The following is a 104,247-nucleotide window of genomic DNA, read 5'->3' as shown; positions in this document are numbered from 1 at the left end:
TGGATGGGCAAGCCTGCTCGCCACAACAGCCCAGCCACCCAACCCCTCACCGCCCCTCCAACAACTCCCCAGCCTGATCCAACAACGCCAACGGATCACTCGCCTTATGAATATCCACCGACAACAACTGCCTGAACCGACGCGCCCCCGGAAACCCAGTCCCCAACCCCAACACATGCCGAGTAATGTGATGCATCGCCCCACCACTGGCCAAATGCTCCGCAATATAAGGCCGCAACTGCGCCAACACCTGCGCCCGACTCACCACCGGCGCCGCACTGCCAAACAACTGCTGATCCACCTGCGCCAACACATACGGATTGTGATAAGCCTCCCGCCCCAACATCACCCCATCAAACACCTGCAAATGCGCCTGGCACTGCTCCAGCGTCTTGATCCCGCCGTTCAACACAATCTCCAACGCCGGGAAATCCTGCTTCAACTGCGCCGCCACGTCATACCGCAACGGCGGAATGTCGCGATTCTCCTTCGGCGACAACCCCTCCAGAATCGCAATCCGCGCATGCACCGTAAAACTGGTACACCCCGCATCCCTCACCGTGCCAACGAAATCACACAACTCGGCATAACTGTCCCGCCCATTAATCCCGATACGATGCTTCACCGTCACCGGAATCGACACCGCATCCCGCATCGCCTTCACACACTCCGCCACCAGGGCAGGGTGCGCCATCAAGATCGCGCCGATCATATTGTTCTGCACCCGATCACTCGGGCAGCCGACGTTCAAGTTCACCTCGTCGTAACCGGCAGCCTCAGCCATACGCGCGCAGGCGGCCAGGTCGGCGGGGACGCTGCCGCCCAATTGCAGCGCGAGTGGGTGCTCGGCTTCGTTGTGGCGCAGGAAGCGCTCGTGGTCGCCGTGGAGGATCGCGCCAGTGGTGACCATCTCGGTGTAGAGCAGGGTGTGCTTGGAGAGCAGGCGCAGGAAGTACCGGCAGTGGCGGTCCGTCCAATCCATCATGGGGGCGACGGAGAAGCGGCGGGGGAGTGGGGCGGATTGTAGGGGCATTGGGGGATCTGAGTCAGCGGGGGGAATGGGGCGCAGTTTATCAGGGATGGGTCTTGGGTGTGGGGAGGTGTGATCTGCGTCTTTCACCTTGCGGTCTGGAAAAAACCTAGGGTCTCAAGGTGTTCACTGCGTCGGATATTGTGTTTTGACCCCAATATAGAAATAGGCCGTGTGGGCTTCAGGCGTCCAGCCCTTATGTCGCCAGAGCTGGACGCTTGGTAAAACCTGGTCAGGAACGAGCAAGTTTTCGGTTGTCGCCCGAAAACTTCAACCTGGAAGTAGGCTGTTCGATGAAGCGGAACGTGAGGTAGGCGGCCGCAAGCGAAGTCAATAGAACAAACCATGCACCGGTAAAACTGCTCATGTTGTAGTAGAGGGCGGCAGCTAGAAAGATAGGATGGAGCAGGTAAATGCTGAAGCTAAGTGCACCTAGTGTTCGAAGTGGTTTAGCGGACAATGCTTTTTTAATCAATCCATCATGGTTTACCGATGCTAGCATGACCAGTGACCATGCCGCAGCGTACAAAATAAAGTCTCTGTGAAAGTAGTCGCCCTTCACGGGGGATGTGATAAGAGAATACACCGTGGGCGTCATTATTATTACAACGGCTAGGCCAATATAGCCGAGGTATTGGCAAAAAGTTGGAAACCATTCCTTGTCCTGCAGTGCCTCTTGCAGGAATGCTACGAATACCCCCGTAATGAATATTGGCAGGTAAGGGGTGAGTCTTGTGTCGTTAAGCAAGGATTCGCTTTGCGGTGAAATCCACTGGGAAAGCAGAATCAGGCAGATGTAGACGGCAGAGCATGCAATGAGCCCCTTCTTCTTGATCACCAAGAATATTCCAGCCAGAAATGGAAGCACGAAATAAAACTTGAATTCTACTGCGATGCTCCATTCGATGCCCCGTGATTCGGTAAGTATGAGTTCGTTAAAAAGTCCGTGGAGGTCAAGATTGAAGGGTTGTCCGTAGCTAATACCATAATACTTCACAGATGCCCAGGTAGTTACCAGCGCTAATAACAAGTAGAAGGTGTACAAAGGATAGATTCTGAAAAATCTTCTCTGCCAATAATTCAACATGAATTCAAGCGTAAATATTTTGTTGCTGGTTGTAATGATTTGACGGGTCAGCAGGAAAGAGCTGAGCAAGAAAAAAAGAAAGACGCCCGATTTTCCAATGCCTCTGAAGTTTAGGGAGGGGACGAAAAACATATTGAAGTTGCTGGTGTGGCTAAACACTACGATTAACGCAGCCAGCCCCCGCAATCCATCTAGAGCGTCAATCTGGAGCAGTTTATTCGATATCGCTCTATGTATCATTGTCAGGTTTGCTTCCCTGTGGCGCTAATAAAGAACCGGTCAGGAGTTTATAGACTGCTGATGGGATTCGCTTAAAGAGGCGAAATTGTAGCGGAATACCCGGTCCTACGCATCCTGTCGGCATTCCGCGATCAAACTGCTGCGGATTGAGTCACATCTATCGGCAGCTTGGCGGCGCCTACGCTGAAAACCTGGGCTAGCTGGAGTGTGCACAGCGCTAAGAACGTCCCCATACATTCCACTGCGTGGATCCACCTTAGTGGCAGACCGCGGGTTAAGGCGTGCGAAGTATCGTGGTCTGACCCCGATATCTCCGGATCGAGGAAAACCTCTCGGCCGCCTGGCAGCGTCTGTCCGGTACTTACGTTGAACATCTCCCCTGGCTTGAATGTGCGGAGCGCTATGACCGCGCTCATACCTTTCACTATATGGACCCGCCTTACTGGCAGACCGCCGGCTATGGCGTGGATTTTCCGTTCGAGAACTATGAGCGCATGGCCGACTTCATGCGCCGCTGCAAAGGCAAGGTAATGGTCAGCATCAACGATCACCCTGACATCCGGCGGGTGTTCGAAGGATTCCATTTTGAAACAGTCGACATTCGTTACAGCAACACAAACCAAAGGCAAGGCAAGGCTGAGGTCAGCAGAGAGTTGGTGATATTGAACTGGGAGCCAGCGGCATTGGGAGGGCTATTCTGACAGCGTCAAAAATCTTTGGACGGCACCGGCAGCAGTAAATCAGCTCCCTGGTTTTTCACATTGTCTACTGCTTTGCCAACGGCATACTACTCAAAGTCCTCCACAGGCTGGCAACATTCCTTCGCTATTTCCTCGGCCCGCACTGGAGTAAGGTTGGGATCAATCCATTCCCTGGCGTGCTCAAGTGTCAGCATCAACGGCCTGCGGTCGTGGATGTCCACCATGCCCTGATCACTGGCGGCGGTGATGATTACGAACCCATCGCCGTCGTGGATCCAGGCCAGGATGAACTTGGGCAAGCGCGCCAAAGAACATTGGTTTCTGATTCTTCAGGCGAATGAAGTAGGGTTGCTTTCTCTTCGGATCGTCATGGTCTTTGACCCACTCATACCACCCTTCACTCGGCCCCAGGGATCGGCCATTCGGCCAAAATTGGTTGAAGAGCTTTCCCATTGCGACCGTCTCTACGCGTGCGTTAATCGGGTCGGGCGTCTGCCCTTGGCCCAGAACTGTGCTCATCCCCATTTAAATGTATCGATATGCATCCCATCCTCTGCGGCGTGCAACAACTGAACCTGTGGCGACGGAGCGACGTTGGTGTGGATTTGGCTTGCTTAGAAAAGAAGGGGGATTTAAAAAATAAATTCGCCCCTTTTTTAGAACTAAAATTTTGAGTGGCTTTAGGGTTCGTGATAAGTCAGAGAGTTTGATATTTTTTTTACCTCTTCAAGGAAGTTGAAGTTCTTTAACTCTGTTTTGAATAGATCTGCGCTGTCTTTTTTTTGTTTGCTTATTAAGATTTCAATTGAGGTTTCTGCGAGAAGAAGGAACTCTTCAAGTTGTGAAATAATTATTGACGCGCCGTAAGAGGTATGATGGATGAATGTAGGTTCAAGCTTTCCTTCAGGATCAAAAACAAAAAGAGTTTTCGAAGATTCTATCTGGTTTTTATCTGTATGAGCGGCCCACTTATCTCGAAGTTTTTTTATGGTGTTGTGTGTTGCTATTTGTTCAGGTGTAAGTTTTTCTAGTATGTGTGTTGAGTGAGTGTTTTTTTCTTTTCGTGCGTTTGAAGGGGTTGCGCATTTGCAGTAAGTAACTACGCTTGATATGAATAGGCTGTTGGAGATTATGTGTAGGTCGTTCGCGTTATCAAACTCTTCAATTACGTGCGGATCTGTTAAGACGTTCATGTTAATTTTTATTGCGACTTTTAAGGTTCTTATTATATTCTCAAAATCCTTTATCATTGTTTGGTTGTTTGAGCATATGTCCGCTTTTTTTCCTTTTATTTCGAGAACTTGGCAGCTTTTGTTCTTGTATATAAACTCAACTCTCATTGATCCGTTTGGATTGATTTTTTTCTTTGTTTTTATATCTATTGCTCTTATTTTGTTCATTGTGGCTTCCATTTTTAACGTCGTAAGCGATTGATTAGATCTGTGTTTTTTAATTGTGCCTTTTCACAGCGAAATCTGTCGCAGCATTGCTGCCTTTTAAAACAGCGTAAGGGGCGCACCAATTCTAGAGGGGGATTATTCTCCTGGTCGCCCTAAGCCCTCGCAGCTTTACGAAACGAGGGGCCGCATACGTAGTCGGCGTTGATTGCCTGCAAAATGTTGACCTAGAATTTACGGATTTCGCATTTGGCTTTCATATGCAAATCGCTTGGAGTCGATACCGGCTATGACCCTTTCCAAAACTTTGTCGCGGCTCCACTCATTGTCATCCGACTCATCATCAGGCAGCGCTGCGTGTTTACGCAATTTTTTCGCTAAGCAGGACGCGCGAAGGCCTAACACAGCAAACTCTCGCATTCTTAGCCAGAAGTACTCTGTGTGTTCAGGGTGGTCCGCCTGGGATTCTTTTATGCCGGCAAGGATACCCTGAAGCTGGTCCTGCTGATCTGGAAGCCGAAGGATTGCGTACAGCAAATCTGTAGGTAGCAATCCCCATTCGACATTGATGTTGAGTGGAGAAAACTCTGGTGGCACAACCACTGCCTCGTGCTCACCTCTATCGCCGGCGGGGCGTCCATACTGAGTCCCGTCATCTAGCGCGACCTCCAAACAACCCGATGCAAACCTTTCGAGATGGGAAACGACAATTACTCCTAAGTAAGCTGTGTCCTTTTTCACCTTGTCCGCCTTCACCAAAGTCTCTTTGATCAGTACAAAAATATTCCCACTCAGAACACCCACGATACCTGCGCCCGCAGAGATGATCGCCGTGACGTACGCTGGCTCCATATCAATACATCCTTATCAGATTGGTGACTGATCAATCATGACGCATAACCGGTTCAGCGTGCTGAGCAATTGGTGCGCATAAGTGGCTGCAACTAATTCCCTAGAAATTGCTACCGAGATAGGACGGTGGAAGCTTGTCAGCACGCCAAACGGGGTCGTCGCAGGATGCGGCTATCCCTCCAAATTCTCCGCATACTCCTACACGATTGGGGTGTGAGCAATTGCGGCGTAACGAGAGGATGCTTACGACCCAAAGCTTCTACTCGGTCAGCAGTTATACCCAGCCTCATCCATCGCGGGCCCCTAGAGAGGTTTGGTTCTCTATCTCAGGCGGCAGGCCGACGCTGAACCTACAGTAGTGGCAACCACCAAGTAGAAGCGTATACTGAGAGTTTGTATTAAAGTTAACCAAGTAAAAAAACGACCGCATGAGAGGGGGGTTATTCCGCTGAGCGTTGAGCTAGATATCTAAAGTAAGCGCTATAGTTTTTTACGTCAGCAAGTTTTTCTAACTCTCCTATTTGCTCCGCTGCATACTTCATGGATATGTTCGTACGGGTGAACATCAAAAAGACAAACGAAAATGAAGCAGCTAGTAGTGAAAGCAAAGCACCTTTTACGGATAGAAACGCATTACTTAATTCTGCCCATGGAAAGATAAATGTGGGTAGGCTAACTGCTGGCATAAAGGTTAACGGATAGATTACACCCGTTAGGAAAATGAGCCCTACCATTAGCAATGACCAAGTGATCTGTGGTGGGGATTCGGGGTTGCCTTTCACCGATTCGAGGAAGTCGCTTACGACTCGAGCATGATGCTTTGCCTCTAAGTGACACACAGTAATCAAATCCCATTCCTTTTGCAGCGGGATCCAAGGGGGGCTGAGTCCTGGGACATTTAGCACCGTTTGGCGTGTGTCAATATCGAAAAGCGATGTGTTTGCGCGCATCAAAGCGTTAATTTGAGCCAGGCCTGTAAGCTGGCCGCTATTGCTTTGCTCTCTGGCGCGATCAGCCGCCTCTTTGCGAAGCCGCCTTTCAAGATTCTGATGGCAAACGTTGTTAACCTTTTCACGCAGTTTATCAAGTATGGGGCCACGCTCTGAGAGCACTGAAAAATTAGCTTCTTCGTAAATCTCAAGGAGCATTTCATCTGAAACCTCAGATGACTCTTCTTGTTTGAATTTTGCGATCTCACGATCAGCACTACTATGTGCAGCAGAGTTCGTTTCGCGGTTGTACCAGTCAAAATCAATCGTGTCGATTTTGTCGAGAATTTTTCGAGACTCAACAATAAAAGATTTCATTCTATTGTTTTTTTCATTGAAGGATGCTTGGTTCGCAAATATCTTAGCAATAATGAATGCGCCGATAATACCAACAATAGCAGCGGTCGATTGCGAGAGCGTACTGAAAAACCAATTCCAGTCAGGGGTCATGATCCAGGTCCGTTAGGTCATAAAGCGACATTGAGAGCTGACTTTAACCCTAAGGCAAAAAAAAGACGAGCCCGATAAATATTGGCCGCAGCAAACCACCTTGCTCCCGCCGACATGTACATTTGGATCGTGAAAATCCAGCATAGGTTGCAGAGCGTTCACCGGGAATACACTTTTACTGCTTTACAGTGATCGCTCCTGGTCGAATACCGCTGATCACGGGGCATCTATTGGCCGATTGCTGCCTGCCAGCACCGTACGCTGCCCACGTTGGGGTTACCGACAGCAAACTTGAAATGGTTTAGGCTTGGCCGAAACTCGAACCCTTGAGCTTGGCTAAGCCCTGTTTGATATGGCCGGCGTTTTCACCAATCGTGTCAAGCGCATCACGAACATTATTCCCTACCTCTGACGAGCCTTGCTGTTGCAAGTGCAGTGTCAGCTCCATTACGGCTGCTTCCAAGGCCAACTGGTTGGTGTACATCCTCTCAAGTACATCGGACAGCGAATAATCACCGCGCATGGCGTCGGCTCCTTCCGAGAAAAAGTATAAGCATAGTCCCGTAGTGCCCTCGTCAGGCAGTGATTTCAACTTGCTTAGAAATTGCTACAACGCGAAAGGGTTATAGCGGCTCGGCCCGTAAGGCAAAGGTGTTGGGGGAGGGCTACGCCCAATCCATCATCGTGACGACTAACACAGCATGGAGTAATCTCGGCAACGGGCTAAAATCCATGGGGAAATTTCCCACGCCTTTCTCAGCTTGCCCCTCAGACCACCCCTAGCTAACCTCCTCCAGCCGCTGCAAACCCAGCGGCCGGATGTGGAAGTCCGACCAAGCTGAAGGCGTTCAATCGCCCATAAACACCTACCGGCGTTTTTTTACGTCTGTATGATTGCTTATGGCGGCTGTGCGCGGGGCACTTCGGTGCGCCGGGTCCTTTAGCCCTGGTCTTCCACACCTGCGTACAGCTGCCACCCTCATGTGGAAGTGAGTTTGGTAGTTCCTGAAATTCTAAAGGAGCTTCGCCATGTACAAGGTCACGCCTAATCCGCCTCATGCCTCAAACGCTGAACCCATTGATGCCAAGCTTCACGCTGCGGCTCAGCGCGCTATTCATCATTACCTGCCGCCATCTGATGACAGCGCCGCCCCCGTCGACCACCCACCCGGCAACCTATTCTCCGTCAGCCCCAACATCGACACCGAAACCCTCCTAGCCAACGCCGCCGAGCACCTCGATTCCGCCAACCAAATAACCGCCACCCTGGCCTTCGACCTCGAAGACCCGCACCGCGCCATCATCCTGGGCATCCAACAACTCATCGACCTAAGCGCGCTACTCGTCGCCCGCGCCCAAGAGCAAGTCGCGCCTGCCTCCAATCCAGCCACCGCCTGACCCCCAACCCCGCCGCCTTACTCCAAGGCGGCAACCTGAACCCCTGCTGTCACCGCGCAAAATTTCATAATCCCCAGCGCCTTTGAGGTCTACGATCCTCTTCAAGAGAGGACCCCCGTGCCTCCAGCCCACAGGGAACTGAAAACATGATCTCGAACCTGGTTAAAGTCGCGTTGATTGCTGGCACGTTGCTGTTGGGCGCTTGTTCGACGGGGTCGTCGGGCGGGCGGGGTGACCCTTGTTTTACTGGCGGGTGCCAGGCGTTTGGGGACCATAGCCCGAGTAAGGCGGCCAAGATGAATTTTGGCGGGAGTGGGTTGGGGAGTAGTTATGGGGAGTATGGGTCGGGGTTGTTGCATGATGATTGATGGAGTGGTGGGGCAGTCATTGATTTGGTGACTGACCCACCGCTATCGCGGGCAAGCCCGCTCCCACATTGGAGCGGGGGTGGCCTGTAAAATGTCAGTGGCCGCCTTTCATGCGGCGGGCGATCAAGTAGATGCCCAGGCCAACCAGCGCGGTGGCGGCGCCGATGTAGCCGGTGCTGGTCCAACCATATCCCGCTGTAATCGCCATCCCGCCAAACCACGGCCCCAGCGCGTTTGCCAGGTTGAACGCTGCGTGGTTGGAGGCTGCCGCCAAACTTGGGGCTTCGTGGGCAATGTCCATCAGGCGGATTTGCAGCGGCGCGGCCATGGCAATCATGGTGCCGACCAAACCGATGCCCAGCAGTACGCTCCACAGCGAGCTGGCGGCGAAGGTGAAGAAGATCAGTACGGCCATCGACCACACCATGATCCAGCCCACGGCGCGAAATTGCAGGCGGTCGAACAGTTTGCCGCCGGCGATGTTGCCGATGATGCCGCCGACGCCAAAGGCGGCGAGGCCGAAGGGGATCCATTGGGGCGAGACTTTGGTCACTTCGAGCATGGTCGGGGCGAGGTAGCTGAACACGCAGAACATGCCGGCAAAGCCAATCGCGCCGATCGACAGGGCCATCCACACTTGGGGTTTGGTGAAGGCGCGCAGTTCTTTGCGCGGGTCGCTGCGCGGTTCGTCGTGGCGGTCGGGGACGAATTGCCAGACCAGGGCGATGGTGCACAGGGCGATGGCGCTGACCAGCGCGAACGCCGAGCGCCAGCCCAGGTGTTGGCCGAGGAAGGTGGCGATGGGGTTGCCGAGCAGCATGGCGAGGGTGAGGCCCATCATCACCCGGGCCACGGCGCCAGCGCGTTTGTCGTTGGGCACCATGCTGGAGGCGACGACGGCGGCGATGCCGAAGTAGGCGCCGTGGGGCAGGCCGCTGATAAAGCGGAAGGCCACCAGCGAGCCGAAGGTGGGGGTGAAGGCGGTGGCGAGGTTGCCGAGGGCGTAGAGGCCCATCAGCAGTAAGAGCATGTGTTTGCGCAGCAGTTTGGCGCCGAGGATGGCCAGCAGTGGCGCGCCGACCATGACGCCGAGGGCGTAGGCGCTGATGGCGTGGCCGACTTGGGGTTCGCTTAAGCCCAGGTTCTGGGCGATGTCGGGCATCAGGCCCATGATGGCGAATTCGCCGGTGCCGATCGCGAAGGCGCCCACGGCCATGGCCGCTTCCATTTTGGCGGCGCTGCGCGCGGGCAGTACGTGCCCGGGTGTTTGCTGGGTAGTCATGGGTAACTCTGTAGGAAAGAAGTGCACGAAGGTCAGTGGCCGATGCTACGCAAGCCGCCACGAAAGTGTCTAGAACAGCGTTTTGCGCCAGCGTTCAGTTTGATTAAACACCCTGTGACCCCAGGTCGCGGCTGTGACGCTTGACACCTGCGCGTTAAAAGCCGCGATTTAGCGCTGTCAATTGGCCAAACGGCGCATAAATGCGGTTCAGCGTGATATTCTGCGCGCCGTCTTGGTCTAGTCTTTCCCCGGTGCGTACACCCGTATACGTCCCGGCGGTTGGCTGTCGCCCAGGTAGCTGAAGCCAATAATGATAAGAAGTCAGCGCAGAAGGGACAAAAACAGTGAGGTCGCTACGTCGGCCTTGTGTGCCCACCCTACGGTCTGCAGAGTCAGGGGCGGTAGGGCGGATGGCGTTTTATCATAGGTGCTACTGATGTTTAAGAAAGTAAACACTGCCCTGCTGGGGCTGGCTTTGTCGATGGGGATCACGTCCGTTCAGGCGGAAGAGGCAAAGAAAGTCGATGTGCTGCTGATCGGCGGCGGCATCATGAGTGCGACCCTGGGTGTTTGGCTCAACGAGCTGCAGCCGGACTGGTCGATGGAGATGGTCGAGCGTCTTGATGGCGTGGCCGAAGAAAGCTCCAACGGCTGGAACAACGCCGGTACCGGTCACTCGGCCCTGGCCGAGCTGAACTACACCCCGGAAAACAAGGATGGCACCGTTGAGATCCCGAAAGCGGTCGAGATCAACGAAGCGTTCCAGATTTCCCGTCAGTTCTGGTCCTGGCAGGTCCAGCAGGGCGTGCTGAAGAACCCGCGTTCGTTCATCAACTCCACACCGCACATGAGCTTTGTGTGGGGCGATGACAACATCAAGTTCCTGAAAAAGCGCTACGAAGCCCTGCAAGCCAGCCCGCTGTTCGCCGGTATGCAGTACTCCGAAGACCCGGCGCAGATCGCCAAGTGGGTTCCATTGATGATGGAAGGCCGTGATCCGAAGCAGAAGATCGCCGCCACCTGGACCCCGATCGGCACCGACGTGAACTTCGGCGAGATCACCCGCCAGTTCGTCGCACACCTGCAAACCACGCCGAAGTTTGACCTGAAATTGTCGAGCGAAGTGCAGGACATCACCAAGAACGCCGACGGTTCGTGGCGTGTGAGCTACAAAAACCTGAAAGACGGCACCAAGACCGAAACCGACGCCAAGTTTGTGTTCATCGGCGCGGGCGGCGGTGCACTGCACCTGCTGCAAAAGTCGGGCATTCCTGAAGCCAAGGAATACGCCGGCTTCCCGGTTGGCGGTTCGTTCCTGGTGACCGATAACCCGGCCATCGCCGAGCAGCACATGGCCAAGGCCTACGGTAAGGCTTCGGTTGGCGCGCCACCGATGTCGGTTCCGCACCTGGACACCCGCGTGCTGGATGGCAAGCGCGTGATTCTGTTTGGCCCATTCGCAACCTTCTCGACCAAGTTCCTCAAAGAAGGCTCGTACCTGGACCTACTGACCAGCACCACCACTCACAACATCTGGCCAATGACCAAAGTCGGTATTCGTGAATACCCACTGGTTGAGTACCTTGCCGGCCAACTGATGCTGTCGGACGACGACCGCTTCAAGGCGCTGCAAGAGTACTTCCCGAACGCCAAGCAGTCCGATTGGCGCCTGTGGCAAGCCGGCCAGCGCGTGCAGATCATCAAGCGTGACGAGGAGCAGGGCGGCGTCCTGAAACTCGGCACCGAAGTGGTCAGCTCCGCCGACAACACCATCGCAGGCCTGTTGGGTGCATCGCCAGGCGCGTCCACCGCGGCTCCGATCATGCTGACCGTGCTGCAAAAAGTGTTCAAGGACAAAGTGGCGACCCCTGAGTGGCAAGCCAAGCTGCACCAGATCGTGCCGAGCTATGGCACCAAGCTGAATGACAGCCCTGAGGCTGTTGCGAAGGAGTGGGCCTACACGGCCGGCGTCCTGCAACTGACCCCACCGCCTGCCATTCCGCAGATGAACGCTCTAAAGGCAACCGAAGCCACCGAGGCTGCCAAGCCTGCGGCTGAGCCGAGCAAGCCGGCATCTGACCTGGCGCTGTAAGCCAAGCCCGATGTTAAAAAGCCCGCTGAACCGGTAACGGTCAGCGGGCTTTTTTGTGGGCGTGTGTTCAGGTGCGGGAGCGTTCGGCTGGCGGCAGTTCAACCGTGCGCTCGGCAGCGGCCAATGCGGCCTTTAAACCGGCTTTATCCAGCGGCACGCAGTACGCAGGCTTGGCCCGTTCAAAGCGCCAGCTGTCATCCAGCGTGCCCGCGTCCACGGCGTCGAAACCCAACTCGTCGAGCAGCGCAATCACCTGCGCCTTCGCCGTCGCATCATCGGCGGCCACCGGCAGGGCGCGACGGTCAGGCGCACCGTGGGGGCGTGCATCGCGGTTGATGTCTGAGTCAAAGATTGCATTAAACACTTTGACGACCTTTGAGTCGGCAAAATGCTCGGCCAACAGGCGGCTGGTGGTGGTTTCAAAACGGTCCAGCACCGGGATATGCCCATCGCGGTCAGGGTAGTAATTGTTGGCGTCCAGCACCGTTTTGCCTTCCAGCCACTGCGCGGGCACGCTGCGGTAGTGTTCAAGTGGAATCGCCACCAGCACCACGTCGCCAAACTGCGCGGCTTCCTGCGCGCTGCCCACATGCACGCCGGGTATGCCGCTGCGCACGCTGCTCATGGTCTGCGGGCCACGGGAGTTGCTCAGCATCACCGCGTGCCCGGCCGTCAGGGCCAGTTGGGCCACGGCACGCCCGATAAAACCTGCTCCAATCACGCCGATCTTCATGGTCCTGCTCCTCGTCAGTCATCGAGCGGTTATGATGATTGGCAACTGACTGGCGATAAATGAGCATTTCGAAGCAGGTGTTGTTACTGGGAGTGGGGAATGATGGACCGTCTTTCAAGCATGAATGCCTTTGTGATGGCCGCCGAGCTGGGCTCCTACGCCCGCGCCGCGGAGCGCTTGAGCATGTCCGCGCAAATGGTTGCCAAGCATGTTACTGCCCTGGAGCAACGCCTCGGCGCGCGCTTGCTCAACCGCACCACGCGTCGGCAAAGCCTGACGGAGTTGGGGCACGCATACTACGAACGCTGCAAACATATCCTGACGGAGGCTGAGGCGGCTGATTCGCTTGCCCAGATCATGAATGACACGCCGCGCGGCAAGCTGAGAGTCACCGCCCCGGTCACCTTCGGTTCCTACAGCCTGATGCCGCTGATTACCGCGTTTTTGCGTGATAACCCGGACGTGGAAATTGACCTGCACCTGACGGACCGTTTCGTCGACCTGGTGGAGGAGGGCTATGAGGCGGCGTTCCGCATCGGCCCCCTGGCCACCACCGGTTTGACCGCGCGGCCGCTGGCGCCTTATCGCCTGGTGGTGTGCGCAGCGCCTGCTTACCTGGCGGCGCGGGGGACGCCACAGTGCCCGGCGGACCTTGCGCACCATGAATGCCTGGGCTACGCCTTTTGGTCACGCCCGGCGGACCGGGAATGGGTCTTCCACCAAGGCGCGACGCCCTACACGGTGCAGGTCGCCAGCCGCCTTCAGATCAATGAAAGCAGGGCGTTGATGTCGGCGGCACTGGATGGCTTCGGCATCGTGCTGGGCGCCGAAGACTTCCTGCGCCCGGCCTTGGCCCGGGGCGAGTTGGTGCGGGTACTGCCGGCATTTGAGGCGCCCAGCCGCCCCATGCACTTGGTCTACACCGCCAACCGACAGCGCACCGCCAAGTTGCGGCGGTTTATCGAGGCGGTACTGGCGCGCTTGGGCTAAACGTGAGGGCTCAAATGTGGAAGCCCTGTTTAACCTGCGCATACAGATGCAGGGCCAGTGCATTGCTGCTATCGCACAGCAGGTACAGATGATGCACCGGCAGTGGGGGTAACTCGAACCCTGCAATCTTTTGCGTCAGCCCGCTGCCCATGCGGCTTTTCTCGATCAACCCCACCGCCACGCCGCTGCGAATGCAGGCCTCGACCGCCGTGGAGTTGGGGCTCTCCAGCAATACCCGGTGGTAAATCCCGTGATCCTTCAGCGCCTGCAACGCCGCCGCACGGTACGGGCAGCCGGCCACCGGCACGGTGATCGGCAGCGCTGCATTCGGCGGGCAACTGAAGCCCTCGGCCGCCACCCACAGCGGCTGCACCGGCCCCAGGCGTTCGCCCTGGGCCAGCGGTTGTGCGCTGACGGTGATGGCCAGGTCGAGCTGGTCGGCCATAAACATAGTCAGCAGTTCGCCGCTGGTGCGCGCTTCCACTTCCAGCTCCAGCAGCGGGTTGTCGGCGATCAAGCGGGGCAGGAACGCCTGCATGAACGCCGGTGCATAGGTGTCGGGAATGCCCAGGCGGATCTTGCCCTGCATGCGTTGCGGCATCAGCGCGATCAGCAGGCGGTCGTGGCTCTTGAGAAACTCGGTGGTTTCGCCCAGAAGCTTCTTGCCGTACAGGGTCAGCTCGACGCCTTGGTTGCTACGGGTGAACAGGCGCTGGCCGATTTGGTCTTCGAGCTTTTGAATCTGGGTGGTCACGGTCGACGCGCTGCGGTGCACGTACTCGGCCGCCTCATTGAAGCGGCGAAAGCGGGCCACGGCGTGGAAGGTGCGCAGCAGGTCAATGTTCAGTTGTTTGGCCATGATTCCACTATTGAGGATTAGTAATGCAGGTAATTCAAATATACAGAAGCATGCGCGGCCCTTAGCCTTTCAGTCAACGTGCACTGACAGGAGGCTTCATGACGCGATCAAACTTAAAGCGGCTGCTGTTGCAGGCAGCGTTTGTGCTCTCGTGGAGCTCCGGCTATATCGGCGCCAAGTTAGGTACTCAAGGCGGCGGGGCGTTCAACCTGCTGTTCTGGCGCTTCCTGTTGGTCTCGGTGTGCCTGGGGGTGTTTTTGAACGTGAGGTTGCTGACGGTTTCATGGGCTCAGATCCGCCATTACGCTGTGATCGGCTTTCTGTCGCAGTTCCTGTACTTGAGTTGCCTCTATGTGGCGATCCAAAACGGCTTGCCCCCCGGCATTGCTGCCATCATCGCAGCGCTGCAGCCGTTGATGACGGCGGCACTGTCGACCGGCAGCGCGGCGGAGCGCAGCGGCGGCTGGCAGTGGGTCGGGCTGATGATCAGCTTTGCCGGGGTGTCGATCGTGATTGCCGGGCAATACGGCAGCGGTGGTCAAAGCGTCGACCTGGTCATGTACCTGTTGCCACTGGCCTCGGCGTTGGGGCTGACGCTGGCGACCTTGTATGAGCGCCGCGCCGTACAACGCCAGGGCGCAGGCTTGGTGTTGCCGCTGTTCATCCAGTCGCTGCTGACCCTGGTCGGCTTTACCGCTGCGGTGCTCTATACCGACACGCTGAGTATTCCCCATGACCCTGACGTGTTGATCTCGATTGTCTGGTTGACGCTGTTCTCCACATTCGTCGCCTACTTGAGTTTGTGGATGTTGTTGCGGGTCATGACGGCGACCCATGTTGCGGCGCTGGTCTATCTGGAGCCGCCAGTGACTTTGGTGTGGGCGGCGCTGATGTTTGGTGATGTGATCGCCGGGCCGACCTACGCCGGCATGGCGGTGGTGGTGGCTGGGTTGCTGTTGGTGCGCTTGAAACGACCGGCCGTCGCGTGTGCCTTGTGAGGCCTGCAGGTTCAGCAAGCTGACAGACACCACCTGTTACAAAGAACCCAGGCCTAAGCAGGAGCGCGGCTGAAACAAGGGGGCATTTTTTACGGGTGCAGGTGTTGGGCGTTAACGCCCGAGGATTTTTGTATGTTGCTACGTTATGCGGCATTGGCGGCGATTGTCGTCGCGGCTTCCGGGTGTGTACAAGAGCGCGTGGTGCATGAGCGCGGGCCGGTGCAACGTGAGTATGTCGAGGTGGTGGCGCCACAGCCGCCGCCGGTGCAAGTGATCGAAGTCGAGCCGGCGGCACGCTATGGCTATGTGTGGTCACGCGGTTACTGGCGCTGGGAAGGCGGGCGCTATGTAGCGGTGCACGGCCATTGGGAGCAGGTGCGCGAAGGTTATCGTTATGTGCATCCGCACTGGGTGCAGCGCAATGACGGTTACCACTGGCAGCGCGGTGGCTGGGTTCGCTGAACCTGGCACCTCACAAAACGGCTAGCTCGGCTTTTGGGTACCTAACAGCTTGACCTCACGCAGCAGCGCGGCGCCGAGTTGGTCACTGCCCAGTTCCTGATAGCCAACTATCTGGGTCTCGCCTTGTTCTTCGGCCTGGATGATGATCACCGGTGTTTCCTTGCCGGTGGTTTCATCCATATGCAGGGCGTACTGCGGCACATCCACGTTGATCGGTGAACCCGCCGGCTTGCCTTGTACATTCATCGTAAATGCCGCGCAGCCGCTGTCGATGTCCACGGTGGTCGCGGAGCGGCCGCTGACGAAACAGGTTTTCGGCAGGTCGGGCCAGGTGATGGTGTCGGCCAAAGCGAGGGTGGGCGCCATGGCCATGGCAACAAGCAGCAACGTGCGCACGTGGTGAGTTCTCTTGATCAAGGGCGGTGGCGTTTTTTACCAAAGCCCGGCATTCGTCGCAATGCTGCGACTCAGGCCAGGCGTTTCATCCCCGTGGCCTTGGCCGCGTTGAGGTCAAAGGTGGCGGTGTATTCACAGCCGGCTGCGTGGGCGCAGCGTTCGATCAGGTAGTCGGCGAAATCGGCTTTGCCGGCCGTGAATCTTCGCAGCGCCTGCCAGATGATCTCGGCGTGTTCGACGGTCAGTTCGCGGGTGCGCAGCAGCGTTTCCAGCACGGTCACCACGTCGCCTTTGGCCGATTGATAGCAGCTTTGCAGTACCCAGACCAATTCCACCACCGACACCAGGCTGACAAAGCCCGGCGACACGCTGGTGAGCGACTCGATCAGCGCCGAGGCCTTGGGCGATTGCACAGGGTCATCCTGGGTGACGTAGCGCACCAGCACATTGGTATCGAGCCCGATCATCCGGCGTTTGCTCCTTGCGCGGCGATGGCGCGGTTCATGTCTTCGATCGACACGGCCTGTGCGGGCTTGCGGATCAGCCCCTTGAGGTCCTGCACGGTTTTGCTCGCGGCGATAATGGAAAACCTGCCGTCTTCCGTTTCGACAAATTCAACCCGGTCGCCTGTTTCCAGGCCAAGCGCGGTGCGCACTTGCACGGGGATAGTGATTTGCCCTTTTGAGGTGAGTGTGGCGGTGGCCATAGCGAAGATCTCCATCGTGATATTCCTTACGTTAGGGTAAGGATTGATGAAGGACAAGATCCGTTGGTCCATAGGGTGCTCGGCTGGTGTGAGTGAGTGGGTAACAAGTAAAACCCTAGCTCGAACGTTGCGCGCTCACACGCCCGCCTGCGACCCCAAGAGATACAAGCTATGACCGAACGTCAGCTCATTATCCCCGCCGCCATGCAACCCATTGTCGAACGCGCCGGCTACGCGCCTGGACCACAATCGGGGTGTCCAAACGGGCACCCCCCGGCCTGTTGGTGGAAATCAAATGTGTGGCGGTGCAGCGCCAGTTACTGCACCACGCGATAGCACGGCACATAGGCGGCGCCGCCCGGCAACTTCATGCGGTGCTGGGCGACAAACGCCTGCAATAGCTCGTCCAACGGCTTCATGATCGCCGGGTCGCCGTGGATCTCATACGGGCCGTGCTGCTCGATCAGGCGAATGCCCTTGTCCTTGACGTTACCGGCCACAATCCCCGAGAACGCACGGCGCAGGTTGGCCGCCAGTTCATGGGGCGGCAGCGCGTGGCTCAGTTGCAGGCTGGCCATGTTTTCGTGGGTGGGGTCGAACGGGCGCTGGAAGCCTTCGTCGATCTTCAGCAGCCAGTTGAAGTGGAACGCGTCGTTGCGCTCACGACGGAACTGCTTCACGGCCTTGAGCCCGGCGGTCATCTGGCGCGCCACTTCGGCTGGGTCGTCAATGATGATCTGGTAGTGCGCCTGGGCTGCTTCGCCAAGGGTGGCGCCCACAAACGCGTGCAGCTGTTGCAGGTACGGCGCGGCCTGTTTCGGCCCGGTGAGGATGACCGGGAACGGCACGTCGCGGTTGTCCGGGTGCATCAGGATGCCCAGCAGGTACAGGAACTCTTCGGCCGTGCCGGCGCCGCCCGGGAAGATGATGATGCCGTGGCCCACGCGCACAAAGGCTTCCAGGCGTTTTTCGATGTCCGGCAGAATCACCAGCTCGTTAACGATGGGGTTTGGCGCTTCGGCGGCGATGATGCCCGGCTCGGTCAGGCCCAGGTAACGGCCGCCGGTGATGCGTTGCTTGGCGTGGGAAATGGTCGCGCCTTTCATCGGGCCTTTCATCACGCCGGGGCCGCAGCCGGTGCACACGTCGAGGCTGCGCAGGCCCAATTCGTGGCCGACCTTCTTGGTGTATTTGTATTCTTCGGTATTGATCGAGTGCCCGCCCCAGCACACCACGATTTTCGGCTCGACACCGGGGCGCAAGGTACGGGCGTTGCGCAGCAGGTGGAACACGTAGTCGGTGATGCCCTGGGAGTTGCTCAGGTCGATGCGCTGGCTGTCCAGCTCGTTCTCGGTGTAGACGATATCGCGCAGGGCGCTGAAGAGCATTTCGCGGGTGCTGGCGATCATTTCGCCATCGACGAAGGCATCGGCGGGCGCGTTCAACAGTTCCAGGCGCACGCCACGGTCTTGCTGGTGGATACGCACTTCAAAGTCTTTGTAGGCGTCGAGGATGGTCTTGGCGTTGTCGATATGCGCGCCGGTGTTGAGGATGGCCAGGGCGCACTGGCGGAACAACGTGTAGATGCTGCCGGTACCGGCTTCACTCAGTTGCTGGACTTCACGTTGGGACAGGGTTTCGAGGCTACCCTTGGGGCTGACGGAGGCATTGATGACTTGACGTTGGAGCATTCTGATTCCTTGAAAGCACAGCCATCGCAGCCGCCAGGGGCGGCGATGGCTGGAGAATGGTGAGCGCCGAACTCGGTCGCACTGGACGGTTAGTTTGGCCGCCGCAAGGGCAGGGCGCAAATACCGTCAACACCATCATGCCGCAGAACTTACTGAATCAGCTTCCAGTTTTTGTAGAAAACCCGACGCAGGGTAAACACCAGCCCGGCAAAGCCCGAAATCACGGCATTCAGCACCGAGGGCAGCAAGGTTGGCCGCACGATGTCAATGAACAGGCAGTAACGCTTTGCGTCGTTTTTGTTGAAGGAGGCATGCATCAGCGTGTCATCGAAGATGAACAGCGGGTCATCGTGCCAGTAGTGCTTATGCTTGCCCACCTGGATGTAGACACCGTCATGATGGGGCGCCGGCGCCATGTTGTAGAGCACGCGGAACATCATGCGCAGCGGGCCGAAGTGGAAGGACGTGGAGCGGTTTTCGTTGAACACCGACACGCCGATGGTCTTCACAAACGGCAGTTTCTTGCGCAGTTGCGGGATGTCCAGGGTGGTTTCGATCGGGCGGCCGTACCATTGGAAGAACAGCATGCCGCGCTTTTTCTCGGCCATGCGCTCATCGAGGTAGCTGATGATTTCGTCCTTGTTGGCCATGGCGTCGTCGATGACCTGTTGCAGGTCTTCGCGCCAGGCCGGCGGCAGGTCGCCCATGGTGTAGACGTGGCGGTTGCGCAGGCTCAACAGGTCGAACAGGGTATTGAACGGCGCCAATATCCAGGTGTTGCGGCCGTTGCCGACGAAGTATTTCTTGATGGTGTCGCGGTCGTACAGGCCGTTGCGCAGGAAGTCATAAATGCCGCAGAACAGCACCAGCAGCAGAAACACCAGGCTGGTGAGCGGGAAGCAATAGATGAACAGCAGTACGCCGAGCACCCAGGCGACTGAGACCAATTTTTTTTGCACAGCACTTTTACTCATGAAGCGAGGCTCCGGACCTGAAACAAAGCGAAACAATCCCGCCATGATAGTGGGTTATCAAGGTGCCGGGCGTTTTAAATATTGCGAATTTGTGAAAGCCGGACACAGTTTTTAACCAGGCGGTGCGCTGCGCCCGCGGTTTTGCCGATTGAATTTTGTAAACAGAAGATTTACGTCTATCGTGACGCTTCGGTTTTTCGCGCGTCATAGACCGGTACGATTGAAGTTGAATGGCCACCACTGGCCGTCGACCCCTTGGAAGAGGCAGAAATTTTATGATCATCAAACCGCGGGTTCGTGGCTTTATCTGTGTGACCGCTCACCCTGTTGGCTGTGAAGCGAACGTCAAAGAGCAGATCGACTACGTAACTCAGCATGGCGCCATCGAAGGCGGCCCTAAGAAGGTGCTGGTCCTCGGCGCTTCCACCGGTTACGGCCTGGCCGCGCGCATCAGTGCTGCGTTTGGCTGCGGCGCCGACACCCTGGGCGTGTTTTTTGAGAAAGAAGGCGAAGAAGGCAAGCTGAGCTCCGCCGGCTGGTACAACAGCGCGGCGTTCGAGAAGTTTGCCGTGGAAAAAGGCCTGTACGCCAAGAGCATCAACGGCGACGCATTCTCTGACGAGATCAAGCGCCTGACCATCGAAACCATCAAGAAAGACCTGGGCAAGATCGACCTGGTGGTTTACAGCCTGGCCGCGCCACGCCGTACCGACCCGCAAGGCGTGGTGCACACCTCCACCCTCAAGCCGATCGGCAAGGCCGTGACGCTGCGCGGTATCAACACCGACAAAGGCGTGGTGGTCGACACCACCCTTGAGCCTGCAACCCAGGAAGAAATCGACGGCACCGTGAAAGTCATGGGCGGCGAAGACTGGCAGCTGTGGATCGACGCCCTGCGTGACGCCGATGTGTTGGCCGAAGGCGCCAAGACCACCGCGTTCACCTACCTCGGCGAGAAGCTGACCCAGGATATTTACTGGAACGGCTCCATCGGCGAAGCCAAGAAAGACCTCGACAAAAAAGTCCTGACCCTGCGCGACAACCTCGCTGCGCTGAAGGGCGATGCCCGTGTGTCGGTGCTCAAGGCCGTGGTTACCCAGGCCAGCTCGGCCATCCCGATCATGCCGCTGTACCTGTCGCTGCTGTTTAAAGTGATGAAAGAGCAGGGCACCCACGAAGGTTGCATCGAGCAGGTCTACGGCTTGTTCAAAGACAGCCTGTACGGCAGCGAGCCGAAGCTGGACGCCGACGGCCGCCTGCGCGCCGACCTGGCTGAGCTGGAGCCGAAGGTTCAGGACGCCGTTGCCGCGTTGTGGAACCAGGTGACCGACGACAACGTCAACGAGATCAGCGATTTTGCCGGCTACAAGGCGGAATTCCTGCGTTTGTTCGGCTTTGAAATCGACGGCGTGGACTATGAAGCGGATGTGAACCCGACTGTGAAGATCAAGGGCCTGATCCAAGCCTAAACACGGTCAAAAAAAATGTGGGAGCAGGCTTGTGTGGGAGCTGGCTTGCCTGCGATACAGTCACCTCGGTATATCAGTTACACCGAGGCGGTGCTATCGCAGGCAAGCCAGCTCCCACACAAGCCTGCTCCCACATTTGCCTTGGGTTAATTCAGAACCCTCCTACATTCCCTCGCGCTCCCACCCACCCTCACAATCTGCCAGACTCCCCCGGCTATCAAGCCACGCTAACGGAGGATCTGATGACGATTCGTGCAGTAGTTTTTGATTTTGGCGGTGTCCTGTTCGATTGGAACCCGCAGCACCTTTACCGCCAGCTGATTGCCGACGAGCAAGAGCGGCAATGGTTCCTCGATAACATCTGCACCCAAGCCTGGAACACCGAACAGGACGCCGGCCGCAGCCTCGCCGAAGGCACTCGCCACCTTATCGAGCAACACCCGCAACACGAACCCTTGATACAAGCCTATTACGAGCGCTGGCACGAAATGCTGCGGGGCACGCTGCCCGAAGGCGTGGCGATTCTTGAGGCATTGCACAAGGCGGATATGCCGCTGTTCGGGCTCACCAACTGGTCGGCTGAAACCTTCCCTTACGCACGGGCCAACTATCCGTTTCTGCAGTACTTGCGCGATATCGTCGTGTCCGGCGAGTTGAAGTTGATCAAGCCCGATCCCGCGATCTATCACGCCAGCCTTGCCCAGGTACGTGCTCACTTGCCGGATATCCAGGCCAGTGAAGTGGTGTTTTCGACGACGTTGCCGGCAATATCGAGGCCGCTGAAGCCCTCGGCTGGCAGGGCATTCACCATGTGTCGGCCGAGCGCACTGCGGCGCGTTTGCGTGAGTTGGGCGTGAGCTTTTAGCGCGCCCACTTTTCCATGGCGAAATCCACGAAGGCGCGCAGTTTGGGCAGGCGGTAGCGGTCCTGTCGGTAGAGCAGGTGCATGGGGCGGCTGGGCAATTGATAGGTGGTCAGCAACGCCACCAGCTTGCCGCTCTCCAGGTCCGGTTGCACCAGCGCATCGGCCAGCATGATGATGCCCATGCCGTTTACGGCCGCCTGGCGTAAGCCTTGGGAGCTGTTGATGGTCAATGCTCCGGCCACCGGCACCTCCACTTCGCCTTCATCGCCTGTCATGCGCCACAGTTTGCTGGTGTCGCGCCAGTTATCGTTCGCCGGGTAGGCAAACGCCAGGCAGTCGTGCTGGCGCAAGTCGTCGGGCGTCTGCGGAATGCCACGTCGCGCCAGGTACGCCGGTGACGCGCAGAGCGTCAGGGTGTAGGCCTGCATGGGCCGGGCGATCAGGCTTGAGGTTTCCAGCTCCCCCAGGCGGATCGCAACGTCGAAGCCGCTGTCTATCAGGTCCATGCGCTCATTGCTGAGTTCGACATACAGATTGATCTGCGGGTAGCGCTGGGCAAACTCGCTCAAGGCTGGTGTGAGGCGTTCGGTGCCGAACACCGGTGGCGCGGTGATGCGCAGGCTGCCTTTGGGCGTTTCGCTGTGGATTTGCTCCGCCAATAGTTCAGAGTCGGCCACCAGCCCCAGCACCTCCAGGCAACGCTGGTAATACTGCCCGCCAAATTCGGTGAGGCTCTGTTTGCGCGTAGTGCGCTTCAGCAAGCTGACCCCCAGCCGTTGCTCCAGTGCGCGCAAGTGGTTGCCGACCATGGTGGTCGACAGCCCGCATTCCTGCGCGGCGGCGGTCATGCTGCCGGCTTCGACCACTTTCACATACACCGACATCGACTGGAACAGATCCATTATCAAGCCCTGGTTTAAAGTCATTGCAGGAATGCGCAGTTTATCCAGCTCAGGTGGCTAACGATACTGGCAGCCTCACAACGATGCACTGGAGCCTGCCACCATGACCGCCGCCTGCCTGATGACCACCTATCAACCCATGGCCCTGAGCTTTACCCGTGGCCTGGGCACGCGCCTGTGGGACCAGCAGGGCCGTGAATACCTCGACGCCGTGGCCGGCGTGGCGGTAACCAATGTCGGGCACTCCCACCCCAAATTGGTCACGGCGATCAGCGAGCAGGCGGGCCTGTTGCTGCACACGTCGAACCTCTACAGCATCGACTGGCAGCAGCGCCTGGCCGAGCGGCTGGCGCAGTTATCCGGCCTGGACCGTGCGTTTTTCAATAACTCCGGCGCCGAAGCCAACGAGACCGCGCTGAAACTGGCGCGGCTGCACGGTTGGAAAAAAGGCATCGAAGAGCCGCTGGTGGTGGTGATGGAAAACGCATTTCACGGGCGCACCCTCGGCACCATGGCCGCCAGTGACGGGCCATCGGTGCGCTTGGGTTTCCAGCGCCTGCCGGGGGATTTTCTCAAGGTGCGCTTTGGTGACTTGGCCGCATTGGCGGCCATTACTGAACAATTCGGCACGCGCATCGCGGCGGTCCTGCTCGAGCCGATCCAGGGTGAAAGCGGCGTGTTGCCCGCGCCGCCCGGTTACCTGAAGGCGCTGCGCGATCACTGCACGCGCCACGGCTGGTTGATGATGCTCGATGAAATTCAGACCGGTATCGGCCGCACCGGCGCCTGGTTTGCGTTCCAGCATGAAGGCATCGTGCCCGACGTGATAACCCTGGCCAAAGGCCTCGGCAATGGCGTGCCCATCGGCGCGTGCCTGGCCCGAGACGCCGTGGCCCAGTTGTTCACGCCAGGCAGCCATGGCAGCACGTTTGGCGGTAACCCGCTGGCTTGTCGCGTGGGTTGCACGGTGTTGGACATCATTGAAGAACAAGGTTTGCTGCGCAACGCCGCGCGACAGGGCGAGCGCCTGCTGGCGCGGTTGCGGGTGGAGTTGAGCGAGCACCCGCAGGTGCTGGCGATTCGCGGGCAAGGCTTGATGGTCGGCATCGAGCTGGCCAGGCCTTACCGTGACCTGGCCCAGCGTGCTGCCCAGGAGCAGGGGCTGCTGATCAATGTGACGCGGGGCAAAATCATCCGCCTGTTGCCGCCGCTGACGCTGGATGGCAAAGAGGTTGAGATGATCGTGCGGGCCATCACCCGTCTCCTGGACTGAAACCGGATAAAACTGTGGGAGCTGGCTTGCCTGCGATAGCGGACTGTCTGTGCCAACTATAGTGGCTGACACACCGCTATCGCAGGCAAGCCAGCTCCCACATTGGATCGGCGTGATATTCAGAGATCCGGGCCATTGAGCCATTCCTGGTTCAAGGTCTCGGTATCGCCCAGGTACTCCAGCAACCAACTCATCGCCGGCGACAATTTATCCTGCGCCCACGCCACACATGACGGGCTGGCCGGAAACGGTCGGCTCAGTTGCAGCGCCACCAGCTCGCCACGCTCGACCCACGGCAATACCTGATGGGCCGGCGCCATGCCCACGCACAGCCCATCGCGCAGGCAGTCGAGTGCCGAGGCCCAGTTGGGCACGACCAAACGGCGCTGGTTATCCAGGGTCCAGGTGTCACGCTTGGGCAGGTTGCGCGAGGTGTCGGTCATGCACAGCGAGGCGAACGGGCGCAGTTGGTCGTCACTGAGCAAGCCGTTGACGCTCGCCAGCGGGTGCTGGGCGCTGACCACACACAGCCAGTTGAGCAGGCCCATGTCCCGAAACGTGAAACGGCTGGCCACCGGCACCGCGCTGGTGGCGCCGATCACAATATCGGTGCGCTCGTCGGCCAGGGCGTCCCACACGCCGTTGTACACCTCGTATTCGAGCAGCAACTCCACCTCGGGGAACTGCCGATAAAAATCCAGCACCAGTTGCCGGCAGCGCTGGGGTTTGACGATGGAGTCCACTGCCACCTTCAACTGGCCGCTCCAGCCATTCGCCACCTGCTGGCACAAGCGCCGGGTGCCAAGCATTTTTTTCATCACTCCGCGCGCCTCGTCGATAAACAGACGGCCGGCGGGCGTCAGTTCCACATCGCGGTGGCGGCGCACAAACAGCGGCACCGCCAGCCACTCCTCCAGCTGGCGCACCGTATAGCTGATGGCTGACGGCACGCGGTGCAATTCCTGGGCGGCGGCGCTGAAGCTGCCATGGCGCGCCACGGCATCGACCACATCCAGTGAGTATTCGGACCACATAGCGGCTGCCTTCAAAATATTTGATTCAGGTTTCCAATTATTATCGCTTCACACACAGCCTGTCAGCTTCATAATGGGCGCCAGTCAGCAAATAGTTTGATGGCAGCACTTACAAGGCTTCAATGAAAAATTCTTTTGGTTTTACCTGGTATCTGGCGGGGCTGAGCATGCTCGGTTATCTGGCCATGGACATGTACTTGCCGGCGTTTGGCGCCATGGGCGAGCAGTTGCAGATCAGTGCGGGCGCGGTCGGCGCCAGCTTGAGTATTTTCCTCGCGGGCTTTGCGCTCGGGCAGTTGCTGTGGGGGCCATTGTCCGATCGCCTGGGGCGCAAGCCGGTGCTGCTCGCCGGGCTGAGCCTGTTTGTGCTGGGCTGCGCCGGGATGTTCTGGGTCGAGACGGCGCCGCAGTTGTTGGCATTGCGCTTTATGCAGGCGATTGGCGTGTGTTCCGCCGCCGTGAGTTGGCAGGCGCTGGTGATTGACCGTTACCCGGCCGACAAGGCCCACCGCGTGTTCGCCAGCATTATGCCGTTGATGTCGCTGTCACCGGCGCTGGCGCCGCTGTTGGGCGCGATGGTGCTGAACCACTTTGGCTGGCAGGCGATTTTCGCGGTGTTGCTGGGCGTGTCAGTGCTGTTGCTGTTGCCGACGTTGTTCCTGCGCAAAATGCCGAAACGTCTGGCTGAGGAGGGCGAACCTTCGCGCCTGGGCTATGGGCAGTTGCTGACCTCCCGCGTGTTTACCGGCAATGTGATGATCTTCGCCGCCTGTTCAGCCAGCTTCTTCGCCTGGCTCACCGCGTCGCCGTTCATCCTTGGCGACATGGGTTACAGCCCGAATGACATCGGCCTGAGTTACGTGTTGCCGACCTTGGCCTTTCTGGTCGGCGGTTACAGCTGTCGCAGCGCCTTGCAGCATTACCAGGGCAAAACCCTGCTGCCGTGGTTGCTGGTGGCTTATTGCATCAGCATGGTCGCGTTGTACCTGGTTGCGACCTTGACGGTGCCGACCCTGACCACCTTGTTGATTCCGTTCTGCCTGATGGCGTTGGTCAACGGTGCGAGTTACCCGATCGTGGTGGCGAATGCGCTGATGCCCTTTGCGGAAAATTCCGGCAAGGCGGCGGCGTTGCAGAACACCCTGCAATTGGGTCTTTGTTTTCTGAGCAGCCTGCTGGTGTCGTCGATGATCGACCAGCCGCTGTTGATCACCGTGATTGTGATGCTGGCGACTGCGCCGCTGGCAGTACTGGGTTACTGGCTGGCGCGGCCGAAAGCCGATAAGTCGGAACTGGCAAACGCCTGAAGCTGAAACCGAATCAAACATGTGAGAGCCAGCTCCCACACAAGCCAGCTCCCACAGTTAATCGGGTTTCTTCAGTTAGAAGGTGACTTCCAGGTTGACTGTCGGTGTGGATGTGCGGGTACCCATGCCTCCATCCACCCCGAACTTGTTATGCCAGTACTCGTAACCCACCCCCAGATACAGGTTCGGCTTCACGCTTTTACCGGGCCGCACCGCTACCATCAGCGCGGTGCGCATCAGGGTTTCCGGCGCGGTGTCGCGGCCGTGATAATCCTCGCCCTTTTCCCCGACGTAATTGATAAACCCCTGAAACTTCGCCGCGTGGTTGGCGATGTCGAACGGGCGCATCCAGGTCAGGTTGAGCATGTAGGTGTCGTCGAAAGTGTGGTTCGACTCTTGCGCACCGGGGATGCCGGTGTGGTTCTTTTCCTTGTAGTACATCAGGCTCAAATCCAGCACGCCGACGGTGTTGAACTTCAACGTCGGGCCGATCACCAGCGCGCGCTTTTTGGCTGAGGCGAAGTTGTTGTTGCGGTTGGCGTCGAAGCCCAGGGTCAGGGCGTAATCCTTGATCAACCCGGTACCCAACGGCACATCGAATACCCGTGAGGCGTACAGCTGGTGTCGGTACACGGCGTAGACCTCACTGCCACCGTGGTCGGTGCCCTTGCGCGGGTCGCTGCTGTCGGACAAAAACACATCAAGGTTCAGGTAGTTGCTGCCGTACTGGTAGCCGCTGGCGTGGGTAAAGCTATAGATGCGCTTGCTGAAGTCGTCGGGGTTGTTGGGGTTAGTGAAGTGCTGACCGTAGCGAAACCCTACGCTGTTGTTCATCCGTTCCAGCGCGACGGCCTCCCCACCGCCGAGAAGAGTCAATGCAACGGTGGCGCCCTGTAATGCCTTTTTCATTGTTCTAGGTCCTTTGGCGTTCTGGCTCATGACGGCCGGATTGTTTTTGTAACGCCAATGGAGGGTATCTTGTTCGATTGATTGTATACAACTCTATGGACATCCAGTCCAAACATTGCATACAGTGTTCGCACAACAAAAACAGAGAACCCCTCACCATGACTATCCCGAAGGCGTCACCGCAGCGGCCAGAAGATGAGAATCTCGGCGTCGCGGCCAACATGGCTTACGGCCTGCAGCATGTGCTCACCATGTACGGCGGCATCGTTGCCGTACCGTTGATCGTAGGCCAGGCGGCCGGGTTGTCGCCGGCGGATATCGGCCTGTTGATCGCCGCTTCGCTGTTTGCCGGTGGCCTGGCCACGCTGCTGCAAACCCTCGGTCTGCCGTTTTTTGGCTGCCAGTTGCCGCTGGTGCAAGGCGTGTCGTTTGCCGGTGTGGCAACCATGGTGGCGATTGTCGGCAGTGATGGCGCGGGCGGGGTGCCGGCGATTCTCGGGGCGGTGATGGCGGCGTCGTTTATCGGCTTATTGATCACGCCGGTGTTCTCACGGATCACCCAGTTTTTCCCGCCGCTGGTCACCGGCATCGTGATCACCACCATCGGCTTGACGCTGATGCCGGTGGCGGCGCGCTGGGCCATGGGCGGCAATAGCCGGGCAGCGGATTTTGGCAGCATGTCGAATATTGGCCTGGCGGCGCTGACCCTGGTGCTGGTGTTGCTGCTGAGCAAGATCGGCAGCGCGACCATCTCGCGCCTGTCGATTCTGCTGGCCATGGTGATCGGCACCGTGATCGCGGTGTTCCTCGGCATGGCGGATTTCTCCGGCGTCACTCAGGGGCCGATGTTTGGTTTCCCTACGCCATTCCATTTCGGCATGCCGACCTTCCATGTGGCGGCGATCATTTCCATGTGCATCGTGGTGATGGTGACGTTGGTGGAGACCTCGGCGGACATCCTCGCGGTCGGCGAGATTATCGACACCAAAGTCGACTCCAAGCGCCTGGGTAATGGCCTGCGTGCCGACATGCTGTCGAGCATGTTTGCGCCGATCTTCGGTTCCTTCACCCAAAGCGCCTTTGCCCAGAACGTTGGCCTGGTGGCGGTCACTGGCGTGAAAAGCCGGTTTGTGGTGGCCACCGGCGGCGTGTTTCTGGTGGTGTTGGGCTTGTTGCCGTTTATGGGCCGGGTGATTGCGGCCGTGCCGACGTCCGTGCTGGGCGGCGCTGGTATTGTGTTGTTCGGCACCGTGGCGGCCAGTGGGATTCGCACGCTGTCCAAGGTGGATTACCGCAACAACATGAACCTGATCATCGTGGCGACGAGCATCGGTTTCGGCATGATCCCGATTGCCGCGCCAAACTTCTACGATCACTTCCCCACCTGGTTCGCGACCATTTTCCATTCGGGCATCAGCTCGTCGGCGATTATGGCGATTCTGCTCAACCTGGCGTTCAACCACTTCACCGCCGGTAACTCGGACCAACAGTCGGTGTTTGTGGCCGGCACTGAGCGCAGTTTGTGCTTCCACGATGTGGCGGCGTTGCGCGATGGCGATTACTTCAGTGGCGGTAAGTTGTTTGATGCTGAAGGGCAGGAGATTCCAGTGGTGGCTGAGGTGCCAAGGAAGGCCGCAAAGCCTGAGACCACCGAAGTCTAAAACTGTGGGAGCTGGCTTGCCTGCGATGGCGGTACATCAGTTACAGATGAAGTGACTGGCCTGCCGCTATCGCAGGCAAGCCAGCTCCCACAGTTGAACTCAGCCAGCCTTGAGAACTGGGTGCGGCATTGAACACGCCTCGTCCAGAAACTTCACCACCGTCCCCATGCATGCCTGGCGTTCTTCCACGTGGGGCATGTGGCTGGAGTCTTCAAACAGCGCCCAGCGCACGTCGGTGATTTCATCCAGGAACGGCTTGACCACCAGCGGCGTGGCCTCGTCGTGCCGCCCGGATATCACCAGCGTCGGCACATTGATCGCCGACAGGCGCCCCATCACGCTCCAGTCCTTCAAGCTGCCGATGATGTGAAATTCGGTCGGGCCGCTCATGGCGTGGTACACCGTCGGGTCGGCGTCCACGGCTGCAAAGGTGCGCGCCACTTCTTCCGGCCACGGGTTTACTCGGCACACGTGCTGGTCATAGAACATCCGCGCCGCCGCCAGGTATTCCGGGTCTTGGTAGGTGCCGGCCTGTTCGTGTTTGAGCAGGGTTTGGTGCACGCCTTCGGGCAACAGTTGGCGCAGGCGGTTGGCTTCGCTGACCCAGGTGCGCATGCAGGTGGGCGAGTTGGCCGGGATGAACGCGCGCAGGCCCTTGGGTTGCAAAATCGCGTGTTCGCTGCCGAGCATGCCGCCCCAGGATTGACCGAGGATCGCGTAGTTGTCACTGATTTGCAGGTGGTCCAGCAGGTTGTTCAGTTCGTCGAGGAACAGGCCGATGGTCCAGAAAGACGGGTCTTTGTCCGGCAAGTGCGTGGAGCGGCCATTGCCGATCTGGTCGTAGTGAATCACCGCATGGCCGCTGGCGGCGACGTCCTTGAACGCGTCTACATAGTCATGGGTGCAACCGGGGCCGCCATGGAGGATCACCAAGGGCGTGCGGCCGGTGCCCAGGTCGCCGGTGACGCGGTACCAGGTCTGGTAGGCGCCGAAGGCCGCGTAGCCTTCGCGGACTTTCTCGATGAATTCCATTTCGTACCCTGCTCTGAAAAAAAAGGATCAGGGCTACGATAGTCGGCACGCGGCGTTTAAGTAACTAGCAAAACAGCTAGGTTTTTCCGACGGTTCAATCTTCCAGCAGGCGGTAATGGGTCGCGCGCACCACCGCCTGTACGCGGTTCTTGGCGCCCAGTTTGTGCATGGCCGAGGCCAGGTGCAGGGTGACCACCGCCAGTGAGCGGCTCAATTGCGTGGCGATCTCGGCGGCGGTCAGGCCCTCGGCGGCCCATTTCAGGCACTCGCGCTCGCGTTTGGTCAGATGGATATGCGGGTAGGTGCGTAGCTCTTTGCTGAGCAACGGGTAGGCCGCTTCCTGCAAGGCGTGGGTGATCAGGCTGAAGTCCGCCAGGGTCTGCTGGGCATCTTCCAGCACCGTGCCGGCCTTGCCGGTGCGCAGGCCGGTCAGCGACGCGAAGCCGCCACGCGGCAGGTGAATCGGCACGGTGACGCCGCAGGTCAGTTGGCGCTCATGCAGGTAAGAGGACACGGGTGCATGGCAGGGGTCGATGATCTTTTGCAGCGCGGTGTCGGCTTTGGCCTCATAGGACCACACGAATGGCGACACCGTGCTCAGGGCCAGATGCTGCACCGGGTCGATCTGGTAAAACCCTTCGCTGCACCATAACGCGTGCCAGTCCGACGGTGTGTTGCGCGATTCCAGCACCGAAGGCGTGATCAGCGAACCGTCCTGGTCGATGGGCACCGGCGTGTAGTCATACACCAACGCATCAAAGCCCAACTGCTGGGCGATGATAAACGTGTTGTCGATCTGTTCATCCAGGCTCCTGCCGGGCATGAGGCGGTTGTTGAAGGCAGTAAGTTTGGACAGCATCCGTTCTGCTCCCGAATTCATTTGAATCTCGACTTGCGGCAAGTAGAATGCCACGCCCCGGCGAAGGACTGCCAGGCCAAACCTATAAGAACTACTAGGTTATGGACGCGCGGCATCCTCGGTAGTGTTGGCCAGATCAACGGCCGCTACCTGCCAGGCCGATACAACACAAGGAATGTATGCATGTGGCGTGAAATTGCCCCCGACCAGCAGTACAACGTGCAAGTCGATGGCCATAACCTCGTGGCCTACAGCTTTGGCGACGGCGATGAGGTGCTTTTGTGTCTCAACGGCGGCCCAGGCCTGCCGTGTGACTACTTGCGCGACGCCCATGGCTGGCTCAAAGACCATAACCTGCGAGTGGTTGCATTCGATCAGCTTGGCACGGGCGCATCAGCCAGACCATCAGATGTTTCCCTGTGGGAAATTGGCCGTTATGTCGAAGAAGTCGAAACCGTGCGCCAGGCCCTGGGCCTGGGCCGCGTGCATCTGCTTGGGCATTCGTGGGGCGGCTGGTTGGGCATCGAGTACGCCATCCACTATCCCGACGCCCTGAAAAGCCTGATCCTGGAAAACACCGTCGGCGATATTCCGCACCTGTCCCAGGAGCTGGAACGCCTGCGCGGCGCCCTCGGCAGCGAAACCGTGGCCATGATGCAGCGCCATGAGGCCATGGGCACCCTCGATCATCCGCAATACCGGGCCGCCATCACCTTGCTCAACTACCGCCACGTCTGCCGCCTGGATGAATGGCCGGAGCCGGTCAAGCGCTCCCTCGGCGACTGGAACATGGGCCCTTACGAAACCATGCAAGGCCCCAACGAGTTTCTCTATATCGGCAACCTCAAGGACTGGAACCGCATCCCGGAGATGGCCGAGTTCAAGATGCCGATCCTGATCACCACCGGCCAGCACGACGAACTCACTCCCGCCTGTGCTCACCGCATGAAACTTGCGGCCACACACGCCGAACTGCATGTATTCCCCAACAGCAGCCATATGCCGTTTTATGAAGAGCCCCAGGCGTACTTTCCGGTGCTGCTGGACTTTCTCGCTCGCCACCGAGGCTGACGGATGAATCTTGCGCGTTACCGTTTTGTGCTGTCCCGGCCGCTGCAATTGCTGCCGGTGTTGTTTGGCATCAGCCTGATCACCTTTGTGCTGGTGCGCTCGATCCCCGGCGACCCGGCGCGGGCCTTGCTGGGCTCGCGTAGCACGCCGGATGCGCTGCTGAAAATTCGCGCGCAATACGGCCTGGACCAGCCTTTGTGGCTGCAATATTTCTACTTCCTCAAGAACCTGCTCAAGGGCGATCTCGGCCAGTCGCTGCTCTATAAGGTCGACGCCTTGAAGCTGATCGTCACCCGTATCGAGCCGACGCTGGTGCTGGTGCTCGGCAGTGTGCTGCTGGCGCTGTTGATCGCGGTGCCGCTGGCCACCGTGGCGGCGCGCAACAAAGGCGGCTGGGCGGATAACCTGATTCGCGTGTTCACCACGGTCGGCCTGGGCATGCCGGCCTTCTGGCTGGGCTTGATGCTGATTCTGTTGCTGAGTGTGAAGTGGGGCTTGTTCCCGGTATCGGGCTACGGTCGCACGTTTACAGATAAAGCCCACCACATGGTCCTGCCGTGTTTGACCATTGCGCTGGCGCTGGCAGCGGTGCTGGTGCGCAACCTGCGGGCGAGCATGCTGATGGAGTTGCAGGCCGACCATGTCACCGCCGCCCGCGCCCGGGGGTTATCGGAGGCGGCGGTGTTTCGTCGGCATGTATTGCCCAATTCCCTGGTGCCGGCGGTCAACCTGCTGGCGGTGAATATCGGCTGGCTGATCAGCGGCACGGTGGTGATCGAAAGCCTGTTCGCGATTCCCGGCATCGGCCAATTGCTGGTGCGCGGCATTTTTACCCGCGACTACATGGTGGTGCAGGGCGTGGCCATGGTGCTGGCGTGTGCGACGGTGGTAGTCAACTTCGTCGCGGACGTGGCGACCGTGGCCCTCGACCCAAGGGTGAAGATGCAATGAGCAGTCGCCCACTGATTGCGCCGTGGCGTTTGCGCCTGCGCTTTGGTTTTCGCAACGGCCGGCTGACCGCTGCGTGGGGCCTGCTGATCCTGTTTATGTGGTTGGGCCTGGCGTTGTTCGCGCCGTGGATCGCGCCGTATGACCCGATTGCGCAGAACACCGATCTGAGCTTGTTGGCGCCCAGCCTTGCCCATCCATTTGGCACGGATAACTATGGTAGAGATATCCTTTCGAGGGTGATCTGGGGCGCGCGGATTGACCTGCAACTGGCTGTCATCGGCGTGATCTTCCCGTTCCTGATCGGCACTTTTATCGGCGCAGTTTCCGGCTACATCGGCGGGCGCTTCGACAGCCTGTGCATGCGTGTGATCGACGTGGTGCTGGCGTTCCCGTTCCTGGTGTTGATGCTGGCGATCATGGCCATTCTCGGGCCGGGCTTGCAGAGCTTTTATATCGCCATGGCGCTGGTGGGCTGGGTGTCGTATGCGCGGTTGATCCGCTCGCAGATCCTGGTGCTCAAAGAAAGCGACTTCGCCCTGGCCGCCAAGAGTCTGGGCTTTGGCCATGGGCGCATTCTGTTTCGGCATTTGCTGCCCAACGCGATGTTTGGCTCGATTGTGTTTTCCATGTCCGACGCCGTGCTGGTGCTGCTCAACGGCGCTGCCGTGAGCTACCTTGGCCTGGGCGTGCAACCGCCGACGGCGGAGTGGGGCACGATGGTCGCCGAAGGGCAGGCGTTTATCACCACCGCCTGGTGGCTTTGCACCTTCCCGGGCCTGGCCATTGTGACCCTGGCCATGGGCTTCAGCCTGCTCGCCGATGGTGTGGCGCAAGTGTTGGGGGATCGTTCATGAGCCTGCTTCAGGTGCAGGACCTCAGCGTGATCGCCAACAATGGCGGGCGTGAGGTCACCCTGGTTGATCGTGTGTCCTTTGATTTGGCCGAAGGGGAAATCCTCGGCCTAGTGGGTGAAAGCGGCTCGGGCAAGACCCTGGCCTGTCGCGCCCTGATGCGCCTGTTGCCGTCGCCCAACCTGCGGGTGCAAGGCGGCGCTGTGCGCCTGGCTGGTCGCGACCTGTTGCAACTCGATGAGGCTGGCATGCGCGCCGTACGCGGTGGGCAACTGGGCATGATTTTCCAGAACCCCAGCAGTCACCTGGACCCGTTGATGCGCATCGGCGAGCAGATCGCCGAAGGCATCCGTTTGCATCAGGGCGCGTCGAAAAAAGACGCACGCCAACAAGCCATCGAGGTGCTGCGCCAGGTCGGTATTCCCGATCCCAAGGCGCGGGTCGACAACTACCCCCATGAGTTCTCCGGCGGCATGCGCCAGCGCGCGATGATCGCCGTGGCCCTGGGTTGCAACCCGCAGGTGCTGATTGCCGATGAGCCGACCACGGCACTGGATGTGACGGTGCAGGCGCAGATCCTGCGCCTGTTACTGGAGCTGCGCGACCAGCGCGGCCTGGCGATCATCATGATCACCCATGACCTCGGCGTGGTGGCACAGACCTGTGATTCCATTGCGGTGATGTACGCCGGGCGCCTGTGCGAACACGCCAGCAAATACGACGTGCTGGCCCATCCACAACACCCGTACACCGCCGGCCTTATCGATTGCCAACCCGCCCATAGCAGCGGCCACGCCTTGTTGCGCACCATCCCCGGCCAGCCGCCGTTACTGGATGCCTTGCCCGTCGGTTGCCGCTTCAACCCGCGCTGCCCGCAAGTGGCGGCGTTGTGCACTGAGGTGTTGCCCGAAGGTGCGCGCGTGGCCTGCCACTATCCGCTCGGAGAGCGCCCATGAGTCTGTTGCAGATCAAGGACCTGGAGGTGCGGTTTGCCGCGTCCGGCACGGGTATGTTGGGCCTCAATAAACAGTGGGTGAGGGCGGTCAATGGTGTGTCGCTGAACCTGGCCGCAGGCGAAACCCTGGGATTGGTGGGCGAGTCCGGCAGTGGCAAAAGCACGCTGGGGCGAGCCATTTTGCACCTCAACCCGATCAGCGCCGGACAGGTGTTGTTCGATGGCGTCGACATGGCCCAGGGCAGTGCGATCGACATCGCCCGACTGCGGCATGAAACCGCGATGATTTTCCAGGACCCTTACGCCGCCTTGAACCCGCGCCACAGCATTGGCGAAACCCTTGCCGAAGTGTTGAGGGTGCAGCGCAAGGTCGCCCCGCAGCAGATACCGGCTCGCGTGGTCGAGCTGCTTGAGCTGGTGGGCCTGCGCCCTGAACTTGCCAGCCGCAAACCCGGCTCCCTCAGTGGTGGCCAGTGCCAGCGCGTCGGCATCGCCCGCGCCCTGGCGGTGGAGCCGCGTTTGATCATCGCCGATGAGTGCGTGGCGGCCCTGGATGTGTCGATCCAGGGCCAGATCATCAACCTGTTGCTGGAACTGCAACAGCGCATGAACCTGGCGATCCTGTTTATTGCCCATGACCTGGCCATTGTGCGGCGCCTGTGCGACCGCGTGGCGGTGATGTACCTGGGCAAGATCGTCGAAGAAGGGCCGGTGGAGGCGGTGTTTACGGCGCCGCACCACCCGTATACGGCGGCGTTGATCGAGGCGATTCCCGAGATCGATCCGCACCGGCCGTTGCCTGCAGAACCGTTGCCCGGTGAGCCGCCAAGCCCGCTGAAGTTGCCCACCGGCTGCGCCTTTCACCCGCGCTGCCGGCACGCCCGGACGATGTGTTCCGTGGTATTGCCGCCGACCCATTACCTGCACGAGCATCGGTACAGTTGCGTGCTTGAAGAACCTCTGTTTTGACCCACTTCTGCCATTCATGAACAAGGAGTTATGACATGCAAACCCGTCACTTGAAGTTACTCGCCGCCGCGACATTGACCGCCTGGTCCCTCACCGCCGGGCTGGCTCATGCCGCCGGTGTGCTGACCATCGGCTGCCGTGAAGACAGCACCACGTTCGACCCGATCAAAAGCGCACAGAACCGCGATACGTGGGTGTTCGCCAACGTCTACGACACCCTGGTGCGCGTGGATAACCTGGGCACCAAGATGGAGCCGGGCCTGGCCGAAAGCTGGGAGATTTCCAAGGACGGCCTGACCTACATCTTCAAACTGCGTGACGCCAAGTTCTCCGATGGCTCGGCGATCACCGCCGCTGACGCCGCGTTCAGCCTGTTGCGCATCCGCGACAACAAGGCGTCGCTGTGGGCGGATCCGTTCAACCTGATCAACACGGCCAAGGCCAGCGACCCGCAGACCCTGGTGGTCACCCTGAAAACCCCGGCCGTGGCCTTCCTCTCGCAACTGGCCTCGCCGACGGTGTCGATCCTGTCGGAAAAGGCCATGACCACGATGGGCGAAGACGCCTACTCGGAAAACCCGGTGACCTCCGGCGCGTTTACCGTGCAGGAGTGGCGTAAAGGCGACCGCGTGATCCTCAAGAAGAACCCGAACTTCTGGCAGGCCAGCAACGTAAGCCTGGATGGCGTGGAGTGGGTCTCGGTCACCGACGACAACACGCGCATGCGCATGGTGCAGAACAACGAGCTGGACACGGCGATCTTCGTACCGTTCTCCCGCGTGGAAGAGCTGAAGAAAGACAACAACGTGGTGATCCACGCCGACCCGTCGACCCGCGAAGATCACCTGCTGATCAACCACGCCCACGGTCTGCTGGCCAAGCCGCAGGTGCGCGAGGCGCTGGACATGGCCATCGACAAGCCGTCGCTGGTCAAGGCCGCGACTTACGGCCAGGGCACCGTGGCCTATTCCTACATCCCCAAAGGCTCGCTGTACCACTACGCCAACAACCTGCAACGCCCCTATGACCCGACGGCCGCCAAGAAACTGCTGGAAGAAGCCGGCGCCAAGGACTTGAAACTCAACTACGTGGTCAACGCCGGCAATGAAGCTGACGAGCAGATCGCGGTGATCATCAAGGACCAGTTGGCCAAGGTCGGCGTGACCGCCAACCTGCAAAAGGTCGACCCGACCCAAAGCTGGCAGATGCTGGTGGACGGTGAGTACGATATTTCGGTGATGTACTGGACCAACGACATCCTCGACCCGGACCAGAAGACCACCTTCGTGCTCGGCCACGACACCAACCAGAACTACATGACCCGTTACAAGAACGACAAGGTCAAGGAACTGGTGGCGCAGGCACGAATCGAGGCCGACCCGGTCAAGCGTGAGCAGATGTACGTGGAATTGCAGAAGCTGGCGAAGCAGGATGTGAACTGGATTGACCTGTACTACAGCCCGTACATCAACATCTCACGCAAGAACGTGAGCAACTTCCTGCAAAACCCGCTGGGGCGTTTTACCCTTGAGGAAGTGGTGAAGAACTAACGGTCACCGCTAAGCAAATGTGGGAGCTGGCTTGTGTGGGAGCTGGCTTGCCTGCGATAGCATCAACTCGGTTTAACAGATAGACCGAGTTGCCCGCATCGCAGGCAAGCCAGCTCCCACATGAACTCAGTTCACATTTTGGGTTTGTGCAGTGTCAGGTGTTACTGCGCATCAAACGCCTGCCCATTGATCCCCGCGCTGTCCGGCCCCATCAGGTACAGGTACACCGGCATGATGTCTTCCGGTGCAGGCCTTTCCATCGGGTTTTCCCCCGGATACGCCTGGGCACGCATGCTGGTGCGTGTACCGCCTGGGTTGATGCTGTTGGCGCGTACCGATGCCACGTCTTCCAGCTCATCGGCCAGGGTTTGCATCAAACCTTCGGTGGCAAACTTCGACACACCATAGGCACCCCAATACGCCCGACCCTTGCGCCCGACGCTGCTGGAGGTGAACACCACCGACGCATCCTGGGACAGCTTGAGCAGTGGCAAGAGTGTGCTGGTGAGCATGAACATCGCGTTGACGTTCACGTGCATCACGCGCATGAAGTTCTCACCGGACAACTGCTCGATCGGCGTGCGTGGGCCGATGATCGAGGCGTTGTGCAGCAGGCCGTCGAGACGACCGAATGCTTTTTCGATCATCGCTGCCAGCTCATCGTATTGATGGGGCAGGGCGGTTTCCAGGTTGAACGGAATCACCACCGGCTGCGGCTGGCCGGCCGCTTCGATCTCGTCATACACCTGAGCCAGGTTGGCTTCGGTCTTGCCCAGCAACAGCACGGTGGCGCCATGGGCGGCATAGGTTTTTGCCGCGGCCGCGCCGATCCCGCGACCGGCACCGGTCACCAGGATCACCCGGTCTTTGAGCAGTTCTGGACGTGCGGAGTAATCAAACATAAAAAACCTCGACAGAATTCAAGCTGATACAGGCCTTGAAGTGGAATCCATTTCAGGTGGGAGCTGGCTTGCCTGCGACGGCGGAGTATCAGTCACCGCAAGTGCTAGCTGGCAGACCGCTATCGCAGGCAAGCCAGCTCCCACAGTGATCTCAGTGCTCGAACAATCAGCAGCTGCACAGTGCGTTATCCAGCACCTTGCGCAGTTCCAGCGGGTGGTCCACCACCACGTCGGCGCCCCAGTTGCGTGGGTTGTCGTCCGGGTGGATGTAGCCGAAGGTGACCGCTGCGGTGCGGGTGCCGGCGTCGCGGCCAGACTCGATATCGCGCAGGTCATCGCCCACGAACAGCACGCTGGCCGGGTCCAGGTCGAGCATCTTGCACGCCAGGATCAGCGGCTCGGGGTCGGGCTTGCTGTTCTTCACGTGGTCCGGGCAGATCAGCAGCGCCGAACGCTCGGCCAGGCCCAGTTGCTGCATGATCGGCTCGGCAAAACGCAGCGGCTTGTTGGTGACCACGCCCCACACCAGGTGGGACTTCTCGATGTCCTGCAGCAGTTCTTCCATGCCGTCGAACAGTTTGCTGTGGATTGCGCAGCCCTTGAGATAGCGCTCCAGGAATTCCAGGCGCAGCGCTTCAAAGCCAGGGGATTCCGGGTCCATCGAGAAGGTCACGGCGACCATCGCCCGCGCACCGCCGGAAATTTCATCGCGGATATGCTGTGGGTTGATCGGCGCCAGGCCTCGATCGGCGCGCATGGCCTGGCAGATCGCGATAAAGTCCGGCGCGGTGTCCAGCAAGGTGCCGTCCATGTCGAAGAGAACTGCTCGCAACTTCACAGGCTTACTCCTCGCGCAGGGTCTGGATCATGTAGTTGACGTCAACGTCGCTGGCCAGCTTGTAGTGCTTGGTCAGCGGGTTGTAGGTCAGGCCAATGATGTCCTTGACGGTCAGCCCGGCCTGACGGCTCCAGGCGCCCAGCTCGCTTGGGCGGATGAATTTCTTGAAGTCGTGGGTGCCGCGCGGCAGCAACTTCATGATGTATTCGGCGCCGATGATCGCGAACAGGTAGGCCTTGGGGTTGCGGTTGATGGTGGAGAAGAACACCTGGCCGCCGGGCTTGACCATACGGAAGCACGCGCGGATCACCGAAGACGGGTCTGGCACGTGCTCGAGCATCTCCAGGCAAGTGACCACGTCGAACTGCTCAGGCATCTCTTCGGCCAGGGCTTCGGCGGTGATCTGGCGGTATTCGACGCTCACGCCGGATTCCAGCTGGTGCAGTTGGGCTACGGCCAGCGGCGCTTCGCCCATGTCGATGCCCATCACGGTAGCGCCGCGCTGGGCCATGGCTTCGCTGAGGATGCCGCCGCCGCAACCGACGTCCAGCACCTTCTTGCCGGCCAGGCTGACGCGTTCGTCAATCCAGTTGACGCGCAACGGGTTGATGTCGTGCAGCGGTTTGAACTCGCTTTCGCGGTCCCACCAGCGGTGGGCCAAGGCTTCAAACTTGGCGATTTCGGCGTGGTCGACGTTGCTCATGGTGAATCCTCTAAATCTGATAAATCGGTTATTCAGCCCTGAACGCTGGGTTCAAGACCTTCGTTATTCGCTGTGCCCGCTGATCCGTTGGCCCCAGGCGATGGCCGTGGCGGTCAACTGTTGTTCATCCATGCGGGTCAATCGCCGGTCGTCGAGCAACTGCTTGCCGGCGACCCAAAGGTGTTTCACGCACTCGCGCCCGGTGGCATATATAAGCGTTGAGACCGGGTCAAAGATCGGTTGTTGCGCCAGCCCCGACAGATCAAAGGCGACGATATCCGCCGCCTTGCCGACTTCCAGTGAGCCAATCTCGCTGTCCAGGCCCATGGCACGTGCCCCATTGAGCGTAGCCATGCGCAGGGCGCGATGGGCGTCCAGGGCGGTGGCCGAGCCGGCGACGGCCTTGGCCAGCATCGCCGCCGTGCGGGTTTCGCCCAGCAGGTCGAGGTCATTGTTGCTGGCCGCGCCGTCGGTGCCGATGGCCACGTTCACACCAGCCTGCCACAGACGCTCCACCGGGCAAAAGCCGCTGGCCAGTTTCAGGTTCGATTCCGGGCAATGGATGACGCTGGTGTTGCTTTCTACCAGCAAAGCCAGGTCATCCTCGCTGATTTGGGTCATATGAACGGCCTGGAAGCGTGGGCCGAGCAGGCCCAGACGGCCCAGGCGCGCCAGCGGGCGTTCGCCGGTCTTGTCCACGGCTTGTTGCACTTCGAAGGCGGTTTCGTGCACATGCATATGGATGGCGGCGTCCAGCTCTTCGGCGATCACGCGGATTTTTTCCAGGTTGGCGTCGCTTACGGTGTAGGGCGCGTGGGGGCCGAAGGTGATCTTGATGCGCGGGTGGTGCTTGAGGTCGCCGAACAGCTCCACGCCCTGGCGAATCGCCTCATCGGCGCTGCCGGCGCCGGGAATCGGGAAGTCGAGGATCGGCAGCGCGATCTGCGCGCGCATGCCGCTGTTGTGTACGCAGTCGCTGGCGACTTTGGGGTAGAAGTACATGTCCGAGAAGCAGGTGATGCCGCCCTTGAGCTGTTCGGCGATGGCCAGGTCGGTGCCGTCGCGCACGAAGGCTTCATCGACCCATTTGGCTTCGGCGGGCCAGATGTGTTTTTCCAGCCAGGTCATCAGCGGCAGGTCGTCGGCCAGGCCGCGAAACAGGCTCATCGCCGCGTGGCCGTGGGCATTGATCAAGCCGGGGCTGAGCAGCATGCCCGGCAGTTCGCGAACCTCGCTGGCCGCAAGCTTCAAGGCCGCCGCCCGTGGCCCGATAAACGCAATGCGTCCGTCACGGATGCCCAGGCCGTGCTCCTTGAGCACCACGCCAGCGGGTTCGACAGGTACCAGCCAGGTTGGCAGCAGCAATAAGTCGAGCGGGGCGGCAGTGGAGGTCATCGCAGGCTTCTTCCCAGGCAGCTATAAAAGAAGGGCGAAGTATACCCGAGCGTCTTGGCTGGCGGATCGCTATAATCGGCGGCTTTTGTTCATGAGTGCGGGGTAAGGGATGCGCGACCGACTGTTAGCTGCAGAGAAAGTGAAGGCCATCGATTGGCGTGATGGCGCACTGCACCTGCTCGATCAGCGTGCCTTGCCCTCGCGGGAAACCTGGGTGGCCTGCACTTCGGCGGCTGAAGTCGCCCAGGCCATTCGCAACATGACAGTGCGCGGCGCGCCGGCCATCGGCATCAGTGCCGCCTACGGCCTGGTGCTGGCCGCCCGCGAGCGGATCGCCGAGGGCGGCGACTGGCAGGCAGCGTGGGAAGAAGACTACGCGCTGCTGGCCGATAGCCGTCCGACCGCCGCGAACCTGTTCTGGGCCTTGAAGCGCATGCGTGACCGCCTGGATCGGGTCAAAAAGCACGCAGACCCCTTGGCAGTGCTGGAAGCCGAAGCCATTGCGATCCACGAAAGCGACCGCGAAGCCAACCTGGTCATGGCCCAGTTGGGCCTGGAGCGCATTCGCAAGCACCAGGGCAACGCCCAGGCGATCCTTACCCATGGCAATGCGGGCGCTCTGGCCACCGGCGGTGTGGGCACCGCCCTTGGGGTGATCCGCGCCGCGTTCCTGGAGGGTTTGGTCGAGCATGTCTACGTCAATGAAACCCGCCCGTGGCTGCAAGGTTCGCGGCTGACGGCCTGGGAGCTGGCGGGCGAGGGTATTTCGGCCACGGTGAATGCCGACTCGGCGGGTGCGCATATCCTCAAGACCAAAGGCGTGACCTGGGTCGTGGTCGGCGCCGACTGCATTGCGGCCAATGGTGACGTGATCGGCCCGATCGGCACTTATCAGTTGGCGGTGTGTGCCATGCACCACGGCGTGCGTTTTATGGTGGTGGCGCCCAGTTCGACCCTCGATTTGATGATGGCCACCGGTGATGATGTCAGCCTGGAAGAGCGTGATGCGGCGGAGTTGCTGGAGGTGGGCGGGCAGCGGTTGGAGGTTGCGGCGTTTAATCCGGTCTTCGATGTGACGCCGGCGGACCTGATTGATGTGATCGTGACCGAAAAAGGCATCGTCGAACGGCCTGATACCGCCAAGCTGGCCAAGTTGATGTGCCGTAAGCGCCTGCATTGAGGGCTTTGGTGGCTGTGGGATGGCTATCGCAGGCAAGCCAGCTCCCACCTTTGTTTTGTGCATACAGTCAGAATGTGGGAGCGGGCTTGCCCGCGATTGGCCCTGTAAGTCAATAAAACCCTTGGATCCAGCCTTAAAAAACAGCACCCACCCCGCTCTGAGCCTCTCTCGTCCCCCTCAAGCCTGTCATCCGTCAAATTACTAGCCTCCATGCGCATCAGGGGGATAGGTGCGTGGCGGCGATTGTGATAACATCCGGCGGTTTCCAGGGCCGCCCCGAGGGGTTGCCCGTAACGTGCAGATCCGTGTCATAACTCGTTGATTTGTCGTAAGTCGTTGTCAGGCACTCTGCCAGCAACGGCGAGCTTCGTTCGTCCCATATGGATGTGACGAGGTTTCACCCGAAAAAGGAATCAGGCTTCTCATGGGCGAACTGGCCAAAGAAATCCTCCCGGTCAATATCGAAGACGAGCTGAAACAGTCCTACCTCGACTACGCGATGAGCGTAATTGTCGGGCGGGCACTGCCTGATGCGCGCGATGGCTTGAAGCCCGTGCACCGGCGTGTGCTGTTCGCGATGAGCGAGCTGGGTAACGACTGGAACAAGCCGTACAAGAAATCTGCCCGTGTTGTCGGTGACGTGATCGGTAAGTATCACCCTCACGGCGACACTGCGGTGTACGACACCATCGTTCGGATGGCCCAGCCGTTTTCCCTGCGCTACCTGCTGGTAGACGGCCAGGGCAACTTCGGTTCGGTCGACGGCGACAACGCTGCGGCCATGCGATACACCGAAGTGCGCATGACCAAGCTGGCGCACGAGCTGCTGGCCGACCTGCACAAAGAAACCGTGGACTGGGTGCCGAACTACGACGGCACCGAAATGATCCCGGCCGTCATGCCAACCCGTATTCCCAACCTGCTGGTCAACGGCTCCAGCGGTATCGCCGTGGGCATGGCCACCAACATCCCGCCGCACAACCTCGGTGAAGTCATCGACGGTTGCCTGGCCCTCATCGACAACCCTGAGCTGACCGTCGATGAGCTGATGCAATACATCCCTGGTCCGGACTTCCCGACCGCCGCGATCATCAACGGTCGTGCCGGCATCATCGAAGCCTATCGCACCGGCCGTGGCCGCATTTATATGCGCGCCCGCTCGATGATCGAAGACATCGACAAGGTCGGTGGCCGCCAGCAGATCGTTATCACCGAACTGCCTTACCAGTTGAACAAGGCGCGTCTGATCGAGAAGATCGCCGAGCTGGTTAAAGAGAAGAAGCTCGAAGGCATCACCGAACTGCGCGACGAGTCTGACAAAGACGGTATGCGCGTGGTGATCGAGCTGCGTCGTGGCGAAGTGCCTGAGGTGATCCTCAATAACCTCTACGCCCAGACCCAGCTGCAAAGCGTGTTTGGTATCAACGTAGTGGCCCTGATCGACGGCCGCCCGCGCATCCTGAACCTCAAGGACCTGCTCGAGGCCTTCGTGCGTCACCGCCGCGAAGTGGTCACCCGCCGCACCGTGTTCGAACTGCGCAAGGCCCGCGAGCGCGGCCACATCCTGGAAGGCCAGGCGGTAGCGCTGTCGAACATCGACCCGGTGATCGCGCTGATCAAGGCTTCCCCGACGCCGTCGGAAGCCAAGGAAGCCCTGATCAAGATGCCGTGGGAATCCAGCGCTGTTGTGGCGATGGTTGAACGTGCCGGTGCCGATTCGTGCCGTCCGGAAACCCTGGACCCGCAATACGGCCTGCGCGACGGCAAGTACTTCCTGTCGCCGGAACAGGCCCAGGCCATCCTGGAACTGCGTTTGCACCGCCTGACCGGCCTGGAACACGAGAAACTTTTGGCCGAGTACCAGGAGATTCTCAACCAGATCGGCGAGCTGATCCGCATCCTCAACAGCGCCGTGCGCCTGATGGAAGTGATCCGCGAAGAACTGGAAGTAATCCGCGCCGAATACGGCGACGTGCGCCGCACCGAGATCCTCGATGCGCGCCTCGACCTGACCCTGGGTGACATGATCCCGGAAGAAGAGCGTGTGGTGACCATCTCCCACGGTGGCTACGCCAAGACCCAGCCATTGGCTGCGTACCAGGCTCAGCGTCGTGGCGGTAAAGGCAAATCGGCTACCGGCGTGAAGGATGAGGACTACATCGCTCACCTGCTGGTTGCCAACAGCCACACCACGCTGCTGCTGTTCTCCAGCAAAGGCAAGGTGTACTGGCTCAAAACCTACGAAATTCCGGAAGCGTCCCGCGCTGCCCGTGGTCGTCCGCTGGTCAACCTGCTGCCGCTGGACAGTGATGAATACATCACCACCATGTTGCCGGTCGAGGAATACACCGAAGGTCACTTCATCTTCATGGCCACCGCCAAAGGCACCGTGAAGAAGACTCCGCTGGAATCCTTCAGCCGCCAGCGCAGCGTGGGCCTGATCGCCCTGGAGCTGGACGAAGGCGACGTACTGATCTCCGCGGCCATCACCGACGGCGAGCGTGAGGTCATGCTGTTCTCCGACGGCGGCAAAGTGACACGCTTCAAGGAATCCGACGTTCGCGCCATGGGCCGTACCGCCCGCGGTGTGCGCGGCATGCGTCTGCCGGAAGGGCAGAAGCTGATTTCGATGCTGATCCCGGAAGAAGGCAGCCAGATCCTCACCGCTTCGGCGCGTGGTTATGGCAAGCGCACCGCCATCAGCGAGTTCCCGGAGTACAAGCGTGGCGGCCAGGGCGTGATCGCCATGGTCAGCAACGACCGCAACGGCCGTCTGGTCGGCGCGGTGCAGGTGCTCGATGGCGAGGAAATCATGCTGATTTCCGACCAGGGCACCCTGGTGCGTACCCGTGTGGCCGAAGTCTCGAGCCTGGGCCGTAACACCCAGGGCGTGACGCTGATCAAGCTGGCCAGCGACGAAACGCTGGTAGGCCTGGAGCGCGTTCAGGAACCATCGGAAGTCGAAGGCGAAGAGCTGGAAGGCGAAGACGGTGCGGTATTCGATGGCGAGGTGATCGCAACCGGCGATGACAGCGTCGACGAGCCAACCCTCGATGCAGCCGCAGACGAAGAAGAACCGCAGGAATAAGCGGACACACAGGGGGCGGATGAAGATTCGCCCCCTTGTTGTTTGTGTCCCCTTTGAAATACACGTCCTTGGCCTGGCTTCGATCCCTGTGGGAGCTGGCTTGCCTGCGATAGCATCACCGCGGTATCACTGCAGCTACCGCGGTGCCAGTATCGCAGGCAAGCCAGCTCCCACAAGGGCTCGCGCCAGCGCAAGGCCGTTGCCGAACATGATTGCAGCCCCAACCAGATCAGAGTGAGATTGGATGTGAGCAAGAGAGCCTATAACTTCTGTGCCGGTCCCGCGGCGCTTCCTGAAGCAGTCCTGCAGCGTGCGCAGGGTGAACTCCTCGACTGGCATGGAAAAGGCCTCTCCGTGATGGAAATGAGCCATCGCAGCGATGAGTTCGTGTCCATCGCCACCAAGGCCGAGCAGGATCTGCGCGACTTGCTGGGCATCCCATCCAACTACAAAGTGCTGTTCCTGCAAGGTGGCGCGAGCCAGCAGTTCGCGCAGATTCCGCTGAACCTGTTGCCCGAAGACGGCACTGCCGACTATATCGACACCGGCATCTGGGGCCAGAAGGCGATTGAAGAGGCCTCGCGCTACGGTCACGTCAACGTGGCAGGCACCGCCAAGCCTTACGACTACTTTGCCATTCCCGGTCAGAACGAGTGGAAGCTGTCCAAAGACGCGGCCTACGTGCACTACGTTGCCAACGAAACCATCGGCGGCCTGGAGTTTGACTGGGTGCCGCAAGTGGGTGACGTGCCGTTGGTGTGCGACATGTCTTCGGACATCCTGTCGCGCCCGATCGATGTGTCCAAATACGGCATGATCTACGCCGGTGCGCAGAAGAACATCGGCCCGAGCGGCATCCTGGTCAACATCATCCGCGAAGACCTGCTGGGCCGCGCGCGTTCGCTGTGCCCGACCATGCTCAACTACAAGGTCGCGGCCGATAATGGCTCGATGTACAACACCCCGCCGGCGTTTGCCTGGTACCTTTCCGGCCTGGTGTTCGAGTGGCTCAAAGAGCAGGGCGGTGTCGCCGCCATGGGCAAGCTCAACGAAGAGAAGAAGCGCACCCTGTACGACTTCATCGACGCCAGCGGCCTGTACAGCAACCCGATCAACCTCACCGACCGGTCGTGGATGAACGTACCGTTCCGTCTGGCCGATGACCGCCTGGACAAGCCATTCCTGGCCGGTGCCGACGCACGTGGCCTGCTGAACCTCAAGGGCCACCGTTCGGTCGGTGGCATGCGCGCCTCCATCTACAACGCTGTCGACATCCACGCGATCAACGCGCTGGTTGCCTACATGGCAGAGTTCGAAAAGGAACACGGCTAATGTCTGAGCAAGAACTCAAGGCCCTGCGCGTACGCATCGACAGCCTGGACGAGAAAGTCCTGGAGCTGATCAGTGAGCGTGCGCGCTGCGCCCAGGAAGTCGCCCGCGTGAAGATGGCGTCCCTGGCTGAAGGCGAAGTGCCGGTGTTCTACCGGCCTGAGCGCGAAGCCCAGGTGCTCAAGCGCGTGATGGAACGCAACAAGGGCCCGTTGGGCAACGAAGAGATGGCGCGGTTGTTCCGTGAAATCATGTCGTCGTGCCTGGCGCTGGAGCAGCCGCTGAAAGTGGCTTACCTCGGCCCGGAAGGCACCTTCACCCAAGCCGCGGCCATGAAGCATTTCGGCCACGCGGTGATCAGCAAGCCGATGGCGGCCATCGACGAAGTGTTCCGCGAAGTGGCGGCCGGTGCGGTGAACTTTGGCGTGGTGCCGGTGGAAAACTCCACCGAAGGCGCGGTCAACCACACGCTGGACAGCTTCCTTGAGCACGACATGGTGATCTGCGGCGAAGTCGAACTGCGCATTCACCACCACCTGCTGGTGGGCGAGAGCACCAAGACCGACAGCATCAGCCGTATCTACTCCCACGCCCAATCCCTGGCCCAGTGCCGCAAGTGGCTGGACGCGCATTACCCGAATGTCGAGCGCGTGGCGGTGTCCAGCAACGCCGAAGCAGCCAAGCGGGTCAAGGGTGAGTGGAACTCGGCGGCTATCGCTGGTGACATGGCTGCGGGGCTGTACGGCCTGACGCGCCTGGCCGAAAAAATCGAAGACCGCCCGGATAACTCCACGCGTTTTTTGATGATCGGCAGCCAGGAAGTGCCGCCCACCGGCGACGACAAGACCTCGATCATCGTCTCCATGAGCAACAAGCCCGGCGCGCTGCATGAGTTGCTGGTGCCGTTCCACGATAACGGGATTGACCTGACGCGCATCGAAACTCGCCCTTCGCGCAGCGGTAAATGGACGTATGTGTTCTTTATCGACTTCATCGGCCACCACCGCGACCCGCTGGTTAAAGGTGTGCTGGAGAAAATCAGTCAGGAAGCCGTGGCACTCAAGGTGCTGGGCTCTTACCCGAAAGCGGTTTTGTGAGGCTTTAACATGAGTGGCAACTTCCTCGCCCTGGCTCAGCCGGGCGTGCAACAACTGTCGCCTTACGTTCCAGGCAAGCCTGTGGACGAGCTGGCGCGTGAGTTGAACCTGGACCCGTCGAAGATCGTAAAGCTGGCCAGTAACGAAAACCCGCTGGGCCCAAGCCCAAAAGTGTTGGCGGCGATTCGTGAAGAATTGACTGAGCTGACCCGCTACCCGGACGGCAATGGCTTCGCCCTCAAGTCGCTGCTGGCCGAGAACTGCCGCGTTGAACTGAACCAGGTCACCCTGGGCAACGGTTCCAACGACATTCTTGAGCTGGTCGGCCGTGCATACCTGGCTCCAGGCCTGAATGCGGTGTTCAGTGAGCACGCGTTCGCCGTCTACCCGATCGTGACCCAGGCCGTGGGCGCTGATGCCCGCGTCATTCCTGCCAAGGATTGGGGTCACGACCTGCCGGCCATGCTGGCGGCCATCGACGCGCAAACCCGCGTGGTGTTTATCGCCAACCCGAACAATCCGACCGGCACCTGGTTCGACGCCCAGGCGCTGAACGACTTCCTGCAGGACGTGCCCGAGCACGTGCTGGTGGTGCTGGACGAGGCCTACATCGAGTACGCCGAAGGCAGCGACCTGCCCGATGGCCTGGATTTCCTGGCGGCTTACCCGAACCTGCTGGTGTCGCGCACCTTCTCCAAGGCTTACGGCCTGGCGTCGCTGCGCGTGGGTTACGGCTTGTCCACCGCCGTGGTTGCCGATGTGCTCAACCGTGTGCGCCAGCCGTTCAACGTCAACAGCCTGGCGTTGGCGGCGGCCTGTGCGGCGGTCAAGGATGCCGAGTACCTGGAAGAAGGTCGTCGCATCAACGAAAGCGGCATGCAGCAGTTGCAGGAAGGTTTCCGTGAGCTGGGCCTGGGCTGGATTCCTTCCAAGGGCAACTTCATTTGTGTTGACCTCGGCCAAGTCGCCGCGCCGGTGTTCCAGGGCCTGCTGCGTGAGGGTGTGATCGTGCGCCCGGTGGCCAACTACGGCATGCCGAACCACCTGCGTATCACCATTGGCTTGCCGGCTGAAAACAGCCGCTTCCTGGAGGCGTTGGCCAAGGTTCTGGCTCGTGGTTGATGTCACTGCATTGCAACCTGCTGTGCCTATGATCGGTCGCCTGGTGGTGGTCGGCCTGGGGTTGATCGGTGGTTCCTTCGCCAAGGGCCTGCGTGAAAGCGGGCTGTGCGGCGAAGTGGTCGGTGTGGACCTGGACCCGCAATCGCGCAAGCTGGCGGTGGAGCTGGGTGTGGTGGACCGCTGTGAGGCAGACCTGGCGCTGGCGTGCCAGGGCGCGGATGTGATCCAGCTCGCCGTGCCGATCCTGGCGATGGAGAAGTTGCTGGCCTTGCTGGCCGACATGGACCTCGGGCAGGCGATCCTCACGGACGTCGGCAGCGCCAAAGGCAATGTGGTGCGCGCCGCCAAACTCGCGTTTGGCGGCATGCCGGCGCGTTTTGTGCCGGGCCATCCGATTGCCGGTTCCGAGCAGAGCGGTGTCGAGGCATCCAATGCGCAGTTGTTCCGTCGCCACAAGGTGATTCTGACGCCGCTTGAGCAGACCGATCCGGCGGCCTTGGCGGTGGTGGATCGGCTGTGGCGCGAGTTGGGCGCGGATGTCGAGCATATGCAGGTTGAGCGCCACGACGAAGTGTTGGCGGCGACCAGCCATTTGCCGCACTTGCTGGCCTTTGGCTTGGTGGATTCGTTGGCCAAACGCAACGAAAACCTTGAGATTTTCCGTTACGCCGCCGGCGGCTTCCGCGATTTCACGCGGATTGCCGGCAGTGACCCGGTGATGTGGCACGACATCTTCCTCGCCAATCGCGAAGCGGTGTTGCGCACCCTGGACACCTTCCGCAGCGACCTCGACGCCTTGCGCGATGCGGTGGATGCGGGTGATGGCCACCAATTATTGGGCGTGTTCACCCGTGCGCGGGTGGCGCGCGAACATTTCAGCAAGATCCTGGCGCGCCGGGCCTACATGGAAACTGCTGTGAACGCCGATGAGCAGACCTTTCTCGCCAACCCGGGCGGCCGCTTGAGCGGGCAGATCCGCGTGCCGGGCGACAAGTCGATCTCCCATCGCTCGATCATGCTGGGTTCATTGGCCGACGGCGTGACCGAAGTGGAAGGTTTCCTCGAAGGCGAAGATGCCTTGGCAACCTTGCAGGCGTTTCGTGACATGGGCGTGGTCATTGAAGGGCCGCACCACGGGCGCGTGACGATTCATGGTGTGGGTTTGCACGGTTTGCAGCCGGCGCCGGGGCCGATCTACCTGGGGAATTCCGGCACGTCGATGCGGCTGCTGTCCGGGTTGCTCGCGGCGCAGCGCTTTGACAGTGTGTTGACCGGTGATGCATCGCTGTCCAAACGCCCGATGAACCGCGTGGCCAAGCCGCTGCGGGAAATGGGGGCGGTTATCGAGACCGGGCCGGACGGGCATCCGCCGCTGACGATTCGCGGTGGCCAGGCGCTCAAAGGCCTGGACTATTCGATGCCGATGGCCAGTGCGCAGGTTAAATCCTGCCTGTTGCTGGCCGGGTTGTATGCCGAGGGCAAAACCTCGGTGACCGAGCCTGCGCCGACCCGTGACCATACCGAGCGGATGTTGCGTGGGTTTGGTTACCCGGTGGCGGTGGAGGGCGCTACAGCCTCGGTCGAACCGGGCCATGCATTGACCGCTACACAGATAGAAGTGCCGGGGGATATTTCCTCTTCGGCGTTCTTCCTGGTGGCGGCTTCGATTGCCGAAGGCTCCGAGTTGTTGCTGGAGCACGTTGGCGTCAACCCGACCCGCACCGGCGTGATCGATATCCTGCGCCTGATGGGCGCGGATATCACCCTGGAAAACCCGCGTGAAGTGGGTGGCGAACCGGTTGCCGACCTGCGCGTGCGCGCCGCTGCATTAAAAGGCATCGAGATTCCCGAAGCCCTGGTGCCGCTGGCGATCGACGAATTCCCGGTGTTGTTCGTGGCGGCGGCCTGCGCCGAGGGGCGCACCGTGCTGCGTGGCGCCGAAGAACTGCGGGTCAAGGAGTCCGACCGCATCCAGGTCATGGCCGATGGTCTGTTGGCCCTTGGCGTGAAGTGTGAACCGACACCTGATGGGATTATCATTGACGGTGGCCCAATGGGCGGTGGCGAAGTGCAATCCCATGGTGATCACCGCATTGCCATGGCGTTCAGTGTGGCTTCCCTGCGGGCTGCGGCGCCGATTCGTATCCGTGACTGCGCCAATGTAGCTACGTCTTTTCCGAACTTTCTTACACTGTGTGCCCATGTCGGCATCCGTGTTGCCCAAGAGGCTCAATTGTGAATATCAAAGCACCGGTGATTACCATCGACGGGCCAAGCGGCTCGGGCAAAGGCACGATCGCCGGCATTCTGGCCAAGCGCCTGGGCTGGTGCCTGCTGGATTCCGGCGCGCTGTACCGCCTGCTGGCCTTTGCCGCACGCAACCATGGCGTCGACCTGACCAACGAAGAATCCCTGAAGCTGCTGGCGGCGCACCTTGATGTGCAGTTCGTCGGCGCGACGGAAGGTCATCCGCAACGCATCATCCTCGAAGGTGATGACGTGACCGATGATCTGCGCAACGAACAAGTCGGCTCCTGGGCCTCCCAGGTTGCCGCGCTGCCGGCCGTGCGCGACGCATTGCTGCAGCGCCAGCGGGCGTTTCAGGAGCCGCCGGGCCTGGTGGCTGATGGCCGTGACATGGGCACCGTGGTGTTTCCCGAGGCGCCGCTGAAGATTTTCCTGACCGCCAGCGCCGAGGAGCGTGCTCGCCGCCGTTACTTGCAGTTGAAGGGCAAAGTCGATGGTGTTAGTCTGTCGAGTCTGCTAGATGAGATCCGTGCACGCGATGAGCGTGATACCCAGCGTGCGGTAGCCCCGCTAAAGCCGGCGGCTGACGCCATACAGCTGGATTCCACGGAGTTGTCCATCGAGCAGGTGCTGGAACGCATCTTGAGTGAAATCGCCATTCGCGATATCGCCGGGTGATCAAGAAGGCCGCAGGGGACCAGTCATAGTCCTGCGGTGGCTTCTTTTAACTGAAACTGACCCACACCGTCTGGGGTGTGGAGATGGGCGTATTCTTCGCCCTTATCAACAGGAATTAAAATGAGCGAAAGCTTTGCGGAACTCTTTGAAGAAAGCCTAAAAACCCTGAACCTTCAGGCAGGCTCCATCATCACCGGTGTTATCGTTGATATCGATTACCAAGCTCGCTGGGTAACCGTTCACGCTGGTCTGAAGTCTGAAGCTCTGATCCCGCTGGAACAGTTCTACAACGATGCTGGCGATCTGACTATCAATGTCGGTGACGAAGTTCACGTTGCTCTGGACTCGGTTGAAGACGGTTTCGGTGAAACCAAGCTGTCCCGTGAAAAAGCCAAGCGCGCTGAATGCTGGATTGTTCTCGAAGCAGCCTTCGCAGCTGAAGAAGTGGTCAAGGGCGTTATCAACGGTAAGGTTAAAGGCGGCTTCACTGTCGACGTTAACGGCATCCGTGCGTTCCTGCCAGGTTCTTTGGTCGACGTTCGTCCTGTGCGCGACACCACGCACCTGGAAGGCAAAGAACTCGAATTCAAGGTCATCAAACTCGACCAGAAGCGCAACAACGTTGTCGTTTCCCGTCGCAGCGTCCTGGAAGCAGAGAACTCCGCCGAGCGTGAAGCTCTGCTGGAATCCCTGCAGGAAGGCCAACAAGTCAAAGGTATCGTCAAGAACCTCACCGATTACGGCGCATTCGTCGATCTGGGTGGCGTCGATGGCCTGCTGCACATTACCGACATGGCCTGGAAGCGTATCAAGCATCCTTCCGAAATCGTCAACGTTGGCGACGAGATCGATGTCAAGGTTCTGAAGTACGATCGTGAGCGTAACCGCGTTTCCCTGGGCTTGAAGCAGCTGGGCGAAGATCCATGGGTTGCTATCAAAGCTCGTTACCCGGAAAGCACTCGCGTAACCGCGCGTGTTACCAACCTGACCGACTACGGCTGCTTCGCAGAGCTGGAAGAAGGCGTGGAAGGCCTGGTACACGTTTCCGAAATGGACTGGACCAACAAGAACATCCACCCTTCGAAAGTCGTACAAGTCGGCGACGAAGTGGAAGTTATGGTTCTGGACATCGACGAAGAGCGTCGTCGTATCTCCCTGGGCATCAAGCAGTGCAAATCTAACCCATGGGAAGATTTCTCTGGCCAGTTCAACAAGGGCGATAAAATCTCCGGCACCATCAAGTCGATCACCGATTTCGGTATCTTCATTGGTCTGGACGGCGGCATCGACGGCCTGGTTCACCTGTCCGACATCTCCTGGAACGAAGTGGGCGAAGAAGCTGTTCGTCGTTTCAAGAAGGGCGACGAGCTGGACACCGTTATCCTGTCGGTTGACCCAGAGCGCGAGCGCATCTCCCTGGGTATCAAGCAACTGGAAAGCGATCCGTTCTCCGAGTACGTTCAAGAGAACGACAAAGGCGCAATCGTTAAAGGCACTGTGAAAGAAGTTGACGCCAAAGGCGCCATCATCGTTCTGGCCGACGATATCGAAGCGACTCTGAAAGCCTCCGAAATCAGCCGTGACCGCGTTGAAGACGCGCGCAACGTTCTGAAAGAAGGCCAGGAAGTAGAAGCCAAGATCATCAGCGTTGACCGCAAGAGCCGCGTGATCCAACTCTCCATCAAGTCCAAGGACGAGATCGAAGAGAAAGAAGCAATCCAGAGCCTGCGCGACAAGCCAGCTACCTCTGACATCGCTTCGGGTCCGACCACTCTGGGCGACCTGCTGCGTGCACAAATGGAAAAACAGAACTAAGTTCTGTCAGACCATAGAAAAAGGGCGACTTCGGTCGCCCTTTTTTGTGCCTGAAATTCGTTGAATCAACAAGTTAGAACCAAGGCGTGCAGCCCAGTGTCAGAGCTGACTATAGTTCTTAACAAATGCTCCGCCGTGTTGTTGTTTCAATAAGGATTTGAATGAACAGGCTTATCGTTTTATTCGCAGTGGTGCTGCTGGCCGGCTGCACTGCCACCAATGCCAAAACCCACGCCAAACGCGGCGTCAGCGGCATCGAGATCGATTGCTCGGGCCTAGGCAGCAATTGGGAAAAGTGTGAGAAGCGCGCTGCCCGAGAGTGCAAGATGCAGGGCTACAAGGTCATCACCCGATCCAGTGACGCCAAGGACGAAGAGGGTGACTATCTGTTCGGCTGGAACCCTGCCGGCGCTGTCACTCGTACCATGTTGGTGATCTGTAATTGAGGGGGTCAAGCATGAGTTCCGGGTATCCGTTGATGCTGCAGATAAGTTGGCAGGTGGGCTGTTCAAATTCACCAAGTCATGCTAAAACCTTCGAAGCGCTTTTCCTAGCTGCTTGAAAAAGAAGGGAAAAATATGACGAAGTCGGAGTTGATCGAACGAATTGTCACCCATCAAGGGCTGCTTTCATCCAAGGATGTAGAGCTGGCTATCAAGACGATGCTTGAACAGATGTCCCAGTGCCTGGCTACCGGGGACCGCATTGAGATCCGTGGTTTTGGCAGTTTCTCTCTGCACTACCGCGCACCGCGAGTAGGTCGCAACCCGAAAACCGGGCAATCCGTCAGCCTTGACGGCAAGTTTGTGCCTCACTTCAAGCCGGGCAAGGAATTGCGCGATCGAGTTAATGAGGATGAAGACGAGGTTTGATACTCGTGAGGGAGGCGGCATGAGTAGATTCAAGCGTGTTATTGCACTGCTGGTAGTGTTGGTGCTGCTGCTGTGCATCGTGGCATTTGTGCTGGAAAATCAACAGTCGGTTTCCCTGCAGTTCCTGAGTTGGGCAGCCCCGCAGTTGCCAATTTCTGTTTTCGTAGTGCTCGCTTTACTGGTTGGAATGCTTATTGGCCCACTGATGGCGTGGGTTGCCGGGGCGCGGCGCAAGACTCGGGTTTGATCCTGGCCACTGTTCATGTGCGGCAGGAAGGGGAGGCGATCGCCGCCCCTGTGGACGTATTCAATTCGGTTCTTTCTCTCCGGCCCTGAACTTTACGGCCAGCGCTATCAGCGGCAGATAGGCCACCAGCAGTCCCAAAAAGCCATCCACCGTGCCGTTGCCCACGAGCAGCGCCACGGGTAACAGCCATCCAATGTTGATTGCCGCTACCGCCAGGGTGACAGGCGCATGTTTGCCGAACTGGCGAGAAGCAAACTGGTAGGCGTGGCTGCGGTGGGCCTCATAGACTTTGTCGCCTCTGAGCAGGCGGCGCAGCAAGGTCCATGTCGCGTCAGTGATAAACACACCCAGCAGGATCAGCCAGCTCCACAGTAGCTGCGGCGTGACCCAGGCCGCCTGTAGTGACAACACCCCCAGCGTGATGCCCAGGAACCCGCTGCCCGCATCGCCCATGAAGATACGGGCTTTTGGGAAGTTCCAATACAGAAAGCCAACGACTGCAAACGCCAGTAACAACGGCGTAAACGCGATCAGCTCGTGACCTGTAAGCCAATAGAGCAGCGCACTGCCAAGGCATACGCAAATAGCCTCGACGCTGGCTATTCCATCAATTCCATCCATGAAGTTATACAAGTTCAGCAGCCATACCAGGTAGACCGCTGCCAGCATATGGCCGATCCAGCTCAAGTCGACGGCGAATCCCGCCACCACCAGCGGCGGCAGGCCACCGATCCAGAACAGTGCCCATGCCGCGGCTATAAAGTGCCCTAGCAGGCGCCAACGTGCGCTGATATGACCATGGTCGTCTAAAAAGCCCAATACCGCGATGCCGGTACCGGCGCCCAACAATGCGTACGTAAGTGGCCATGCAATCAGGCCAAGGCTGGCGGTCAGCAATAGCGCTAACAAAAAGCTGACGACGATCGAGACACCGCCGCCCCTGGGCGTAGGCACGACGTGCGAGCTGCGCGCATTCGGGATGTCGATGAGGCTTCGCGCCAGGGCGTAATGACGCAAGGCCCCGGTTGAAAGGAGTGCGACAATCGTCACAGCCGGTAATAGCCACCACATATTCATTTAGTTTGCAGTTCCAAAAAATGTTTTCCTGTTTGACTCAGTGCCTGATCAACGCTGCTCGGCGGTGTCCAGCCCAGTAGTTCGCGAGTCTTGCCAATATCGACCTGCAGGGAGCCGCATAGCCTTTGAGCGAGTGCCCGGCGACCCAGCGCCGTGGCGCCGGTTTGCAGCAGCCAGCTCGGCACAGGTAGCAAGCGTGCGGGCTTGTTCAGTGCCGCTCCCATTCGACGCAAAAGCGCGGTGGTCGAGAGGTCCTCGCCGTCACTGACCAGGAAGGTTTGATTGGCGGCAGCGGGGTGCTCGGTGCACGTCACAATCAAATCAACCAGGTTGTCCAGGGCAACCAGGCTGCGTCGATTGTTCACGGCCCCGAAGGGCAAGGGCAGGCCTTTATGCAACCAGCGCATCATGCTCAGGAAGTTCGCTTGAACGCCGGGTCCGTAAACCAATACGGGACGAATGATCACCACCTCCATGCCGGTTTCAGAAGCCAGTGTTCGCAGGCCTTGTTCTGCTTCCTGTTTGGAGATGCCGTAGGGGTCGGTAGGGGCTGTGGGACCGTCAGCCGTATACGGCGCGCCGGTCGCCGTGCCCTCGCCATTGACCTTGATCGAGCTGATGAATATAAAGCGTTTAACCCCGGCAGCCGCCGCCTGGCGGGCCAGGTTCAGGGTGCCTTCGACGTTGACCCGCCGATATTCGGCAAGTGGATCGGTGGATGCGTCACTCATGACATGGACCCGGGCGGCCAGGTGGATCACCGTATCCTGGCGCTTGAGCAACACCTGCCAATCCTGATCGTCGGATAGCCCGCCGATAAGGCGCTGGTTGACGCGTGGGTCGAGGTCGGCCTTGAGCTCGCGTACAGCAGCGGTAATCGAGTGCTGGCGTTTTAGCAGTGGCGCGATTAACCCGCTACCGACAAAGCCGCTCGCTCCCGTCAGGAGGATTTGCATAATCAACGAGTTCCTGTGAGTGAAAGAACATCTTTCGCCATTTCGCGCATGATGCGCCCGCGTGCGAAACGCTCGACGAAGGCATGGCGCGGGCGCGTCATAATATTGAGCGTCTCGAAGGACTGGATCCCTGCGGCAGCGTCACACGGCGCAAACACGGCAGCGTTTTCAATATGTTCAGAGACAAAATCGGCTGCGTAACCCGAGATGCCCGCCCAGATCGGTTTGCCCAGTGCCGCGTATTCAAACACTTTCGATGGCAAGACCTTGCGGAAGGCGTCGTGGTCGTTCAAATGCAGAAAAAGCACATCCGCCGACTGATAAGCCTCGATCAATTGTTCGCGCTTGACCGGTTTCAAGAGTTCAACGTTAGTACAGGCGTGAGTGACAAGGGCTTGTTTTAACAGCCCGATCCGGCCTCCGTCGCCGATCACCCGGAATCGCACCTTCCCCTCAAGCTGTTTGGCCAGTTGGGGGATAATGTTGTGCAGCCCCTGGCCTTCACCGATATTTCCCGCATAGACAATGTCCAGAATCGGGTTGGGTACCTTTTCTTCAGCCACCGGTTGCGCATCCAGAAATTCGCCATCGATGCCATTTGTATAGGTGGAGTAGCGCTGATCGGGATAGCGTGATTTGAAGTAAGGAAGAAAACCTTCAGAGACCAGGTTGACCTTTTGCGCCGAGTGAATGGTAAAGCGTTCAACCAGCGATAATAAGGGTTTAAGCAACCAGACTTTTTCTTTGGACAGCACATCCTTGATGGTGTCGACAAAGATATCGCGTATGTCCAGGTAGAGCGGCGTTCGTTTTGTGCGTGCGATCACCGCTCCCAGCGTAGCGGTCATCAGGCGTGAAGAAGTCGCATAGACAAGATCGTAGTCCTGGTTTCGCACAATCTTGCGTGCAGCGTTGGCATACACCAGAAACGCTCTTGCTTGATCGACCATCCCGCTCTTGTGGCCAGGCAGGGCCACTCGGCGGATGGTGAGCCTGGGGTGCGTCTCCAGTTCCGGGGCGTGACTGCTGAAGGAGCTGTAGCGATTCGGCAGGGTTGTGATCAACTCGATATGGGCGTCTGCGGGCAGTTGTTCCAGAAGTGCATCCACCAGTGCCGTCGTGCGGAATGAACCGGCTGACAGATCAGGCTGGTAGTAAAAGCTCAAAATCAAAAGTTTCACGTAAGCCTCACCAGGTTATGCGGGTGGTCAGTTTGTCTGTCGACATTTCAGCGACGATGCACTGATTGGGAACAGACTTGCCGAATTCCGGATGCCATGTGGAAGACACCACATTGATCCGGGTTGCGCCCTCTAGTGTCGCGACAGCGACCTGACCGCCGGGCAGGGTGATCGTTACCTTGTTGCCTTGTTGAGTGGTGCGGATATCAGGGTGTAAAAATAGCCTTGAGACAGCTTGATCGAATGTGCCGGAGACGGAATCTGTCACCTGTAATTCACCGGCCATCGCAACCCACTCGCGAACGTGCAGGTTTTTCCCCGGTAGGCGCAGGTAGCCGTCATGGCTGCCACTGACCCGTACGGTATCGACTGTTTGTTCCAGCTCACCCACGGTGGTGCGTGCGCGTCGTGCGACCCTGAATCCGGCCCAGACTTCAGATGAGTTTTCACCGTTCACTTCTATTGTGTTGTGCGCTGCCGTGCTGCGTTGCCGTTGACGTTCTGGGCCTTCGCCGTATTGAGACGTTCCAGAGTTGACGAACACGCGCTGTCCAAACAGGCTGAGTTCGAAGCTCAGGGTGTCCGCATGGGTGTGACCTGGCTGGTAATCAGGCGCAACCTGCGCAAGGTTCAACAAGGCTTTGCACCGATCGCCAAAATTGATCGCCACGTAGCCACTTTCAGCCTGGTGTACAGCTGCAAGCGTAGCGGTGGACGTGTCATTGCGTGCACGGCACCCCAATTCAAACGCGTAGGCCTCTATATCCAGCAGTGTGGGGGCAATGCCGAATGCCGAGTCATTGAAGAACGAAATGCCACCATCCGGGTGCTGGAGGCTGCGTAACCAGACCAGGCCTTGCTCAATCTGCTGCTTCCATTGTTTTTTGCGAGTGTTAAGTTCCGGCAGCTCGGAGTGAGTGGCCAGGTTCAGCAGGTCGCAGATGTCCCAAAGCAGAGACGCGTGGTACATGGGGGACAGTTCGAAGTGCGCACCGTCCGCAAGAAACTGCTCCTTGATTTCCTCATCAAGGATCTTTAACCCCTTGGACAGCCAGCTGTCTGCCCGATCGCCGTTCAGAAAGCTCCCGGCAAACACCAGCGCCTTGCCATTCACGAACAAATGGTTGGCGAGAATGTGATATTCGATCTGTTCGGACAGCGCGTGGGCCTGTGTCGCCAGGCTGTCCAGCCAGTGAGGTTCCAGGGTCGGTTGTTGTTCAAACCACTTGACCAGATTTACGATGCGCAGAGATAGCGTATACGGCTCCCAGCCGCATCCATGAAAGGGTGGATTGTTTGCTATCCAACTGTTGACCAGGCGCCTGTCGAAGTCTCTTCGGTCCTCGCCTGAAGAGGCCAGATGATCCAGATAATGCAGGTTGTATTGCCAAATTTTCGGTCGTGTCTGATCGTGCCAATCAATCGGCGCCGTCAGCCCCATGAATTCAAACTGTTCATCGGCACCGAAGCGCGAGGCACACCAATGGGGAGCCTTCGCCAGGTCAACTCCAGGGCGCCGGGTAAAGCCTTGCGCCGAAAAAGGCCGGACTTTAGCGAAGCGATAGTAAAGACGGTAAACGATCTGCTTCAATCGCAGCATTTTAACGGTGTGGTAGAGCTTGATTATTCGTTGCATCAACGTCCTGCTTGGGTCAATCACTTGAAAGTTAAAGTAGTGAGTACTGCCTGACGCCCGTTAAGGGAAATTGATTTTCAGCCAACGCTCGAAGTACACCATCTGCCAGAGTTTGTAGGTGTTGTTTGCGCTGCCTGAAAAATGATTGTTCACTAACTTTTCCACTTCCTCTCGGGCTACGTAGGTGTAAATACGCTCGAACTCGGTGAGCAGGCGTTGTTGGCCTATGCGTTGGATAATGCCATCCAGAGGTGGGTTGAAGCCTGTTTTGGGACGATCAACCAATGAGGCGGGAAGTAGACGTTTCAGCAGCTTCTTGAGTGGGGCCTTTGGCGCTCCGCCTTTAAGCAAATCTGCACTTGAGGTTGCAAGACCGCTGGCCACCACCCGCTCGTCCAGCAAGGGGACGCGCAGTTCGATACTGGCCAGCATACTGGCCTTGTCCGAGACACTCAGGTTATGGCTCAAGAAGCCTGTCTGGTCAAAATGCTGTGCACATTTGACTTTGTCTTCAACGGCGCCGGTGTACTGATCCATTACGCCGGACAGGCGTTGCTTGTAGTGTCGTTCAAGCTCGCTGTAATCACGAAAAAAGCCCTGCAACTCTTTGCGGGAGAAGTACCCCAGCATGCGCGAATACGCCAGGGGCCAATAGCTTTCCTGAGCGTAGGACACCAACCGTTCAAACTTTTTATCGAGCCGCTTTGGAAATAACTTGAGCGTTAGCAGTGCACTTAATACGGGATACAGCCACCTGATGAGTGTGTGATGCTTGAGGACTGTGTAGCGTGGGTAACCTGCAAACGCCTCATCTCCACCCATGCCACTGAGCATGACGGTATACCCACTTTTCCTGGCTTCGGTGGACAAGCGGTAGGTTGCCCAGAACGTATAGTCGGATACCAGTTCTTCGGTGTTGGCCGCGACGAAGTCGATGGACTCGAACGGGTCCGTATTTGAGTCGAGAATCTCGGTGACCACCAGCTTTTTGCCAAGGTGTTCGGCGATCCTGGCGGAAAACTTCGTATCGACAGTGGCGTCGTCCGTTGCGTCGTACTGTGCAAAAAATAAGTCGGCATCACCGGTGAAACTTGCCAGGATGCTGGAGTCTGCGCCACCACTGAAAAACACCCCGACCGGTACGTCCGCTTCCAATTGGCGCGTCACGGCAGAGCGCACATCCTGCGCGAGGCTTTGCTCGGTCTTGAAGTTCATCGCGCTCTGGTAACGCTGGGTTGTGGTCTTGCCGGTTGCCAGGTCGAACGCCAGGTAACTGCCGGGCATCAGTTTCTTGATGGATGTGTAGCCGGTGTTGGGTTCGTAAAGAAAGCCGTTGTTGAAAAACTCAAAGACATCATCCGGGTCTATGTCGGTGTTTACCTGCGAGAAACATTTGAGGCCGCGGATTTCTGAGCAGGCGTAGAAGCCGTCGGTGCCGGTGTAGCAATACACCGGCTTGATGCCAACGACGTCCCTGACCAGAAACGTTTTTTTGCGCGGCTCATCCAATATGACAAATGTGAACATGCCTTCAAGCCGTGCAAAGGCCTGCTCTTGATACTCTACGTACAATTGCAGGATAACTTCGGTATCGGAGGTGCCTTTGAAGGTATAGCCTTTTTCGATCAGTTGCCGGCGCAAGTCGTGATGGTTAAACACCTCGCCATTGAACACGATGCTTACACCATGATTGTCGGCAAACATCGGCTGGCTGCCAGTGGGTGACAAATCCAGAATGCTCAGCCTGTTGTGTCCCAGGCCTACCTGATAGCCCGCGACACTGGCGAAATAGGTGCCGGATGCATCCGGGCCACGGTGCCGTGTAACCGCCAGGCTTTTTTCCATTTGGGCCTGGGTCTCGGGTACGCCATCTTTGACTGCAAAAAAGCTGAGGCCGCACATTATACCGACGTCTCCCTGGTGTCTTTGACGACCATTACCGGCCGGGTGTTGGAGAGTGACGCTGGATGCCCGTCAGGCAAGGCGGTACCCATGATTTGATTTGAATGCTTATGCGCCAGCATTACGCCCCAAGCTGCTGCGAGCAGTAAGTTGAAGGAAATCAGGCGAAACACCGCGAAGAACAACCCGTAGATCGCCAGGGTTATGACCGCCGTGCGAATCACGCTGAGGTGAACGGGGTCGGATTTCAGAGTGGTGAACCGATACAAAACGGGAGCGCCGAGGACAGTGATATACATCAGCAGCCCCAGGATGCCGCCGACCATCAGCATGTACAGTGGCCAGTTATGGATATAGCCAACTGACTCCGTGAATGAATCACCGCCGGGTCTCTCCCAGCGCATCTCGTGTTTGATCCCGATACCGTTACCCAGCGCGGGGTGATCCTGAAACATGCTCCAGGCGATTTTATATTCCTGTACCCGGGAAGAGACGTTGAAGTCCTGCTTCTCGTTGGCAGCAGGCTTGGACTCGGAGACTACTGGCGCGGCAGCGTCAGGTTGCGTGCGATTCTCTCCCATGGACGCAATGGAAGAGGTTGCGATAGGCAGTGCCGTATTCGCCAGGGAGTTCATGCGCCCCAGCCATACGTCTTGCATGCCGGTGGCAAAAATAAACACAAGGCTAAACAGCGCCTGAATGACAATGCCGGATACTACTTTCAGCCGTAAGTGCTTATGCGCGAAAAAGGTATAGAGCGCGAACAAGCCAATGACCAGAAGCGCACTGATCAGCATGCTTCGTGTGAATGTGATCAGCACTGCGGCCGTGCAAAGCAGCGATATCAGGCCACTGATCCATGCAACCCTTCGGTCAGGCGTCAACGTGCCGACGACATACCCGAGCACCATGCCCAGCGGCAGGATCGCGTCTGTTGCTTGCGCCAGCACCATGGTGATGCGATCACGCATGGGGCCCTGTGCGTTAACGTTGCGCAGCGCTTCTTCATAAGGGATTTTTACCATCTCCCCGTTGACCTGAAGGGTCCAGTACGGCTGCCACAAGCCGTGATAGAAGTAATAGAAAACGATGTAGCCTGCGGTCAGTAAAATCAGGGTTCCCACCGAAGCGCCGAGCCAACGATTGTTATTTTCTTCGCGGCCTACCAATGCGCAGATCGGGATCAGTGCATAGATAAACAGAAAGGGCACCACCCCTCTGATCCAATCAGCCATCGGAACATGGTGGTACATCGCTACAACCAGGTTCAGCACTAGAAACCCCAGGCCTATTAGCAAGGGGGCGGCGAACAAACGCAGGACCGATCTGAAACCCAGAGTACGGAGCAATTTGATCAACGCGCTGAGGAATACCGCCATCAGCAGGGCAGCAAACGCTATTTCCTGGGCGCCCAACGAAGTGGGCGCGGGGTGTAGAGCAAAGGCCATTGGGAACAGCGCCAATAAACCCAGCCAAGGCGACAGGATGGCCGTCAATACCAGTAAAGCGCTGCCGATAATGGCCGTGTAAAAAAGCACGCCAGGATCCAGCATAAATAAAATGGCAATGAGCGCTGCTGCCGTGATCGCCATAGAATTTTTTACGCAGACAGGTTGACTCATTGCGGTACTCCATTGTTCAAGGGCGTATGGCTTTATAGTCGCTGGCTGTTTGTCCAATCACTTTTGCGGGTATTCCCACAACGATTGAATTATCAGGCACGTCTTTCAATACGACCGCCGAAGCGCCAATTTGACAGTTGTTTCCGATGACGATGTCGCCAATGATCTTTGCCCCGGCGCCTATGTAGCAGTTGTCACCGATGACGGGGCAGCGATTGATCTCGCTGGTGACATAGCCCTCTGCGGCGCCGATGGTGATGCCTTGGCCCAGCACGCAGCCGTCGCCAACCTTGGCATTCGCGTGCAGTACGACGCCGATCGCACCATAGGCGAATATCGTGCCCCTTCCGATCGTCGCGGTGATTGGAATGTAAGAGTTGAACAATAGGAAAATCACATTTCGAACAAGGCCTGGTAATAACGGCACTCGATGCCGGTGCAGCCAGTTTCCAACTCGATAAAGTTTTACTGCATTCACGGTTAAAACCTCAGCGTGCGAAGATCGGCGGGTCGAAGCTGGAGTGCTCCCACTGCGATGATCATGAGCGAGCCCATATACAGCACGGCCCAGACCAAGCTCATGTGTGTCAAAAAGATAGTCAGGGGTGAAAGTAACGCGACCCAAAAAACCACCGGCAAGCGAATGCCAGGACGGCAGCTTATGTGCAGGAACAGCAAATAGGCCGAGAACCCGATAGCGTAGAACAACTGCGCCTGGTTCAAGTCTTTGACAAATAGAATCATGCTGGTTATGGCCAGTGGGGCAATGACCAGGTTTGCCACGATGACTTTGCGGTGCAGGCCGGAGGCGACCAGATAGCGCTCTGTCACCACTGCCCAGTACAGCACTGGCAGGCAGGGCAGCATCACCAGATAGTTCGAGTACTGAGGGAACAGCCAAACCGCCGCGTACCCCGACAAGCCCACCAACGCGAAGTAGAAAATCGCCACTGACGTGATGATTCTATAGTGCGCTTGACGTTGCCCGCCCGAGACGAATGCGACAAAGACTGCCCTGACGTTGATGGGGAACAGGCTGGTGGCTGATTGAATGATCGAGACGATGACCCTGAACAATCCAAGATCGCGGACGGGCAGGCTCTTGGAAAGAATGAAGGGCAAGATGTTAGTGAACAGGTTGAACACCAGGGTGATGGATATCATTCTGGGTAATAACAACAGCACACCTTGGCAGGTCTGCAACAGCTGTTTGCCGACCGGCAGTTTCGCACCTTTGAAAAACAGCACCGCTACGGCAAATACGCACGGAATCAAATTGGTCAGAATCAGTATGTCGACGATAGTCAGCGGCACTAGCTGTTGGTAGCTGATAAATAGGAGCGTGAAAAACACGCCAAGAAATAGCACCAGGTAGGCCACGATCCAGCGTTGCAGGCGCAGCCCGAACAGCGATAACAGGCATGCCGAGCTTAAAAGCATCACCCCAAGCAGGAGGGGGTTGCCGATGTGATCAATCAGGTTCACAGCGCTGAACAGTACAAAAATCAGTACGGCCATAAATAATGAAGTCACCAGAATGTACTCGGCCTCCACGGTGGCAATCAGTTGCTCATTGACGATATCCAAGAGTTTTTGAAATAAAAATACCAGCACGTTGGCCTTGATGAATGCGCCATACGCTTCCAATCCGTAAAGTCCGGGAATCACAAAGTTAACAACCAGGCCACTTATCAGTGTCAGCACCTGGATCAATAGGTTGACCATGCCAGAACCTCTTGAACCTCATCATGACAAATGCAATGGCATGATCATTTAACAAACATGCCCAACGCGGTGCTCGGAAACCGACGCAATACTAACGGCTTGCGTCGGTTTCCAGGCGGGATTTATCAGGCGTTATCAAGCCCACACACCGCGTGTGTCGATGACTTTGAGCGATGACAGGCGTGAGCCCTGGATCTTCTTGAATGCGCTGTGATCGACCAGCAGGACAATCACCTGCGCAGATGACAGCGCCTGATCGATTCCGCTCAGCGTTGCAATACCTTCAAGGCGAGCCGGCAGGTTCGCGATGTTCGGTTCAACCGCCAGCACAGTACCGGGATGGGACTGGGCAATGTGCGCGGTGATCTCCACAGATGGGCTCTCACGCAAGTCGTCGATGTCCGGCTTGAAGGCCAGCCCGAGGCAGGCAACCGTGACGTCCTTGGCCGTTTTCGACGGGTGTTCCTGCAGGAATTGACCGATGGCCAGTTGAACCTGCTCCAATACCCACTTTGGCTTGCTGTCATTGACTTCCCTTGCGGTGCGGATCAGGCGCGCCCGGGCGGGTGTTTTGCTGACAATGAACCAGGGGTCGACAGCGATGCAGTGGCCGCCCACACCGGGGCCAGGTTGCAGGATATTAACGCGAGGGTGGTGATTCGCGAGGCGGATCAGCTCCCATACATTGATGTTGAGTTCGTCGCAGATCATCGACAGTTCATTGGCAAACGCGATATTCACGTCGCGAAAGCTGTTTTCTGTGAGTTTGCACATTTCGGCAGTGCGGGCGTCGGTGATGATGCATTCACCCTCAACGAAGGTTTTATACAGAGACCGCGCAGCCTCTGAACATTTGCTGGTAAGCCCGCCGATGATGCGATCGTTTTCAATCAGCTCGCGCAGTACATGACCCGGCAGCACGCGCTCCGGGCAATGCGCTATGCGGATGTCGGATTCCGCGCCATGGGTTTGCGGGAAGGTCAGGTCCGGACGGGCTTCGGCCAGCCATGCAGATATTTGCTCGGTAGCGCCGACTGGAGAGGTTGATTCCAGCACGACCAAATCCCCTTTTTTCAGGACGGGGGCAATGGCTCGACTGGCTGATTCGATGTAGGAAAGATCAGGTTCGTGATCGCCCTTGAAGGGGGTCGGGACGGCAATCAGGAAGGCGTCGGCCGGCTCTGCGGTTACAGTTGCTCGCAAATACCCTTCGGTGACGGCGGCGCGCACGACGATGTCCAGATCCGGTTCAATAATATGGATTTCGCCGCGGTTGATGGTTGCCACTGTGTTCGGGTTAACGTCGACGCCGATGACTTTTTTCTTGCGTGCAGCGAAAACGGCTGCCGTTGGAAGCCCGATATAGCCGAGGCCGACTACAGAAACAGTTTCAAAGCTCATGAATTGGCCTTTTTAATTCGTGAAAGTGCATCGAGAATTCGTGCGGATGCTTTTCCGTCACCATAGGGGTTATGAGCGAAGCTCATCTGGCCATAGGCTTCAACATCCGTCAGCAGGACTCTCAAGTTGGAGGTAATGGCCTCAATTTCGGTGCCGACAAGTTTTACTGTGCCTGCGTCGACCGCCTCTGGACGCTCAGTGGTGTCACGCATCACCAGCACAGGTTTGCCTAAAGAAGGGGCTTCTTCCTGAATGCCACCTGAATCACTCAAAATCAGATAAGACCGATCCATCAAATACACGAAGGGCAGATAATCTAGGGGTTCAATCAGATGGATATTCTGGATGTCGCTGAGCAATCGATTGACTGGCTCGCGTACATTCGGATTCAGGTGAACGGGGTACACAATCTCGACATCGGGAAACTCCCTGGCGATAGTGATCAAGGCCTGGCAGATATTCTCAAAGCCGCCGCCGAAACTCTCGCGGCGATGACCCGTGACCAGGATCACTCGCCGGCAATCACCCAGGAATGAGAACTGCTGGTGAAATTGCTGCTGCAGGGCCGGATGGGTCTTGATTCGGCCCACCACATCCAGCAATGCGTCAATGACAGTGTTGCCGGTCACATGGACGCTTTGGCTTGCGACCCCCTCTCTCAGCAAGTTCTGCCTGGACGTTTCAGTCGGCGCGAAGTGCAATGCCGCAAGAGCGCCAGTCAGCTTGCGGTTTGCCTCTTCAGGCCACGGAGAATAGAGATTTCCGGTGCGCAGGCCGGCTTCGACGTGAGCCACGGGAATTTGGTGATAGTAAGCGGCCAATGTGGTGGCGAACGTCGTCGCCGTGTCGCCATGGACCAGGACGATATCCGGTTTGAATGTTGCGAAGACAGTTTTCATTCCCTGCAAGATGGCACTCGTGACATCGGTCAGATCCTGGCCTGACTTCATGATGTTCAAATCGAAATCAGGCTTGATTTCAAAGAGATTGAGCACCTGGTCGAGCATTTCTCGGTGCTGTCCAGTCACGCAGACCTTGGCATTGAAGCGCTCATCGGCTGCAAGGCTCAACGCCAAGGGAGCCATTTTGATTGCTTCAGGTCGTGTGCCGAATACACACAGGGTTCTTAAAGTCATCGCAACACCGCTACTTATTAAAGTAAAAATCAATGCACGCTTACGTCATAATCCGCGGATTAGGTGCCGTCAGTTGTGATACGTTTTTGCACACGCTATGCCAGGGCACAGGGCCGCGGGACAGCACAATCAGATAGTGGGAACATGACATCTGAGAGTTGTGCATGCGTTATTTTTTGGAATTCCACTCGCCGGCATTTGCATGCCCGTGTGTTGAGGTTCGTGAGAATTCCAAGCCATATGCCTGGGTCTAGTGACGATTCTCGGGCGGCCTCCTTTCGTCCAGTTTGGCAGTGCGTATGTACACCTGCGATGGTCACTCAGCAAGTAGTGCGCATACTCTAAAGTATCCTTGTCATTCGGCTCCAAGACACAATTTGCTCGCGTTGGGGCTGTTTGGTTTCGTTAAAACATGATGGCTGATTAGCATTTTTATCATTAAGGTCAACCATCAAGTGCTGTTGATCCGGTTATTTTTGTCATGGCGGACTCTTACGGACTTTTCCTACAATGCTTTCCGCTGTAGTGGCACAGGTGAACGCGTTGCCGAGTATAGCCTCTTTAGGCGTTTTTTTTCCAAGACTGGAATGGAACAGCTGTTCGACTTGGCTCTCCAAGGGCCTTTGCCGGACGTTCTAGAGGGCGGGACTTAGAATCCAGCTATGCCTTATGGTGAACATAGACAGTGATATCAGCCTCTCTTGCATTGTTTTAAAGGTGACCACTTTTGTTACATTTTGCTATACGGGACTGTTGCTATGCTAGCTAATGATTCGACTGCAACTCAACGTCTCGGGCCAAGCCTAGCAGCTTGTCAGGTGTTCGCCATTTTTTGTTGGTGAGCGCTCGAACCCCTCGGTTTCGTGGGGGCCAACGCTCACTCGCCTTGGTTTTTTTGGGACGGACAAAGGATTTCAAAGGATTTCCCGCACAACAGGGGTATCATCCGATCTATGGTGTTTACTGTAGGTGTCGGGTAACGCCGTGGTGTTTTCAGTACAGAATAGGGGTTATTAACCCAGGGAAAGGTCGTCAAAGGAGTGCGATTTTTCTGAAGGGAGATTTTGATGCGGTTGCCGTGCTTGTACGATTTTTGTTCAGTGCTGGTTATTCATTATGGATCGCTATTTTCGTCTATTCGCGGGCACGGTTTTGATTCTAGGAGCGTGGAAAAGTGTTGGAGAAGGGCATGGATAAGATGAGAGTTTTTTTATTAAATCTCCCGCGCCGCCACAAGCGCATTCTTCAGGTGCTTGTCGATATTGTACTGGTGTGGATTTCATTATGGATGGCCTTCGTCGTACGACTTGGGATTGCCGAGATGGAACAGCCGATCCAGCGATACTTATGGCTGTTCTTGAGCGCTCCGGTGATCGCCATTCCCCTGTTTGTTCGCTTTGGCATGTACCGCGCCGTCATGCGTTACTTTGGTAACGATGCACTTATTACTATTATCAAAGCGGTGAGCCTTTCTTCACTTGTTCTCGGCTTGGCTGTCTATCTTTACAGCAACCATCAATACGTTGTTCCACGCTCGGTTATTTTCAATTATTGGTGGTTGTGCCTGGTGACCGTGGGCGGATTGAGACTAGCGATGCGCCAGTACTTCATGGGCGATTGGTTCTCTGCAGCGCAGCATGTTCCCTTTACCAATCGTGATGATGGATTAACGAAAGTTGCCATTTACGGAGCCGGCTCGGCGGGTAATCAATTGGTCGCTGCGTTGCGCATGGGGCGTGTCATGCGGCCGGTCGCCTTTATTGATGACGACGGGAGTATCGCAGGTCGTGTCATCTCCGGGCTGCAGGTGTTCAAGCCCAAGCATATTCAGCAGATGATCGACACGACGGGCGCTCAGCAGATATTGCTTGCAGTGCCTTCTGCGGGCCGCGGGCGCAGGCGTGAGATTCTCTCTAACCTTGAGCGTTTTCCGCTGCATGTGCGCAGCGTGCCTGATTTTATGGACCTGGCCAGTGGTCGCGTCAAGGTCGACGATATTCAAGAAGTCGATATTGCCGACTTGTTGGGGCGTGATGCAGTGCCAGCCCAGGAAGACCTGCTTGCACGTTGTATCGTGGGCCAGTCTGTCCTGGTCACTGGAGCAGGGGGATCGATTGGGTCTGAGCTATGCCGGCAGATTTTGACGCAGAAACCCAAGACCTTACTCTTGTTCGAACACAGCGAATTCAACCTCTACAGTATCCTGTCCGAACTTGAGCACCGCGTTGCGCATGAGTCGATGCCCATTAAGTTATTGCCTATCCTGGGGTCGGTACGCGACGAAAATAAATTACTTGATGTCATGAAAAGCTGGCACGTCGACACGGTTTATCATGCGGCTGCCTATAAACATGTGCCGATTGTCGAGCACAACATCGCCGAAGGTGTCCTGAATAACATCATCGGTACTTTGAATACCGCCCAGGCAGCCTTGAAGGCCGGCGTGGTGAACTTTGTGCTGATTTCCACCGACAAGGCTGTTCGACCCACCAATGTGATGGGGAGTACCAAGCGCCTTGCAGAATTAGCCCTGCAAGCCCTGAGCGTTGAAAAAGCGCCGGTGATGTTTGGCGACAAGTCTGGCGTGGCGCGCGTCAACAAAACACGCTTCACGATGGTCAGGTTCGGCAATGTTCTGGGTTCTTCCGGCTCAGTGATTCCGCTGTTTCACCGGCAGATCAAGGCGGGCGGTCCGTTGACCGTCACACACCCAAAAATTACGCGTTATTTCATGACCATACCCGAAGCGGCCCAACTGGTGATCCAGGCCGGTTCCATGGGGCAAGGCGGGGACGTGTTCGTTCTGGACATGGGTGAACCCGTAAAAATTGTAGAGCTTGCGGAAAAGATGATTCATTTATCCGGGCTGAGCGTGCGCACGGATAAAAACCCTCACGGGGATATCGCGATCGAGTTCACCGGATTGCGCCCAGGCGAAAAGCTTTACGAGGAATTGCTGATCGGCAACAACGTCGTCGCTACCCAGCACCCGATGATTATGAGCGCCAACGAGGACCACCTGGCGTGGGACGTACTCAAAAGCAAACTGAGCGAATTGCTGGGCGCGGTGAGTGAGGACGACTACACCCGCGTGCGTCAGATCCTGCGCGAAACAGTCAGTGGCTACTCGCCCGACGGCGAAATCGTCGATTGGATCTACCAGCAGCGCCGTTTGGAGCCGTGAGTTAACACCCTGTTACTCACCCGTTTTTGACTCTCTCGCCACATCGCCTAAGTTAGAAAAGCAGCTTTTGGAAAGCTGCTTTTCTTTTACCGATGTCATGGAGTGTCACCAATGCAAAATGCCTATATCTCTTCCCTGATCTTTGCCGTCCTCACCAGCCTCTCCGTAGCAACCACCGCAGCCCCTTCCATCAAAGCCGAAGCCCCAGCGCCTATCACGGCTCAAATGGCCAACGTCGAGCAATCCACCAAGGTCAATCTCAACACCGCCGACGCTGAAGTTCTGCGCCGCGACCTGTTCGGGATTGGCGCCGCCAAGGCCAAGGCGATCATCGCCTATCGTGACAGTAACGGGCCTTTCACGGCGGTCGACGAGTTGCTGGAAGTCAAAGGCATCGGCAAGGCGTTGCTGGAGAAAAACCGCGACAGGCTGGCGATCAACTAAGGGTGTGAGCCCTGGACAGAAGGCCGGTCACTGACCGGCCTTCTGTTTGTCCGAGACCTGTTCTTTCAAACACCCGCTTACCACCTCCATGATGCGGGCTGCCATTTCCTGGCTTTCGACGCTTCTGGCCAGCACCAGGGCGCCCACCAACGTCGACATCAGTACCAGGCTCTCGTGGTCACCCTTCGGGTGCTCCAATGCCGAGTCGATCTGGGTCAGCCTGGCTTCCAGTACCGCATCCGTTACCGGGCTATGTTGCCCTCGCAGGCCCAACTCCGACGACATCGTGGGCAGCGGGCAGCCTTCACCCGGCGAGGTCTGGTGCCATGGCGACAGGTAGCTGTCGATAAACGCATCCAGTGGCCGTTCCTGGCTGAACAACGTTGCGCAATGGGCATCGAGTTCCGCAGCGGCGGCCAACAGGGCCTTGTCCACCAGCTCATTCTTGGACTTGAAATGCGCATAGAACCCGCCGTGTGTCAGGTTCAACGCTTTCATCAAGGGCTGCAGGCCGGTGGCGCCAATACCGTCGCGGCGAAACCGTACGGAGGCTTCCTTGATGATGCGCTGGTGAGTCTGAGCTTTGTGATCTGTTGAATAACGCATGGGGCGACCTCTGGAACGAGTGCGCATGTTAGCGAAGTTAAATCCTTTTTACCCATAGCGACAGCCTCGAGCGGGCCTGGCATGAAAAGTGATTACATCTGGCTCAGACATTGTTCAACAATCGAGGCGCGGTGATGACGCTCAGTTTGTCTTTAGCCGATCAGATTGCCCTTGAGCTGCGCGCCGACATCATGGGTGGGCGGCTGTTACCGGGGATGGCGCTGGTCGAAGTGGACCTGGTCAAACGCTATAACGCCTCGCGCAATACCATTCGCGAAGCGTTACACCGCTTGGGGCAGGAGGGGCTCACCCGCTATGTCCGCAACAAAGGCGTGATGGTCCGGCGCGTGGCACGCGATGAAGTGCGTGACCTGTTCGTGGTACGCCGTACCCTTGAACTGCAGGCCATCGCCCAGAGCGGCACGCTGGCGGGCGACCACGACGTGCGCATGCAACATGCCATCGAAGCCACCACGCTGGCGCGCGAGCGTGAAGATTGGCGCGCCGTGGCCACTCACAGCCTGGTGTTCCACCAGCACATTGTCGGGTTGATGCGCAGCCCATTATTCGACGAGTTCTTCGCCCAAGTGATCGCTCAATTGCGCCTGGTGTTTTGCGCGGCGCCCGATGAACAACGCTTCCAGTCGCCCTGGCTGGAGCGTGATCGTGAGATCTACACCTTGCTGGCAAACGGCAATAAATCGGCTGCGCAGGAGGCGATGAGCCTTTACCTGCACGATTCCGAACGCCTGTCCCTGGCGCTGTTTGATTACCCTTGATGGAGGATTGCACCCATGTACAAAGACTATCCGGCCGCCTATCAGGTCAGCAAAGGCTCGGCGCTGCAAGTGGACACCGCCTTCTACGCGCGTATTCGCGACCAGGCGGATAAACGTACCTTGATCGAGCAGTTTGAAGTGCCGATTCGCACGGGCAGGGCGTGGAAAGTGCCGGCTGGGCATGTGTTTCGCGTGACGACGCCGGTAGGCCCGCAGGTCGGCGATTTTAACGTGTGGAACGCCAATGACCCGCGCGAACGCCTATGGGCGGCACGCACGCGGCAGTTGCAGGGCGCCCATGTCAGCACCCATGACCGGCTATGGTCGAACCTGCCGTTTCTGCGCCCCCTGGTGACCATCACCGATGACAGCCTGGCGAGCTATGGCATCGATGAACACGGCGGGCGCCTGCACGATTTGCTCGGCACCCGCTGTGACCCGTATGTGAACCGCATGCTCACCGGCGAAGACTTCCACCACCACTGCCATTCCAACTTGACCCGCGCCGTGCTGCCCCATGGCCTGACTGAATTTGATGTGCACGACGTGCTGAATATTTTCCAGTGCACCGGCCTTAATCATGACGACATGTACTTCATGAAAGCCTGCCCGGCGCAGAAGGGCGATTACCTGGAGTTTTTTGCCGAGATTGATTTGCTCTGCGCCTTGTCGACATGCCCGGGAGGGGACCTGTCGCTACCGATGTGGGGGCCGGACGCACAAGACCCTTTGACGGTGTGCCGCCCGCTGGGCGTAGAGATTTATCGTTTGGAGGAGGCGTTGCTCAACGGCTGGAGCCAGCCTGAGCGTGCTGCCTACAAGGGGCAGCACGGCTTGCATATTGCCAAGGCAGACTGGGAGTAACCCGCCTCAGCGGTCCTGCGCATCCTTGGCATCTGCCTGGGCGTTGCGCTCGACCACGCGTTTGCGTTGTTCGTCGGTGAGTTCCACCTTGTTGGCGCTGTCACGCAGCATCAGCAGCCCACCGACGATCGACCCGATCGCTACCACTAAAATCAACCACGCATACCACGGCATAAGGCTCTCCTTGAGGCGGACCAGCGTCGGAGAATGTTCCCACGCTAATAACGGCTTTGAGTAACAGGCTTTCTGAGTAGTTCATTGTAGGCCTGTTCCGCCTCGTTAACTTTAGCGCCCGGTCAACATCGCGTCAGCCGGTGCATCGGCACGGTCTTGGGCGGTCAGCTGGAAGTAGATGAACCCCGCCAGCATAAAGCCCAGGAATATCAGGCCGATCAGCGCATTGAACCAGGCCATGGCCACCAAGCACACCAGCGCCAGTACCAGCGCAATAGCGGGCACGACCGGATAACCCGGCGCGCGGAATGTGCGCTCCAGTAGCGGTTCGGTCTTACGCAGCTTGAACAGGCTGAGCATGCTCATGATGTACATCACGATGGCGCCGAACACCGCCATGGTGATCATCGCTGCGGTCAGCGTCATGCCACCCAGGTTGATCAGGCCATCGCTGTAGATCGCAGCGATACCGACCACACCGCCGGCGATGATTGCCCGGTGCGGTGTCTGAAAACGCGAGAGTTTGGCCAGGAACGGCGGCAAGTAACCGGCGCGGGCCAGGGCAAAGAATTGGCGCGAATAGCCAAGGATGATGCCGTGAAAGCTCGCTACCAGGCCAAACAGGCCGATCCACACCAACATGTGCAGCCAGCCGGAGCCGGTGCCCACCACGCTTTTCATCGCCTGCGGCAACGGGTCGTTGATGTTCGACAGGGTGCGCCAGTCGCCCACGCCACCGGCAAAGAACATCACGCCCATGGCCAGGATCACCAAGGTCAGGATGCCGCTGATATAGGCTTTTGGAATGGTGCGCTTGGGGTCTTTCGCTTCTTCAGCCGCCATGGCTGCGCCTTCGATGGCGAGGAAGAACCAGATGGCGAAAGGAATGGCCGCAAACATCCCGGCAATCGCCGGCGCGCCGAAGGTGTCGGAACCCGCCCAGCCGTTCAGGGCGAAGTTGCTGAAGCTGAACGCCGGCGCAACCACGCCCATAAATACCAGCAATTCAGCGACGGCGAGTACGCACACCACCAGCTCAAAGGTCGCGGCGAGCTTCACTCCGAGGATATTCAGGCCCATGAACACGATGTAGGCCCCCACGGCGGCGTGCTTCGGGTCGAGTGCCGGGAACTGCACGTTCAGGTAAGCGCCGATGGCCAAGGCAATCGCCGGCGGTGCGAAGACAAATTCGATCAATGTCGCCAGGCCCGCGATCAAGCCGCCTTTTTCGCCGAAGGCGCGACGGCTGTAGGCAAACGGCCCGCCCGCGTGAGGAATCGCGGTGGTCAGTTCGGTAAAACTGAATATAAAGCAGGTGTACATGGCGGCGACCATCAACGAGGTCACCAGAAAACCCAGCGTACCGGCCACGCCCCAGCCATAGCTCCAGCCGAAGTATTCGCCGGAAATCACCAGCCCGACGGCAATGCCCCATAAATGCAGGGTGCCCAAGGTGGGTTTGAGTTGTGTGTTCATCGTGTGGCGCTCCCTGAACGGTTTGGAATGATTACTGGGTGTTGCAGCGGCCATGCCATCGCCGGAACTCATGTCGTAAAGGCGCCGAACTGTCGCCACGGGGACGGTTTGGCGTTTGAATTTTTTACTGCGTTGCACCAGATGGGGGCGGTTGTGGCCGCACCGACGCCATCGCGGGCAAGCCCGGCTCCCACAGTGACCGAGGTGGCTTGGTGGGCAGCGATCAAAGGTGGGAGCCGGGCTTGCCCGCGATGAGGCCCGCCAAGCCGCTGAAAATCCCTCTGTAAACCCCGCATAAAGCCACTCTTTACGCCGTCTTTACGCCCCGCCCATACCCTCGCTCTCGTTCCTTTACGCCACTCCTGCCGACAATTGCTCCACACGCGGCAATCGCCGCAAAACGGAGAAACTTCCATGAGCGTTCTGGACGGGGTGTCACTGCTATTGGCCGTGGCGCTGTTCATTTATCTGCTGGTTGCGCTGTTACGCGCGGATCGGAACTAGGAGCAGGCTATGCACAGTTATGACTATTGGCTGATCATCGCCTTCTTTGCCGTGGTGCTGGTGCCGGCACCGTTCCTGGGGCGGTTCTACTACAAGGTGATGGAAGGCCAGCGCACCTGGCTCTCGCCGGTGCTCGGCCCCGTCGAGCGCGCCTGTTATCGCCTGTCCGGCGTGGACGAGCACCAGGAACAGAGCTGGCAGAAATACACGCTGGCGCTGCTGGCGTTCAACCTGGCCGGTTTTGTGTTGCTGTTTGCTGTGCTGTTGTTCCAGGAATATCTGCCACTCAACCCGCAGAAATTGCCGGGGCAGGAATGGACCCTGGCGTTCAACACGGCGGTCAGTTTCATGACCAACACCAACTGGCAGAACTACAGCGGTGAAGCCTCCCTGAGCTACCTCAGCCAGATGATCGGCCTCACCGTGCAGAACTTCGTCAGCGCCGCCACCGGCCTGGCTGTGCTGGTCGCGCTGTGCCGGGGTATCGGGCGCAAGTCCACCAAAACCCTGGGCAACTTCTGGGTTGACATGACCCGCGCCACCCTCTACGGCTTGCTGCCGCTGTGCCTGGTGTTTGCGTTGTTCCTGGTGTGGCAGGGCGTGCCGCAAACCTTCGCGCACTATGTGAATGCCGTGACGATGCAGGGCGTGGACCAAGTGATCCCACTCGGCCCGGCTGCCAGCCAGATTGCGATCAAGCAACTGGGCACCAATGGCGGCGGCTTCTTTGGCGTCAACTCGGCGCACCCGTTTGAAGACCCGACCGCCTGGGCCAACCTGTTCGAGGTGTCGGCAATCATCCTGATTCCGGTGGCGCTGGTGTTCACCTTCGGTCACTACGTGAAGGACCTGCGTCAGAGCCGCGCGATTCTCGGCTGCATGCTGGCGCTGTTCCTGATCGGCGGCGCGACGTCGCTGTGGGCCGAATACCAGCCCAACCCGACCCTGAACAACCCGGCGGTCGAGCAAACCGCACCGCTGGAAGGCAAGGAAGCGCGCTTTGGCACCACCGGCACGGTGTTGTGGTCGGTGACCACCACGGCGGCGTCCAACGGTTCGGTCAATGGCATGCAAGACAGCCTCAACCCGCTGACCGGGATGGTCTCGCTGGTCAACATGATGGTCGGCGAAGTGATCTTCGGCGGCGTCGGCGCCGGTATGTACGGCATGTTGCTCAACGTGTTGATCGCGGTGTTCCTCGCCGGCCTGATGATCGGTCGCACCCCGGAATACCTGGGCAAAAAGCTGCAGGCCAAGGAAGTGCAATTGCTGGTCGTGACGCTCTTGGTGATGCCGGTTGGCGTGCTGGTGCTCGGCGCCATTGCCGCCAGCCTGCCCGGCCCGGCCGGTGCCATCAGTAACCCTGGCCCCCACGGTTTCAGCCAGTTGCTCTACGCCTACACCTCAGCCAGTGCCAACAACGGCTCGGCATTCGGCGGTTTCAGCGCCAACACGCCGTTCCACAACCTGATGCTGGGCCTGGGCATGTTGATCGGCCGCTTCGGCTACATCCTTCCGGTACTGGCCCTGGCCGGCAGCCTGGCGATGAAGAAAACCGCACCCATAGGCCAGAACAGCTTCCCCACCCATGGCCCGCTGTTCGTGACCCTGTTGACCGTGACCATTTTGCTGGTGGGCGGCCTGACGTTCCTGCCGACACTGGCGCTGGGCCCAATTGCTGAACACCTGAGCATGGCTGCTCCTAAATAAAGAGCTAGAGGGGATATGAAAAAATGAATATGCCTGCAAAAAATGCGGCCCCTGTGACTACTCAGGAACCGGCCAAAACCGCCATCTCCGCTCTTTGGCGCCCGGCGCTGGTCCAGGCTTTCGTCAAGCTCGACCCTCGCCAACTGCAGCGCTCGCCGGTGATGCTGGTGGTCGAGCTGACCGCCATCCTCACCACCGTGCTGTGCCTGGTGCCGGACACTAACGTGCCGACCTTTGTCGCCGTGCAAATCGCCGTGTGGCTGTGGTTCACCGTGCTGTTCGCCAATTTCGCCGAAGCCTTGGCCGAAGGTCGCGGCAAGGCCCGCGCCGACAGCCTCAAAGCTGGCAGCGAAGGCCTCAGTGCACGCCGCAAAGAGGCCGACGGCAGCTTTAAAGTCGTGCCGGCCACCAGCCTGCGTAAAGGTGATGTGGTGCGCGTCGCCGCCGGGGAAATGATCCCCGGTGACGGCGAGGTCATCGAAGGTATTGCGGCGGTCAACGAGGCGGCGATCACTGGCGAATCCGCGCCGGTCATCCGTGAATCCGGCGGCGACCGCTCGGCTGTTACCGGCAACACGCGGCTGGTGTCGGACTGGTTACTGGTGCGCATCACCGTCAACCCCGGCGAGTCCACCCTGGACCGCATGATCGCACTGGTGGAAGGCGCCAAACGCCAGAAAACCCCCAACGAAGTGGCGCTGGATATCCTGCTGATCGGCCTTACGCTGATCTTCCTGCTGGTGGTGGTCACCCTGCAGCCGTTCGCCCACTTCGCCAATGGCAGCTTGCCGCTGGTGTTCCTGGTGGCGCTGCTGGTGACGTTGATCCCGACCACCATCGGCGGCCTGTTGTCGGCCATCGGTATCGCCGGTATGGACCGTCTGGTACGCCTCAACGTCATCGCCAAATCCGGGCGTGCGGTGGAAGCGGCGGGTGACGTGCATGTGCTGCTGCTGGACAAGACCGGCACCATCACCTTCGGCAACCGTCGCTGTGCCGCCGTGATCGCCGCGCCAGGCGTCAGCGGTCGCGACCTGGCCGAAGGCGCGCTGCTGGCGTCCCTGGCGGACGACACGGCGGAAGGCAAATCCATCGTCGAATACCTGCGCACGCTGCACCCTCAGGCCGAGCCAACCCTGGAGGAGCTGACCTCCGTGCCGTTCAGTGCCGAAACGCGCTTGTCCGGTGTCGACTACCAAGGGCGTGTGTTCCGCAAAGGCGCGGTCGATTCACTGCTGGCGTTTATCGGCCAACAACGCGGTGACCTGCAACCGGCACTCTCGCGGGAAATCGACAAGATCGCCCAAAGCGGCGGCACGCCATTGCTGGTATGCGCCGACGGCAAACTGCTCGGCGCGATCCACCTCAAGGACGTGGTCAAGCCCGGCATCCGCGAACGTTTTGCCGAACTGCGCAAGCTCGGGATCCGCACCGTGATGGTCACCGGCGATAACCCGTTGACCGCCGCCGCAATTGCCGCAGAAGCCGGTGTGGACGACGTGCTGGCCGAAGCCACACCAGAGAAAAAACTCGCCCGCATCCGCCACGAGCAGAACGACGGTCGCCTGGTTGCCATGTGCGGCGACGGCGCCAACGACGCCCCGGCGCTGGCCCAGGCCGATGTCGGCATGGCGATGAACGACGGCACCCAGGCTGCCCGCGAAGCCGCCAATATGGTCGATCTCGACAGCGACCCGACCAAGCTGCTGGACGTGGTGCAGATCGGCAAGGAACTGCTGGTGACACGCGGCGCGTTGACGACCTTTTCCATCGCCAACGACGTGGCCAAATACTTCGCGATTTTGCCGGCCCTGTTCGCCTCGATCTACCCGCAACTGGGCGTACTCAACGTGATGCACCTGCAGAGCCCGCAGAGCGCGATTCTCTCGGCCATCGTCTTCAACGCGCTGATCATTGTGGTGCTGATTCCCCTGGCACTGCGCGGTGTGCGCGTACAGGCGGCGAGTGCGGCGGCGTTGCTGCGCCGCAACCTGCTGATCTACGGGCTGGGCGGGATTGTGGTGCCGTTCGTGGGCATCAAGGCGATCGACATGCTCCTGACCGCGCTGCACCTGGTGTAACTGGATCGTTCCCACGCTCAGCGTGGGAACGCCGCCCCGGACGCTCCGCGTCCTGCGCTGATAACGAATCGAGGAATTTGAAATGTCCACCCTGATCCGCCCGGCCCTGAGCCTGCTGGTCCTCATGACCCTGATCACCGGCGTCGCCTACCCATTGGTGGTCACCGGCGTCGCCCAGGTTGCGTTCCCCGACCAGGCCAACGGCAGCCTGGTGCGTGACGCCGAGGGCAAGGTGCGCGGTTCCAGCCTGATCGCCCAGGATTTTACCGGTGACAGCTGGTTCCACCCACGGCCATCGGCCGGCGCGTTTGCCACGGTCTCCAGCAGTGCCAGCAACCTGGCCCCAAGCAACCCGGCGTTGGCCACACGCATTTTTGACGACGCCAATAAACAGCGGGTGCCAGGCCAGGGGCCGGTGCCGTTGGCCTCCCTGACGACCTCCGGCAGCGGCCTTGATCCACACTTGCCACCGGCGGCGATTGCCTATCAACTGGCGCGAGTGGCGGCGGCGCGAAATGTGCCGGTGTCTACACTGCAGCGCTTGCTCGATGAGCACATCGAAAGCCCGCTGGTGGGGCCGCCGGTGGTGAATGTGCTGGCGCTGAACATGGCGCTGGAAAAGTTGTAAGCCGTGGTGCCCTCATCGCGGGCAAGCCCGGCTCCCACAGGGAAATGCATTCCAAATGTGGGAGCGGGCTTGCCCGCGATGACGGCCTGAAGGACTCCAAATAAACACCTGAAGGAACCCCAAAGCATGAGCGACTCCGGCCGCGCCGATGCCCTGTTAGCCGATCTGCCACGGGACGGACGTGGCCGGCTCAAAGTCTTCCTCGGCGCCGCGCCCGGTGTGGGCAAGACCTACGCCATGCTCCAGGCCGCCCACACCCAACTGCGCCAGGGCGTGCGCCTGATCGCGGGCGTGGTGGAAACCCACGGCCGCGCCGAGACCGAAGCCTTGCTCAGCGGCCTGCCGCAGCAACCCTTGCTGCGCAGCGAATACCGTGGCGTGATGCTCGAAGAAATGGACCTCGACGGCCTGCTCGCCGCCAAGCCCAAGCTGGTGCTGGTGGATGAGCTGGCCCATAGCAACGCCCCCGGCAGCCGCCATGAAAAACGCTGGCAAGACATCCAGGAACTGCTTGCCGCCGGCATCAACGTGTTCACCACGGTCAACGTCCAGCACCTGGAAAGTTTGAACGATCAGGTGCGCGGTATCACCGGCGTGCACGTGCGTGAAACTCTGCCCGACTGGGTGCTGCAAGAAGCCGACGAACTGCTGCTGATCGACCTGCCGTCCCGCGAGCTGCTGGAGCGCCTGCGCGACGGCAAGGTGTATGTGCCGGAACAGGCCCGCGCCGCCATCGACGCATTCTTCACCCAGACCAACCTGATGGCCCTGCGCGAGCTGGCCATGCAAACCGCCGCTGCCCATGTCGATGACGATTTGGCCCAAGGCTACCGCCAGCTTGGCCAGGCGGCCCCGGCGGTGCGCGGGCGTTTGCTGGTGGGTGTGGACGGTGATGCGCAGGCCGAGCGCCTGGTGCGTCACGCCAGCCGCGTGGCCCAGCGCCGGCATTTGCCGTGGAGCCTGGTGCATATCGATAACGGCCGCGCACGCGATGAGCAATCGCGTCTGCGCCTGCAAAATGCCCAGCAACTGGCCGAACGGCTGGGCGGCGAAGTGGTGTTGCTGCGCGCCGGTGAAGTGGCCAAGACGCTGATCCAGCATGCCGCCGAACGCCGCGCCAGCCTGGTACTGGTGGGGCAGTCGCGGATGCGCTGGCGGCGCCGGTTGTTCGGGGGTGGCTTGGCGGCACGCTTGCTGCGCAATGCCCGGGGTCTGGAGATCAACGTGCTCGACAGCGACGACATGCCCGCGCCGCCGCGCCTGCCGGATGTACGCGGGCTGGTGTGGTTCGACTATGGCCTGGCGGTGGTTGCGACCATCGTCGCGGCTGCGTTGGCTTGGGCGGTAGCCAGTGTGTTGCCGCTGCCGAACATCTCGTTGGTGTTTCTTGCCGCAGTGCTGCTGGTCGGCGTGCGCAGCAGCCTGGGACCGTCGCTGGTGTGCGCGGCGCTGTCGTTCCTGACTTATGACTTCCTGTTTATCCCGCCGAATTTCTCCTTTTCCATCCAGCGCGAGGAAGACGTGCTGACCCTGTTGTTTTTCTTGCTGATGGCGGCGTTGACCGGCAACCTCGCGGCGCGTCAGCGTCGTCAGTTGCAGGCCTTGCGCGACACCCAGGAAGAAACCAGCGAACTGCTCGACCTGTCGCGCAAGCTCACGGCGGCCACTGATCGCCAGGCGGTGGTCAGTGCGGCGGCCCATCATCTGCAAGGCTGGAGTGATCTGGACCTGTGTCTGCTGAACCGCGACGGCCAGGGCGGCTGGAAAGTTGAAACCGGCGCCGCGCTTAACCTTACCGAAGCCGAACGCGCTGCCGCCGATTGGGCCTGGCAGCATGATCAACCGGCCGGCATGGGCACCGGCACCTTGCCGTTTGGGCGTTGGTGGTGGTGGCCGCTGTCGGGGGAGGAGGGCCCGTTGGGCTTGCTTGGCGTAAGCCCGAAACCCGGCCTGGAACTGAGCGGCCAACGCCGTCGTCTGCTCACCGCATTGAGCCAGCCATTGGCCCAGGCGCTGGCGCGCGCGCAACTGGCGCAGGAGCTGGAATCGGCGCGCCTGCACGGCGAAACCGAACAGCTGCGCAGCGCCTTGCTGGCCTCGGTGTCCCACGATTTGCGCACGCCGTTGACCTCAATGCGCGGCAGCATCGACAGCCTGCTGGCGCTCGGCGAAGCCATCCCGCTGGAAGACCGCCGCGAATTGCTGGAAGGCACCCGCGATGAAGCCGAGCGCCTGGACCGCTATATCCAGAACCTGCTGGACATGACACGCCTGGGCCACGGCGCGCTGAAACTGGCGCGCGACTGGGTGTCGCCGGGTGATATCGTCGGCAGCGCCCTGGGCCGTTTGCGCGCAGTGCTGGCGCCGTTGCAGGTACACACCGACGTGCCGGCGCAGCTGCCGCTGCTGTATGTACACGCGGCGTTGATCGAGCAGGCCTTGGTCAATGTGCTGGAAAACGCCGCGCGGTTTTCACCGCCCCACGGCCGTTTGCAGGTGAGTGCCGGCGTGGCGGATGAGCAGCTGTTTTTTGCAGTGGCCGACGAGGGGCCGGGGATCCCCGAGGACGAGCGTGCGAAGATTTTCGATATGTTCTACACCGCCGCCCGTGGTGATCGCGGCGGGCAGGGCACAGGCCTTGGCCTGGCGATCTGCCAGGGCATGGTGGGCGCTCACGGCGGGCATATCCGCGTCGAGGATGGTATAGAAGGGCGCGGCACCTGCATCAGCTTGTTCCTGCCGTTACCGACGCAACCTGGCCCGGAGCGCGAGCCTTGAGCTACCCTCTTTTCTCCACGGATTTTGATTGGACACCATGAGCCAGACCGCGACGATTCTAGTCATTGATGACGAACCGCAGATCCGCAAATTCCTGCGTATCAGCCTGGCCTCCCAGGGCTACAAGGTGATCGAGGCCGGCACCGGCAACGAAGGCCTGGCCCAAGCGGCATTGAGCAAACCGGACTTGCTGGTGCTCGACCTTGGCCTGCCCGACATGGACGGCCAGCAAGTGTTGCGCGAGTTTCGCGAGTGGTCGACGGTGCCGGTATTGGTGCTGTCGGTGCGCGCCAGTGAAGTGCAAAAAGTCGAAGCCCTGGACAGCGGCGCCAATGACTACGTGACCAAGCCCTTTGGCATCCAGGAATTTCTTGCCCGCGTACGCGCCTTGCTGCGCCAGGCGCCGGCGGGAGAGGCTCAGGAAGCGGCGCTGAGTTTCGGCCCGTTGACGGTGGACCTGGCCTATCGCCGGGTGCTGCTGGACGGTGTCGAGGTGGCCTTGACCCGCAAGGAATACGCGGTGCTGGCGCAGCTGGCGCGGCATCCGGGGCGGGTAATTACCCAGCAGCAATTGCTTAAGGATATCTGGGGGCCGACCCATACCGAAGACAGCCACTACCTGCGCATCGTGGTGGGCCATCTGCGTCAGAAACTGGCGGATGATCCGACGCAGCCACGGTTTATCGTGACGGAGGCGGGTGTGGGGTATCGGTTGTTGAATGCCTGAATGTTGCGGTGCCTGAACGGGCTTTATCGCAGGCAAGCCAGCTCCCACCTTTGAATGTATTCACAAATCAAAATGTGGGAGCCGGCTTGCCTGCGATAGGGCCATCAACCACACCGCCTATCTCAGTGTTGCTCACTCTCATACCGATCCAACGTATCACTGGCAATTTCCCGCCCCAACGCGATCAACTCCGGCGCCTTGTAAAACTCGAAAAACCGACACACCCGCTTCGGCACGTTGATCAGTACGTCCGGCGGGTAACCGGCGATCTTGTATTGCGCCAGCGAGGTCTGCATCACTTCGAAACTCTGGTTGATCAGGTCCAGCAGTGACGCCGGGCCGACGTTATCGATGATGAACGAACCGGTCGCAGACTTCGGCGCACCTTGTTTTTCCGGGGCCGCCGCAGGTTGCTGGGCTTCGGGTTCGGCCGACTCCAGCCACGGGTTGATTTCGGCGGCCTGGGACTGCAAGGCTTCCTGCTCCAGCTTCATCAATTGCTCGGCCTGTTTGCGCCGAAACGGCAGGTGCGAACCCAGTGATTTGGCCAGGCTGTTGAAGCGGCTTTTGAACGCAGGCGGGCGCTGGATCACCGGCAGGTGGTAGTGCTTCTGGTTGGTGGCGTTGAGGTTGACCGCGATGATCAAGTCGCAATGGCTCGACACCACCGGCACGATCGGCAGCGGGTTGAGCAGGCCGCCGTCCACCAGCATGCGGTTGCCTTGCATCACCGGCGTGAACAGGCTGGGAATCGCCGCCGAAGCGCGCATGGCCTGGTGCAGGCAGCCTTCCTGGAACCAGATTTCCTGTTGGTTGGTCAGGTCGGTGGCCACGGCGGTGTAGGGAATACGCAGCTCTTCGATATTGATCTCGCCGACGATTTTGCGGATTTGCCCGAAGACTTTTTCGCCACGTATCGCCCCCAGGCGAAAGCTCACGTCCACCAGGCGCAGCACGTCCAGGTAGTCGAGGCTCTCGATCCAGTTGCGGTATTCGTCGAGCTTGCCGGCGGCATAGATCCCGCCCACCACGGCGCCCATGGAGCAACCGGCGATACAGGCGATGTCGTAGCCGCGCCGTTCGATTTCCTCGATCACGCCGATGTGGGCGTAACCGCGGGCGCCGCCGGAACCGAGCACCAAGGCAACACGTTTTTTCATGAGCAGATCCTTCGTAAAACAGTGGCCCACAATGCGCTTACCGGCCGAGGGCATCAAAATATTTTTCCAGAATAGCCATAACCCTCGGGTATGCTCTGGCGGTAGGCATTTCTGAGCAGGCACTTCTGAAAGCACGTTTGAATGGACACTTCTGATTTCAGGCGGCCCACAAGGCACTTTTCCTTGGAGGCAACGTCTACAGCCTACGACTGTTTTTCTATATTTGAGGTGTCATTGATGAAAGCCTGGATGTGTGTGCCTGTGATCGTGTTGGCCCTGGCCGGTTGTGCCGGCAAAACCGCATACCGCGACAGCTGTGGCACGCAATTGGATGCGGCCTGGCACGAGTTGGATTTGGCCAAGGCCGAAGGCTTTGCCGGCACCGTGAGCTACTCTAAGGCTTTGTCGCTGTTGACCGGCGCCAAGACCCAGCAGCAATTCGAAGCGTTTGAAGGCTGTTCCAACAAGGCCGAGAAAGCGCGCTTCTACATTCGTGAGTCGCGCGCCGGGCGTTGATCGGTGAGCGGTGCCTAGGGTTTCATGGTTAAGGGGGAAGGGATGTCAGCGCTGGTTGATCAGTTAGTCGCTCAGGTCATTGGCCTGGAAGTAGGGTTACTGAGCTGCCAGGCTCGCCTTGCCGCCGTCACCGACGATGAAGCCTTGCACGACCTGCGCACTACCGTGCGACGCCTGCGCAGTTTGTTGCGCCCCTTGCGCGGGCTGCCGGGTGTCGAGCAGCTTGAATTGGCCGCCAGCACGGTCGGCCAATTGACCACGCCGCTGCGCGACCGCGAGGTGCTGGCGGCATACCTGCACCAGCACGGCCATCACGCGGCGGCCGACCGGCGCCTGCGCTTGCAGGCCGATGCTTATCGCCAGGTGGCGCAAAGCCCGGAACTCGCGCATTTGCTGCTGATACTGGATGCCTTCCCGCGTTTTATCCGCGCCTCCCAACACCAGAAACTGCTCAAAGGCCTGCGCCCGCGCATCAAAAAGCGCTTGGCCAAGCAATGGCAGAAGCTCGATGACGCCCTCAAAGACCCGGATCATGACCGCCACCGTCTGCGCCTGCTGATCAAGCGCGTGCGTTACGCGGCCGAAGCCTACCCCGAACTGGACAAACTGCCTGCCAAGGCGATGCAGCGCCTCAAGCAAGCGCAAGGCGCCCTGGGCGATTGGCACGATTGCTGGCAATGGCTGGCCCAGGCTGAACATCAACCCGACCTGCAGCCGTGCGTTGCGGTTTGGCAGCGCACCATGGCCAAGGCTGAAGGCCAGGCGGATCGGGTGCTGGACAAGCTCAGCGCGGATTGTTTCTAAACCGGTCCGGCTTTTGGCCGGAATAGGCGCTGTGCCTGGCCAGCCTGCTGGGTAAGATCCCGGCATCGGTTTTCTGGATGTGAGGTTGTCATGCGCTTTAGTGATTTGCTCGATGCCGCCCGTAACAACCCGCTGGAAGTGACCATCCCCGCCGAATGGGCCCAGGGCCGCGCGACGTTTGGTGGCCTGGTGGCTGCGTTGCAATACGAAGCCTTGCGCGCCAAAGTGCCGTCGGATCGCCCTTTGCGTTCACTGGCTATCACCTTTGTCGGCCCGGTCGCCCCGGATGTACCCGCCAGTTACCAGGTCGAAGTGCTGCGCGAAGGCAAAGCGGTCAGCCAGTTACTCGGCCGTGTGGTGCAGAACGGCGAAGTGGCGACCTTGGTACAAGCCAGCTTTGGCGCAGCCCGCGAGTCGGTGATTGACGTGGCAAGCGAGGCGCCGCCGCTGTTCAAACACTGGGATGAGTGCCAGGAGCTGCCCTATATCAAGGGCGTTACCCCAGAATTCATGCGCCACCTGGCGATGCGCTGGAGTGTCGGCGGCCTGCCGTTTACCGGTACTAAATCCCGCGACATGGGCGGTTGGGTGCGTTTGCGTGGGGACGTGAAGGAAGAACCGCTGACCGAGTCGCATATTCTTGCTCTGGTCGACGCCTGGCCACCGGCCTTGCTGCCGCACCTGACCAAGCCTGCGCCGGGCAGCACCCTGACCTGGACCATCGAGTTTATCCAGCCGCTGCAAAACCTGACCACCCTCGACTGGTGCCAGTACTACGTCAGCATCGAGCACGCCCGCGACGGCTACGGCCATGCCGCTGCCGCGCTGTGGAGTCCGAGCGGCGAGTTGATCGCCATCAGCCGCCAGACGGTAGTGGTCTTCGCCTGAGCCTCAGAAGTGCTGGCTGCCCTGGGCTTCCAGCGTGCGGCCGTGGCGTTGCAGCGCCACGCCTGCCAACAAACCGACGACGCCGATGGCAACACTGGCCAGGCTGAAGCTGAACACGCCTGACACCAACAACAGAAAACCAATGATCAGCAAAGGTACCGCAATCAATTGCAGGCCCAGGTTGGTGGGGTGCTGATGAGCCTGTGGCTGAGTGCGCCATTGCCAGGCGGGGAAGTTGGGGTGACGTTTGCCCATGATGATCAATCCTCTGTCCGTTGAAACAACATGGACAAAGTTTAGGTCGCAGGCAGGTGCGGCGGCGAATCAAGGCTCGCTATGGAGGCCATAGCCAGCCTTGTTTGGCTTATAGCTTCAACTGCCCGATCGCCTTGCTCAATTCCCCGGCCAAGGTCGCCAGCTGATTGCTGGTGGTGGCCGACTCCACCGTCTGCTGCACGGTGTTCTCGGTCACATCGCGAATGCTCACCACCGCGCGGTTCATCTCTTCGGCAACATGGCTCTGCTGTTCGGCGGCCACGGCAATCTGGGTGTTGCTCTCGCGCATCTGGGCCACGGCACTGGTGATTTCGGCCAGTGCGGCACCGGCATCCTGGGCCTGTTGCACACAGTCGTCGGCCTTGAACGAGCTTTCCTGCATAAAGTCCACCGCGTCGCGGGTGCCGGCTTGCAGCGCCGAGACCATGCGGGTGATTTCATCGGTGGAGCTTTGCACACGCTTGGCCAGGTTGCGTACTTCGTCGGCCACCACGGCAAAACCACGGCCCATTTCGCCGGCGCGGGCGGCCTCGATGGCGGCGTTGAGGGCAAGCAGGTTGGTTTGTTCGGCGATGCTGTGGATCACGCCGACTACACCGTTGATTTTCTGACTATCTTCAGCGAGTTTCTGGATCATTTCGGCCGTCTGCTGCACGCCGGTGGACAGCCCGGCGATGGAGCGTTGCACCCGGGTGACCACTTCCTGGCCGCTGCCGGCGAGGGTGTCGGCGGTCTGGGACAGGTCGCGGGTCGCGCCGGCATGCTGGGCGATATGGTAGACGGTGGCGGTCATTTCATTGATGGCGGTGGCGGCCTGGTCGGTTTCGCTTTGCTGGCCGAGCATGCCGTGCTGCACCTCGTTCATGCTGCTGGCCAGGCGTGCGGCGCCATCGTCGAGTTGCTGGGCGGTGCGCGCCACGGTGCTGACCACGCGCTGATAACCGGCTTGCATGGCGTTGAAGGCGCTGGCCATCTGGCCCACCTCGTCCTTGCACGCAAGGGGCACGCGGGCCGACAGGTCGCCGGTCTTCTCCACGTGCAGCATCACGTCCTTGAGGGTGTTGAGTTGGCTGAGCAGGAAGCGGATCAGCAACTGCGAGGCCCCGAGCATCGCTAGCATGAGGATCAACACGGCCACGGCATAGTTGGCAAAGCGTTCGCCGAAGACTTGGCTGAGGCTGCGGCCGTAGGCCAGCACGGCAATCTGTTGGCCATCGGCCCGTGTGAGGACTTCGGCGCCGATCAGTGGGTTTTCCCCGAACAAGGGCATGTGATTGAGTTCAACCCAACCGCTGGCAGTGCTCAAGGCGGACAGATCCTGATCAGCCAACGATGGGGTTTGGCCGCGGGCAAAGGTCAGCCAATGTTCATCTTTGGGTAATGGGGTGTCGGCCGGCCAGGCACCGAGTAGTCGCGCCTGGGCCTGCGCCGAGGCCCGGGACGCATCGCTGCGGGCCTGTTGCTCAAGCTGCACGGCATACAGCACCAGCAGCAGGGTGGTGATGAAAGCGACCGCATTCACGGCCCAGAATTTGTATTTCAGCGAGATATTGCTAAGCCAGGCACCCATGGAAGGTTTTCTCTGATAGCGGAAACAGTATTGGCAAGGTGCCATTATTGTGCCGCTACTCAGGAAAGCGTTTTTGACATGGGTCAATGCGCCGCATCAATCCACTGGGGGCAGCCCAAAAAACCCACGGGCGCAAGCGGTGCTGTGTTCGGCCAGGTCCTCCAGCGACTCGTTGCGATGCAGCGCAACCTCACGCAGTACTTCCGGCAAATAAGCCGGTTCATTACGGCCATTTTTCGGCTTGGGCCGCAAGGTGCGCGGTAGCAAGTACGGCGCATCGCTTTCCAGCATCAGGCGGCCACGGGGAATTTCCCTGACCAGCGGATGCAGGTGCGTCCCACGGCGCTCGTCGCAGATCCAGCCAGTGATGCCGATATGCAAGTCGAGGTCGAGGTAGCTGAACAGCGCCTGTTGTTCGCCGGTAAAGCAATGCACCACGGCGGCGGTCAGGTGATCGCGGTAATCCTTGAGAATCTCCAGCAGGCGCTGGTTGGCGTCACGTTCGTGCAGGAACACCGGCAGTTTCAGCTCGACCGCCAGTGCCAGGTGCGCTTCGAGGACTTTTTCCTGCTGCGGGCGCGGGGAAAAGTCCCGGTTGAAGTCCAGCCCGCATTCGCCCACCGCACGCACGCGGCTTTCGCTGAGCAACCCGCGCAAACGCTGGGCGCTGTCGCCGTTCCAGTCACTGGCCGAGTGCGGGTGAATGCCGGCGGTGCTGAACAGGCGTTGGCCGCTGTCATCGAGTTTTACGCACAGTTCCAGGGCCTGTTCGCTGCCGTCGACGCTGGTGCCGGTGAGCACCAATTGTTGCACGCCGGCAGCATAGGCTCGGTCGAGAACGGCCTGGTGCCTCTCGTCGAAACTGGGGTTGGTCAGGTTGACGCCGATATCAATGAGTTGCATGGTGCTAGCTCCGCCTGCGGCCGGAAAGCATATCAGAGCTGTAGATTTATAAGAAAAACTAAGAACTACAACGCGTTATAGCTGTCTTTGAACGTCGCAAGTGACATTGTGGCTGGCCCATCGCCTGCCCCGACGCCACCGTTGCGTGCCTTGCCAGCGCTTGAAGCGCTCTGTTTCTGACCTCCAGCTTCTCGTCTTTCACGAGAGGGCTGGCCAGTATTCTTTCCGGAGAGCGGATGATCCGACCCTCGGCGTTGCTTATGTTGTGCCTCACGTTACTGCTGCCCACGGCGGCGGTCGCGCGTCTCGACGGGCCGCTGGAGGTGACCAAGCCCGGCAAGGTCCGTGATTTGGCGCAGATCCGTTCCAGCCGCACCCTGCGTGTGCTGGTCAACCAGAGCCGTAACAGTTCCGGTGAGGTCCAGGGCCAGGCCATCGGCGTCGAATATCATCGTCTGCGCGCCTTCGAGCAATACCTGAACGGCCACGCCCGGGATGGAGAAGCCATCAACCTCAAGATCATTCCCAAGGCCAAGGACCAATTGCTTGGCGCGTTGGCCCGTGGCGAAGGCGACTTGGTGGCGCCGGGTGAACTGCTCGATGTAAAGGCCACGCACAAGATCAGCACCAGCGACCCGATTGCCAGTGGTGTGCCGCTGTGGCTGGTGGGCGTGAAGGGGGAGCGGCGGTTTACCAGGCTGGAGCAATTGTCCGGGCGCACCCTGGCGTTGACCACCGGCAGTGCGGCGGCGGATGCGATCAGTCAGGTCAACCAGCAACTGGCGCTGCACAAGCGTGCGCCCGTGAAGGTGGAGTGGGTGGACCCGACGCTGGCCGTGGAGGACGTATTGGAGATGGTCCAGGCCGGGATCTTCCACCTCACCATTGTCGAAAAACCGATTGCCGAGCGCTGGTCGAAAATCCTGCCCAAGTTACGTTTTGATCGGCAGGTGGTCATCAGCGCACCGGGTGATGAATACTGGTTTGTGCGCCAGGATGCCTCGATGCTGCGGGCCAGTATCGATCGCTTTCTCAAGACTTATCGCACGCCGTCCGACCAGGACGTGGCGTTCCAGCGTATTTATCGACGTCTTTACCAGGTGCGTAATCCGCTGGCCCGCGCCGACCGTCAGCGTCTGGAGAAATTGCGTCCGGTGCTGCAAAAGCACGCCCGTGAGCAGGGCATGGACTGGCTGAACCTGGCCGCGCTGGCGTTCAAGGAATCCGCTCTGGACCCTGGCGCGCGTAACAGCGGCGGGCCTACCGGCCTGATGCAGATCACGCCCTCGGCGGCGCAGCGGGTGGGGGTGAACAATATCGAGAGCCTGGACAGCAATGTGCAGGCCGGTGCGCGCTACCTGGCGATGATCCGTCGCAAGTTCTTCGCCAGCCCCAAACTCAACGAGCGCGAGCGCATGGCCTTTGTGCTGGCGGCTTACAACATGGGGCCGGAGCGGGTCCAGGGTATGCGTGCAGAGGCTCGCCGGCGGGGCTTGAACCCCAATCAGTGGTTTTTCCAGGTCGAGCGTATTGCCATGGAGCAGGTGGGAATGGGCGGCGTCAGCTATGTTAATAGCGTGAACAAGTATTACTTGGCGTTTGATCGGGAGCGTGAATCCCTGGAGCCGTCGGCGCCGAAAATTGCCTCACGAAAATAATCGGTTTTATCGATAAGTATTAGGCGATTTTTGCGCTTTTATCATTGCATGATCCGATTAATATAGCGGCCAACCAACCCCTACTTTGAAAAGGATTATCACCATGAGCCCACTGATCACTCGCATTCTGTCCACTCGCGCCGGTTACGGCCTGACCATCCTGCGAATCTTTGTCGGCATCGTTTTCGCCGCCCACGGTTCGCAAAAGCTGTTTGGCTGGTTTGGCGGCGGCGGTTTGGCCGGTACTGCGCAGTACATGGAAAGCCTCGGCCTGACCCCAGGCACGCTGATGGCGGTGTTGTCCGGCGGTACGGAGTTCTTCGCCGGGCTGGCCTTGATCATCGGCTTGCTGGCGCGCCCGGCGGCGTTGGGCCTGGTCTTCCTGTCGCTGGTGGCGATCTTCTCGGTGCATATCCATAACGGCCTGTTCATGGCCAACAACGGTTATGAGTTCGCCTTGGCCTTGCTTGGCGGTGCGCTGGCGGTGTTGTTCGAAGGCGCCGGCAAACTGTCCGTCGACCGTGCCATCGCCCACTGATCGGTCGCGTAACGCCCTGAAAAAGCCCGCCATGAGCGGGCTTTTTCATTGCTCGGGATTCTTGACATCGCCCCACCGGCTTCTCTAGGATGCTGCTCATGCGCCGATTTAAACAGCTAATTGCGGGGCGCCACTGGGACTCAATGCAGCCCGACAGAAGCATGCACTCATCATGAGTCAGGTTTCGAAATACCGCTAAAGCGCTGGTTCGGTGTTGCCTCTCACCTGCCCGCAGACTTTTGAGGCAGAGACACGACACGATGAATGCACTACGCCCCCTCATACGCCTGGCCCCGATCACTGCGGACCTGACTCAACGCAACCCCAAGATCCTGCTGGGTGGCAAACATCAGCCGACCTTGTTGCGTTACCTGGACGGCTGGCCGCGCCGCACAGGGCGCCCTTCAGCGTTTCTGATCCAGTTTGTGGAAGATGGCGATTCCCTGAGACGTTTTGCCAGCAACAGTTTTGATCTTGCCGTTATCCAGGCGCCCAGTGCCGGCGATGCCGAGGAAGTGATCCGCCAACTGACGCGCATCGCCCGGCAAGGGCTGATTGCGCGTCGTTGACGGCTGATCAGTGAACGACAGCCGCCGATCGACGACGCCGGTGGTAGAGGAACACTGCACAGGCGATCAGGCATAACGGCAACGGCACCGCGCCGATCATCAACAACTTGAGATTGCGCTCCACTTGATTCACAGATGCATACGCCTGGTCCTTGAGTGCCTGCAACTCCATGGGCAGGCGCAGGCGTTCCTTGTTGAGCGCCTGCAATTGGATAGTCGTATCCACCGCGCGGGTGCCGAAGCCGATACTCGGTGGATTCAAGCGCTGCCATTCCTGCTCGGTGTGCTCAAGCCGCCTTTGCAGTTCGCCGGCCTTTTGCGCATAAGCCCGCTCTGCAGCCTCGCGCAGTTGCTCCAGTGCGTGGGGAGAATGGCTGATCTTTGTACGCGGTTGAATGTTTGCGAGCACGTCGGGAGCCGCAAGGTTATCCAGGGTATTCAAGACAAACATCACGTTGCTATTGGGCGCAGAGTCGATCACAGCGTCCATCAGCAAATCGGTATCGGCGACTACCACCACCTCGATATGCGCAGCCTTTTGCAGACCGGCACGTTGTTCGCCAACGCCATCCGGAAAGGCCGAGTAGGCGGGGCCTTCGAGGCGCGCTGCGATCATGTGGGGTTGCGTGGCAGCCGGTATCCCTTCAGCCAGTAAGTCGGCTGCAGACGTTGCTGCAAAGCGGCCTGAGTCCAGCAGCGTGGAGCGCCTGGAACTCTGCAACAGGGGCGTGAGCGTGGTGCGGCTTTTTCTCACGCGCGACAGCGCACCGCTGCTCGATACGATGACCGTATCCAGTTTCCAGACACTCACGTCGTTGGCGGCCATCGCGTGCCGAGGCAGGTTCAGCCTGGCCGGGTGCCGTACCGCCGGCGCGCCTGAACCAAAAGCGTGATCGATCAACAGTTTGTCCGCCGGCATCTGAATGCCCCAAGCCGCCAATAGCCCGTCCAGCTTTGTGTCGGTGGGCTTGGCGTTTGTCTCGGCCTCGCTCACCGGGTCAATAAAGAGCATCAGTTTGCCACCCCTCAATACAAACTGGTCAATCGCATACAGGGTTTGTTCCGGCAGGGCGCGCGGGTGTACAACCATCAGGGTTTGGATCGATTCGGGCACGGTCGGGGTGCTTGATGCCAGGCCGACCAAATTGAAATGCCGATGCATCTGGGCCAGCACTTGTTCCCCAGACGCGTTCAATGCCAACCCCGTCAATACGCCGACGGTGGGGAGCTCGGGGTGCATCAGTTGGTGGATCAGATGGCTGATTTCGTACTCAAGCAAGGGCTCGTCAGCCGGGCGCAGTACTTTGATACGTTGTGCGGGCTGGCCTGCGCGGGTGCCGATGAGGCCAAGAAAGCCTTGCTTGTCATCCAATCCGAACAGGCCGGCCTTGTAGGCATCCTCTGAATAGGGTGTCGGATCTATAACATGTAGGTTAATCATGCCCTTTGACGCTTTTTCGAACTCTTTGAGTAAATCTTCCACTCGTTCGCCATAGCGGTTTATTGCCTGGCTTCTTCTCGGGTCATTACTTGAGTTGAAGTAATACAGATCCAGCGGGTGTTCCAGAGTGGCAAGCAGTTGTCGCGCAGGGGACGATAAAGTGTGGATTTTCTGCTGTGAGAAGTCCCAGCGGATATTCGGTAGTTTGCCGACCCAGGCGAGATTAAATGCAAGGAAAAGCAGCAATATGACCAGCAGCGTCATACCTGTACTCAGAGTGGAACGCATCGTTTGCTTTCCTTCTCAACGGGTTTTGTAATTGAGCATGACTGTGGATGCCGAGAGAAAGGCAAGGATCATGCTGATGTAGTACAAACCGTCATGCAGTGTCAGTTTGCCGTTGTCGATAGCACCGAAGCGCGAGATAGGATTAATCGAGACCAGGCTGTCTATGACCCAGATCGGCGCCTGATGCTCAAGTGCGTCGAGAACCGATGAAAGTCCGCTGGCAGCCAGTAACATCACCACCGTTATAAGGAACACAGCCAAACGTTGATGGGTCAGGGTAGAAGTAAAACATCCGACAGAAAGATAGGCGCCGGCCAGCAACCAACTGGCTAGAAACTGTGAAGAGATAACACGGTTATCGGCGGTGCCGAGGGAGTTGGCGAGGATCACCAGTGGGAACGTCAGCAACAATGCGATACCGCACACGACCCACGCAGCCAGAAACTTTCCGATAACCCGCTCTGCGCCGGTGATAGGCAGGGTCTTCAGCGTGTCGCGCATGCCGGCGTGGTGTTCGTCCGACCATAGTTGTGTCGACAACATGGGAATCAGCAGCAGGTAGAGCCAAGGGTGCAATTGGAAAAATACCTGCAGGTCGCCGCTGTCCTGTTCCAGCCACTTGCTTGTATACAACCCCAGGGTGGCGCACGAAACCAGAAACGCGGCAATACCCAGGTACGTGCTGGGCGTACAGGCATAACTGGCGAGTTGGCGTTTGAAAATGACAGGCAGCAGTTTCAAAGGGTGACCTCGTGGCTCAGATGCTGAACGACTTCGTTCAGGCGACCTGGCTCCAGATTCAGTGACGTTATGTTCCAGCCGCGGCTGGCGATAAGTGCGTTGATATGGGGGTAGATGGCGTGCCCGGGCATGGCCAGAACGGTCACGGTGCCGGGTGCATGCCGGTCCTCTTCTATACCTGCCACGCCGGGTAATACGGCAAGGGCGAGTAAATCCAGGGGTGTTTCTGCGGCCAGCGTGACGGCTCGGTAATGCCGGGAGTTGCGCTGCAAGTCGGGCAGTGGGGTATCTGCCACAAGGTGCCCGCCGGCGATAACCAGGGCGCGCGTGCAAAGCCCGGACAGGTGGTCGCAGTGCCGGGAGGCAATGATGACGGCCATGTCTTCGGTCAGCGCCTGGATAAGTGTCTTGAACCTGAGCAGTTGATCCGGTGTGAGCCCCTCGGTCGGCTCATCCAGCAACAGCAGGCCGGGGCCGTGCAGGATCGCCTGGGCGATGGCTACTCTGCGTTTCAAACCGATCGAAAGCGCCGCAATCGGTGTATCGAGCACCCGTGACAGCTCCAGGCGCATGGCGGCCCGATCGACACGGCTACGTTTTTCGGCACCGCTGAAGCCGCGAACGGCGGCAATGAAATTGAGCACGCCTTTGACCGACAGTGTCTGATGGCTGAGGCCGCCCTGGAGCTGATAACCAAGGTTTTTTTGCGCCTGCACTGGCTGCGTCTGAGTGTCGAAGCCCTGGACAGTCACATGCCCCACAGAAGGTTTGGCAAACCCGGCTATCACGTTCAGTAGAGTGGTCTTGCCTGCGCCATTCTCCCCGAACAGGCCTATGCATTCCTGGCGTTGGGCACAAAATGAGACATTAGTGATGATGTTTCTTTTGCCCAAACGCTTTGTCAGGCTGCTTATCTCGAGCATCTTTTTACCGAATAAGTTTTGCGAGGCGTAGGAACATGTACCGTCATGCACGGTAAGCGCCGAGAAAGATACGTTTAATCATTGGACTTGGGAACAAGGGGACATGTTTATCAGACAAGTCCTACGCCGAATCAGATAACTTGCTGAAACAATTGCGTTGTTCCGAGGCTTGTTAACGGCCAGGTGTTTAACTGGCGTTCAAATAAGTTTTACTCTTTCGCAATAAGGCCTGAATATCATGATGCTTCTTCGCACGCTTGTTCTTGAACGCAGCGGTCAGGACACACCGATCAACGGTGCATTACTTTGCGGATTTGCCGTTGCACAGACCGATTCAAACTTTCTGGTCTATAGCCTGGATGAAGAGACCGAACCTGGTAACTCCAGGGTCTACATCGCGGCGCTCCGCAAGAAACTCGATCGGTATTTTCTGGGTGGGGTCGAGTCCAAGGAAGATCTGCAAGTTGCCATGCAAGTGTTCAAGCAAATCCTCGTGGCAGCGGCAGCATCCGGATCCAAGACCGGCACTGTTAGCGAATCCTCGATCCCTTTCCATTTTATTGATTTGAAGGGCTGCAAGTTGCCGCCCGCCAGACCGGAAGATCATCATTCAATGATCATCAAGAAGGCCCTGGTCATGAAGGTTATTACTCTGGGCATGTCCGCGCCCGCACTGCCGGCCATCGAAAGTGCTTCGTTGATCGTGCCTTCGATTCGCTTCTCATCGCAGATGATTTCCCCGCCCAGGCCCACGAACCCAGCCAACTCCGCTGAGCCTCCGGTTTCCGAGCCGCTCAAGGCACAACCGCTGGAGGCACCCGTCGCGATAGCTCAGGAGCAGGCATTGGAGCCAGAACCAAAGCCAGAACCAGAACCGGAACCAGAACCGGAACCAAAGCCGGAACCACAACCAAAGGCGGAACCGGAACCGGTCGAGCTCAGTGTGCCCCCGGTTCAGGTTGAGCCGGCCGCGCCTGCACCGCGCCCACCTGCCCCCCAGATGGAGCATGCCTCGTTGCTCGAGGTCGACAGCACGCTGACCCGCCTGGCCAAGGTCGCCCAGGAGCTGTCGCAGCAACAGCAAGCGACAATCGAGCGAGAGCAGATGCTTGAGCAGTGGCAAACCCGACTCGAACAGGAGCAATACGAGCTGGAGGACAAGAGCCGAGAGTTGCAGCAGCAAACAATGCAGTTGCAGGCGCGAAACCTTGAAGTTGGCCAGAAGGCTGAGAAGTTGACGCTGGCGCTGTCGCAGGTGGCCGGAATACGCCAGCGCCTGCAGAGTGTGCTTCTGGAACTGGATCAAACCCTGGATGGCCAGGCTTGAAGCTGATGTGTTCTGCGGTCTGGCTACTTTTCAGGGTTCATTTATCATCAACCCCAGCCGGCCGGCGCCAGGGCATGCTGCCTTGGCATCGGCACCATTGGACATTGTCTGGGGATGCACGCGTTTGAGTACAAAGCTGATTACCAAAGAAGGTCATGAGGCGCTGAAAAAAGAGCTGGATTACCTGTGGCGTGAAAAACGCCCGGATACCACGCGCAAGGTGACCTGGGCGGCGTCTCTCGGAGATCGCAGCGAGAACGCGGATTACCAGTACAACAAGAAACTGCTGCGTGAGATTGATCGGCGGGTGCGTTACCTGCGCAAGCGCCTGGAAGATATGCGGGTGGTGGAGTACATGCCCGAGCAGGAGGGCAAGGTGTTTTTCGGCGCCTGGGTCGATATCGAAAATGAGCAGGGCGAGACCAAGCGGTTTCGTATCGTCGGCTATGACGAAATTTATGAGCGCATGGATTACATCTCCATCGACTCACCCATGGCCCGGGCGCTGCTGCGCAAGGAGGTCGACGATGAGGCTATGGTGCAGACGCCGACCGGCGAGGTGTGCTGGTGGATTACCGGTATCGAGTATGTGAAATAAACGCTGGCCGGCACGCCTTCGGGCGTGCAGGCCATCGCTGGTTTCAACCTTCGCGCAACACCGTCAATGGGCTGGCATTCAACGCCCGACGCGTACCGAAGACACCGGCGCCGCCGATGAGCACGGCGCCGATCACCGGCAGTAGCAGCAGCCACGCATGCGGATGCCAGGCCAGGTCGAAGGCGTAGCGGTACAGCACCCAGGTCACCAACTCGGTGCCCAGGGCCGCCAGCAGGCCACTGACCGCGCCGAGCAAGCCGAACTCGATGCGCCGCGCCTTGACCAGCAACTTGCGCTCGGCCCCCAGGGCACGCAATAGCGCGCCCTGGCGAATCCGCTCATCCAGGGTGGCTTGCAGGCCCGAAAACAACACCGCCATGCCCGCCGCCAGCACAAACAGCAACACGTACTCCACCGCCAGGGTCACTTGGGCGAGAATGCTGCGCAACTGCTCCAGCAAGGCTTCGACCTGCAGGATGGTGACGGCCGGGAAGGCCCGGGACAGGTCGACGATCTGCTGGTCATGCCCTGGCGCCAGGTAGAAGCTGGTCAGGTAAGTGGCGGGCAGGTCCTTCAAGGTGCCGGGCTGGAAAATCATGAAAAAGTTGGGCTGGAAGTTGTCCCAGTTGATGGTCCGCAGGCTCGTCACCCGTGCTTCACGGTTCTCGCCACCGACGGTGAACACCAGATGATCATTGAGCTTGAGCTTCAGGCTTTCAGCGACCTTGGCTTCTACCGATACGCCTGGGATGCCATCGCCCGGTTGCTGTGACCACCAAGCGCCTGCGGTGAGGACGTTGCCCGGTGGCAGGTCGGCTGCCCAGGTCAGGCTCAGGTCGCGCTGCACAGCGCGGTCACCACTGGAGTCTTTGCTGACGATCTCCTGCACCGGTTCGCCGTTGATGCTGATCAAGCGGCCCGGCACCACCGGGTACAGCGGCGCCGCTTGCGCTTGCAATTCCAGCAGGCGGGCGCCAAAGGCGTCTTTGTCGGCCGGCAGGATGTTCAGGGCGAAATAGTTGGGGGCGTCCTTGGGTAGCTGGTTTTGCCAGGTGTCGAGCAGTTCGCCGCGCAGCAGGGCAATCAAGCCCATGGACAACAGGATCAAGCCAAACGCCAGGGACTGCCCGGCCGCCGCCAATGGATGGCGCAGCAACTGGCCCAGGCCCAGGCGCCAGGGCAGGGACGCGCGGGCCAATAAACGACGCAGGCTTTGCAATAACAACAGCAGTAAACCACCCAGAATCAGCGCCGCCATCACGCCACCGCCGAGCAACGCGAAGGTCAGCACCAGGTCGAGGCTCAGGCGCCACATGATCAGGCCAAGGGCGAACAACGCAGCGCCATAGACCATCCAGGTGCTGGAAGGGATCGGCAGCATGTCGCGTCGCAATACCCGCAGCGGCGGCACCCGGCCCAAGGCTGCCAGTGGCGGCAACGCGAAGCCGGCGAGGGCGACCAGCCCGGTGCCGATGCCCGCCACTGCCGGCAACAGCCCGCCGGGCGGCACGTCGGCCGGCAGCAGGTCATGCAGGAAATAGAACAGGCCAAATTGCGCCAGCCAGCCGAGCACGGCGCCGGTGAGGCTGGCCAACAGGCCCAGTACACTCAATTGCAGGCTGAACAGCAGCATCGTTTCGCGGCGTGACAAGCCAAGGCAGCGCAACAGCGCGCTGGCGTCGAAACGGCGGCTGGCGAAGCGGTTGGCCGACAGCGCCACGGCCACGCCGGCCAGCAGCACTGCCACCAGGCTGGCCATGTTCAGGTAACGCTCGGCCTTGCCCAGGGCGCCGCCGATCTGCTGGTTGCCGTCACGCGAATCCTGCAGGCGCTGGTTGGCGGCAAGGCCCGGCTTGACCAGGTCGCGATAGGTTTGCAGCGCCGTGCTGCCCTGGGGAGCACGCCACAGTTCGCGATAGCTCACGCGGCTGCCGGGTTGCACCACGCCGGTGGCATCCAGGTCGGCGAGGTTGATCATCACGCGCGGCGTGAGGCTGTAGAAGTTACCGGCGCGGTCGGGCTCGTAGGTCAGGATATGCGTCAGTCGCAGGGTTTTCATGCCCACGTCGATGCTGTCGCCGACTTTGAGGTCCAGCGCGGTCAGCAGCCGGGCCTCTACCCAGGCTTCGCCTGGTTTGGGGCCGCCTCCCGCCGTTTCTGCGCCGAATGGCTGCGTGGCGCTTTTGAGTTCGCCGCGCAACGGGTACTGCTCGTTGACCGCCTTGATGCTGGAGAGCTGGATGCCATTATCGGTAGCGATAACGCTGGAGAACTCAACAATGCGCGCGTGATCCAGGCCCAGCTCCGTCCCTGATCTGATTTGCTCGGGGCGGGCCGGCGAGCTGCCTTCGAGCACCAGGTCGGCACCGAGGAATTCGGTGGCCCGCAACAGCATGGCGCCGTTCAGGCGTGCACCGAAGTAGCCGATGGCGGTGCTGGCCGTGACCGCCACCAGCAGGGCGAAAAACAACACGCGCAATTCGCCTGCGCGGGCGTCGCGCAACAATTGACGCATGGCAAGGCTGAACAGGCGCAACAGCGGCAAACGTGCCATCAAGGCTCCAGGGGCGCGACCATCAGGCCGGCTTCAAGGCGGATCAGGCGTCGGCAACGATGGGCCAGGCGCTCGTCGTGGGTGACCAGCACCAGGGTCGTGCCGCTTTCCTTGTTGAGTTCGAACAGCAGGTCGCTGATGCGCTCGCCGGTGTGGCTGTCGAGGTTGCCGGTGGGTTCATCGGCAAACAGCACATCCGGTTCGGCGGCAAAGGCCCGGGCGATGGCGACGCGTTGCTGCTCGCCGCCGGATAGCTGGCGCGGCGAGTGGGTCAGGCGTTGGCCCAGGCCCACACGTTCCAGCAAGTGGGTGGCGCGCTCGCGGGCATCTTTGCGGCCGTCCAGTTCCAGCGGCAACATGACGTTTTCCAGCGCGTTGAGGCTGTCGAGCAGTTGGAATGACTGGAAGACAAACCCCACGTGCTCGGCGCGTATGCGCGCGCGCTGGTCTTCGTCGAGGGTGCTCAAGGCTTGCCCGGCCAGGGTGACTTCACCGCTGCTGGGCAGATCGAGGCCGGCCAGCAGGCCGAGGAGGGTGGATTTGCCGGAACCGGAGCTGCCGACGATAGCCAGGCTATCGCCTTTGTTCAGTTCCAGGCTCAGTTCGTGCAGGATAGTCAGTTCACCTTCCGCGCTGGGAACCACTTTGCTAAGGTTCCGCGCGGTGAGAATGCTTGCGCCCATGGAGAATCCGATGCGAATGTGGTTTTTGAGTGCTGGCCTGGCCTTGATGTGCATGGCCCAGAACGCAGCGGCGGGTACAGTCCTGATCGTTGGCGATAGTATCAGTGCCGGTTTCGGGCTGGATACCAGCAAAGGGTGGGTAGCGTTGCTGGGACAACGGCTCAAGAGCGAAGGTTTCGACGATAAAGTGGTCAACGCCTCCATCAGTGGTGACACCAGTGCCGGAGGCCTGGCGCGGCTGCCGGCGGCGCTTGCAGAGCATAAACCGGATGTGGTGATTCTCGAGTTGGGCGGCAATGACGGCCTGCGTGGGCAGCCGCCAGCGCAATTGAAACAAAATCTTGCGTCGATGATTGACCAGTCCAGGGCCGGTGGTGCCAAGGTGCTGTTGCTGGGGATGCAGTTACCGCCTAACTACGGCCCGAAATACACCACGGCGTTTGCTGAGGTCTACGGTGCGTTGGCCAAGGAAAAAAACATCCCGTTGGTGCCGTTTTTCCTTGAAGGCGTGGGCGGTCATCCCGAATTGATGCAAGCCGACCTGGTTCACCCGGCAGTCGGTGCACAGGGCAAGTTGCTGGAAAATGTCTGGCCGACGCTAAAACCGCTGCTATGACGCTTTTCTACCGGCAGGCTTTCGGCTAAGGTGGCGCCCCCCCGATCTGGAGCCCCCGATGTCGCGCCCTGCCTGGTCCCTGTTCAACTACCAACTGATCGAGCCTGATGAGCAGCTGGATCTGTTCGCCTGCCAGGAAGTCCGGGTGCATCTGGTTGCGCGTCAACTGGAGTTGGGTGGCTCGATCGACCGCACGCTCTGCGGCACGTTATTGCCGGCGCAACCACGCTGGTCGTCGGTGGATCGTGCTATTTTTCAGGACCAGCGCCTGTGCCCGCTGTGCCGGGCGATTCTCGAATCGCAAAAGCGTGGCACGCCGCTGATCTGGCCCGAGCTGCGCTTCGAGTAGCAGTGGGGCAGGTTGATGCCTGGATCGCGCTTCACGTATACAATCAGTGTTTTCCTACCCGTCGTTCTGCGAAGGATTTTCCGGATGTTGTCGCGCCTTTCCGTCGTTACCTGCTGCCTGTCTCTTGCTGCCCTGTGTTCAGCCGGTTCGGCCTCAGCCTTGCAGTTGCCCTTGCCGCCGCCGGGTGAAGACATCGTCGGTCAGGTCCAGGTGATCAAGGCCAAGTACGAAGACACCTTCGCCGACCTGGGCACCACCTATGACCTGGGCTATTCGGAAATGGTCGCGGCCAACCCCGGCGTGGATGCCTGGTTGCCGGGTGCAGGCACCGAGATCGTGCTGCCCACGCGGTTCATTCTGCCGCCCGGCCCGCGCGAAGGCATCGTGATCAACCTGGCGGAATACCGGCTCTATTACTATCCAAAGGGCCAGAACGTGGTGTACACCTTCCCGTTGGGCATTGGCCGTGAGGGCTGGGGTTCGCCGGTCGCGCACACCACCATCACCGGCAAGATCCCCAACCCGACCTGGACCCCGCCAGCGTCCATCAAAGCCGAGCACGCCGCCAATGGCGACCCGCTGCCCAATGTGGTGCCGGCCGGGCCGGATAACCCGCTGGGGCCATTCAAGTTCACCTTGGGCACGCCGGGTTACCTGATCCACGGTTCGAACATGAAATTTGGTATCGGCACGCGTACAAGCCACGGCTGCTTCCGCATGTTCAATAACAACGTGCTGGAGATGGCCGACATGGTGCCGGTCGGTACATCGGTGCGCATCATCAACGATGCCTACAAGTTCGGCAGCAGTGGCGGCAAGGTCTATCTTGAGGCGCATACGCCGTTGAACGACGATGGCACGCCTTCGGTGGTCGACAAGCACACCGCCGTCATCAATGCCCTGCTCAAGCGCGAAGACCTGGCCAACAATTTGCGCGTCAATTGGGATCAGGTGCGTGACGTGGTGGCCGCCGAAGATGGCCTGCCCACCGAGATTGGTGTACCGGGTGCCGGCACACCGGTGGTGTCGAGCACGCCAGTCGATCTGCAGCAATAAGCCTGTTCGATCACAAGCCCGCCCAGGCCTTGCGCTGCGGCGGGCTTTTTATTGCGCCGGATTCAGGGCTGAATGCCGGGCAATAAAAAAGCCGATCCAAGAATGGATCGGCTTGATAACAACCCCGAAGGATTATTACTTGCGGCTTGCTTTTTCAAGCATGCGCAGAGCGCGCTCGTTAGCTTCGTCAGCAGTCTGTTGTGCTTTTTGAGCAGCAGCCAGCGCTTCATCAGCTTTACGGTAGGCTTCGTCTGCACGAGCCTGGGAGCGAGCTGCTGCGTCTTCAGTTGCAGTCAGACGAGCTTCGGTTTCTTTGGAGACGCTGCTGCAACCGGTAGCCAGAACTGCGGCCAGAGCCAGAGCAGAGAATTTCAGAACGTTGTTCATCGTGTTCCCCTTCAAGGACTTTCTATTAAATGGCTACTTTCTCAGGGTGAGCTGATAGCCGGCGTACATACTACTCATTACTTGTAGTAAGTAAACTGACGTAGCGCAAGAAGCAAAAAAAATTCTTGTGCCGTATCTATTTTGGCTAATCTTTTGGAGGTTTGTATAAAAACTGTCCAGAAATTTTCATTTCGGCGGGAACTGGATCCGACCTGAGAGGTCCGGCCAGACTGTATCCGGCTGGGTAAGCAGGTGTAAATTTATATATCTACGATGACACTTTTTTTCGGTGGGTCTTTGCCTGGCCCGGCATCTTTTGCGCATGTAGGCGCATCTAGAGGTGACTTTAAGAGCGGCAGTTCGTCTCAAGCTTCAACTGCCGGCAATGTTCAGGCTATCGATCATTGATTGATCGAAGCCCTTTCTGTAACCGCCAGCGGCAAGGGATGACGAGTGCGCCTTGAGCTATTGCAGCATTGGTGCCTACTATTCTCTACGTGCTGGTTGTGAGCGCTATAGGTTTTCTCGTTGTCGAAACCGGCACGGGGTGGCGTAGATGTTCCTTCGCCGGAAAAACATCGGTAAGGTAGGGGTCGAAATCCAAGACCCGCGAGGAGTAGTGATGAGCGAGGCGTTGTCCATCCACCATGACCAGGCTGGTCATCAGTTCGAGACCAATGTGGACGGTCATCGTGCCTATCTGACCTATATGGACCTGGGCAAACAGACCCTGGACATCTATCGCACCTTCGTGCCCAACGCATTGCGCGGGCGCGGCATTGCTGCTGCGTTGACCGAGGAAGCGTTGAAGTTCGCCGAAGAGGCCGGGTACACCGTGATCCCTTCGTGCTCTTACGTAGAGCGCTACATGGAGCGCCACCAGCGCCATGCCGCGAAGCTCTGAATAGTGAGTGAGGCGGGACGCGGAACGTCCATGGCTGCATT

The 104,247-nt window shown here is 59.1% G+C and carries 94 protein-coding genes and 5 pseudogenes; 52 read left to right on the top strand and 47 right to left on the bottom strand.

The genetic code is table 11. The features are described from left to right. Positions 1-46: 46 nt before the first annotated feature. Together dusA and AOA59_RS31120 are read right to left on the bottom strand one after the other, a co-directional pair. Positions 47-1,033 (bottom strand): tRNA dihydrouridine(20/20a) synthase DusA, encoded by a 987-nt coding sequence (gene dusA, locus AOA59_RS31125; RefSeq protein WP_099490079.1) that lies wholly within the window; start codon positions 1,031-1,033, stop codon positions 47-49. Positions 1,034-1,262: 229 nt separating this feature from the next. Continuing rightward, entirely contained in the window at positions 1,263-2,357 is a 1,095-nt protein-coding gene (locus AOA59_RS31120) for an acyltransferase (RefSeq protein WP_099490078.1), read from the bottom strand. A 311-nt stretch (positions 2,358-2,668) separates the two neighbouring features. Between AOA59_RS31120 and AOA59_RS31110 the strand changes: the two are divergent. Continuing rightward, positions 2,669-3,058: pseudogene (locus AOA59_RS31110) on the top strand (DNA adenine methylase); the annotation flags it as partial. Positions 3,059-3,063: 5 nt separating this feature from the next. Here the strand turns inward: AOA59_RS31110 and AOA59_RS31105 are convergent. From AOA59_RS31105 to AOA59_RS31085, 5 genes and pseudogenes are all read right to left on the bottom strand, one after another. Next, positions 3,064-3,654 (bottom strand): annotated as a pseudogene (locus tag AOA59_RS31105) (SOS response-associated peptidase family protein); the annotation flags it as partial. An 84-nt stretch (positions 3,655-3,738) separates the two neighbouring features. Then, a complete protein-coding gene (locus AOA59_RS31100) occupies positions 3,739-4,458 on the bottom strand; it encodes a hypothetical protein (protein ID WP_099490077.1) in 720 nt (239 codons plus the stop codon). A gap of 231 nt (positions 4,459-4,689) precedes the next feature. Beyond that, entirely contained in the window at positions 4,690-5,307 is a 618-nt protein-coding gene (locus AOA59_RS31095; RefSeq protein ID WP_099490076.1) for a hypothetical protein, read from the bottom strand. Positions 5,308-5,747: 440 nt separating this feature from the next. Next, the gene (locus AOA59_RS31090) at positions 5,748-6,746 is read right to left on the bottom strand and encodes a hypothetical protein (RefSeq protein ID WP_099490075.1); all 999 of its coding nucleotides are present in this window, start codon (positions 6,744-6,746) and stop codon (positions 5,748-5,750) included. Between the two features lie 301 nt (positions 6,747-7,047). Then, complete coding sequence (locus AOA59_RS31085) at positions 7,048-7,269, bottom strand: hypothetical protein (RefSeq protein ID WP_099490074.1); 222 nt, start codon at positions 7,267-7,269, stop codon at positions 7,048-7,050. Between the two features lie 506 nt (positions 7,270-7,775). On the opposite strand from AOA59_RS31085, the gene AOA59_RS31080 reads away from it, so the two are divergent. Further along, positions 7,776-8,144, top strand: coding sequence for a DUF6124 family protein (locus tag AOA59_RS31080; RefSeq protein ID WP_099490073.1), 369 nt, complete (start codon positions 7,776-7,778; stop codon positions 8,142-8,144). 146 nt (positions 8,145-8,290) lie between these two features. Continuing rightward, positions 8,291-8,512, top strand: a complete 222-nt coding sequence (locus AOA59_RS33300; RefSeq protein WP_099490072.1) for a hypothetical protein — start codon at positions 8,291-8,293, stop codon at positions 8,510-8,512. Between the two features lie 94 nt (positions 8,513-8,606). Here AOA59_RS33300 and AOA59_RS31070 read toward each other — a convergent pair whose 3' ends face one another. After that, positions 8,607-9,794 (bottom strand): MFS transporter, encoded by a 1,188-nt coding sequence (locus AOA59_RS31070; RefSeq protein ID WP_099490071.1) that lies wholly within the window; start codon positions 9,792-9,794, stop codon positions 8,607-8,609. A gap of 436 nt (positions 9,795-10,230) precedes the next feature. On the opposite strand from AOA59_RS31070, the gene mqo reads away from it, so the two are divergent. Continuing rightward, positions 10,231-11,886, top strand: a complete 1,656-nt coding sequence (gene mqo, locus AOA59_RS31065; protein WP_099490070.1) for a malate dehydrogenase (quinone) — start codon at positions 10,231-10,233, stop codon at positions 11,884-11,886. Between the two features lie 67 nt (positions 11,887-11,953). Here mqo and AOA59_RS31060 read toward each other — a convergent pair whose 3' ends face one another. Beyond that, entirely contained in the window at positions 11,954-12,619 is a 666-nt protein-coding gene (locus AOA59_RS31060) for an NADPH-dependent F420 reductase (protein ID WP_099490069.1), read from the bottom strand. Positions 12,620-12,718: 99 nt separating this feature from the next. Between AOA59_RS31060 and AOA59_RS31055 the strand changes: the two genes are divergently transcribed. Then, the gene (locus AOA59_RS31055) at positions 12,719-13,609 is read left to right on the top strand and encodes a LysR family transcriptional regulator (protein ID WP_099490068.1); all 891 of its coding nucleotides are present in this window, start codon (positions 12,719-12,721) and stop codon (positions 13,607-13,609) included. A gap of 10 nt (positions 13,610-13,619) precedes the next feature. On the opposite strand, the gene AOA59_RS31050 is transcribed toward AOA59_RS31055, so the two are convergent. Continuing rightward, positions 13,620-14,468, bottom strand: coding sequence for a LysR family transcriptional regulator (locus AOA59_RS31050; protein WP_099490067.1), 849 nt, complete (start codon positions 14,466-14,468; stop codon positions 13,620-13,622). Positions 14,469-14,566: 98 nt separating this feature from the next. Between AOA59_RS31050 and AOA59_RS31045 the strand changes: the two genes are divergently transcribed. Together AOA59_RS31045 and AOA59_RS31040 are read left to right on the top strand one after the other, a co-directional pair. Further along, positions 14,567-15,466 carry a DMT family transporter gene (locus AOA59_RS31045; RefSeq protein WP_099490066.1) on the top strand — a complete coding sequence of 300 codons (900 nt, stop codon included), beginning with the start codon at positions 14,567-14,569 and terminating at the stop codon, positions 15,464-15,466. Between the two features lie 132 nt (positions 15,467-15,598). Further along, entirely contained in the window at positions 15,599-15,928 is a 330-nt protein-coding gene (locus AOA59_RS31040; protein WP_099490065.1) for a YXWGXW repeat-containing protein, read from the top strand. Positions 15,929-15,949: 21 nt separating this feature from the next. Here AOA59_RS31040 and AOA59_RS31035 read toward each other — a convergent pair whose 3' ends face one another. From AOA59_RS31035 to AOA59_RS31025, 3 genes are all read right to left on the bottom strand, one after another. Beyond that, complete coding sequence (locus AOA59_RS31035) at positions 15,950-16,294, bottom strand: hypothetical protein (protein ID WP_069788755.1); 345 nt, start codon at positions 16,292-16,294, stop codon at positions 15,950-15,952. Positions 16,295-16,395: 101 nt separating this feature from the next. Next, positions 16,396-16,791, bottom strand: coding sequence for a PIN domain-containing protein (locus AOA59_RS31030; protein WP_099490064.1), 396 nt, complete (start codon positions 16,789-16,791; stop codon positions 16,396-16,398). After that, entirely contained in the window at positions 16,788-17,045 is a 258-nt protein-coding gene (locus tag AOA59_RS31025; protein ID WP_065929253.1) for an AbrB/MazE/SpoVT family DNA-binding domain-containing protein, read from the bottom strand. Before AOA59_RS31025 ends, AOA59_RS31030 begins: the two co-directional genes overlap by 4 nt. 209 nt (positions 17,046-17,254) lie before the next feature. On the opposite strand from AOA59_RS31025, the pseudogene AOA59_RS33295 reads away from it, so the two are divergent. Next, a pseudogene (locus AOA59_RS33295) lies at positions 17,255-17,344 on the top strand (RidA family protein); the annotation flags it as partial. A gap of 3 nt (positions 17,345-17,347) precedes the next feature. Here the strand turns inward: AOA59_RS33295 and ppnN are convergent. Further along, on the bottom strand, positions 17,348-18,721 hold the full coding sequence (gene ppnN, locus AOA59_RS31015) for a nucleotide 5'-monophosphate nucleosidase PpnN (RefSeq protein ID WP_065929254.1): 1,374 nt from the start codon (positions 18,719-18,721) through the stop codon (positions 17,348-17,350). A 149-nt stretch (positions 18,722-18,870) separates the two neighbouring features. After that, positions 18,871-19,695, bottom strand: coding sequence for an aspartyl/asparaginyl beta-hydroxylase domain-containing protein (locus AOA59_RS31010; protein WP_065929255.1), 825 nt, complete (start codon positions 19,693-19,695; stop codon positions 18,871-18,873). 275 nt (positions 19,696-19,970) lie between these two features. Between AOA59_RS31010 and fabV the strand changes: the two genes are divergently transcribed. Together fabV and AOA59_RS31000 are read left to right on the top strand one after the other, a co-directional pair. Beyond that, complete coding sequence (gene fabV, locus AOA59_RS31005; protein ID WP_065929256.1) at positions 19,971-21,164, top strand: enoyl-ACP reductase FabV; 1,194 nt, start codon at positions 19,971-19,973, stop codon at positions 21,162-21,164. Positions 21,165-21,406: 242 nt separating this feature from the next. Further along, positions 21,407-22,029: pseudogene (locus tag AOA59_RS31000) on the top strand (HAD family hydrolase). On the opposite strand, the gene AOA59_RS30995 reads toward AOA59_RS31000, so the two are convergent. After that, positions 22,026-22,931, bottom strand: coding sequence for a LysR family transcriptional regulator (locus AOA59_RS30995; RefSeq protein WP_099490063.1), 906 nt, complete (start codon positions 22,929-22,931; stop codon positions 22,026-22,028). The pseudogene AOA59_RS31000 and the gene AOA59_RS30995 overlap by 4 nt on opposite strands. Positions 22,932-23,034: 103 nt before the next feature. Between AOA59_RS30995 and AOA59_RS30990 the strand changes: the two genes are divergently transcribed. Then, positions 23,035-24,204 (top strand): aspartate aminotransferase family protein, encoded by a 1,170-nt coding sequence (locus tag AOA59_RS30990; RefSeq protein WP_065929258.1) that lies wholly within the window; start codon positions 23,035-23,037, stop codon positions 24,202-24,204. A 119-nt stretch (positions 24,205-24,323) separates the two neighbouring features. Here the strand turns inward: AOA59_RS30990 and punR are convergent, their stop codons facing one another. Then, entirely contained in the window at positions 24,324-25,238 is a 915-nt protein-coding gene (gene punR, locus AOA59_RS30985; RefSeq protein WP_056857245.1) for a DNA-binding transcriptional activator PunR, read from the bottom strand. Between the two features lie 122 nt (positions 25,239-25,360). Here punR and punC point away from each other — a divergent pair, with 122 nt between their 5' ends. Further along, a complete protein-coding gene (gene punC, locus AOA59_RS30980) occupies positions 25,361-26,545 on the top strand; it encodes a purine nucleoside transporter PunC (RefSeq protein WP_099490062.1) in 1,185 nt (394 codons plus the stop codon). A gap of 75 nt (positions 26,546-26,620) precedes the next feature. Here punC and AOA59_RS30975 read toward each other — a convergent pair whose 3' ends face one another. Beyond that, a complete protein-coding gene (locus tag AOA59_RS30975) occupies positions 26,621-27,454 on the bottom strand; it encodes a nucleoside-binding protein (protein ID WP_099490061.1) in 834 nt (277 codons plus the stop codon). A 158-nt stretch (positions 27,455-27,612) separates the two neighbouring features. On the opposite strand from AOA59_RS30975, the gene AOA59_RS30970 reads away from it, so the two are divergent. Beyond that, complete coding sequence (locus AOA59_RS30970; RefSeq protein ID WP_099490060.1) at positions 27,613-29,115, top strand: nucleobase:cation symporter-2 family protein; 1,503 nt, start codon at positions 27,613-27,615, stop codon at positions 29,113-29,115. A gap of 99 nt (positions 29,116-29,214) precedes the next feature. Here AOA59_RS30970 and AOA59_RS30965 read toward each other — a convergent pair whose 3' ends face one another. Further along, the gene (locus tag AOA59_RS30965; RefSeq protein ID WP_099490059.1) at positions 29,215-30,147 is read right to left on the bottom strand and encodes a proline iminopeptidase-family hydrolase; all 933 of its coding nucleotides are present in this window, start codon (positions 30,145-30,147) and stop codon (positions 29,215-29,217) included. 94 nt (positions 30,148-30,241) lie between these two features. Beyond that, entirely contained in the window at positions 30,242-31,006 is a 765-nt protein-coding gene (locus tag AOA59_RS30960) for a LuxR family transcriptional regulator (RefSeq protein WP_099490058.1), read from the bottom strand. A gap of 183 nt (positions 31,007-31,189) precedes the next feature. On the opposite strand from AOA59_RS30960, the gene AOA59_RS30955 reads away from it, so the two are divergent. The 6 genes from AOA59_RS30955 to AOA59_RS30930 are packed head-to-tail and all read left to right on the top strand — an operon-like array spanning position 31,190 to position 37,353. Next, complete coding sequence (locus AOA59_RS30955; protein ID WP_099490057.1) at positions 31,190-32,077, top strand: proline iminopeptidase-family hydrolase; 888 nt, start codon at positions 31,190-31,192, stop codon at positions 32,075-32,077. 3 nt (positions 32,078-32,080) lie between these two features. Then, a complete protein-coding gene (locus AOA59_RS30950) occupies positions 32,081-33,028 on the top strand; it encodes an ABC transporter permease (RefSeq protein ID WP_017136113.1) in 948 nt (315 codons plus the stop codon). Next, a complete protein-coding gene (locus tag AOA59_RS30945; protein WP_099490056.1) occupies positions 33,025-33,882 on the top strand; it encodes an ABC transporter permease in 858 nt (285 codons plus the stop codon). Before AOA59_RS30950 ends, AOA59_RS30945 begins: the two co-directional genes overlap by 4 nt. Further along, positions 33,879-34,835 carry an ABC transporter ATP-binding protein gene (locus tag AOA59_RS30940; protein WP_065929264.1) on the top strand — a complete coding sequence of 319 codons (957 nt, stop codon included), beginning with the start codon at positions 33,879-33,881 and terminating at the stop codon, positions 34,833-34,835. Before AOA59_RS30945 ends, AOA59_RS30940 begins: the two co-directional genes overlap by 4 nt. Further along, positions 34,832-35,803: an ABC transporter ATP-binding protein gene (locus tag AOA59_RS30935; protein ID WP_099490055.1), complete on the top strand. Its 972-nt coding sequence runs from the start codon at positions 34,832-34,834 to the stop codon at positions 35,801-35,803. Before AOA59_RS30940 ends, AOA59_RS30935 begins: the two co-directional genes overlap by 4 nt. A gap of 35 nt (positions 35,804-35,838) precedes the next feature. Beyond that, positions 35,839-37,353 (top strand): ABC transporter substrate-binding protein, encoded by a 1,515-nt coding sequence (locus tag AOA59_RS30930; RefSeq protein ID WP_099490054.1) that lies wholly within the window; start codon positions 35,839-35,841, stop codon positions 37,351-37,353. Between the two features lie 161 nt (positions 37,354-37,514). Here the strand turns inward: AOA59_RS30930 and AOA59_RS30925 are convergent, their stop codons facing one another. The 4 genes from AOA59_RS30925 to AOA59_RS30910 form a co-directional block, all read right to left on the bottom strand. Beyond that, a complete protein-coding gene (locus tag AOA59_RS30925; RefSeq protein ID WP_056857233.1) occupies positions 37,515-38,255 on the bottom strand; it encodes a YciK family oxidoreductase in 741 nt (246 codons plus the stop codon). Between the two features lie 166 nt (positions 38,256-38,421). After that, on the bottom strand, positions 38,422-39,093 hold the full coding sequence (gene mupP / locus AOA59_RS30920; RefSeq protein ID WP_065929267.1) for an N-acetylmuramic acid 6-phosphate phosphatase MupP: 672 nt from the start codon (positions 39,091-39,093) through the stop codon (positions 38,422-38,424). A 4-nt stretch (positions 39,094-39,097) separates the two neighbouring features. Beyond that, positions 39,098-39,796, bottom strand: coding sequence for a bifunctional 2-polyprenyl-6-hydroxyphenol methylase/3-demethylubiquinol 3-O-methyltransferase UbiG (gene ubiG / locus AOA59_RS30915; protein ID WP_056857231.1), 699 nt, complete (start codon positions 39,794-39,796; stop codon positions 39,098-39,100). A gap of 63 nt (positions 39,797-39,859) precedes the next feature. Next, positions 39,860-41,191: a TRZ/ATZ family hydrolase gene (locus AOA59_RS30910; RefSeq protein ID WP_099490053.1), complete on the bottom strand. Its 1,332-nt coding sequence runs from the start codon at positions 41,189-41,191 to the stop codon at positions 39,860-39,862. A 109-nt stretch (positions 41,192-41,300) separates the two neighbouring features. On the opposite strand from AOA59_RS30910, the gene mtnA reads away from it, so the two are divergent. The 11 genes from mtnA (at position 41,301) to AOA59_RS30855 (ending at position 54,866) form a co-directional block, all read left to right on the top strand. Next, positions 41,301-42,371, top strand: a complete 1,071-nt coding sequence (gene mtnA / locus AOA59_RS30905; protein ID WP_099490052.1) for an S-methyl-5-thioribose-1-phosphate isomerase — start codon at positions 41,301-41,303, stop codon at positions 42,369-42,371. A 424-nt stretch (positions 42,372-42,795) separates the two neighbouring features. Continuing rightward, positions 42,796-45,459 carry a DNA gyrase subunit A gene (gene gyrA, locus AOA59_RS30900; protein ID WP_065929270.1) on the top strand — a complete coding sequence of 888 codons (2,664 nt, stop codon included), beginning with the start codon at positions 42,796-42,798 and terminating at the stop codon, positions 45,457-45,459. A 246-nt stretch (positions 45,460-45,705) separates the two neighbouring features. Next, complete coding sequence (gene serC, locus AOA59_RS30895) at positions 45,706-46,791, top strand: 3-phosphoserine/phosphohydroxythreonine transaminase (protein ID WP_065929271.1); 1,086 nt, start codon at positions 45,706-45,708, stop codon at positions 46,789-46,791. Beyond that, complete coding sequence (gene pheA / locus AOA59_RS30890) at positions 46,791-47,885, top strand: prephenate dehydratase (protein ID WP_053132458.1); 1,095 nt, start codon at positions 46,791-46,793, stop codon at positions 47,883-47,885. Before serC ends, pheA begins: the two co-directional genes overlap by 1 nt. A gap of 9 nt (positions 47,886-47,894) precedes the next feature. Further along, on the top strand, positions 47,895-49,007 hold the full coding sequence (hisC, locus tag AOA59_RS30885; protein WP_058422806.1) for a histidinol-phosphate transaminase: 1,113 nt from the start codon (positions 47,895-47,897) through the stop codon (positions 49,005-49,007). A gap of 28 nt (positions 49,008-49,035) precedes the next feature. Then, complete coding sequence (locus tag AOA59_RS30880) at positions 49,036-51,246, top strand: bifunctional prephenate dehydrogenase/3-phosphoshikimate 1-carboxyvinyltransferase (RefSeq protein ID WP_256593151.1); 2,211 nt, start codon at positions 49,036-49,038, stop codon at positions 51,244-51,246. Further along, a complete protein-coding gene (gene cmk, locus AOA59_RS30875) occupies positions 51,243-51,932 on the top strand; it encodes a (d)CMP kinase (protein ID WP_003172653.1) in 690 nt (229 codons plus the stop codon). Before AOA59_RS30880 ends, cmk begins: the two co-directional genes overlap by 4 nt. 120 nt (positions 51,933-52,052) lie before the next feature. Beyond that, positions 52,053-53,747 (top strand): 30S ribosomal protein S1, encoded by a 1,695-nt coding sequence (gene rpsA, locus AOA59_RS30870; protein ID WP_017136102.1) that lies wholly within the window; start codon positions 52,053-52,055, stop codon positions 53,745-53,747. A gap of 161 nt (positions 53,748-53,908) precedes the next feature. Beyond that, the gene (locus tag AOA59_RS30865) at positions 53,909-54,193 is read left to right on the top strand and encodes a hypothetical protein (RefSeq protein WP_099490050.1); all 285 of its coding nucleotides are present in this window, start codon (positions 53,909-53,911) and stop codon (positions 54,191-54,193) included. A 132-nt stretch (positions 54,194-54,325) separates the two neighbouring features. Then, the gene (gene ihfB / locus AOA59_RS30860; RefSeq protein ID WP_003172657.1) at positions 54,326-54,619 is read left to right on the top strand and encodes an integration host factor subunit beta; all 294 of its coding nucleotides are present in this window, start codon (positions 54,326-54,328) and stop codon (positions 54,617-54,619) included. Positions 54,620-54,638: 19 nt separating this feature from the next. Continuing rightward, positions 54,639-54,866, top strand: coding sequence for a LapA family protein (locus AOA59_RS30855; protein ID WP_099490088.1), 228 nt, complete (start codon positions 54,639-54,641; stop codon positions 54,864-54,866). Positions 54,867-54,926: 60 nt separating this feature from the next. On the opposite strand, the gene AOA59_RS30850 is transcribed toward AOA59_RS30855, so the two are convergent. From AOA59_RS30850 to wecB, 10 genes are all read right to left on the bottom strand, one after another. Beyond that, positions 54,927-55,943 (bottom strand): glycosyltransferase family 4 protein, encoded by a 1,017-nt coding sequence (locus AOA59_RS30850; protein ID WP_178076320.1) that lies wholly within the window; start codon positions 55,941-55,943, stop codon positions 54,927-54,929. Beyond that, positions 55,940-56,899 carry an SDR family oxidoreductase gene (locus tag AOA59_RS30845; protein ID WP_099490049.1) on the bottom strand — a complete coding sequence of 320 codons (960 nt, stop codon included), beginning with the start codon at positions 56,897-56,899 and terminating at the stop codon, positions 55,940-55,942. Before AOA59_RS30845 ends, AOA59_RS30850 begins: the two co-directional genes overlap by 4 nt. A gap of 2 nt (positions 56,900-56,901) precedes the next feature. After that, positions 56,902-58,080: a glycosyltransferase family 4 protein gene (locus tag AOA59_RS30840; protein ID WP_099490048.1), complete on the bottom strand. Its 1,179-nt coding sequence runs from the start codon at positions 58,078-58,080 to the stop codon at positions 56,902-56,904. Positions 58,081-58,087: 7 nt separating this feature from the next. After that, entirely contained in the window at positions 58,088-59,716 is a 1,629-nt protein-coding gene (locus AOA59_RS30835; RefSeq protein ID WP_099490047.1) for a heparinase II/III family protein, read from the bottom strand. Between the two features lie 60 nt (positions 59,717-59,776). Then, positions 59,777-61,618: an asparagine synthase (glutamine-hydrolyzing) gene (gene asnB, locus AOA59_RS30830; RefSeq protein WP_099490046.1), complete on the bottom strand. Its 1,842-nt coding sequence runs from the start codon at positions 61,616-61,618 to the stop codon at positions 59,777-59,779. Then, the gene (locus tag AOA59_RS30825; protein ID WP_099490045.1) at positions 61,618-63,240 is read right to left on the bottom strand and encodes an O-antigen ligase; all 1,623 of its coding nucleotides are present in this window, start codon (positions 63,238-63,240) and stop codon (positions 61,618-61,620) included. The genes asnB and AOA59_RS30825 overlap by 1 nt, the downstream gene beginning before the upstream one ends. Positions 63,241-63,256: 16 nt before the next feature. After that, positions 63,257-63,718: a serine O-acetyltransferase gene (locus AOA59_RS30820; RefSeq protein ID WP_056857221.1), complete on the bottom strand. Its 462-nt coding sequence runs from the start codon at positions 63,716-63,718 to the stop codon at positions 63,257-63,259. A gap of 2 nt (positions 63,719-63,720) precedes the next feature. Then, entirely contained in the window at positions 63,721-64,965 is a 1,245-nt protein-coding gene (locus tag AOA59_RS30815) for a hypothetical protein (protein WP_069788682.1), read from the bottom strand. A gap of 135 nt (positions 64,966-65,100) precedes the next feature. Beyond that, positions 65,101-66,366 carry a UDP-N-acetyl-D-mannosamine dehydrogenase gene (gene wecC / locus AOA59_RS30810; RefSeq protein ID WP_099490044.1) on the bottom strand — a complete coding sequence of 422 codons (1,266 nt, stop codon included), beginning with the start codon at positions 66,364-66,366 and terminating at the stop codon, positions 65,101-65,103. Then, the gene (gene wecB, locus AOA59_RS30805) at positions 66,363-67,502 is read right to left on the bottom strand and encodes a non-hydrolyzing UDP-N-acetylglucosamine 2-epimerase (protein WP_099490043.1); all 1,140 of its coding nucleotides are present in this window, start codon (positions 67,500-67,502) and stop codon (positions 66,363-66,365) included. Before wecB ends, wecC begins: the two co-directional genes overlap by 4 nt. Positions 67,503-68,691: 1,189 nt before the next feature. On the opposite strand from wecB, the gene AOA59_RS30800 reads away from it, so the two are divergent. Further along, a complete protein-coding gene (locus AOA59_RS30800; protein ID WP_065911985.1) occupies positions 68,692-70,686 on the top strand; it encodes a nucleoside-diphosphate sugar epimerase/dehydratase in 1,995 nt (664 codons plus the stop codon). A 111-nt stretch (positions 70,687-70,797) separates the two neighbouring features. Then, the gene (locus AOA59_RS30795) at positions 70,798-71,130 is read left to right on the top strand and encodes a helix-hairpin-helix domain-containing protein (RefSeq protein WP_058422818.1); all 333 of its coding nucleotides are present in this window, start codon (positions 70,798-70,800) and stop codon (positions 71,128-71,130) included. Positions 71,131-71,157: 27 nt separating this feature from the next. Here the strand turns inward: AOA59_RS30795 and AOA59_RS30790 are convergent, their stop codons facing one another. Next, positions 71,158-71,736: a TetR/AcrR family transcriptional regulator gene (locus AOA59_RS30790; RefSeq protein ID WP_056857215.1), complete on the bottom strand. Its 579-nt coding sequence runs from the start codon at positions 71,734-71,736 to the stop codon at positions 71,158-71,160. A gap of 134 nt (positions 71,737-71,870) precedes the next feature. Between AOA59_RS30790 and AOA59_RS30785 the strand changes: the two genes are divergently transcribed. Together AOA59_RS30785 and AOA59_RS30780 are read left to right on the top strand one after the other, a co-directional pair. Further along, positions 71,871-72,515 carry a GntR family transcriptional regulator gene (locus AOA59_RS30785; protein ID WP_065911948.1) on the top strand — a complete coding sequence of 215 codons (645 nt, stop codon included), beginning with the start codon at positions 71,871-71,873 and terminating at the stop codon, positions 72,513-72,515. Positions 72,516-72,530: 15 nt separating this feature from the next. Next, positions 72,531-73,379 (top strand): DUF1989 domain-containing protein, encoded by an 849-nt coding sequence (locus AOA59_RS30780; RefSeq protein WP_099490042.1) that lies wholly within the window; start codon positions 72,531-72,533, stop codon positions 73,377-73,379. Positions 73,380-73,385: 6 nt separating this feature from the next. On the opposite strand, the gene AOA59_RS30775 is transcribed toward AOA59_RS30780, so the two are convergent. Further along, positions 73,386-73,553, bottom strand: a complete 168-nt coding sequence (locus AOA59_RS30775; RefSeq protein ID WP_017136085.1) for a DUF2897 family protein — start codon at positions 73,551-73,553, stop codon at positions 73,386-73,388. Between the two features lie 111 nt (positions 73,554-73,664). Next, positions 73,665-75,029, bottom strand: a complete 1,365-nt coding sequence (gene eat, locus AOA59_RS30770; RefSeq protein ID WP_056857636.1) for an ethanolamine permease — start codon at positions 75,027-75,029, stop codon at positions 73,665-73,667. A gap of 414 nt (positions 75,030-75,443) precedes the next feature. Here eat and kdpF point away from each other — a divergent pair, with 414 nt between their 5' ends. From kdpF to AOA59_RS30740, 6 genes are all read left to right on the top strand, one after another. Beyond that, positions 75,444-75,533 (top strand): K(+)-transporting ATPase subunit F, encoded by a 90-nt coding sequence (gene kdpF / locus AOA59_RS30765; RefSeq protein WP_003218754.1) that lies wholly within the window; start codon positions 75,444-75,446, stop codon positions 75,531-75,533. Between the two features lie 9 nt (positions 75,534-75,542). After that, on the top strand, positions 75,543-77,243 hold the full coding sequence (gene kdpA, locus AOA59_RS30760; RefSeq protein ID WP_099490041.1) for a potassium-transporting ATPase subunit KdpA: 1,701 nt from the start codon (positions 75,543-75,545) through the stop codon (positions 77,241-77,243). Positions 77,244-77,266: 23 nt separating this feature from the next. Continuing rightward, a complete protein-coding gene (gene kdpB, locus AOA59_RS30755) occupies positions 77,267-79,324 on the top strand; it encodes a potassium-transporting ATPase subunit KdpB (protein ID WP_371919100.1) in 2,058 nt (685 codons plus the stop codon). Positions 79,325-79,406: 82 nt separating this feature from the next. Next, positions 79,407-79,952 carry a potassium-transporting ATPase subunit KdpC gene (kdpC, locus tag AOA59_RS30750; protein WP_099490039.1) on the top strand — a complete coding sequence of 182 codons (546 nt, stop codon included), beginning with the start codon at positions 79,407-79,409 and terminating at the stop codon, positions 79,950-79,952. Between the two features lie 126 nt (positions 79,953-80,078). Then, positions 80,079-82,730, top strand: coding sequence for a sensor histidine kinase KdpD (locus AOA59_RS30745; RefSeq protein ID WP_065911939.1), 2,652 nt, complete (start codon positions 80,079-80,081; stop codon positions 82,728-82,730). A gap of 37 nt (positions 82,731-82,767) precedes the next feature. Further along, positions 82,768-83,457 carry a response regulator gene (locus AOA59_RS30740; protein WP_053255124.1) on the top strand — a complete coding sequence of 230 codons (690 nt, stop codon included), beginning with the start codon at positions 82,768-82,770 and terminating at the stop codon, positions 83,455-83,457. Between the two features lie 122 nt (positions 83,458-83,579). On the opposite strand, the gene AOA59_RS30735 is transcribed toward AOA59_RS30740, so the two are convergent. Then, positions 83,580-84,617 (bottom strand): patatin-like phospholipase family protein, encoded by a 1,038-nt coding sequence (locus AOA59_RS30735; protein WP_026013612.1) that lies wholly within the window; start codon positions 84,615-84,617, stop codon positions 83,580-83,582. Between the two features lie 237 nt (positions 84,618-84,854). Here AOA59_RS30735 and AOA59_RS30730 point away from each other — a divergent pair, with 237 nt between their 5' ends. The 3 genes from AOA59_RS30730 (at position 84,855) to AOA59_RS30720 (ending at position 86,825) form a co-directional block, all read left to right on the top strand. Continuing rightward, positions 84,855-85,133: a hypothetical protein gene (locus tag AOA59_RS30730; RefSeq protein WP_010176194.1), complete on the top strand. Its 279-nt coding sequence runs from the start codon at positions 84,855-84,857 to the stop codon at positions 85,131-85,133. A gap of 42 nt (positions 85,134-85,175) precedes the next feature. Next, positions 85,176-85,937, top strand: coding sequence for a CHAD domain-containing protein (locus tag AOA59_RS30725; protein ID WP_099490038.1), 762 nt, complete (start codon positions 85,176-85,178; stop codon positions 85,935-85,937). Positions 85,938-86,027: 90 nt separating this feature from the next. After that, the gene (locus AOA59_RS30720; protein ID WP_099490037.1) at positions 86,028-86,825 is read left to right on the top strand and encodes an acyl-CoA thioesterase II; all 798 of its coding nucleotides are present in this window, start codon (positions 86,028-86,030) and stop codon (positions 86,823-86,825) included. A 6-nt stretch (positions 86,826-86,831) separates the two neighbouring features. On the opposite strand, the pseudogene AOA59_RS30715 reads toward AOA59_RS30720, so the two are convergent. From AOA59_RS30715 to AOA59_RS30705, 3 genes and pseudogenes are all read right to left on the bottom strand, one after another. Then, positions 86,832-87,080, bottom strand: a pseudogene (locus AOA59_RS30715) (terminase); the annotation flags it as partial. Between the two features lie 109 nt (positions 87,081-87,189). Continuing rightward, positions 87,190-88,671 carry a methyl-accepting chemotaxis protein gene (locus AOA59_RS30710; RefSeq protein ID WP_099490036.1) on the bottom strand — a complete coding sequence of 494 codons (1,482 nt, stop codon included), beginning with the start codon at positions 88,669-88,671 and terminating at the stop codon, positions 87,190-87,192. Positions 88,672-88,767: 96 nt separating this feature from the next. Beyond that, positions 88,768-89,574, bottom strand: a complete 807-nt coding sequence (locus tag AOA59_RS30705) for a TatD family hydrolase (RefSeq protein WP_099490035.1) — start codon at positions 89,572-89,574, stop codon at positions 88,768-88,770. Between the two features lie 236 nt (positions 89,575-89,810). Between AOA59_RS30705 and AOA59_RS30700 the strand changes: the two genes are divergently transcribed. The 3 genes from AOA59_RS30700 to AOA59_RS30690 all read left to right on the top strand — a co-directional run bounded on the left by AOA59_RS30700 (position 89,811) and on the right by AOA59_RS30690 (position 92,339). Then, positions 89,811-91,232 carry a transglycosylase SLT domain-containing protein gene (locus AOA59_RS30700; RefSeq protein ID WP_065911932.1) on the top strand — a complete coding sequence of 474 codons (1,422 nt, stop codon included), beginning with the start codon at positions 89,811-89,813 and terminating at the stop codon, positions 91,230-91,232. Between the two features lie 103 nt (positions 91,233-91,335). Then, on the top strand, positions 91,336-91,770 hold the full coding sequence (locus AOA59_RS30695; RefSeq protein WP_099490034.1) for a DoxX family protein: 435 nt from the start codon (positions 91,336-91,338) through the stop codon (positions 91,768-91,770). A 260-nt stretch (positions 91,771-92,030) separates the two neighbouring features. Further along, positions 92,031-92,339 (top strand): hypothetical protein, encoded by a 309-nt coding sequence (locus tag AOA59_RS30690; protein WP_065911930.1) that lies wholly within the window; start codon positions 92,031-92,033, stop codon positions 92,337-92,339. 7 nt (positions 92,340-92,346) lie between these two features. Here the strand turns inward: AOA59_RS30690 and AOA59_RS30685 are convergent, their stop codons facing one another. From AOA59_RS30685 to AOA59_RS30675, 3 genes are read right to left on the bottom strand one after another with little or no spacing between them, the layout of a single operon-like run. Further along, positions 92,347-94,068, bottom strand: coding sequence for a GldG family protein (locus tag AOA59_RS30685; protein WP_099490033.1), 1,722 nt, complete (start codon positions 94,066-94,068; stop codon positions 92,347-92,349). Between the two features lie 15 nt (positions 94,069-94,083). Further along, entirely contained in the window at positions 94,084-94,809 is a 726-nt protein-coding gene (locus AOA59_RS30680) for an ABC transporter permease (RefSeq protein ID WP_099490032.1), read from the bottom strand. Beyond that, positions 94,806-95,732: an ABC transporter ATP-binding protein gene (locus AOA59_RS30675; RefSeq protein ID WP_099490031.1), complete on the bottom strand. Its 927-nt coding sequence runs from the start codon at positions 95,730-95,732 to the stop codon at positions 94,806-94,808. The genes AOA59_RS30680 and AOA59_RS30675 overlap by 4 nt, the downstream gene beginning before the upstream one ends. A gap of 238 nt (positions 95,733-95,970) precedes the next feature. On the opposite strand from AOA59_RS30675, the gene AOA59_RS32550 reads away from it, so the two are divergent. Both AOA59_RS32550 and greB read left to right on the top strand, forming a co-directional pair. Continuing rightward, positions 95,971-97,059, top strand: a complete 1,089-nt coding sequence (locus tag AOA59_RS32550) for a hypothetical protein (RefSeq protein WP_158235283.1) — start codon at positions 95,971-95,973, stop codon at positions 97,057-97,059. A gap of 124 nt (positions 97,060-97,183) precedes the next feature. Further along, positions 97,184-97,657, top strand: coding sequence for a transcription elongation factor GreB (gene greB, locus AOA59_RS30665; protein WP_056857197.1), 474 nt, complete (start codon positions 97,184-97,186; stop codon positions 97,655-97,657). A 43-nt stretch (positions 97,658-97,700) separates the two neighbouring features. Here greB and AOA59_RS30660 read toward each other — a convergent pair whose 3' ends face one another. Continuing rightward, entirely contained in the window at positions 97,701-100,211 is a 2,511-nt protein-coding gene (locus AOA59_RS30660) for an ABC transporter permease (RefSeq protein ID WP_099490030.1), read from the bottom strand. Next, on the bottom strand, positions 100,211-100,894 hold the full coding sequence (locus AOA59_RS30655) for an ABC transporter ATP-binding protein (protein ID WP_017136140.1): 684 nt from the start codon (positions 100,892-100,894) through the stop codon (positions 100,211-100,213). Before AOA59_RS30655 ends, AOA59_RS30660 begins: the two co-directional genes overlap by 1 nt. A gap of 10 nt (positions 100,895-100,904) precedes the next feature. Between AOA59_RS30655 and AOA59_RS30650 the strand changes: the two genes are divergently transcribed. The 3 genes from AOA59_RS30650 (at position 100,905) to AOA59_RS30640 (ending at position 102,915) form a co-directional block, all read left to right on the top strand. Continuing rightward, complete coding sequence (locus AOA59_RS30650; RefSeq protein WP_065929720.1) at positions 100,905-101,510, top strand: arylesterase; 606 nt, start codon at positions 100,905-100,907, stop codon at positions 101,508-101,510. Positions 101,511-101,568: 58 nt separating this feature from the next. Continuing rightward, positions 101,569-101,859, top strand: coding sequence for a hypothetical protein (locus tag AOA59_RS30645; protein WP_017136142.1), 291 nt, complete (start codon positions 101,569-101,571; stop codon positions 101,857-101,859). 84 nt (positions 101,860-101,943) lie between these two features. Then, positions 101,944-102,915, top strand: coding sequence for a L,D-transpeptidase family protein (locus tag AOA59_RS30640; RefSeq protein ID WP_099490029.1), 972 nt, complete (start codon positions 101,944-101,946; stop codon positions 102,913-102,915). A gap of 135 nt (positions 102,916-103,050) precedes the next feature. On the opposite strand, the gene oprI is transcribed toward AOA59_RS30640, so the two are convergent. After that, a complete protein-coding gene (gene oprI / locus AOA59_RS30635) occupies positions 103,051-103,302 on the bottom strand; it encodes an outer membrane lipoprotei OprI (protein ID WP_003172710.1) in 252 nt (83 codons plus the stop codon). A gap of 622 nt (positions 103,303-103,924) precedes the next feature. On the opposite strand from oprI, the gene AOA59_RS30630 reads away from it, so the two are divergent. Next, positions 103,925-104,206 carry a GNAT family N-acetyltransferase gene (locus AOA59_RS30630; protein ID WP_003189869.1) on the top strand — a complete coding sequence of 94 codons (282 nt, stop codon included), beginning with the start codon at positions 103,925-103,927 and terminating at the stop codon, positions 104,204-104,206. The last annotated feature ends 41 nt before the right edge of the window (positions 104,207-104,247 follow it).

It is taken from the genome of Pseudomonas sp. 2822-15, from assembly GCF_002742515.1.
Classification (GTDB): domain Bacteria; phylum Pseudomonadota; class Gammaproteobacteria; order Pseudomonadales; family Pseudomonadaceae; genus Aquipseudomonas; species Aquipseudomonas salomonii.
This window is presented reverse-complemented; position numbering and strand designations above follow the sequence as displayed.

Coding starts and splice junctions, on each gene's coding strand:
- AOA59_RS30730 (WP_010176194.1), top strand. CDS start 84,855: ATGAAAGCCTGGATGTGTGTGCCTGTGATCGTGTTGGCCCTGGCCGGT.
- rpsA (WP_017136102.1), top strand. CDS start 52,053: ATGAGCGAAAGCTTTGCGGAACTCTTTGAAGAAAGCCTAAAAACCCTG.
- AOA59_RS33300 (WP_099490072.1), top strand. CDS start 8,291: ATGATCTCGAACCTGGTTAAAGTCGCGTTGATTGCTGGCACGTTGCTG.
- AOA59_RS31050 (WP_099490067.1), bottom strand. CDS start 14,468: ATGGCCAAACAACTGAACATTGACCTGCTGCGCACCTTCCACGCCGTG.
- AOA59_RS31030 (WP_099490064.1), bottom strand. CDS start 16,791: ATGATCGGGCTCGATACCAATGTGCTGGTGCGCTACGTCACCCAGGAT.
- AOA59_RS30930 (WP_099490054.1), top strand. CDS start 35,839: ATGCAAACCCGTCACTTGAAGTTACTCGCCGCCGCGACATTGACCGCC.
- AOA59_RS31055 (WP_099490068.1), top strand. CDS start 12,719: ATGATGGACCGTCTTTCAAGCATGAATGCCTTTGTGATGGCCGCCGAG.
- hisC (WP_058422806.1), top strand. CDS start 47,895: ATGAGTGGCAACTTCCTCGCCCTGGCTCAGCCGGGCGTGCAACAACTG.
- AOA59_RS30800 (WP_065911985.1), top strand. CDS start 68,692: ATGGATAAGATGAGAGTTTTTTTATTAAATCTCCCGCGCCGCCACAAG.
- AOA59_RS30990 (WP_065929258.1), top strand. CDS start 23,035: ATGACCGCCGCCTGCCTGATGACCACCTATCAACCCATGGCCCTGAGC.
- AOA59_RS30845 (WP_099490049.1), bottom strand. CDS start 56,899: ATGCAAATCCTCCTGACGGGAGCGAGCGGCTTTGTCGGTAGCGGGTTA.
- AOA59_RS30740 (WP_053255124.1), top strand. CDS start 82,768: ATGAGCCAGACCGCGACGATTCTAGTCATTGATGACGAACCGCAGATC.
- AOA59_RS30960 (WP_099490058.1), bottom strand. CDS start 31,006: ATGCTGTCCAAACTTACTGCCTTCAACAACCGCCTCATGCCCGGCAGG.
- punR (WP_056857245.1), bottom strand. CDS start 25,238: ATGTGGTCCGAATACTCACTGGATGTGGTCGATGCCGTGGCGCGCCAT.
- AOA59_RS31010 (WP_065929255.1), bottom strand. CDS start 19,695: ATGAGTAAAAGTGCTGTGCAAAAAAAATTGGTCTCAGTCGCCTGGGTG.
- AOA59_RS30790 (WP_056857215.1), bottom strand. CDS start 71,736: ATGCGTTATTCAACAGATCACAAAGCTCAGACTCACCAGCGCATCATC.
- AOA59_RS31085 (WP_099490074.1), bottom strand. CDS start 7,269: ATGCGCGGTGATTATTCGCTGTCCGATGTACTTGAGAGGATGTACACC.
- AOA59_RS30975 (WP_099490061.1), bottom strand. CDS start 27,454: ATGAAAAAGGCATTACAGGGCGCCACCGTTGCATTGACTCTTCTCGGC.
- AOA59_RS30825 (WP_099490045.1), bottom strand. CDS start 63,240: ATGAGTCAACCTGTCTGCGTAAAAAATTCTATGGCGATCACGGCAGCA.
- AOA59_RS30660 (WP_099490030.1), bottom strand. CDS start 100,211: ATGGCACGTTTGCCGCTGTTGCGCCTGTTCAGCCTTGCCATGCGTCAA.
- AOA59_RS30970 (WP_099490060.1), top strand. CDS start 27,613: ATGACTATCCCGAAGGCGTCACCGCAGCGGCCAGAAGATGAGAATCTC.
- AOA59_RS30850 (WP_178076320.1), bottom strand. CDS start 55,943: ATGAATATGTGGTGGCTATTACCGGCTGTGACGATTGTCGCACTCCTT.
- AOA59_RS31120 (WP_099490078.1), bottom strand. CDS start 2,357: ATGATACATAGAGCGATATCGAATAAACTGCTCCAGATTGACGCTCTA.
- AOA59_RS30630 (WP_003189869.1), top strand. CDS start 103,925: ATGAGCGAGGCGTTGTCCATCCACCATGACCAGGCTGGTCATCAGTTC.
- AOA59_RS30815 (WP_069788682.1), bottom strand. CDS start 64,965: ATGGTCAACCTATTGATCCAGGTGCTGACACTGATAAGTGGCCTGGTT.
- AOA59_RS30935 (WP_099490055.1), top strand. CDS start 34,832: ATGAGTCTGTTGCAGATCAAGGACCTGGAGGTGCGGTTTGCCGCGTCC.
- AOA59_RS31045 (WP_099490066.1), top strand. CDS start 14,567: ATGACGCGATCAAACTTAAAGCGGCTGCTGTTGCAGGCAGCGTTTGTG.
- AOA59_RS31070 (WP_099490071.1), bottom strand. CDS start 9,794: ATGACTACCCAGCAAACACCCGGGCACGTACTGCCCGCGCGCAGCGCC.
- fabV (WP_065929256.1), top strand. CDS start 19,971: ATGATCATCAAACCGCGGGTTCGTGGCTTTATCTGTGTGACCGCTCAC.
- ppnN (WP_065929254.1), bottom strand. CDS start 18,721: ATGCTCCAACGTCAAGTCATCAATGCCTCCGTCAGCCCCAAGGGTAGC.
- AOA59_RS32550 (WP_158235283.1), top strand. CDS start 95,971: ATGATGCTTCTTCGCACGCTTGTTCTTGAACGCAGCGGTCAGGACACA.
- ubiG (WP_056857231.1), bottom strand. CDS start 39,796: ATGAGCAACGTCGACCACGCCGAAATCGCCAAGTTTGAAGCCTTGGCC.
- AOA59_RS31040 (WP_099490065.1), top strand. CDS start 15,599: ATGTTGCTACGTTATGCGGCATTGGCGGCGATTGTCGTCGCGGCTTCC.
- AOA59_RS30795 (WP_058422818.1), top strand. CDS start 70,798: ATGCAAAATGCCTATATCTCTTCCCTGATCTTTGCCGTCCTCACCAGC.
- AOA59_RS31090 (WP_099490075.1), bottom strand. CDS start 6,746: ATGACCCCTGACTGGAATTGGTTTTTCAGTACGCTCTCGCAATCGACC.
- asnB (WP_099490046.1), bottom strand. CDS start 61,618: ATGTGCGGCCTCAGCTTTTTTGCAGTCAAAGATGGCGTACCCGAGACC.
- AOA59_RS30710 (WP_099490036.1), bottom strand. CDS start 88,671: ATGGGTGCCTGGCTTAGCAATATCTCGCTGAAATACAAATTCTGGGCC.
- ihfB (WP_003172657.1), top strand. CDS start 54,326: ATGACGAAGTCGGAGTTGATCGAACGAATTGTCACCCATCAAGGGCTG.
- AOA59_RS30695 (WP_099490034.1), top strand. CDS start 91,336: ATGAGCCCACTGATCACTCGCATTCTGTCCACTCGCGCCGGTTACGGC.
- AOA59_RS31100 (WP_099490077.1), bottom strand. CDS start 4,458: ATGAACAAAATAAGAGCAATAGATATAAAAACAAAGAAAAAAATCAAT.
- AOA59_RS31060 (WP_099490069.1), bottom strand. CDS start 12,619: ATGAAGATCGGCGTGATTGGAGCAGGTTTTATCGGGCGTGCCGTGGCC.
- AOA59_RS30785 (WP_065911948.1), top strand. CDS start 71,871: ATGACGCTCAGTTTGTCTTTAGCCGATCAGATTGCCCTTGAGCTGCGC.
- AOA59_RS30865 (WP_099490050.1), top strand. CDS start 53,909: ATGAACAGGCTTATCGTTTTATTCGCAGTGGTGCTGCTGGCCGGCTGC.
- AOA59_RS30735 (WP_026013612.1), bottom strand. CDS start 84,617: ATGAAAAAACGTGTTGCCTTGGTGCTCGGTTCCGGCGGCGCCCGCGGT.
- AOA59_RS30700 (WP_065911932.1), top strand. CDS start 89,811: ATGATCCGACCCTCGGCGTTGCTTATGTTGTGCCTCACGTTACTGCTG.
- AOA59_RS30640 (WP_099490029.1), top strand. CDS start 101,944: ATGTTGTCGCGCCTTTCCGTCGTTACCTGCTGCCTGTCTCTTGCTGCC.
- AOA59_RS31095 (WP_099490076.1), bottom strand. CDS start 5,307: ATGGAGCCAGCGTACGTCACGGCGATCATCTCTGCGGGCGCAGGTATC.
- AOA59_RS30925 (WP_056857233.1), bottom strand. CDS start 38,255: ATGTTTGATTACTCCGCACGTCCAGAACTGCTCAAAGACCGGGTGATC.
- AOA59_RS31025 (WP_065929253.1), bottom strand. CDS start 17,045: ATGGAGATCTTCGCTATGGCCACCGCCACACTCACCTCAAAAGGGCAA.
- punC (WP_099490062.1), top strand. CDS start 25,361: ATGAAAAATTCTTTTGGTTTTACCTGGTATCTGGCGGGGCTGAGCATG.
- kdpF (WP_003218754.1), top strand. CDS start 75,444: ATGAGCGTTCTGGACGGGGTGTCACTGCTATTGGCCGTGGCGCTGTTC.
- AOA59_RS30645 (WP_017136142.1), top strand. CDS start 101,569: ATGTCGCGCCCTGCCTGGTCCCTGTTCAACTACCAACTGATCGAGCCT.
- dusA (WP_099490079.1), bottom strand. CDS start 1,033: ATGCCCCTACAATCCGCCCCACTCCCCCGCCGCTTCTCCGTCGCCCCC.
- wecB (WP_099490043.1), bottom strand. CDS start 67,502: ATGACTTTAAGAACCCTGTGTGTATTCGGCACACGACCTGAAGCAATC.
- AOA59_RS30945 (WP_099490056.1), top strand. CDS start 33,025: ATGAGCAGTCGCCCACTGATTGCGCCGTGGCGTTTGCGCCTGCGCTTT.
- AOA59_RS30855 (WP_099490088.1), top strand. CDS start 54,639: ATGAGTAGATTCAAGCGTGTTATTGCACTGCTGGTAGTGTTGGTGCTG.
- AOA59_RS30835 (WP_099490047.1), bottom strand. CDS start 59,716: ATGCAACGAATAATCAAGCTCTACCACACCGTTAAAATGCTGCGATTG.
- gyrA (WP_065929270.1), top strand. CDS start 42,796: ATGGGCGAACTGGCCAAAGAAATCCTCCCGGTCAATATCGAAGACGAG.
- AOA59_RS31035 (WP_069788755.1), bottom strand. CDS start 16,294: ATGGCGCCCACCCTCGCTTTGGCCGACACCATCACCTGGCCCGACCTG.
- mtnA (WP_099490052.1), top strand. CDS start 41,301: ATGCGCGACCGACTGTTAGCTGCAGAGAAAGTGAAGGCCATCGATTGG.
- kdpA (WP_099490041.1), top strand. CDS start 75,543: ATGCACAGTTATGACTATTGGCTGATCATCGCCTTCTTTGCCGTGGTG.
- AOA59_RS30950 (WP_017136113.1), top strand. CDS start 32,081: ATGAATCTTGCGCGTTACCGTTTTGTGCTGTCCCGGCCGCTGCAATTG.
- oprI (WP_003172710.1), bottom strand. CDS start 103,302: ATGAACAACGTTCTGAAATTCTCTGCTCTGGCTCTGGCCGCAGTTCTG.
- eat (WP_056857636.1), bottom strand. CDS start 75,029: ATGAACACACAACTCAAACCCACCTTGGGCACCCTGCATTTATGGGGC.
- AOA59_RS30705 (WP_099490035.1), bottom strand. CDS start 89,574: ATGCAACTCATTGATATCGGCGTCAACCTGACCAACCCCAGTTTCGAC.
- wecC (WP_099490044.1), bottom strand. CDS start 66,366: ATGAGCTTTGAAACTGTTTCTGTAGTCGGCCTCGGCTATATCGGGCTT.
- AOA59_RS30775 (WP_017136085.1), bottom strand. CDS start 73,553: ATGCCGTGGTATGCGTGGTTGATTTTAGTGGTAGCGATCGGGTCGATC.
- AOA59_RS30955 (WP_099490057.1), top strand. CDS start 31,190: ATGTGGCGTGAAATTGCCCCCGACCAGCAGTACAACGTGCAAGTCGAT.
- AOA59_RS31080 (WP_099490073.1), top strand. CDS start 7,776: ATGTACAAGGTCACGCCTAATCCGCCTCATGCCTCAAACGCTGAACCC.
- AOA59_RS30880 (WP_256593151.1), top strand. CDS start 49,036: ATGATCGGTCGCCTGGTGGTGGTCGGCCTGGGGTTGATCGGTGGTTCC.
- AOA59_RS30685 (WP_099490033.1), bottom strand. CDS start 94,068: ATGCGTTCCACTCTGAGTACAGGTATGACGCTGCTGGTCATATTGCTG.
- AOA59_RS30995 (WP_099490063.1), bottom strand. CDS start 22,931: ATGGATCTGTTCCAGTCGATGTCGGTGTATGTGAAAGTGGTCGAAGCC.
- AOA59_RS30725 (WP_099490038.1), top strand. CDS start 85,176: ATGTCAGCGCTGGTTGATCAGTTAGTCGCTCAGGTCATTGGCCTGGAA.
- AOA59_RS30965 (WP_099490059.1), bottom strand. CDS start 30,147: ATGGAATTCATCGAGAAAGTCCGCGAAGGCTACGCGGCCTTCGGCGCC.
- AOA59_RS30910 (WP_099490053.1), bottom strand. CDS start 41,191: ATGACCTCCACTGCCGCCCCGCTCGACTTATTGCTGCTGCCAACCTGG.
- AOA59_RS30940 (WP_065929264.1), top strand. CDS start 33,879: ATGAGCCTGCTTCAGGTGCAGGACCTCAGCGTGATCGCCAACAATGGC.
- AOA59_RS30780 (WP_099490042.1), top strand. CDS start 72,531: ATGTACAAAGACTATCCGGCCGCCTATCAGGTCAGCAAAGGCTCGGCG.
- AOA59_RS30675 (WP_099490031.1), bottom strand. CDS start 95,732: ATGCTCGAGATAAGCAGCCTGACAAAGCGTTTGGGCAAAAGAAACATC.
- kdpB (WP_371919100.1), top strand. CDS start 77,267: ATGAATATGCCTGCAAAAAATGCGGCCCCTGTGACTACTCAGGAACCG.
- kdpC (WP_099490039.1), top strand. CDS start 79,407: ATGTCCACCCTGATCCGCCCGGCCCTGAGCCTGCTGGTCCTCATGACC.
- AOA59_RS30720 (WP_099490037.1), top strand. CDS start 86,028: ATGCGCTTTAGTGATTTGCTCGATGCCGCCCGTAACAACCCGCTGGAA.
- AOA59_RS30690 (WP_065911930.1), top strand. CDS start 92,031: ATGAATGCACTACGCCCCCTCATACGCCTGGCCCCGATCACTGCGGAC.
- AOA59_RS30650 (WP_065929720.1), top strand. CDS start 100,905: ATGCGAATGTGGTTTTTGAGTGCTGGCCTGGCCTTGATGTGCATGGCC.
- AOA59_RS30655 (WP_017136140.1), bottom strand. CDS start 100,894: ATGGGCGCAAGCATTCTCACCGCGCGGAACCTTAGCAAAGTGGTTCCC.
- pheA (WP_053132458.1), top strand. CDS start 46,791: ATGTCTGAGCAAGAACTCAAGGCCCTGCGCGTACGCATCGACAGCCTG.
- mqo (WP_099490070.1), top strand. CDS start 10,231: ATGTTTAAGAAAGTAAACACTGCCCTGCTGGGGCTGGCTTTGTCGATG.
- AOA59_RS30745 (WP_065911939.1), top strand. CDS start 80,079: ATGAGCGACTCCGGCCGCGCCGATGCCCTGTTAGCCGATCTGCCACGG.